The 89023-nt window shown below is 74.0% G+C and carries 84 protein-coding genes and 3 pseudogenes; 57 read left to right on the top strand and 30 right to left on the bottom strand.

Going from position 1 to position 89023, the window contains the following annotated elements:
- The first annotated feature begins 230 nt into the window (after positions 1-230).
- Both ACZ6O2_RS23090 and ACZ6O2_RS23085 read left to right on the top strand, forming a co-directional pair.
- Positions 231-1202, top strand: a complete 972-nt coding sequence (locus ACZ6O2_RS23090) for a pirin family protein (protein ID WP_466024217.1) — start codon at positions 231-233, stop codon at positions 1200-1202.
- Positions 1203-1244: 42 nt separating this feature from the next.
- Positions 1245-1904 (top strand): hypothetical protein, encoded by a 660-nt coding sequence (locus ACZ6O2_RS23085; RefSeq protein WP_466024216.1) that lies wholly within the window; start codon positions 1245-1247, stop codon positions 1902-1904.
- 223 nt (positions 1905-2127) lie between these two features.
- Here ACZ6O2_RS23085 and ACZ6O2_RS23080 read toward each other — a convergent pair whose 3' ends face one another.
- On the bottom strand, positions 2128-2784 hold the full coding sequence (locus tag ACZ6O2_RS23080) for a DUF1345 domain-containing protein (protein ID WP_350712189.1): 657 nt from the start codon (positions 2782-2784) through the stop codon (positions 2128-2130).
- 52 nt (positions 2785-2836) lie between these two features.
- The gene (locus ACZ6O2_RS23075) at positions 2837-3106 is read right to left on the bottom strand and encodes a DUF2795 domain-containing protein (protein ID WP_350712190.1); all 270 of its coding nucleotides are present in this window, start codon (positions 3104-3106) and stop codon (positions 2837-2839) included.
- A gap of 154 nt (positions 3107-3260) precedes the next feature.
- Between ACZ6O2_RS23075 and ACZ6O2_RS23070 the strand changes: the two genes are divergently transcribed.
- Positions 3261-3671, top strand: coding sequence for a DUF2267 domain-containing protein (locus ACZ6O2_RS23070; protein WP_350712191.1), 411 nt, complete (start codon positions 3261-3263; stop codon positions 3669-3671).
- Between the two features lie 104 nt (positions 3672-3775).
- Here the strand turns inward: ACZ6O2_RS23070 and ACZ6O2_RS23065 are convergent, their stop codons facing one another.
- On the bottom strand, positions 3776-4942 hold the full coding sequence (locus ACZ6O2_RS23065) for a CaiB/BaiF CoA transferase family protein (RefSeq protein WP_466024215.1): 1167 nt from the start codon (positions 4940-4942) through the stop codon (positions 3776-3778).
- A gap of 73 nt (positions 4943-5015) precedes the next feature.
- On the opposite strand from ACZ6O2_RS23065, the gene ACZ6O2_RS23060 reads away from it, so the two are divergent.
- The 9 genes from ACZ6O2_RS23060 (at position 5016) to ACZ6O2_RS23020 (ending at position 12558) form a co-directional block, all read left to right on the top strand.
- Positions 5016-6194: a glycosyltransferase gene (locus ACZ6O2_RS23060; protein WP_466024214.1), complete on the top strand. Its 1179-nt coding sequence runs from the start codon at positions 5016-5018 to the stop codon at positions 6192-6194.
- A complete protein-coding gene (locus tag ACZ6O2_RS23055; RefSeq protein ID WP_466024213.1) occupies positions 6187-7176 on the top strand; it encodes a glycosyltransferase family 9 protein in 990 nt (329 codons plus the stop codon). The genes ACZ6O2_RS23060 and ACZ6O2_RS23055 overlap by 8 nt, the downstream gene beginning before the upstream one ends.
- A gap of 174 nt (positions 7177-7350) precedes the next feature.
- Positions 7351-8556 (top strand): DUF418 domain-containing protein, encoded by a 1206-nt coding sequence (locus ACZ6O2_RS23050; protein WP_466024212.1) that lies wholly within the window; start codon positions 7351-7353, stop codon positions 8554-8556.
- 237 nt (positions 8557-8793) lie between these two features.
- On the top strand, positions 8794-9813 hold the full coding sequence (locus ACZ6O2_RS23045; RefSeq protein WP_466024211.1) for a TerC/Alx family metal homeostasis membrane protein: 1020 nt from the start codon (positions 8794-8796) through the stop codon (positions 9811-9813).
- Between the two features lie 80 nt (positions 9814-9893).
- The gene (locus ACZ6O2_RS23040) at positions 9894-10484 is read left to right on the top strand and encodes a sulfite oxidase-like oxidoreductase (RefSeq protein WP_350712238.1); all 591 of its coding nucleotides are present in this window, start codon (positions 9894-9896) and stop codon (positions 10482-10484) included.
- On the top strand, positions 10481-11215 hold the full coding sequence (locus tag ACZ6O2_RS23035; RefSeq protein WP_466024210.1) for a ferredoxin reductase: 735 nt from the start codon (positions 10481-10483) through the stop codon (positions 11213-11215). Before ACZ6O2_RS23040 ends, ACZ6O2_RS23035 begins: the two co-directional genes overlap by 4 nt.
- 20 nt (positions 11216-11235) lie before the next feature.
- Positions 11236-11529: a DUF6510 family protein gene (locus ACZ6O2_RS23030; RefSeq protein ID WP_350712198.1), complete on the top strand. Its 294-nt coding sequence runs from the start codon at positions 11236-11238 to the stop codon at positions 11527-11529.
- A gap of 59 nt (positions 11530-11588) precedes the next feature.
- A complete protein-coding gene (locus tag ACZ6O2_RS23025) occupies positions 11589-11960 on the top strand; it encodes a hypothetical protein (protein ID WP_466024209.1) in 372 nt (123 codons plus the stop codon).
- Positions 11961-12024: 64 nt separating this feature from the next.
- A complete protein-coding gene (locus tag ACZ6O2_RS23020) occupies positions 12025-12558 on the top strand; it encodes a GNAT family N-acetyltransferase (RefSeq protein ID WP_350712200.1) in 534 nt (177 codons plus the stop codon).
- A 4-nt stretch (positions 12559-12562) separates the two neighbouring features.
- Here ACZ6O2_RS23020 and ACZ6O2_RS23015 read toward each other — a convergent pair whose 3' ends face one another.
- Positions 12563-12724: a hypothetical protein gene (locus ACZ6O2_RS23015; RefSeq protein ID WP_350712201.1), complete on the bottom strand. Its 162-nt coding sequence runs from the start codon at positions 12722-12724 to the stop codon at positions 12563-12565.
- A 233-nt stretch (positions 12725-12957) separates the two neighbouring features.
- Between ACZ6O2_RS23015 and ACZ6O2_RS23010 the strand changes: the two genes are divergently transcribed.
- Positions 12958-14259 carry an NAD(P)/FAD-dependent oxidoreductase gene (locus ACZ6O2_RS23010; RefSeq protein WP_350712202.1) on the top strand — a complete coding sequence of 434 codons (1302 nt, stop codon included), beginning with the start codon at positions 12958-12960 and terminating at the stop codon, positions 14257-14259.
- Between the two features lie 91 nt (positions 14260-14350).
- On the opposite strand, the gene ACZ6O2_RS23005 is transcribed toward ACZ6O2_RS23010, so the two are convergent.
- Together ACZ6O2_RS23005 and ACZ6O2_RS23000 are read right to left on the bottom strand one after the other, a co-directional pair.
- Positions 14351-15166: a spermidine synthase gene (locus ACZ6O2_RS23005; protein ID WP_466024208.1), complete on the bottom strand. Its 816-nt coding sequence runs from the start codon at positions 15164-15166 to the stop codon at positions 14351-14353.
- A 65-nt stretch (positions 15167-15231) separates the two neighbouring features.
- Positions 15232-16221, bottom strand: a complete 990-nt coding sequence (locus tag ACZ6O2_RS23000) for a DUF2267 domain-containing protein (RefSeq protein WP_350712204.1) — start codon at positions 16219-16221, stop codon at positions 15232-15234.
- A gap of 211 nt (positions 16222-16432) precedes the next feature.
- Here ACZ6O2_RS23000 and ACZ6O2_RS22995 point away from each other — a divergent pair, with 211 nt between their 5' ends.
- A complete protein-coding gene (locus ACZ6O2_RS22995; RefSeq protein WP_350712205.1) occupies positions 16433-16747 on the top strand; it encodes a hypothetical protein in 315 nt (104 codons plus the stop codon).
- Positions 16748-17072: 325 nt separating this feature from the next.
- Here the strand turns inward: ACZ6O2_RS22995 and ACZ6O2_RS22990 are convergent, their stop codons facing one another.
- Positions 17073-17429 carry an STAS domain-containing protein gene (locus ACZ6O2_RS22990; protein ID WP_466024207.1) on the bottom strand — a complete coding sequence of 119 codons (357 nt, stop codon included), beginning with the start codon at positions 17427-17429 and terminating at the stop codon, positions 17073-17075.
- 248 nt (positions 17430-17677) lie between these two features.
- On the opposite strand from ACZ6O2_RS22990, the gene ACZ6O2_RS22985 reads away from it, so the two are divergent.
- The 5 genes from ACZ6O2_RS22985 (at position 17678) to ACZ6O2_RS22965 (ending at position 22160) form a co-directional block, all read left to right on the top strand.
- On the top strand, positions 17678-19429 hold the full coding sequence (locus tag ACZ6O2_RS22985) for a PP2C family protein-serine/threonine phosphatase (protein WP_466024206.1): 1752 nt from the start codon (positions 17678-17680) through the stop codon (positions 19427-19429).
- On the top strand, positions 19426-20475 hold the full coding sequence (locus tag ACZ6O2_RS22980) for a cobalamin B12-binding domain-containing protein (RefSeq protein WP_466024205.1): 1050 nt from the start codon (positions 19426-19428) through the stop codon (positions 20473-20475). The genes ACZ6O2_RS22985 and ACZ6O2_RS22980 overlap by 4 nt, the downstream gene beginning before the upstream one ends.
- Before the next feature lie 83 nt (positions 20476-20558).
- Entirely contained in the window at positions 20559-20906 is a 348-nt protein-coding gene (locus ACZ6O2_RS22975; RefSeq protein ID WP_350712208.1) for an STAS domain-containing protein, read from the top strand.
- A 70-nt stretch (positions 20907-20976) separates the two neighbouring features.
- Positions 20977-21423 carry a response regulator gene (locus ACZ6O2_RS22970; protein ID WP_350712209.1) on the top strand — a complete coding sequence of 149 codons (447 nt, stop codon included), beginning with the start codon at positions 20977-20979 and terminating at the stop codon, positions 21421-21423.
- Positions 21424-21611: 188 nt separating this feature from the next.
- Entirely contained in the window at positions 21612-22160 is a 549-nt protein-coding gene (locus ACZ6O2_RS22965) for an ATPase (protein WP_466024204.1), read from the top strand.
- Between the two features lie 14 nt (positions 22161-22174).
- Here the strand turns inward: ACZ6O2_RS22965 and ACZ6O2_RS22960 are convergent, their stop codons facing one another.
- From ACZ6O2_RS22960 to ACZ6O2_RS22950, 3 genes are all read right to left on the bottom strand, one after another.
- On the bottom strand, positions 22175-23017 hold the full coding sequence (locus tag ACZ6O2_RS22960; protein WP_466024203.1) for a hypothetical protein: 843 nt from the start codon (positions 23015-23017) through the stop codon (positions 22175-22177).
- A 392-nt stretch (positions 23018-23409) separates the two neighbouring features.
- Positions 23410-23838 (bottom strand): OsmC family protein, encoded by a 429-nt coding sequence (locus ACZ6O2_RS22955; RefSeq protein WP_091106530.1) that lies wholly within the window; start codon positions 23836-23838, stop codon positions 23410-23412.
- 216 nt (positions 23839-24054) lie between these two features.
- Positions 24055-25002, bottom strand: coding sequence for a serine/threonine-protein kinase (locus ACZ6O2_RS22950; RefSeq protein ID WP_466024202.1), 948 nt, complete (start codon positions 25000-25002; stop codon positions 24055-24057).
- A 174-nt stretch (positions 25003-25176) separates the two neighbouring features.
- Between ACZ6O2_RS22950 and ACZ6O2_RS22945 the strand changes: the two genes are divergently transcribed.
- The 3 genes and pseudogenes from ACZ6O2_RS22945 to ACZ6O2_RS22935 all read left to right on the top strand — a co-directional run.
- Positions 25177-25410, top strand: coding sequence for a hypothetical protein (locus tag ACZ6O2_RS22945; protein WP_466024201.1), 234 nt, complete (start codon positions 25177-25179; stop codon positions 25408-25410).
- Between the two features lie 107 nt (positions 25411-25517).
- Positions 25518-26260 (top strand): annotated as a pseudogene (locus tag ACZ6O2_RS22940) (response regulator transcription factor).
- Between the two features lie 61 nt (positions 26261-26321).
- A pseudogene (locus ACZ6O2_RS22935) lies at positions 26322-26969 on the top strand (sensor histidine kinase); the annotation flags it as partial.
- Positions 26970-26982: 13 nt separating this feature from the next.
- Here the strand turns inward: ACZ6O2_RS22935 and ACZ6O2_RS22930 are convergent.
- On the bottom strand, positions 26983-27837 hold the full coding sequence (locus ACZ6O2_RS22930) for an arginase family protein (protein ID WP_466024200.1): 855 nt from the start codon (positions 27835-27837) through the stop codon (positions 26983-26985).
- Positions 27838-27875: 38 nt separating this feature from the next.
- On the opposite strand from ACZ6O2_RS22930, the gene ACZ6O2_RS22925 reads away from it, so the two are divergent.
- Positions 27876-28562, top strand: coding sequence for a helix-turn-helix domain-containing protein (locus tag ACZ6O2_RS22925; RefSeq protein WP_466024199.1), 687 nt, complete (start codon positions 27876-27878; stop codon positions 28560-28562).
- A gap of 71 nt (positions 28563-28633) precedes the next feature.
- Here ACZ6O2_RS22925 and ACZ6O2_RS22920 read toward each other — a convergent pair whose 3' ends face one another.
- The gene (locus ACZ6O2_RS22920; RefSeq protein WP_466024198.1) at positions 28634-29029 is read right to left on the bottom strand and encodes a VOC family protein; all 396 of its coding nucleotides are present in this window, start codon (positions 29027-29029) and stop codon (positions 28634-28636) included.
- A gap of 191 nt (positions 29030-29220) precedes the next feature.
- Between ACZ6O2_RS22920 and ACZ6O2_RS22915 the strand changes: the two genes are divergently transcribed.
- The 4 genes from ACZ6O2_RS22915 to ACZ6O2_RS22900 all read left to right on the top strand — a co-directional run bounded on the left by ACZ6O2_RS22915 (position 29221) and on the right by ACZ6O2_RS22900 (position 34391).
- Positions 29221-29370, top strand: coding sequence for a hypothetical protein (locus tag ACZ6O2_RS22915; protein WP_350685822.1), 150 nt, complete (start codon positions 29221-29223; stop codon positions 29368-29370).
- Between the two features lie 7 nt (positions 29371-29377).
- Positions 29378-30802, top strand: a complete 1425-nt coding sequence (locus ACZ6O2_RS22910; protein WP_466024197.1) for a class I SAM-dependent methyltransferase — start codon at positions 29378-29380, stop codon at positions 30800-30802.
- Positions 30795-32852 carry a sulfatase-like hydrolase/transferase gene (locus ACZ6O2_RS22905; protein WP_466024196.1) on the top strand — a complete coding sequence of 686 codons (2058 nt, stop codon included), beginning with the start codon at positions 30795-30797 and terminating at the stop codon, positions 32850-32852. Before ACZ6O2_RS22910 ends, ACZ6O2_RS22905 begins: the two co-directional genes overlap by 8 nt.
- 255 nt (positions 32853-33107) lie before the next feature.
- Positions 33108-34391 carry a citrate synthase gene (locus tag ACZ6O2_RS22900; protein WP_350712220.1) on the top strand — a complete coding sequence of 428 codons (1284 nt, stop codon included), beginning with the start codon at positions 33108-33110 and terminating at the stop codon, positions 34389-34391.
- A 150-nt stretch (positions 34392-34541) separates the two neighbouring features.
- Here the strand turns inward: ACZ6O2_RS22900 and ACZ6O2_RS22895 are convergent, their stop codons facing one another.
- The 4 genes from ACZ6O2_RS22895 to ACZ6O2_RS22880 all read right to left on the bottom strand — a co-directional run bounded on the left by ACZ6O2_RS22895 (position 34542) and on the right by ACZ6O2_RS22880 (position 40022).
- Positions 34542-35945, bottom strand: coding sequence for a glycosyltransferase family 4 protein (locus ACZ6O2_RS22895; protein WP_466024195.1), 1404 nt, complete (start codon positions 35943-35945; stop codon positions 34542-34544).
- Positions 35946-36309: 364 nt separating this feature from the next.
- Entirely contained in the window at positions 36310-37011 is a 702-nt protein-coding gene (locus ACZ6O2_RS22890; RefSeq protein ID WP_466024194.1) for a fasciclin domain-containing protein, read from the bottom strand.
- A gap of 76 nt (positions 37012-37087) precedes the next feature.
- The gene (locus tag ACZ6O2_RS22885; RefSeq protein WP_466024193.1) at positions 37088-39208 is read right to left on the bottom strand and encodes a M14 family metallopeptidase; all 2121 of its coding nucleotides are present in this window, start codon (positions 39206-39208) and stop codon (positions 37088-37090) included.
- Between the two features lie 157 nt (positions 39209-39365).
- The gene (locus tag ACZ6O2_RS22880; protein ID WP_350712224.1) at positions 39366-40022 is read right to left on the bottom strand and encodes a response regulator transcription factor; all 657 of its coding nucleotides are present in this window, start codon (positions 40020-40022) and stop codon (positions 39366-39368) included.
- 273 nt (positions 40023-40295) lie between these two features.
- On the opposite strand from ACZ6O2_RS22880, the gene glgX reads away from it, so the two are divergent.
- The 12 genes and pseudogenes from glgX to ACZ6O2_RS22820 all read left to right on the top strand — a co-directional run bounded on the left by glgX (position 40296) and on the right by ACZ6O2_RS22820 (position 54130).
- The gene (gene glgX / locus ACZ6O2_RS22875; protein ID WP_350712225.1) at positions 40296-42413 is read left to right on the top strand and encodes a glycogen debranching protein GlgX; all 2118 of its coding nucleotides are present in this window, start codon (positions 40296-40298) and stop codon (positions 42411-42413) included.
- Positions 42414-42640: 227 nt separating this feature from the next.
- Positions 42641-42784 (top strand): hypothetical protein, encoded by a 144-nt coding sequence (locus ACZ6O2_RS22870; RefSeq protein ID WP_466024192.1) that lies wholly within the window; start codon positions 42641-42643, stop codon positions 42782-42784.
- Positions 42781-44514, top strand: coding sequence for a malto-oligosyltrehalose trehalohydrolase (treZ, locus tag ACZ6O2_RS22865; RefSeq protein WP_350712227.1), 1734 nt, complete (start codon positions 42781-42783; stop codon positions 44512-44514). Before ACZ6O2_RS22870 ends, treZ begins: the two co-directional genes overlap by 4 nt.
- A gap of 446 nt (positions 44515-44960) precedes the next feature.
- A pseudogene (locus tag ACZ6O2_RS22860) lies at positions 44961-45263 on the top strand (phosphotransferase); the annotation flags it as partial.
- A gap of 91 nt (positions 45264-45354) precedes the next feature.
- On the top strand, positions 45355-47109 hold the full coding sequence (locus ACZ6O2_RS22855) for a vWA domain-containing protein (protein ID WP_466024191.1): 1755 nt from the start codon (positions 45355-45357) through the stop codon (positions 47107-47109).
- Between the two features lie 156 nt (positions 47110-47265).
- The gene (locus ACZ6O2_RS22850; protein ID WP_466024190.1) at positions 47266-48426 is read left to right on the top strand and encodes a helix-turn-helix domain-containing protein; all 1161 of its coding nucleotides are present in this window, start codon (positions 47266-47268) and stop codon (positions 48424-48426) included.
- A gap of 141 nt (positions 48427-48567) precedes the next feature.
- Entirely contained in the window at positions 48568-48711 is a 144-nt protein-coding gene (locus ACZ6O2_RS22845) for a hypothetical protein (RefSeq protein WP_466024189.1), read from the top strand.
- Positions 48698-49852 carry a helix-turn-helix domain-containing protein gene (locus ACZ6O2_RS22840; RefSeq protein ID WP_466024188.1) on the top strand — a complete coding sequence of 385 codons (1155 nt, stop codon included), beginning with the start codon at positions 48698-48700 and terminating at the stop codon, positions 49850-49852. Before ACZ6O2_RS22845 ends, ACZ6O2_RS22840 begins: the two co-directional genes overlap by 14 nt.
- Positions 49853-50172: 320 nt before the next feature.
- On the top strand, positions 50173-51183 hold the full coding sequence (locus tag ACZ6O2_RS22835) for a trypsin-like serine peptidase (protein ID WP_350712234.1): 1011 nt from the start codon (positions 50173-50175) through the stop codon (positions 51181-51183).
- Positions 51184-51331: 148 nt separating this feature from the next.
- Positions 51332-51883, top strand: a complete 552-nt coding sequence (locus ACZ6O2_RS22830) for a YciI family protein (protein WP_466024220.1) — start codon at positions 51332-51334, stop codon at positions 51881-51883.
- A 162-nt stretch (positions 51884-52045) separates the two neighbouring features.
- Positions 52046-52387, top strand: coding sequence for a VOC family protein (locus tag ACZ6O2_RS22825; RefSeq protein WP_350712236.1), 342 nt, complete (start codon positions 52046-52048; stop codon positions 52385-52387).
- 195 nt (positions 52388-52582) lie between these two features.
- Positions 52583-54130, top strand: coding sequence for a pentapeptide repeat-containing protein (locus ACZ6O2_RS22820; RefSeq protein WP_466024187.1), 1548 nt, complete (start codon positions 52583-52585; stop codon positions 54128-54130).
- 78 nt (positions 54131-54208) lie between these two features.
- On the opposite strand, the gene ACZ6O2_RS22815 is transcribed toward ACZ6O2_RS22820, so the two are convergent.
- Both ACZ6O2_RS22815 and ACZ6O2_RS22810 read right to left on the bottom strand, forming a co-directional pair.
- On the bottom strand, positions 54209-55207 hold the full coding sequence (locus ACZ6O2_RS22815) for a hypothetical protein (protein ID WP_350705700.1): 999 nt from the start codon (positions 55205-55207) through the stop codon (positions 54209-54211).
- A gap of 269 nt (positions 55208-55476) precedes the next feature.
- Positions 55477-56955 (bottom strand): glutamate-cysteine ligase family protein, encoded by a 1479-nt coding sequence (locus ACZ6O2_RS22810; RefSeq protein ID WP_466024186.1) that lies wholly within the window; start codon positions 56953-56955, stop codon positions 55477-55479.
- A gap of 174 nt (positions 56956-57129) precedes the next feature.
- On the opposite strand from ACZ6O2_RS22810, the gene ACZ6O2_RS22805 reads away from it, so the two are divergent.
- Complete coding sequence (locus ACZ6O2_RS22805; protein ID WP_466024185.1) at positions 57130-57468, top strand: DUF3817 domain-containing protein; 339 nt, start codon at positions 57130-57132, stop codon at positions 57466-57468.
- Between the two features lie 132 nt (positions 57469-57600).
- On the opposite strand, the gene ACZ6O2_RS22800 is transcribed toward ACZ6O2_RS22805, so the two are convergent.
- The 3 genes from ACZ6O2_RS22800 to ACZ6O2_RS22790 all read right to left on the bottom strand — a co-directional run bounded on the left by ACZ6O2_RS22800 (position 57601) and on the right by ACZ6O2_RS22790 (position 59916).
- Complete coding sequence (locus ACZ6O2_RS22800) at positions 57601-58047, bottom strand: hypothetical protein (protein ID WP_466024184.1); 447 nt, start codon at positions 58045-58047, stop codon at positions 57601-57603.
- Positions 58048-58376: 329 nt separating this feature from the next.
- Positions 58377-59237, bottom strand: coding sequence for an alpha/beta fold hydrolase (locus ACZ6O2_RS22795; protein WP_466024183.1), 861 nt, complete (start codon positions 59235-59237; stop codon positions 58377-58379).
- A 130-nt stretch (positions 59238-59367) separates the two neighbouring features.
- Complete coding sequence (locus tag ACZ6O2_RS22790; RefSeq protein WP_466024219.1) at positions 59368-59916, bottom strand: hypothetical protein; 549 nt, start codon at positions 59914-59916, stop codon at positions 59368-59370.
- Positions 59917-60058: 142 nt separating this feature from the next.
- Between ACZ6O2_RS22790 and ACZ6O2_RS22785 the strand changes: the two genes are divergently transcribed.
- The 3 genes from ACZ6O2_RS22785 to ACZ6O2_RS22775 are packed head-to-tail and all read left to right on the top strand — an operon-like array spanning position 60059 to position 64136.
- Positions 60059-61183 (top strand): baeRF2 domain-containing protein, encoded by a 1125-nt coding sequence (locus ACZ6O2_RS22785; protein WP_350705709.1) that lies wholly within the window; start codon positions 60059-60061, stop codon positions 61181-61183.
- A complete protein-coding gene (locus tag ACZ6O2_RS22780) occupies positions 61176-62939 on the top strand; it encodes a thiamine pyrophosphate-binding protein (RefSeq protein WP_466024182.1) in 1764 nt (587 codons plus the stop codon). The genes ACZ6O2_RS22785 and ACZ6O2_RS22780 overlap by 8 nt, the downstream gene beginning before the upstream one ends.
- A 51-nt stretch (positions 62940-62990) precedes the next feature.
- Positions 62991-64136, top strand: a complete 1146-nt coding sequence (locus ACZ6O2_RS22775) for an iron-containing redox enzyme family protein (RefSeq protein ID WP_466024181.1) — start codon at positions 62991-62993, stop codon at positions 64134-64136.
- 41 nt (positions 64137-64177) lie between these two features.
- Here ACZ6O2_RS22775 and ACZ6O2_RS22770 read toward each other — a convergent pair whose 3' ends face one another.
- Positions 64178-64408, bottom strand: a complete 231-nt coding sequence (locus ACZ6O2_RS22770) for a CDGSH iron-sulfur domain-containing protein (RefSeq protein ID WP_466024180.1) — start codon at positions 64406-64408, stop codon at positions 64178-64180.
- A gap of 190 nt (positions 64409-64598) precedes the next feature.
- Between ACZ6O2_RS22770 and ACZ6O2_RS22765 the strand changes: the two genes are divergently transcribed.
- Positions 64599-66020 carry a hypothetical protein gene (locus tag ACZ6O2_RS22765; protein WP_466024179.1) on the top strand — a complete coding sequence of 474 codons (1422 nt, stop codon included), beginning with the start codon at positions 64599-64601 and terminating at the stop codon, positions 66018-66020.
- A 228-nt stretch (positions 66021-66248) separates the two neighbouring features.
- A complete protein-coding gene (locus tag ACZ6O2_RS22760; protein ID WP_350705717.1) occupies positions 66249-67388 on the top strand; it encodes a SigB/SigF/SigG family RNA polymerase sigma factor in 1140 nt (379 codons plus the stop codon).
- A 77-nt stretch (positions 67389-67465) separates the two neighbouring features.
- Here ACZ6O2_RS22760 and ctaD read toward each other — a convergent pair whose 3' ends face one another.
- The 5 genes from ctaD to ACZ6O2_RS22735 all read right to left on the bottom strand — a co-directional run bounded on the left by ctaD (position 67466) and on the right by ACZ6O2_RS22735 (position 73326).
- Positions 67466-69469 carry an aa3-type cytochrome oxidase subunit I gene (gene ctaD / locus ACZ6O2_RS22755; protein WP_466024178.1) on the bottom strand — a complete coding sequence of 668 codons (2004 nt, stop codon included), beginning with the start codon at positions 69467-69469 and terminating at the stop codon, positions 67466-67468.
- A 107-nt stretch (positions 69470-69576) separates the two neighbouring features.
- Positions 69577-70305: an ATP-binding protein gene (locus ACZ6O2_RS22750; protein WP_466024177.1), complete on the bottom strand. Its 729-nt coding sequence runs from the start codon at positions 70303-70305 to the stop codon at positions 69577-69579.
- A gap of 114 nt (positions 70306-70419) precedes the next feature.
- On the bottom strand, positions 70420-70884 hold the full coding sequence (locus ACZ6O2_RS22745; RefSeq protein WP_466024176.1) for a DUF4383 domain-containing protein: 465 nt from the start codon (positions 70882-70884) through the stop codon (positions 70420-70422).
- Positions 70885-71096: 212 nt separating this feature from the next.
- Positions 71097-72254, bottom strand: coding sequence for a glycosyltransferase (locus ACZ6O2_RS22740; RefSeq protein WP_466024175.1), 1158 nt, complete (start codon positions 72252-72254; stop codon positions 71097-71099).
- A gap of 73 nt (positions 72255-72327) precedes the next feature.
- Positions 72328-73326 (bottom strand): glucosyl-3-phosphoglycerate synthase, encoded by a 999-nt coding sequence (locus ACZ6O2_RS22735; RefSeq protein ID WP_466024174.1) that lies wholly within the window; start codon positions 73324-73326, stop codon positions 72328-72330.
- Positions 73327-73536: 210 nt separating this feature from the next.
- Between ACZ6O2_RS22735 and ACZ6O2_RS22730 the strand changes: the two genes are divergently transcribed.
- From ACZ6O2_RS22730 to ACZ6O2_RS22705, 6 genes are all read left to right on the top strand, one after another.
- Positions 73537-74550 (top strand): Gfo/Idh/MocA family protein, encoded by a 1014-nt coding sequence (locus tag ACZ6O2_RS22730; RefSeq protein WP_466024173.1) that lies wholly within the window; start codon positions 73537-73539, stop codon positions 74548-74550.
- Positions 74543-75631, top strand: coding sequence for a zinc-dependent alcohol dehydrogenase (locus ACZ6O2_RS22725; protein WP_466024172.1), 1089 nt, complete (start codon positions 74543-74545; stop codon positions 75629-75631). The genes ACZ6O2_RS22730 and ACZ6O2_RS22725 overlap by 8 nt, the downstream gene beginning before the upstream one ends.
- Before the next feature lie 70 nt (positions 75632-75701).
- A complete protein-coding gene (locus ACZ6O2_RS22720; RefSeq protein WP_466024171.1) occupies positions 75702-77546 on the top strand; it encodes an ABC transporter ATP-binding protein in 1845 nt (614 codons plus the stop codon).
- Positions 77547-77642: 96 nt separating this feature from the next.
- Positions 77643-79934 (top strand): accessory Sec system translocase SecA2, encoded by a 2292-nt coding sequence (gene secA2 / locus ACZ6O2_RS22715; protein WP_350705732.1) that lies wholly within the window; start codon positions 77643-77645, stop codon positions 79932-79934.
- Positions 79935-80118: 184 nt separating this feature from the next.
- Entirely contained in the window at positions 80119-80859 is a 741-nt protein-coding gene (locus ACZ6O2_RS22710) for a GAF and ANTAR domain-containing protein (protein WP_466024170.1), read from the top strand.
- A gap of 133 nt (positions 80860-80992) precedes the next feature.
- Positions 80993-81496, top strand: a complete 504-nt coding sequence (locus tag ACZ6O2_RS22705; protein WP_466024169.1) for a DUF2231 domain-containing protein — start codon at positions 80993-80995, stop codon at positions 81494-81496.
- 122 nt (positions 81497-81618) lie between these two features.
- Here ACZ6O2_RS22705 and ACZ6O2_RS22700 read toward each other — a convergent pair whose 3' ends face one another.
- The gene (locus ACZ6O2_RS22700; RefSeq protein WP_350705737.1) at positions 81619-82575 is read right to left on the bottom strand and encodes a DUF3500 domain-containing protein; all 957 of its coding nucleotides are present in this window, start codon (positions 82573-82575) and stop codon (positions 81619-81621) included.
- Between the two features lie 45 nt (positions 82576-82620).
- Complete coding sequence (locus ACZ6O2_RS22695; RefSeq protein WP_466024218.1) at positions 82621-82974, bottom strand: ankyrin repeat domain-containing protein; 354 nt, start codon at positions 82972-82974, stop codon at positions 82621-82623.
- 107 nt (positions 82975-83081) lie between these two features.
- On the opposite strand from ACZ6O2_RS22695, the gene ACZ6O2_RS22690 reads away from it, so the two are divergent.
- The 4 genes from ACZ6O2_RS22690 (at position 83082) to ACZ6O2_RS22675 (ending at position 85209) form a co-directional block, all read left to right on the top strand.
- Positions 83082-83459 carry a cupin domain-containing protein gene (locus ACZ6O2_RS22690; protein WP_466024168.1) on the top strand — a complete coding sequence of 126 codons (378 nt, stop codon included), beginning with the start codon at positions 83082-83084 and terminating at the stop codon, positions 83457-83459.
- Between the two features lie 112 nt (positions 83460-83571).
- On the top strand, positions 83572-84027 hold the full coding sequence (locus ACZ6O2_RS22685) for a cysteine dioxygenase (RefSeq protein ID WP_466024167.1): 456 nt from the start codon (positions 83572-83574) through the stop codon (positions 84025-84027).
- Between the two features lie 53 nt (positions 84028-84080).
- Entirely contained in the window at positions 84081-84569 is a 489-nt protein-coding gene (locus ACZ6O2_RS22680) for a rhodanese-like domain-containing protein (RefSeq protein ID WP_350705745.1), read from the top strand.
- A 49-nt stretch (positions 84570-84618) separates the two neighbouring features.
- On the top strand, positions 84619-85209 hold the full coding sequence (locus ACZ6O2_RS22675; protein ID WP_466024166.1) for a winged helix-turn-helix domain-containing protein: 591 nt from the start codon (positions 84619-84621) through the stop codon (positions 85207-85209).
- A 106-nt stretch (positions 85210-85315) separates the two neighbouring features.
- On the opposite strand, the gene ACZ6O2_RS22670 is transcribed toward ACZ6O2_RS22675, so the two are convergent.
- Positions 85316-86374 carry a GH25 family lysozyme gene (locus ACZ6O2_RS22670; RefSeq protein WP_466024165.1) on the bottom strand — a complete coding sequence of 353 codons (1059 nt, stop codon included), beginning with the start codon at positions 86372-86374 and terminating at the stop codon, positions 85316-85318.
- A gap of 480 nt (positions 86375-86854) precedes the next feature.
- Between ACZ6O2_RS22670 and ACZ6O2_RS22665 the strand changes: the two genes are divergently transcribed.
- Together ACZ6O2_RS22665 and ACZ6O2_RS22660 are read left to right on the top strand one after the other, a co-directional pair.
- Complete coding sequence (locus tag ACZ6O2_RS22665) at positions 86855-87901, top strand: sensor histidine kinase (protein WP_350705751.1); 1047 nt, start codon at positions 86855-86857, stop codon at positions 87899-87901.
- A gap of 34 nt (positions 87902-87935) precedes the next feature.
- On the top strand, positions 87936-88997 hold the full coding sequence (locus ACZ6O2_RS22660; RefSeq protein ID WP_466024164.1) for a hypothetical protein: 1062 nt from the start codon (positions 87936-87938) through the stop codon (positions 88995-88997).
- The last annotated feature ends 26 nt before the right edge of the window (positions 88998-89023 follow it).

Raw genomic sequence — 89023 nt, 5'->3', positions numbered from 1 at the left:
GACCGTGCAGGTGTCGGCGTACCCCGACCACTACGCCCAGTGGGAACAGCAGGCCGCCGACCTCGTCGCCAAGCACTGGAACAACTGACACACAGGCGCATGACGCCGCTGGCCGGTACCCCGCACGGGGTACCGGCCAGCGGCGTCCTCGCATCGGGGCGGACGGCCGCGTCGGGGCCAGGGTCGTGGTCGTCCGGAGCCGGCACGGTGCCGGGCGTACAGTCGGGCTGGTGGAGCGTACCGAGAGAATGCCTGCGCAGACCCGCCCGCCCGGCGTGGCCACGGCCGATCCCGGCAGCGTCCTGCTGCCGGGCCACGACGTGCCGCTGGGCCGCTACACGACGGTGCGGCGGCTGTTGCCGCAGCGCCAGCGGCGGATGGTCGGGGCCTGGTGCTTCGTGGACCACTTCGGCCCGGACGACGTGGCCGAGCGGCCCGGCATGGAGGTGCCGCCACACCCGCACACCGGCCTCCAGACGGTGACATGGCTGCTGGACGGGGAGATCCTGCACCGGGACAGCCTCGGCAACGTGCAGCCCATCCGCCCCGGTCAGCTCAACGTGATGACCTCCGGGCACGGCATCGCGCACTCCGAACGGTCGCCCGATCGGCATCCGCCGCTGATGCACGGCGTGCAGCTCTGGGTGGCGCTGCCGGACCCGGCCCGCGCCGGTGCGGCCGACTTCGCCCACCACGCCGACCTGCCCCGCTGGCGCGACGGCGAGCTGGACGTCACGCTGCTGGTCGGCGAGCTGGCGGGCGAGCGGTCGCCGGCCGTGACGCACACCCCGCTGCTCGGCGCGCAGCTCGAGGTGCGTGGGGCCGCGCCGGCCACGCTGCCGCTGCGGCGCGACTTCGAGTACGCGCTGCTGGCCATGTCCGGCGCCGTCGAGGTCGACGGTGTGTCGCTCGCCCCCGGGGCGCTGCTCTACCTCGGCACCGGCCGGGACGGGCTCACCCTGACCGGCGAGGTGGGCAGCCGCCTCCTGCTGCTCGGCGGGGCGCCCTTCGAGGAGCCACTGGTGATGTGGTGGAACTTCGTCGGCCGCTCGCACGAGGAGGTCGCCGCCGCCCGGGAGGACTGGATGGCCGGGCGGCGCTTCGGCGTCGTCGCCGACGACCCGGCCCCGCCGCTGCCCGCCCCGGCACTGCCCACCACCCGGCTCAAGGCGCGCGACCGCAGCGGCGGCGTCCTCGGCTGACCCCGGCAGGCGTGGCCGGGCCCGACATGGGTAGTCGCCGGCATGCCGACCATCTCCCGCATTGAGGACAAGAAGCGACTGGTGCGCCGGCTCGCCGGCAGCGGGCGGGGCTTCGCGGAGCAGTACGGCTTCCGGGTCACGAACAACCCGTCGAGCCTGTTCCAGGTGCTCTGCCTCGCCGTGCTGCTGGCCCGGCGCGGCGACTTCCGGCGCGCCCTGGACACCGCGCACGCGCTGCCCGAGGCGGGCTGGGACAGCGCCGCCCGGCTGGCCCGCTCGCTGCATGCCGACCGGGTGCGCGTGCTGCGCGACAACGGCCAGCGCGGCGACGTCGACGCGCTCGCCGACACCCTGGGCGACCTGGCCCGGGCCGTCGTCGAGTGCTACCGGGGCGACCTGCGCCGGCTGCGCGCGGTGGCGCACCACGACCCGGCCCGGGAGCGCGAGCTGCTCACCGAGCTGCCCGGCGTGGACGCCGCCGTGGCCGACCTGTTCCTACGCGAGGCGCAGGCGCTGTGGCGGGAGGTGGCGCCGGTGGCCGACCGCAGGGCGCTGGTCGCGGCCCGCCGGCTGGGGCTGGGACGCTCCGCCGACGACCTCGCGGGGCTGGCCGGCAGCGGCGAGTCCGAGCGGCTCGCCTGGCTGGTCGGGGCGCTGGCCCGGGTCGACCTGGAGCAGCGGTACGCGGAGCTGACCCCCTGACGCGCCGGGTGCGCTGGCCCACAGTTCGCCGATAATCCTCCAAACGGGGGATGGCGCATCGTATGATGATCTCGGCAGTGATGACCGCCCGGTTCGGGCGTGCATCAACCGCCTGGTGGTCGCGGCCCGGTTCGGGCCTCGTCGACCGTCGGTCAGGTTCTGCGTGGCGCCCTGGTTCGCGGTTCGCGGCCGGGGCGCCCGGCCTGTCCGGCTGCTACCCCGCTCACCTGGCCAGGCCGGCCAGCAGGTTCACCGTCACCGCGATGACGAACGCCCCGAACAGGTACGACAGCATCGAGTGCCGCAGCACCGTCCGGCGCATCTCGTTGCAGGTGAGCGCTGTGTCGGAGACCTGGAAGGTCGCCCCCACGGTGAACGCCAGGTAGGCGAAGTCGGAGTATTGCGGCGGCTCCGGCTGGTTGAAGTCCACCCCGCCGTCCGGCCCGGTGTAGTAGATCCGCGCGTACCGGGCGGCGAACACGGTGTGCACCACCAGCCAGGACAGCAGCACGCTGAGCACGCCCAGCCCGCTGTAGACGTTCCAGAGGGTCGTGGCGGGCCCCTGGTGGGCGCGGGTCACCACGACGCCGACCGCCAGCAGGCTGGTCAGGCAGGCGACGAGCAGCAGGGTGTCGCGGGCCGCCCGGTTCGGGTCCTCGTACACCGCCAGCTGGGCCGTCCGGCCCGCGTCCATCGGCCACACCTTGTGCCACACCAGCACCAGCCAGCTCAGCGCGGCAGCGTCCCAGCCGACCAGGGGGGCGAGCTCCAGCGAGGCCGTCAGGGCGGTGAGGCCGCCGGCCAGCAGCCCGACCACGCCCATCACGGTGAGCTGGAGGGCGGCCGGGGTGTGCCCGTACGGCCGCGCACCGTCACCCACCGGTCCCGCCCTCGCAGGCGCCGCCGCCGGTCAGCCGAGGCGTGGGCAAGGCTCAGATGCCGCGCAGGTGCTGCGAGACCCGCTGGTGCCGCTCCCGGGCCTGCGCCGCCCGCTGGGACGGGCCGACCTCTGGCGCGGCGTCGATGTGTGCGGAGCGGGCCACCTCGTTGCCGTTGGCGTAGTCGACCGGTGGCAGGGCCCGCAGGGCCTGCAACACTTCCGGCGGGGCGCCCTCGCGTTCGGCCTCGCGTACCACGTCGTCCTTCCCGGCCGGGTAGTCCAGGCTCGACAGGTACTGCAGCACGTCGGCGTAACTCGCCATGGTGTCGGCTCCTCCGGGCATCGATCCGGTCACGACCGGCGGCGGTTACCCGCCCGGCGGCCCGTCACGCGCCGTCCGGCGGGGAAATCCGCCGCCGTTTCCCGGCCGGGGCACCGGGTACGCGCAGCCGACGCAGGCGCGGAAGGAGCCACGGATGAACTACGACACCTTCGTCGACCAGGTCGCCCGGCGCACCCACATGTCCTCCGAGCAGGCGGTGGCGCTGACCCGGGCCACGCTGGAGACTCTCGCCGATCGGCTGACCGGTGGGGAGGTGCTGGACCTGGCGGCGCAGCTGCCCAAGCCGTTGCAGGTGGTGATGAAGCCGAGGCCGCGCACGGAGTCGGCGGACCGGTTCGGTGCGGCCGAGTTCGTCGCGCGGGTCGCCGTGCGGGCCGGCATCGACGAGTCGGCGGCCAGGGACGCCGCCCGCGCGGTCTTCATCACGCTCCGCGAGGCGATCACCGGCGGCGAGTTCGACGACGTGGCCACCCAGTTGCCGCGCGACTACCGGATTCTGGTGGAACCCGCGATGGCTCCCGGCGCCACCCTGCGCCGCTCCTGACCGGGCCGGCCACCTGCCCGCCGACCGTCCGTCCCGCGACCCGGCACGGCGGTCGGACGTCGGGGTGCGACCCACCCTGACCGCCCCGGCACGACCGGCGGCGGTCAGGCGACTGCTCCGGCGGCGCGCAGGGCGGCGACGCGGCCCGGTTCGAAGCCCGCCTCGGCCAGCAGCGCGTCGGTGTGCTCGCCGGGCTGCGGCGGCGGCCGGCGCAGCGCCGTCGGCGTGCCGGAGAAGCGGGGCGCCGGGGCCGGCTGGGTGACCCCGTCCCGCTCCACGAAGGTGCGCCGGGAGGCCAGGTGCGGGTGCTCGGGCGCCTCCCGCCAGTCCAGCACCGGCGCCACGCAGGCGTCCGACTGGCCCAGCAGCGCCGTCCACTCGTCCCGGGACCGGGTGCGGAACAGACGCGCCCACGCCCGGCGCAGCGCCGGCCAGTTCGCCGGGTCGGTGCGGTCCAGTGCCTCGTCCGGGTGCAGCGGGAAGCCGCTGCGCCGGACCAACTCGTCGTAGAACTGCGGCTCCAGCGCGCCGACGGCCAGATGGCGGCCGTCCGCGCACTCGTACGTGTCGTAGAACGGGGCGCCGCCGTCGAGCAGGTTCACCCCACGCTGGTCCTGCCACATGCCCAGCCGGCGCAGCGCGTGGATCTGGGTGCTGAGCACCGCCACGCCGTCCACGATGGCCGCGTCGACCACCTGGCCGCGCGCGCCGCCGCGCACCGCGTACAGGGCCGAGACCAGGCCGAGGGCGAGCATCATCCCGCCGCCGCCGAAGTCGCCGAGCAGGTTCATCGGCGGCACCGGGCGCTCCCCGGGCCGCCCGATCCCGTGCAGCGCCCCGGTCAGTGCCACGTAGCCGATGTCGTGTCCGGCGTACGGGGCGGCGGGGCCGTCCTGCCCCCAGCCGGTCATCCGCCCGTAGACCAGTCGCGGGTTCACCGCCAGGCAGTCCGCCGGGCCGACACCGAGCCGCTCGGTCACCCCCGGCCGGAAACCCTCGATCAGCGCGTCGGCGCCGCCGACCAGGGCCAGCACCACCTCCCGGCCACCGGGGGACTTCAGGTCCACCCCGATCGAGCGGCGCCCCCGGTTGAGCAGGTCCGGGTGCGGGCTGCCGAACGCACCAGGGTCCACGTCGGTGGCCCGGTCCACCCGGACCACGTCCGCGCCGAGGTCGGCCAGCATCATCGCGGCGAACGGGCCGGGCCCGATGCCGGCCAGCTCGACCACCCGTACGCCGGCCAGCGGGCCGGCCGGCACGTCGTCGGTCATCGGCACACGATAGGCGCTGCGCGTTTGCGCCGTAAGGGGCCGGGAACCCGCCGGGCGACAGGCGGGAGGTGGCGTGGTCGACGACCGGATCAGGGTGGCCATGCTGCACGGTCCCGGCCGGCCCGACGCCGACGGCGTCAGCGACTACGTGGCGCACCTGATCGAGGCGCTGGACGACGTGGACGTCGAGGTGACCCCGGTGCCGGTGCGTCCCGACGAGGACGGGGGCCGCTGGCGGGCCGCCACCGTCCGGGCCGCGCGCCGGGTCCGCGAGTTGGCCCCCGACGTGGTGCACGTGCAGTTCGCGCCGTCGGCGTACCGGTTCTCCGGTCAGCCCGGCCTGCTGCCGTGGCGGTTGCCCCGGCGGGTGCCGCTGGTCACCACCCTGCACGAGTACGGGTGGTGGGCCTGCCCCGGCTGGCTGCCGGGCCGGCTCTGGTCGGCGGCGGAGCGGGCCCGCTGCTGGGACCGGGAGTCGGGCCGGCTGGTGCCGGCCAGCGCTGCGGTCATCGTCACGAACCCCGGCCACGGGGACGTGGTCCGCGCGCGCACCGGTCGCGCCCCGACGCACATCCCGATCGCCCCGAACGTCGCCGACCACGTCGGCGCGGCCACCGCCGGCCGGCATCTGCGGGCCGAGCTGGGTCTGCCCGAGGGCGCCCCGCTGCTGGCCTTCTTCGGCTTCGTGCACCCTGTGAAGGGGCTGCGGCACCTGGTCGAGGCGCTGCCCGACCTGCGGCGCGACCACCCCGAACTGCGGCTGCTGGTGGTGGGAGGGTTCACCTCGCAGGCGTTGCCGGAGCAGGAGGCGCGGGCGTTCCGCGACGAGCTGACCGGGCTGGCCCGCCGGTGCGGGGTGGCCGAGGCGGTGACGTTCACCGGGCACCTGCCTGCCGAGCGGGTCTCCGCCGCGCTGCACGCCGCCGACGTGGCGGTGCTGCCGTTCACCGCCGGGGTGACCACGAAGAGCGGCGCCCTGCTCGCCGCGCTGGCGCACGGCGTGCCGACGGCGGTGACGGTGCCCGACTCCGCCGACGACGAGCTGCGCCGGGGCGGGGCGGTGGCGGTGATCGGGCGGCGCCGGGACAGCGCCGCCATCGCGCGCACCGTGGGCAGGCTGCTGGCCGATCCGGTGTTGCGCCGCAGGCTCGCCGAGCGGGGGCGGGCCTTCGCCGCCGCGTACTCCTGGCCGAGGGTCGCCGCCGCGCACCGCGACCTCTACGCGCGGACGCTGGGGCGGGCCGGTGCCTGAGGCGTACGCGGACATCCTGGTGGTGGACCTGCTCGGCGGGATCGGCGACCTGCTGATGCTGCTGCCGGCGGTGCACGGCCTGGCCCGCCGCAATCCGGGCGCGCGGCTGCGGGTGCTCACCCACGACCCGGGGGCGGAGCTGGTGCGCGCCGACCCGGCGGTCGCCGAGGTGCGCACTCCCCGCCACGGCCGGCCGGGCGCGGAACGGGAGGCGGTGGTCGAGGCGCTCGCGGCGGCGCGGCCGGACCTGGCGGTCAGCACCACCCGCTACGACGGCATCGCGGAGCTGCTGGAGGCCGTCGCCGCGCGGGCGGTGACGAACCTGTGGCGTGGCCCGCCACCGCACCAGCCGGTGGGCGCGCGCTACCTGGAGATCCTGCACGCCGAGGGGCTGCTGGACGCCGCCGACCGGTCCGCCCGCCCGCGTGTGCACGTCGACGACGACGCGCGTCGCGCCGGGGAGCGGGCGGTGGCCCGGTTGGTGGGGGAGCCGCTCGCGCCGCCCGTGGTGCTGGTGACCGAGGTCGGGATGGCGGTGAAGCGGTGGCCCGGGCGGCACTGGCGGGCCCTGGCCGGGGAGCTGGCTCGGCGCGGTCACCCGGTGCTCACGGTCGGCCCCGTCGACCCCGACGCGCCGCTCGGGGTGCCGCTGCCCCGGTCCGACCTGCCCACGCTCGCCGGCCAGTTCGCCGCGGTGGGCCGGCGCGGTGGGGTGGTGGTCGGGCCCGACACCGGGCCGGTGCGGCTCGCCTCCGCCGCCGGCGCCACGACGGTCGCGCTGTTCGGCCCCACCGACGCCCGGCGGTACGGGATGGGCGGCACGGACCTTCAGGGGTTGCCGGGGTGCCCGCACCGGCGCCCCACCGCCATCACGGAGCAGCCGTGCTGGTGGGAGGCGCGTTGCCCGCTCGACGCGGCGGGCCCGGCGTGCATGGCCGACCTCGACGTGGCCGCCGTGCTCGCTGCCGTCGCCGCCCGCTGACCGCCGTCGCCCGTCTGTGGGGGCGACCGGCCGGACCGCCGTTCCCACTGGTCAGGCCGTGGTAGCGGCGGGTGGGGTCCGTCGAAGGGCGCCCCCGACGTACATCGAAAGCGGGACGCGGATCTCGGCGGCCGGCACGACGCCCGGCTCCGACTGCGCTGCGACGGTGGAAGGGTGACGACGAACGCCGCGCCGACGACCGCACCCATCGATCCCGGCGCCGTGCCCCGCCGCCTGCCGCTGCCGGACGTGCTGCGCGGGGTGGCGATCCTCGGCACCCTCGCCACCAACGTGTGGCTCTTCGCCACCCCCGGCGCGGAGGCCCGGTTCCTCACCGACGCCACGGCGATCTCGGCGGCCTCCGTCGGCGGGGCGGAACCGGTCGCCGCCGTCGTCGAGGGTACGTTCCGCTTTCTCGCCAACGGCAAGTTCCTCGCGCTGCTGACCATCCTGTTCGGCGTCGGCCTGGCCATCCAGCACCGCTCGGCCGTCGCCAGGGGGCGGTCCTGGCCCGGCCGGTACGGGTGGCGTGCCCTGCTGCTGTTCGTCGAGGGCACCCTGCACTTCGCCCTCGTCTTCGCCTTCGACGTCCTGATGGGGTACGCGGTCGTCGCGCTGCTGGTGGCATGGCTGCTCGCCCGTGCCGAGCGGGTCCAGCGGGCGGTGCTGTACGCCGCCGGCGCCCTGCACGTGGCGCTGATGGTGCTGCTCACCCTGGCCCTGGCGACCGCCCCGCCGACCGCGTCGGCCGGCCCCGCCGCCGACGCCCGGGTGTTCACGGCCGGAAGCTGGTCCGACCAGGTGGCGTTCCGCCTGGACAACTGGCTGGCCCTGCGCGCCGAGCCGATCGTCAGCTTCGCCCTGCTGGTCTTCCTGTTCCTGCTCGGCGTCCGGCTGTTGCGGGCGGGCGCGTTCGACCCGGACGCCCGGGGACGGGCCCTGCGGCGCCGGCTGCTCGCCGTGGGCCTCGGTGTCGGGTTGCCGTTCAACGCGGCCACCACTCTCGCCGGGCCGGAGTTCTTCCTGCTCGACCGGTACGTGTGCGCGCCGGTGCTGGCGCTGGGCTACCTCGGTCTGGCCGGGGTGCTGCTGGACCGGGTCCGTCGGCCCGGGCCGGTCACCGCCGGGCTGACGGCGGTGGGGCGGACCGCCCTGTCCTGCTACGTCGCGCAGAACGTGCTGTGCGTGTTGGTCTGCTACGGGTGGGGTCTCGGCCTGGCCCGGGCCTGGCAGGACGCGTCGCCGTGGTGGGTGCTGGGGCTCTGGGCGGCCGTCGGGCTGACCCTGGCCGCCGGGGCCCGCTGGTGCCTGCGCCGATTCGGGCAGGGTCCGCTGGAGGCCATCCAGAAGGCGGCCCTGCGCCGGCTGCCGGCCGGCTGACCGGCGGTGCGGGCGCCGGGCGCGTGATCCCGCGTGCCCGCTCGACAGGGCGCGCGTGATCCCGTGTGCCCCGTTTGCCGCGCCCGCCGAGCCTGCCATAACCTTGTCGCCACGAGGGGAGTACTTCCCACGAACCATCCCGGTCAGTACGGCGTGCCCGGAGCACGCCTCGGGTGGTTGCCCACAAACGGTGGGTGAAGGAGACCTCGAACATGACAGGGTGTTCGAGGAGGCTCCATGTCCGATTTGCCGTACCTTGCCGTCACCGAGATCCACTCGATCGGCACTCCCACGCTGTGGGGCGTCACCATCGCCGCCGTGCTCGCCCTGCTGGTGCTGGACTTCCTGGTCACCCGCCGGCCGCACGAGGTGTCGATCCGGGAGGCGCTGGGCTGGTCGGCGTTCTACATCGCCCTGCCGCTCGCCTTCGGCGCGTGGGTCTGGTCCCGCTACGGCTCCGAGCAGGGCGTGGAGTACCTCACCGGTTACCTGGTGGAGAAGTCGCTCTCGGTCGACAACCTGTTCGTCTTCATGCTGCTGCTGGCCGCGTTCGCGGTGCCGGCGGTGCTCGCCCAGCGGGTGCTGCTCTACGGCATCGTCGGGGCGCTGGTGCTGCGCGCGGTCTTCATCGCCCTCGGCGCGGCGGCCCTGCAGACCCTGGACTTCGCCTTCCTGCTCTTCGCGGTCATCCTGATCGTCACCGCCGTGAAGCTGCTGCGTGACGCCCTCTCCGGGCACGAGCAGGAAGTCGACATCAACAAGATGCGCTCGGTGAAGCTGCTGCGCAGGTTCATGCCGGTCACCGAGGACTACCACGGCACGAAGATGACCGTGCGCCTCGCCGGACGGCGGACGCTCACCCCGTTCGCCCTCGTGGTGGTCGCCCTGCTCGTCACCGACGTGGTCTTCGCCGTCGACTCGGTGCCCGCCGTCTACGGCATCACCGAGGACCCGTACCTGGTCTTCGCCACCAACGCGTTCGCCCTGCTGGGGCTGCGCGCGCTCTACTTCGTGCTGCACGCCGCGCTCAGCCGGCTGGTCCACCTCAGCTACGGTCTGGCGATCATCCTGGCGTTCATCGGCGTCAAGCTGGGCCTGCACTGGGCGCACGGCATCTGGGCGGGCGTGCCGGAGATCCCCACCCTCGCCTCGCTGGGCGTCATCATCGGCGTCCTGGTGGTCGTCACGCTCACCAGCCTGCGGGCCACCCGCGGCGCCGCGCCGGGCAGGAAGGAAGTGGTGGTCGAGCGGCGCTGAGCGTCACCCGCCGTGGTGCCGTTCCGGCCGACCGCGCCTGCCCGACCCGCCCCGGGTGGTACGACTGACGGGTGGGAATCGTGTCACCGGGCTTCCAGGGTCGGCCCCGCTCCGCGGAGCCGGCCCTGCCGCCGGGGCAGTACCTGACGGAGGACTTCCCGGTCCTCTCCGCCGGCCCGACGCCCAAGGTGCCGCTGGAGACCTGGGAGTTTCTCATCTCCACCGAGTCCGGCGTGGAGTTTCGCTGGACCTGGGACGAGCTGATGGCGCTGCCCCAGGAGACCCCGACGGTGGACATCCACTGCGTCACCCGCTGGTCGAAGCGCGACACCGACTGGCAGGGCGTCTCCCTGGACACGCTGCTGGAGGGCATCGACACCGGCGCGCACTACGCGCAGGCCCACTCGTACGGCGGCTACACCACCAACCTGCCGCTGGCCGACCTGCGCGGCGGGCGGGCCTGGGTGGCGCACTCGTACGACGGCGGCCCCCTGCCGGCCGAGCACGGCGGCCCCGCCCGGCTGCTCGTGCCGCACCTGTACTTCTGGAAGTCCGCCAAGTGGGTGCGCGGCATCCGGCTCACCACGGAGGACCAGCCCGGATTCTGGGAGACCGCCGGCTATCACGACTACGGTGACCCGTGGCGTGAGCAGCGGTACCAGGGCGATTGACCGCCCCGCTGCGGTGGCGGGTGGCCCGGCTCGCCGAGCGCCGGGTGGAGACGCCGACCGCGCACACGCTGGTGCTGGAGGTGCCCGGCTGGCCGGGGCACCTGCCCGGGCAGCACGTCGACGTGCGGCTGACCGCCCCCGACGGGTACCAGGCGGCGCGGTCGTACTCGCTGGCCGGACCGGCCGACGGGGACCGGATCGCGCTGACCGTGCAGCGACTGCCCGACGGCGAGGTGTCGCCGTACCTCGTCGACGTCTACGCCCAGGGCGACCCGGTGGAGGTGCGCGGCCCGGTCGGCGGCTGGTTCGTCTGGCGGCCGGAGGAGGCCGCACCGGTGCTGCTGGTGGCCGGCGGCTCGGGCGTGGTGCCGCTGATGGCGATGGTGCGGGCGCGCCGCGCCGCCGACAGTCGCGCGCCGTTCCGGCTGCTCTACTCGGTGCGCACCCCCGCCGACGTGTTCTACGCCGACGAGCTGCGCGCCCGCGTCCGCGACGACCGGGGCCTGGACGTGACGTACGTGTACACCCGCCAGGCGCCGGAGGGCTGGCGGGGGGAGCCGCACCGGATCGGCCCGGCCGACGTCAGCAGCCACGGCTGGCCGCCCGAGTTGGAGCCGCTCTGCTACGTCTGCGGCCCGACCGGCTTCGTGGAGACCGTGGCGGACCTGCTCGTCGGGCTCGGCCACGCGAGCCGGCGGGTGAAGACCGAGCGGTTCGGCCCGACCGGCTGAGCGTCGAGGAGGAGTGTCCGATGACCGAGCTGTCGTACCTGGACGGCAACATGCTCGACGGCCCGCTGCGGGAGCTGTTCGCCGTCGACCTGAGCGCCGCCAGCGGGCGGTGCGCGCACTGCGGCACGCTCGGCCCGCTGGCCAACCTGCGCGTCTACTCGCACGCGCCCGGCCTGGTGGCCCGCTGCCCGAACTGCGCCGAGGTGATGTTGCGGCTGGTCCGCTCGCCCGACCGGGCCTGGCTGGATCTGCGCGGGGCAACCTTCCTCCAGGTGCCGATGCCGCTGGACCAGCCGCACCCGGGCCCGCTGTGACGGCGGGACCGGACGGGGGCGGGGCGGGCCCGGCAGCCGGGACGGGCGGAGGTGGGGCGGTGGACGAGGCCCTGCGGGCGCGGTCGGCGCGGGAGGTGTTCGAGGACCACCTGCGGCTGGCCGCCGAGCACCGGTTCGCGGAGGACCTGGCGCGCAACGTGTCCCCGTCCTGCGTGGTGCTGGAGCGCCGGGGCGTGTTCCGGGGGCACGCCGGGGTCCGGGAGCTGGCGCGCTGGCTGGAGGAGGAGCTGCCCGGCGGCGGGTACGCGTACACGAACAAGCTGGTCGAGGGCCGGATGGCGTTCCTGGAGTGGACGGCGGACGCCGAGGGCGTGCGGGTCCGCGACGGGGCGGACTCGTTCCTGATCGAGCAGGGCTGGATCGTCGCCCAGACCATCCACTACACCGTCGAGCGCACCGACGGCGGGTGACTCGCGGCGCGATCAGGCGCAATCCGCTGGACATCGCCGGTGGGGACGGCGACAGTTGTCCGCCGTGAGATACCTGCGTACCGCCGGGCCGGTCGGCATCCGCCGACCCCGGCCCGCCGACGAGGCCGAGTTCGTCGCGGCGGCCCGGCGCAGCCGGGACCTGCACCACCCCTGGCTCTCCGCCCCCGACGACCCGACGAGGTACGCCGCGTACCTGGCCAAGATCCGGCGGCGGGACCACGCCGGCTACCTGATCTGCGACCGGGCCTCGGGCGCCATCGCCGGGTACGTGAACATCAGCGGGATCCTCATGGGCGCGCTGCGCGGCGGGTACCTGGGCTACGCCGCCTTCCTGCCGTACAGCGGCACCGGGCACGCCTCGGCCGGCATCGGCCTGGTGGTCGCGCACGCCTTCGACACGCTCGGCCTGCACCGGCTGGAGGCGAACATCCAGCCGGGCAACGAGCCGTCCCGCCGGGTGGCCCGCCGGCTCGGCTTCCGGCTGGAGGGCTACTCACCCGAGTACCTGTTCATCGACGGGGCGTGGCGCGACCACGAGCGGTGGGCGATCACCGCCCCGGCCCCGGCCGGGCCGTAGGCGGTCAGCGCCCGGGCCGGCGCGCCTCGGGGCGCTGACCGCCGAGGCGCTCGATCCGTCCCTGCTTGTGCTCGACGCGCCGCCGCTGCCGGGGCGTGAGGTGTTTCCGGCCGCTCTGCCGCAGGTAGATCGGCTGCCGCTGGTCGTTGGACATCGGCATGCTCATGGCGCAGTCCTCCCATCGCCGTCGTGGACCACCACCGTGCGTCCGGGCCGGGTGAGACGAACCCACCCGGCCCGGGTGATCCGACGTCCGCGTGCCCATGTCGTCGGTCTGGCGGGCGTTCGGGCGCTGCTGGTCGGTGGAGGCGGCCGGACGGGCGTACGCCCGGCTGGGCGAGTGCTGAGATTGCCCGATCTGCCATGTTTGTCGGGGCGTGTCGTGGGAACGGGGCCGCAATGACGAAACCTCGTGTGGTGATCGTGGGGGCCGGGTTCGCCGGATACCACGCGGCGAAGACGTTGAGCCGGTTGGCCAGGGACCGGGCCGAGATCGTGGTGCTGAACTCCACCGACTACTTCCTCTACCTCCCGCTGCTGCCCGAGGTGGCCGCCGGCGTGGTGGGGCCGACCCGGATCTCCGTGCCGCTGACCGGGACCCTCGACGGGGTGCGGGTGGTCATCGGCGAGGCCGACCACGTCGACCTGCAGAACCGCTGGGTCGGCTTCACCCAGCCGGAGGGGGACCGCAACCGTCTCGCGTACGACCGGCTGGTCCTCGCCGTCGGCAGCGTCAACAAGCTGCTGCCGATCCCCGGCGTCACCGAGTACGCGCACGGCTTCCGTGGCCTGCCCGAGGCGCTCTTTTTGCACGACCACGTGGTCCGGCAGATCGAGTTGGCCGAGCAGGCCGAGGACCCCGCCGAGCAGAAGGCCCGCGCCACCTTCGTGGTCGTCGGCGCCGGCTACACCGGCACGGAGGTGGCCGCGCACGGCCAGCTCTTCACCGACGAGCTGGTCTCCCAGCGCCCCCGACTCAAGATCCGCCCGAGGTGGATGTTGCTGGACGTCGCGCCCCGGGTCCTGCCCGAGCTGGACAAGCGGATGTCCGACACCGCCGACCGGGTGCTGCGCCGGCGCGGCGTCGACGTGCGGATGGGCACCTCCGTGGCCGAGGCCACCGCCGACGGGGTGAAGCTCACCGACGGCGAGTACGTCCCCACCTGCACCCTCGTCTGGTGCGTCGGCGTGCGCCCCGACCCGTTCGTCGCCGAGCTGGGGCTGCGCACCGAGAAGGGCCGCCTGGTCGTCGACGAGTACCTCGGCGTCCCCGGCTTCCCCGAGGTGTACGCCTGTGGCGACGCCGCCGCGGTGCCCGACCCGACCCGACCCGGGCAGATCTGCGCGATGACCGCTCAGCACGCCCAGCGGCAGGGCAAGCTGGCCGCGCACAACATCGCCGCCTCCTACGGGCAGGGGCGGCGCAAGGCGTACAAGCACTACGACCTGGGCTGGGTCGTCGACCTGGGCGGCAAGGACGCGGCGGCGAACCCGTTGAAGGTGTCGCTGTCGGGGCTGCCCGCCAAGGTGGTCACCCGGGGCTACCACCTGCTGGCGATGCCGGGCAACCGGGCCCGGGTGGGCGCCGACTGGATGCTGGACGCGGCACTGCCCCGCCCGGCGGTGCAGCTCGGCCTGGTTCCGGCCAACGCGGTGCCCCTGGAAAGCTCCTCGCCCGAGGTGACCGTCCGGGCCCGCTGACCAGCGCCGCACTCCGCCGGATCCGCCGTTGCCCGGGGCCGCCGGGCGACTCGACCGCGTCCCGGGCGCGGGAGCGGGCGAGCCTCGGCGGTCAGGCCGGGCGGGCTGGTGGCTCGTCGGTGGCGGCGAGGGCGGCGTCGGTGGCGGGCCGGGCGCCGGCGACGAACGCGTCCAGGGCCGCCGCGTGCAGCACCCCGCCGGGCACCGGATCCCGCGCCGCGCGGGCCGCCAGCCGGGCCACCGGCAGCCGTCCGGCGCGCGGCGCGGCGGCGAGGACCAGGTTGCCGTACCGTCGGCCGCGCAGCATCCGCCGGTCGGCGACGAGGCAGACGTCGGCGAAGACGGCCCGCAGGGTGGCCGCCTGCACCCGGGTGAAGACCAGCGGCGGCAGGTCCGTCACGTTGACCAGGTAGACACCGTCCGGGCGCAGGGCCCGGGCCGCCCCGGCGGCGAACTCGACGGTCGTCACGTGCCCGGGCATCCGGGCGGCCCGGTAGATGTCGGCGAGCACCAGGTCGTACCCGCCGCGCGGGGCGTCGGTCAGCGCGTCCCGGGCGTCGGCCACCCGCACGCGGACGTCGGCGGGCAGGGCCGGCAGCTCCCGCGCCACCAGGTCGACCACGGCCGCGTCCCGCTCGACGACCAGTTGCGCCGAGCCGGGCCGGGTGGCGGCCAGGTAGCGGGGCAGGGTCAGCGCGCCGCCGCCGAGGTGCAGCGCGTCCAGCGGCCGGCCGGGCGGCGCTGCCAGGTCCGCCACGGCGGCCATTCGCCGTACGTACTCGAAGTGGAGGTGACGGGGGTCGGCGACGTCCACGTAGGACTGCTCCACGCCCGCGGCGAGCAGTGTGCGCCCGGTCGGTCGGGCCGGGTCCACGACCAGTTCCAGCCGGTGGGCGTCGACGTCCATGCCGGCACGCTAGCCGAGCCTCGGGGGCGGGCCGGCGGGGCGGTCGCCCGCCGGCCCGCGCCGGGTCAGCCGGTGGCCATCCCGGCGCCCGCCTCGTCGATCGCGTCGTCCACGGCGTGGGCGAGGTCCACGTCCATCGCGGTCACCACGGTCACCGCGCCGGCCCGCCGGGACCGTACGGTCACCACGGCGGTGGTCGCGTCGGGGCGGCCGATCCGCGGCCCACGCCCGGTCTCCTGCCGCAGCTGGTCGATCAGGTCCAGCACCCGGTCGAGGTTGTCGGCCGGCAGCTGGATCGTGCGCGACAGCGCGTTGCCGTCGCCGGACCAGTACGGCAGCCCGGCGAGCGCCTCCCGCAGGTCCGCGTCGCTCAGCGGGGGCGTGGCGGTGACTGCGCCGACCACCCCGCCGCCGACCGGTGGCGGTTGCAGCAGCTCGCGCAGGCCGTCGGGCACGTGCAGCGACTCGACCAGGTCGCCGTCGTGGTCGGCGAGCGCCGCCACGGTCGCCTCGGCCTGGTAGCGGGCCTGCTCCGGGGTGCGCCCACTGATCCGGCCCACCTCGGCCAGGAAGCCCGGCAGGTCCTGGTGCCGCCTGATGCCGTCCACGGGGACCACGTCGTGCAACTTCGTCGGCACCGCCGCGAGCAGCCGCCGGCGTTCCGCCTCGTCCAGGGCCCAGGCCAGCACCAGCACCGTCGACTCGACCCCCACCTTGGCGGTCCGGAAGTCGGCCCCGGTGCGGCGGACTACGTCGTCGACCAGCGCGCGGTACCCCATCGGGGTCACGCCTGGCGCGGCGAGGCCCGGATCCGGGGTGGGCCGGGGCGACTCGGGGACGCCGGCCGGCGGCGGCGCCGGCCCGCCGCGGGTGGTGTCGGGCTTGTGTCGTCTGCCGGCCGGCGGCGGCCCGGCGCGCTTGCCCCGGTCCAGGTGGGTGAGCTGCTTGGAGGCGCTCAGGCTGGCCCCCGTCTCGCTGGCCTGCAGGCCGCGCTCACGGGCCCGGCGGGCCAGCGTGCGGCGGCGCTGGTTGTCGCCCTCCATCTGCTTGCGCATGGTGACACCTCGCTTCCGCTGGTGTGCCTCGCTTCCGCCGGTCGCCTTCCCGCCGTCGCCGCCACCGAAACGGACGTCGGCGGCCCGGGCCGGCGACCCCCGGCAGGGGCGGGAGCTTCATCCGGCGGGGGTGAGGGGCGATCACCCGGCGGGGCCCGACGATCGCAGCGGACCGGAGCACTTCCGATCGGACGCGGAAGGACAGGTCGTGATGAAGAGGATCGTCGAGATCGTCCCCGCCCGACCCGGCTGGTACGCCCGCTGGCGTCTCTCGCCCGAGGACACCCGCTGCTACCCGGTGAGCCTGTGGGCGCTGCTGGAGGAGGCCGACGGCTCGGGCCGTGAGGTCGTCGGAGTGGACTGCATCGGGCAGTGGCCCGGAGCGGACGACAACGAGGCGGGTGGGGAGTTCGTCCGCTATCTCTTCCAGACTCCCGATTCCGGACCACCCGAGGACGCCGAGCCGCCAGGGGCCCGGCAGCGGCGGTCGACCGGACCCCGGCTCCAGCCGGTCACCGCGACCTGAGCCTCACTCCGGCCCCCCGACCCCTGGTCCCAGGGTCGGGGGGCCAGCCCCGCGCCGTGCGGATGACCGATGCCGGACGCGACGTGGTCGCACAGGCTGACGCCACTCAGGTCGAACAGGAAATCACCGTAGCCCTCCCGGCGCAGCTCGGCGACCGCCGCGACGAGCTGCGGGGCGGTGTCGAAGTCGAGCTTGCCGGCCAGCCGGAGCCGGGCGCGCCCGGCATCGAGCCGGGTCACCTCGATCGTCAACAGCTGCGTGGCCATGTCACCCATGCCTCCAGCCGGAGGCCGCGGCGCACAGCCCGGGGCCGGGAGGTTCGGCGTCAGGCCGGGGCGGCGGGACTCTCGGCGGCGCCGGGGTGCGCGGCCAGGTGGTCGCCGAGTGGCCGGGCGAGCAGGCCCGTGACGCCGGTCATGTCGAGGATCGACTCCAGGAAGCGGGGCACCCCACGCAGCTGGAGGGCCGTGCCGCCCTGCTGCCCCTCCCGCCACGCGTGCACGATCACCCCGAGGCCGGTGCTGTCGATGAAGAGCAGGTCGCCGAAGTCCAGCACGAGGGCGGGCGGGGCGTCCGCGAGCACCCGGTCGACCTCGGCCCGCAGGGGCGCGGCGGTCGTGTAGGCGAGGTCACCGCCGACCCGGATGAGCGGCGCCCCCGGATCCGACCGGTCGACCGTCATGCGCAACGGAGTCGCCTCCGGTTGCCTCCCATGGGACAGCACGATCACGCCTTTCCGCAGGCTGCCGGTCGGGCAGGGTCGAGGGGATCGTAACAATCCCCGCCCGGTCCCGCCGGGCACGCGCCCGCCGCCGGGCGACGGCGTGGGGCGGCGGTGTGGGCACACCGGCGTAGGGTGGGCGGGAAGACGTGACCACCGGCGCCGCGTCCGGAGCGGCACGGGTGTCGACGAGGAGTGGGGCTCAGCTGGTGACTGCTGCCGACGTCCGGGACTGGGATCCCGGCGACGGACGGATCTCCACGCCGAGTGCCGCACGGGCTCCGGCGTGGGCCGACGACGTCCCGGCACTCCCGCTCCCCGCGCTCGCACCCGACCGGGCGCACGCGGCCCCGGACTGGTCCGAGGTCGTCGAACACTTCCGTGAGGGTCTCGTCGTCTGCGACGCCCACGGCGTCGTCCGGCACGTCAGCCCGGTGGCGGAGCGGCTGCTGCCCGAGGTCGCCCCCGGCGAGCCGCTCGCGGCGGCCGGCATCGCGGGGCTGACCGCAGGCGGTGACTTCACCCATCACGGCCGCCGCCTGCGCGCCCGGCAGGTGTCGCTGTCGGCCGCCCGCTGCTGCTGGTACGTGGAGGACGTCACCGAGAGCGTCACGCGCGCCGACGCGCTGCTCGCCGAGCGGGCCCGCTCGGCGTTCCTGGCCGTGGCCGGCGAGAAGCTCGGCAACCCGCTGCACCCGGACCGGGCCGCCGCGGCGGTCGTCCGGCTCGCCGTGCCGACCCTGGCGGAGGTGGCGGTGCTGGTGCTGGCGCCCCGGTCCGGGCGGGCGCGCTGGTGGCGGGCCGCCCGCGCCGACGACGACGCCCCCGCCGTGGACAGCGGCGTCCTGCCCGCCGTCGAACTGCCCGCGGCGATCGCCGAGGGGCTGGACCGCGGGGAACCGCACACCCTCGACTGGCTGGTCGAGCAGGCGGTGTCGGCCGGCTGGCTGCCCGGCCTGACCGCCGCCGAGGCCTGCGCCCGGGTGGTGCCGCTGCCCGGCCGGGACGCCCCGGCCGGCGTGCTGCTGGTCGCGCGGCGCGCCACCCGGTGGTACGACGAGGCCGACACCGAGCTGGTCCGGGCCTTCGCGGCGCGGGCCGGCGCCGCCCTGACCACGGCGTTGCTCTACCGCGACCAGGCCGAGGTGGCCGACACCCTCCAGGCGAGCCTGGTGCCGGTGGAGCCGGCCGAGGCCGCCGGGGTGCAGTGGGGCACCGCCTACCGGCCGGCCCAGGCCGGGCTGCGCATCGGCGGTGACTTCTACGGCTCGCACCGGCTGGCCGACGGCGGTTCGGTCTTCTTCCTCGGCGACGTCTCGGGCAAGGGTGTCGAGGCGGCCGTCTTCACCGGCCAACTGCGCCAGTGCCTGCAGGCGCTGCACCGGGTGGAGTCGCAGCCCGGGCGGCTGCTGAAGCTGCTCAACGACGCGTTGCTGGAGACCACCCAGGCACAGGGCCAGGGGCGTTTCGCCACGATGGTGCTGGGGGTGGTCCGGCCGCATCGCGAGGGCGGCCTCACCCTGACCATGGCCGGCGGCGGCCACCTGCCGCCGCTCGTGCTGCGCGGCTCGGGCGAGGTGGAGCCCGTGCCGCTGTCCGGCATGCTGGTCGGCGTGGTCTCCGACCCCCGGATCGGGGAGGTGACCGTGCGGCTGGAGCCCGGCGAGACCTGCCTGCTCTACAGCGACGGGGTGACCGAGGCGCGCGGTGGCCGGCGCGGCGACGAGCAGTTCGGCACCGAGCGGCTGGTCCACGCGCTCACCGGCTGCCACCGGATGCCCGCGCCCGCGCTGGCGGAGCGCGTCGAGCAGGTGACCTGCGACTGGCTGGCCCACGGCGACCACGACGACATCGCCGTGCTCGCGCTGCGCGCGACGGGCCCGGGCGAGCGTACGCCCCGGCACCTGCACGCGGTGCCCGTCCCGACCGGCAGCGCCGACACCGGGCAGACCCGACCGTGACCACGCTGACCGCCCGGGCCGACCCGGCGGGCGCCTGGCCCGCATACCTGCACCGCCTCGAGGAGGCGGACGAGTACGCCGCGATCGAGGTGGCCACCGGGCTGCTCGCGGCCGGCGTCGCGGCCGAGCGCGTCCTGCTGGACCTGGTCGCCCCGGCGCAGGCCGAGGTGGGGGAGCGGTGGGCGCGCAACGAGTGGAGCGTCGCCCAGGAGCACGCCGCGACGCACATCAGCGAGCGGGTGGTGGCGGCGGTCGCCGGGTACGCCAACCCGCGCCCGACCCGGGGCCGGATCGTGGTGGCGTGCATGGACGGCGAGTGGCACGCCCTGCCGCCCCGGCTGGTCGCGGAGGTGCTGCGGCTGCGGGGCTGGCACGTCACCTTCCTCGGCGCGAGCGTCCCCGCCGCGCACCTGGTGTCGTACCTGCACCGGCACGACGCGGACGCGGTCGCGCTGGCCTGCGCGCTGCCGATGCGGCTGCCGCACGCGCACCGCATGATCGAGGCGTGCCGGCGCTCGGACGTGCCGGTGGTGGTCGGGGGTCGCGGCTTCGGCGCGGACGGGCGCTGGGCCCGCCGGCTCGGCGTGGCCTGGGCGCCCGACGCCCCGGCCGCCGCCGACCTGGTCGCCGACGAGCGGGCCCTGCGCCGCACCCCGCCGGCGGAGCTGACCCACCTGGCCGACGACGAGTACGCCAGCATGGTGCGGCGGCGCGGCGAACTGATCGACGGGGCGCTGGCCGACCTGCGGGAACGTGTCCCGGCCACGCGCGACTACACGCCCGCGCAGGTGGACTCGACGGTCAGCGACCTCGGGTACGTCGTGGACTTCCTGGCCGCCGCGCTCTACGTCGACGACGGCTCGCTGTTCGCCGAGTTCGTCGGCTGGCTGGTGGACATCCTCACCAGTCGCGGCGTGCCGGCCCCCGCGCTGGCGTCGGCTCTGGAACACTACGGGCGGGTCCTGCACGACTTCCCCCGCGCCGCACGGTTCCTCGAGGCGGCCCGCTCGTCCGTGGCCGCGCGGGGCGGCGCAGGGTCGCGCTGAGCGCGCTGCGTCCCCGGCCGGCGCCCCTGCTTATACTTGCCGCACTGCAAACATCCGCCTGCGGTGGAGCGAGGGGGACCACGGTGACGTTCACCGTCACGTACGCCGATCGCCAGGGCGGCGGGGCCTGCCTGCGCCTGGCCGGCGAACTCGACCTGAGCACCGCACCCGAGCTGAACGCCGCGATCGACCGGCTGGTCGACGGCGGTGAGCGGCACCTGCTGGTCGACCTGACCGAGTTGGTCTTCTGCGACTCGACCGGGATCGCCGCCTTCGTCCGGGGCGACAATCGCGTCGCCGCCGACGGCGGCTGGCTGCGGGTGACCGGCGCCAGCGGCCGGGTCGACCGGGTGCTCCAGGTGACCGGGCTGGCCGACGTGCTGAGATACGAACCCGACCCGGCCGACCCGACCGCGCAGGCCGCCGGTTGATGGGCTACATTTCCCCGCCAGCATCGAGGACCGCACGGTCTTCCGTACCACTGACACGAAGCAGGTAGCGATGCGCGCAGACAGGCCCGGTCCCGTTCGCATCCTGGTGGTGGACGACGACCCGGGCGACGTGCTGATGATCGAGGAGGCCCTCGCGGACTCCGACGTCGACAAGGTCATCGACGTCGTCGGCGACGGCCAGGAGGCGATGGAGTTCCTGCGCCAGGAGGGGCGGCACACCGAGGCCCGGCGCCCCGACGTCATCCTGCTCGACCTGAACATGCCGCGGATGGACGGGCGGCAGGTGCTCGGCGCGGTCAAGGGCGACGAGGACCTGCGCACGATCCCGATCGTGGTGCTGACCACCTCCAACGCCGACACGGACATCGTGGGCAGCTACACGCTCCAGGCCAACGCCTACGTGACCAAGCCGATCGACCTGGACGACTTCAACGACGTGGTGCGCCGCATCGACGAGTTCTTCGGCCGGGTGGTCGTGCTGCCCAAGCGCACCTGACGCCGCACCGCCCGCCCGGGCGCGCCCGCCGCATTGTCCACGCCGGGCCGCCCACCGACACCCCGCGAGGCGCTCGACCCGCGTCGGCGCTCGCATGCTGAACATTTTTCCCGAACCCCCTCGGCGGTCGCCGCCAGCGCCGAGGATCCAGGTGGGGAAGAATTACCAGCTGCCTGGGGGGCGACAGTATGAGGTTCTCCGTCGTTGAGACCGGTTACGACCAGCGGCAGGTCGATTCCTGCCTCGACCAGCTCGGCATCCGGTTGACCCGGCTCGCGGCCCGGGCCGAGGGCGCCGCCGGGGCCGGTCGGGAGTGGGACGAGATCCGTGACGAGGCGTCGGCGCTGTGCGGCCTGCTCCAGCGGCTGGACCTCGGCGACCGGGGGATGGGCCGGTACGGGGTCGGGGGCGCCGAGCGGGAGGCGGCCGACATCCTGGCCCAGGCGCGCTTCGAGCTCGACGCGGCCCGCGAGGAGGCCCGGCAGGTCCGCGAGCGGGTCTACGCCGAGGCGGTTCAGGCCCGCCGGGACTTCGAGGCGGCGCTGTACGCCCGGCGGCGCCGCGAGGCCCGGGCGGACGAGATCCTCGGGGGGTTCGCGGGCGAGCCGGTACCGGCCGACACCCCGACCGCCGCGGCGGGGCTGACCGGCGGCGGCGTGCCGGCGACGCGGATCGCCGCGCGTGGTGGCGCCGACGCGTCCAGCGAGCCGCCGGGCGGACGCGCCGGGATCCGCTGACCCCGCGCGCCGCGTCAGGTCAGCGCGGCGACGATCGTGGTGGCGCGCCCCTCGTGCTGGGCGTACGCGTCGGGAAAGGCGGACACCTGCACGGCCTGGGCCGCGCCGGCCACGCTCATCTCCTGCCAGCCCGGGATCTCGCGCAGCGCCTCGTAGAACGCCCGGGCGGCGTACGTGGGGCGCATCAGCTCCCGCACCGTGCCCCAGCCGCTGCTCGGGCGCTGCTGGAACAGGCCGACCGAGTCGTGGTCGGAGCCGCTGCCCTGGTGCGGGTACTGCTGGGACTCCGGGAGAACGTCGCTGGCCAGGTTGTAGAGGTTGCTCTCCTGCATGGCGGTGGCCACGGCGACCACCAGGGCGCGCCGGGGCATCTTCAGGTCCTCGCCCACGTCGACGATGATCTTGGCGTTGTCCATCTGGGCCTGGGTGAGCCCGGCGACGGGGCGGGGGCGGGCCGGCTTGGCCGGTTTGGCCGGGGCCTTGCGGGTGGCCGAGGGGGTCGGCTTGGGCGTCGGGCTGGCGCTGACCACGGGGGCGGGGGAGGCTGCCCGGTCCAGGGCGCGGGAGGCGCGCTCGTCGGTGGCGGCCCGCTCGGCCACCGCCTCGGCCACGGGCTCGCGGGGGGTGTCGGTGTCGCCGCGGGTGCCGGCGAACGCGGCGACGCCGAGGCAGCAGGTCACGCCGGTGGCGAGGGCCACCCGGACGGGGGTCGAGGAGAGCAGGGCCCGGCCGCCGCGGCGCTGCCGCTCCGGGGCGCGATGACGGCCGATCGTCCGTTCGGTTGAGGCGGGATCGGCCGCAGCGGTGGCTGGTCGATCCTGGGTCAGCTTCTGGTCGAGGGGGTCGTCGGGACTCACCCGCCGAGGCTAGAAAGGCGAGCGCCGGTTGCCATCGGCCTGGTTGGTGGCATGCGCCACAATTTGCGGTGATCCGCCTCCCCATTACGCCCGGCCCGTCACCAAGCCCGTGTTGCTCGCCTGTCGGGTTTTTCGCTTATGTCCGGTAAAGGCGCAGGAAAGGGGCGAAGAGTCGATCTTGGGGCACAGGTTGCGGCGTCGGCTCGCCCTCAGTAGAAGGACCGATGCGGCAGTCACCCGTTCGGGCCGCCGTCGGTCGACTGCGAGGGCGACCCGTACGTCGGCCGGGACGGGCCAGCGGCGGCCTCGGTCGCCGCGCGCCCGACACGGGCCGCCGGGGCCCATGACGCGCCGGTGACCCCGCGGTCTGGTTCGCCCGGGCGACGGTGAGGTCAGTGCCGGCCGTTCTCCGCGGGCGTGACGGTGAGCCGGTGCCGGCTGGCGTCGCCGCTGGAGAACGGCCACAGCCGGTCGGCGTGCTCGACGAGCTCGGCCAGTTGCTGGCGGGTGAGCCCGGCCGACGAGATGGAGGCGTGCACGTCGGCCCGATACCGGCCGTCGTCGTCGCGCCCGAGCTTCGCCTCCGCCCGCACCTGCACGGTGTGCGCCTCGTCGGTGATCTCACCGGCTGCCTCCACCGCCGCATGGTGCAGGCAGGACGCGAAGGCGGCGGCGAGCAGCTGCTCCGGGGTCAGGCCCGAGCAGTGCGGCGCCAGCGGGGACGCGAGGGCCGTGGAGAGCCCCCCGTCGTCGGTGCGTACGTGGCCGCCCTCGGCGGTCGCGGTGGCCGTCTCGTTCAGCCAGGAGCTCGATTCCGGCATCGCGTTCCTCCCGTTCACTCACCCGCCCGGCTACCCGGCCCCCGAGCCGTGAAACCGCAGGTGGTGGCCGGGACTACGGGCGTGACGGCGGCCGGCGCCGGCGGACGGACGGCCCGGCCCGGTGCGACGCGGGCGCGCCGGACGGCCCCCCGCCCGCCCAGGGGTGGCGGCCCCGGACGGCCCGGCCGGCGCGGCAGGCGGCCGCACCCGGACGGCTCAGCCGGCGTGGGTGGACCGGTCGGGGACGGCCGCCGCCTCGGTCACCTCGGCCGCCGCGCGTTCCGTCCACGGGGACACCTGGCCGCCGCGCTGCCGGGGCGCCACCGGCTGCCGCATCGGCACGTACACCCGGGCGTCCACCGCCTCGGCCAGCACCAGCGCGGCCACCAGGCTGGTCGGCCGGTCGGCCGGGTCGTCGGCCAGGCAGCGTGCGCACAGGTCGGCCACCTCCGGGGGCAGCCCGTCGATCTCGGGCAGCGGCTGCGGGGGTTGCCGCCGCCGCACGCCGAACAGCTGCGTCGTCGTGCCCGCCTGGTACGGCAGCCGCCCGGTGAGGCAGTAGTAGAGCAGCACGCCGAGGGCGTACATGTCGGCGGCCGGGGTGGCGGGCGCCCGCTCCAACTGCTCGGGCGCCAGGTACGCCGGCGTGCCCACCACGATCCCCTCCGGCGACCGGTCCGGGGTGCCCGAGGGGGTGGCGATGCCGAAGTCGAGCACCTTGACGCCGGCCGGGGTCAGGATGACGTTGGCCGGCTTGACGTCGCGGTGCACGATGCCGTGCGCGTGGGCCGCGGCGAGGGCGGCGCTGATCTCGGCGCAGACCCGGACGGCGATGCGCCAGTCCAGCGGCCCGGCCCGCAGGTGCGCCGCGAGCGTCTCGCCCTCGGCCAGCTCCATGACGATGTAGGGCACCTGGCCGCCGGGCGGCGTCGCGCAGGTGCCGAAGTCGTGCACGCTGGCCACGTTCGGGTGCACCAGCCGGGCCGCGGAGCGCGCCTCGGCGCGGATCCGCTCCAGCGAGGTGTCCGGTTCCTCCTGCCCGGGGGACATCACCTTCACCGCCACCGGCCGGTCGAGCACCGCGTCGTGGGCCCGCCAGACCTCGGACATGCCGCCGATGCCGATGCGCTGTTCGAGCCGGTACCGCCCGCCCAGCGTCCTCATCGACCGCTCCTCGTCTGCCGCCACCGCCCGTCCCCGGGCGTCCGCCGTGTCGCCTTCGCTGCCGTTACCCGGCCTCCGATCAGGGCAAACCGCAGCCGGTTCCGGGCGGGGGCAACCCGCGCTGCGGTAGCTTGCGAGCCGAGGCCGCTGTCGGCCCGGACCGGAGGTGCGCGGATGGGCGAGGTGACCGTACGCTTCGTCGGCGGGCCGGCCCACGACCTCGTCCGGGCGCTTCCCGCCGGGCCCGACGGGTCCCCGCCGGCGCGCTGGGTCCTGCGCCATCCCGACGGGGTGGAGGCGGCCGGCGGCGGCGGGCCGGACCACCTCTACGAGCGCGAGCACGCCGCCGGCGGCGGCACGTGGACGATGCGCTTCGTGCACACCTATCCCGTGGGCATGACGGAATGACACGCCCCGCCCGCGGGGCGGCCGACCGGCGGTGACCGCCGCGCACAGCGGGCACACAGGTGGTGCACAAGGCGGGCACAGCCGGCCGGTCCACGATGGGGACCATGATGACCGAGGGGCCGGCCGGAGCGGGCCGCGTGGAGCTGCGTCGCCCGGACGGCGAGTCCGTCCGGGTGCTGGTGGTCGACGACGAGCCGACCCTGGCCGACCTGCTGTCGATGGCGCTGCGCTACGAGGGCTGGCAGGTGCGTACGGCGGGGGACGGGATGTCGGCGCTGAGCGCGGGGCGGCAGTTCCGGCCGGACGCCGTGGTGCTCGACGTGATGCTGCCGGACCTGGACGGTTTCCAGGTGCTGCGCCGGCTGCGCGAGCACGCCCCGACGGTGCCGGTGCTGTTCCTGACCGCCCGGGACGCGGTGGAGGAGCGGATCGCCGGCCTGACCGTCGGCGGCGACGACTACGTGACCAGCCGTTCAGCCTGGAGGAGGTGATCGCCCGGCTGCGGGCGCTGCTGCGCCGGTCGGGCTTCGCCGTCGCCGCCCGTACGGACGCGGTGCTCACGGTCGGCGACCTCAGTCTGGACGAGGACAGCCACGAGGTGCGCCGCGACGGCGAGTCGATCACGCTCACCGCCACCGAGTTCGAACTGCTGCGCTACCTCATGCGCAACCCGCGCCGCGTGCTGAGCAAGGCGCAGATCCTCGACCGGGTCTGGAACTACGACTTCGGCGGTCAGGCCAACGTGGTCGAGCTCTACATCTCGTACCTGCGGAAGAAGATCGACGCCGGCCGGAAGCCGATGATCCACACGCTGCGCGGCGCGGGTTATGTCCTCCGCCCGGCGGACTGAGGGGCCCGCCGTACGGCTCCGTCCCCGGCCCGCCGCCCGGCTCCGCGGCCGGCTGGCCGGCCTGTCGCTGCGCACCCCGCTGGCCGCCATCCGCGGGTACGCCGAACTCGCCCGGCGTGGCCGGGAGGGCGTGCCGCCCGACGTGGCCCACGCGCTGCGCCGGGTCGAGTCGGAGAGCGCCCGGATGACCAGCCTCGTCGACGACCTGCTGCTGCTGGCCCGGCTGGATTCGGGCCGCCCGCTCGTGGTCGGGCCGGTGGACCTCCCCGCGCTGGTGGTGGACGCGGTCAGCGACGCCCGCGTCGCCGGACCGGAGCACCGCTGGCAGCTCGACCTGCCCGACGCCCTCATCCGGGTCACCGGCGACCCGGCCCGGCTGCACCAGGTGCTGGCGAACCTGCTGGCCAACGCCCGGGTGCACACCCCGCCGGGGAGCACCGTCACCACCGCCCTGCGGGTGGCGGGGGACGCCGCCGTGCTCAGCGTCGCCGACGACGGTCCGGGCGTGCCGGCGGAGCTGCGGGACCGGGTGTTCGAACGCTTCTCGCGGGGCGACGGCTCCCGCTCCCGGGCGCACGGCAGCACCGGCCTGGGCCTGGCCATCGTGGCCGCCGTCGTGGAGGCCCACGGCGGCACGGTCGGGATGGACAGCCGGCCGGGCCGGACGGTGTTCACCGTCCGCCTGCCGCACGTCGCGACCGGGACGTAGCGCCGGTCCCCGGTCAGTCGGCCAGCAGGTCGGCGAGGACGGCCGCGATCCGCTCCGCGTGCCGCCCGTCGGGGTCCTCGTCGGCGTTGAAGTCCGTGACGCTCATCCCGATCAGCCGGCCCGAGCGCACCAGCGGCCCGACCAGCGCCGTGAGGTCGGCCCAGTCCAGGCCGCCCGGCTCGGGGTAGCTGACCGCCGGCAGCACGACCGGGTCGAGCACGTCGAGATCGAGGTGCAGCCAGGCCGGCGTGGTGCCGGTGGCCAGGTCCCGGCCCACCGCCGCCGCGTCGGGCCCGCGCAGCCCGTCGGCGGGCACCAGGTGCACGGCGGGGTCGACCCGGACGGCCTCCAGGCCGTCCCCGATGTCCGGGTCGCGCGGGCGGTGACCGAGCACGTGCACCTGGTCGGGGTCGACCAGCGGCCCCTCCCGGTCGAGGACGCCGGCCGGACCGTGGTCGGTGACGATCGACAGGTCCATGTCCGCCGCCTCGCCGGTGGGCGAGGTGCGCCCGTCCTCGAAGTCGAGGTGGGCGTCGAGGAACCACAGGTCGAAGCCGGCCGGCAGCCCCAGCAGCGTGCCCGGCAGGATCGCGCAGTCGCCCCCGAGCACGAGAGGGCTGTGCCCCGCGTCGAGCAGCTCCGTCACCCGGGCGGCGATCGCCCGGGTGGCCCGCCGCAGGTGTTCGACGCCGATCACGCCGGTCTCCGGGTCGCGGACGGGATCGGCGATTCCGGCGTCGACCGCGCCGGCGTCCGCGGCGCCCAGCCGGCCCAGCAGCCCCGCCGACCGCAGCGCCGCGGGCGCCCGCCGCTCGCCCCGGCCGCGGCCGGAGGAGTCGAGCGGAGCGTCCAGCACCGACCATCGCACACCCGGAAGGCTAGTCGGGTCGTGGCAGGCTGGGCGGCATGTACCGGGAACGTCCCGCCGGGTTTGCCGGCGCGGTGCTCTGGACCAGCACGACGCGGGCGGGTGCCGCGCCGACCCGGGTGCTCCCCGACGGCTGCGTCGACCTGCTCTGGACGAGCCGTGGCGGCCTGCTGGTGGCCGGGCCGGACCGCACCGCGCACCTGAGCGGCGGCGGGCCGGCGCGGCGCTGGGTGGGGCTGCGGCTGCCGCCGGGCGTCGGCCCGGCGGTGCTCGGCGTGCCCGCCGTCGAGCTGCGCGACCGACGGGTCCCCCTGGCCGACCTGTGGGGCGACCGCGACGTCGACCGGCTGGCCGAGCGGGCCGAGGCCGCCCCGGCCGCCGTGCTGACGGAGATCGCCGTGGCGCGGCTGCGGGCGGCCGGGGGCCAGGACCCGCTCGGCGTCCGGGTCGCCGCCGCGCTGGCCGCCGGCGCGACCGTGGCGGCGGCCGCCGCCGAGGTCGGCCTCGACCCGCGCGCCCTGCATCGCCGCAGCCGGCACCTGTTCGGGTACGGCCCGAAGACCCTGGCCCGGATCCTGCGGATGGGGCGCGCCCTGGCGCTGGCCCGCGCCGGCACCCCGCTGGCCGAGGTGGCGGCCCGCTGCGGGTACGCCGACCAGGCCCACCTCACCCGCGACGTGCGGGACCTGGCCGGGGTGCCGCCGACCGTCCTGCTGTCGCGCTGAGGAACCCGGTCCAGCCCCGCGGTCCGGCCCTGCGAGGGCGGGCCGGTCCGGCCTGCGCGGGCGGACCGCGCTCACCCCTGTGCGAGCGGGGCGAACAGGTCCACGCCGTTGCCGTCCGGGTCGAGTACCACCGCGTACCGCTGGCCCCAGTAGGCGTCCCACGGGGGCAGGTGGCCCGGGTGGCCCTCGGCCACCAGTTCGGCGTAGAGCCGGTCCACCTCGGCCGGGTCGGCGCACCGGAACGCGAGCCCGGCCCCGCCGCCGCCCCCGGGCTTCCAGTCCGGGTCGAAGGAGCGGACGGTGTCGGCGGTGTCCCAGGCCAGCCGGAGGCCCCCCGGCAGGGTGACCTCCACGTGCGGCTCGGCGTCGGCCCCGGCCGGGATGTCGAGGCCGAGCCGGCGGTAGAAGGCGAGCGAGCGTGGCAGGTCGCTGGCGACCATGCCGATGAGATCCAGTGTGGGTGCCATGGCTGCCACGGTAGGGGCGGCCCCGGGCGGGTGTCTTGAACGAAACGGACGCCGGGTGGAGTGTCCGGTGTGGCCTTCACGGCGTGGACGATCGGCGTACGGTGTGAGACAAGTCCGGCTTTCCGGCCAAATCCCTCATAGGGTGCGACCGGGCGCGCCGGCGGTCGAGACGGCGAGGGAAGGAGCGGTCGGTGGAACACCTGGCCTACCTGGACGCGGGGTCCGGCAGCCTGATCGTGCAGGCGGTGGTCGGCGGGGTGGCCGGCGCCGCGGTGGCGGCCAAGCTCTACTGGCGGCGGCTGGTCGACCGCTTCCGCCGCCAGCCCACCGACCACCGCTGACCCGGCGATGGTGACCCCCCACACCGGCATACGCGCCGAGCCCGGGTCGTTCCGCGACCCGGCCAACCGGGTCTTCCACCTCGGCGACGACGTGCTGCGCGGGCTGGACGAGCGGGCCGCCCAGGAGTGGCGCGCACTGGCCGCCGCCGAGTTCTTCCCGCCGCTGCTCGCCGCCGGCAAGGTCTGCGGCACCGAGCCGGTCGAGCCGGCGCGGGTGCCCACGGCCGCCCGGTGGGCGGCCGTGCTCCGCCACGAGCGCATCCCGTTCGTCTCGCACCCGTACGAGTGGTCCTTCGCCATGCTGCGGGACGCGGCGCTGCTGCACCTGGAGATCCTGCGGGCGGCGCTGCCGGCCGGGTTCACCACCAAGGACGGCTCGGCGTACAACCTCCAGTGGCGGGGGGCGGAGCCGGTCTTCATCGACGTCGGCTCGTTCACCCCGGCGCGCGACGGCGAGCCCTGGGCCGGCTACCGGCAGTTCTGCCAGACCCTGCTCTACCCGCTGCTGCTCGGCGCCCACCTCGGGCTGGACTTCCAGCCGTGGCTGCGCGCCAGGGTCGACGGGATCGAGCCCGACCAGATGCGCCGGCTGTTCGGCGGGACGCGCCGGCTGCTGCCCGGCGTGCTCACCCACGTGCACCTGCACGACGCGATGCAGCGCCGCAACGCCCGAGCCAGCACCGCCGACGTCCGGTCGCAGCTACGGGCGGCCGGCTACTCCCGGGAGCTGGCGCTGGCCACCGTACGCGGGATCGAGAAGCTCGTCCGCCGGCTGGAGCACCGCCCGGCCGCCAGCCACTGGGTCGACTACCAGCGCACCTGCGCGTACACGGCCGACGACCGGGCCGCGAAGGAACGCTTCGTCGCCGAGGCGCTGACCGACCCGCCGCGTCCCCGCCTGGCGCTCGACCTCGGCGCCAACGACGGCCGGTACGCCCGGCTCGCCGCCCGGCTGGCCGACTACGTCGTCGCGGTGGAGCAGGACCCGGCCGTCGTGGACGGGCTCTACCGGGCGCTGCGCGACGAGGGCGAGCGGCGGATCCTGCCGCTGGTGATGGACCTCGCCGACCCGTCCCCCGGCGGCGGCTGGCGGGGCGTCGAGCGGGCCTCGTTCGCCGGCCGCGCCCGGGCGGACGTGGTGCTCGCCCTGGCCGTGGTGCACCACCTGGCGATCGGGCGCAACGTGCCGCTGAGCGAGGTGCTGGACTGGCTCGTCGGCCTCGCCGCCCCCGGCGCCCGGATCGTGGTGGAGTTCGTCCACCCCGAGGACCCGATGGCCCGCCGGCTGCTGGCCAACAAGCCCGATGGGCTCTTCCCGGACTACCGGCGCGCCGAGTTCGAACGGCTGCTGGGAACCCGGTGCCGGATCGCGCGCCGTCTCGACCTGCCCTCGGGAACCCGGACCCTCTACGCGGCGGTCGTGGGTGGCTGAGCCGGCGTGCCCGGCGGACCACGCCGCCCCGGCCGACCCGCCGCCGGCGTCCGGGCCGGCCGGCCGGTCGCCGGGCCGGCGGGCGGAACTCGGCCGGCTGGCGGAGGTCGCCGCCCTCGTCGGCCTCGTCGTGACCCAGCCGCTGCTGGACGTCCTCGGCCGCAGCCCGGACTTCTTCCTGTTCCACCGGGCGGACCGGCGCGAGATCCTGCTGCTGCTCGCACTGGTCGTCCTGGCGCCCACGGCGGCCGTGGCGCTGCTCGGCGCGCTGTCCCGGCTGGCCGGGCGGGCGGCCCGCTCGGTGACGCACACCCTGCTGGTCGGGCTGCTGCTCGCCGCCCTGGCCGTGCAGGTCGGCCGGCACGGCACGCCGCTGCGGGGCGTACCGCTGCTGCTGGTGGCGGCGGTGGCCGGCGCCGCCGGGGCGGTCGCGCACCGGCGGTGGCGCGCGCCCGGGCGGGTGCTGCGGCTGGCCGCCGCCGGCCCGGTGCTGTTCGTGGGGCTGTTCCTGTTCGCCTCGCCCACCTCCACGGTGGTGCTGCCCCGCGGCGAGGGCGGCGCGGCCGGGGCGGCCGGGCCCGGCAACCACCCGCCGGTCGTGGTACTGGTCCTCGACGAGCTGCCGCTGGTCTCCCTGCTCGGACCGGACGGGCGGGTCGACGCCACCCGGTACCCGCACTTCGCCGAGTTGGCCGCCGGCTCCACCTGGTACCGCAACGCCACCGGCGTCGCGGGCTGGACGCCGTACGCGTTGCCGGCGATGCTCACCGGTCGGTACCCGCAGCGCGCGGCGGCGCCGCACTACTCGCAGTACCCGGACAACCTCTTCACCGCCTTCGGCGGCCTGTACGACATCCGCGCCGAGGAGAGCATCACCCGGCTCTGCCCGCCCAGCCGGTGCGAGTCGCCGGTCACGCCCGAGCAGGGGATGGGTGTGCTCGTCCGGGAGACCGGCGGGCTGCTGCGCCGCCTCGCCGGCCCCGTGGACAGCCGGGTCGACCCGGAGGACTCCTACCGGGAGCGCACCCGGGCCGAGGCGGGCATCGACGACGCCGAGCCGGTGCCGGCGGACCCGAAGTTCCGCTGGGACAGCCTGAACGCCAACCAGCCGGCCCGGTTCACCAGTTTTTTGGCCGGACTGCGGCCGGCGTCCCGGCCCACGCTGCACTTCCTGCACCTGCTGATGCCGCACTCCCCGTGGGCGTACCTGCCGTCCGGGTCGCGCTACGACGCCCCGGAGGACCTGCCGAACGACGGCGACGGCTGGGTGGAGCTGGCCCGCCGGCGTCACCTCGCGCAGCTCGGCTACACCGACCGGCTGATCGGGGAGACCCTGCGGACCCTGCGGGAGCGCGGCCTCTACGACGAGGCCCTGCTGGTGGTCACCGCCGACCACGGGGTCAGCTTCACCAAGGGCGCCCAGGGGCGCGGGATGGACGCCATCCGGGCCGCCCCGGACGAGGTCGCCTGGGTGCCGATGTTCGTCAAGACCCCCGGACAGCGCGCCGGGCGGGTCGACGACCGGAACTGGCAGCACGTCGACCTGCTGCCCACCATCGCCGACGAGGCCGCCATCCGGCTGCCGTGGCGGGTCGACGGCCGGTCCGCCCGCGAGGCCCCGCGCGCCGAGACGGGCAAGGTCTTCTACGACCGCCCCGGGGAACCGACGCCCATCCCCGGCGGCGTGCCGACCCCGCCCGCGCCGCCCGCGCCCCACCCGCTCGTGGGCACCGCTGTCGGCGACCGTCCGAACGGCGGCACCGCCCACGTCGCCGGCCTGTCCGGGTTCCGGGCCGTCGACCCGGACACCGGCCGGCTGCCGGCGGCGGTCTGGGGCGACGTGCCGGACGGGGTGCCCTCCGGCACCCTGCTGGCGGTCGCCGTCAACGGCCGGGTCGGCGCCGTCGTGCCGGTGGTCCCCCGGGACGCCGGCGGTCGCCGCTTCGCCGCCCTGGTCACCGACGACCGGCTCTTCCACGCCGGGGCGAACCGGCTGGACGTCTACCGCGTCGCCGCCGACGGGACGCTGCGCCGCCTCGACCTGTCCTGAGGCGCTGCGGCCCGCCCACCGCGGCGCGCGCCCTGCCCGCCTGTGACGGGCGGCCGGCCGGTAGCGTTCCCATGCCCACGCGGGCACGGGCGGCCCCGCCGTGCCCGAAATGGACGGGGTTTCCCGGCCCGCTGGTCGGGAATCGGGTGACGCAGACCTCACCGCCGAACCACGGCGGGCGGTATCCCCGCGACCGTGATTACGGTAAAAGCGAAGGCAATTCAATGCAGATCTGCCGGCGAAGCGAGGGACCACATGACGGAAGTCAAGCTCGATCACCCCGGTGGGCAGCTTTCGATGCCGGTGCAATCCGCGGTCGAGGGCCCCGCCGGCATCGGGGTGGGCAAGCTGCTCAAGGAAACCGGGATGACGACGTACGACCCTGGTTTCGTCAACACCGCGGCCTGCTCGTCCGCGATCACCTACATCGACGGCGACGCGGGGATCCTGCGTTACCGCGGGTACCCGATCGAGCAGCTCGCGGAGAAGTCCTCGTTCCTGGAGGTCTCGTACCTGCTGATCTACGGTGAGCTGCCGAGCCAGCAGCAGCTGACCGAGTTCACCGAGCGGATCCGGCGGCACTCCCTGCTGCACGAGGAGATGCGCCGCTTCTTCGACGGCTTTCCGCGCGACGCGCACCCGATGGCGGTGCTCTCCTCGGCCGTGAGCGCCATCTCGACCTTCTACCAGGACAGCCTGGACCCGTTCGACTCCTCGCACGTCGAGATGTCCACGGTCCGGCTGATGGCGAAGGTCCCCACCATCGCCTCGTACGCCTACAAGAAGTCGATCGGCCAGCCGCTGCTGTACCCGGACAACTCGCTGGGCTACGTGGAGAACTTCCTGCGGATGACCTTCGGCGTGCCGGCGGAGCCGTACGAGGTCGACCCGGTCATGGCCAAGGTGCTGGACATGCTGTTCATCCTGCACGCCGACCACGAGCAGAACTGCTCCACCTCGACCGTGCGGCTGGTCGGCTCCAGCAACGCCAACCTCTTCGCCTCGGTCTCGGCCGGCGTGAACGCGCTCTTCGGCCCGCTGCACGGCGGCGCCAACCAGGCCGTGCTGGAGATGCTGGAGAAGATCCAGGCCGACGGCGGCGACGTCGGGTCCTTCGTCCGCAAGGTGAAGGACAAGCAGGACGGCGTGAAGCTGATGGGCTTCGGCCACCGGGTCTACAAGAACTACGACCCGCGCGCGGCGATCGTGAAGAAGGCGGCCCAGGACGTGCTCGGCCGGATGGCCAAGCCGGACCCGCTGCTGGACATCGCGATGCAGCTCGAGGAGATCGCGCTGGCCGACGACTTCTTCGTGTCCCGCAAGCTCTACCCGAACGTGGACTTCTACACCGGCCTGATCTACAAGGCCATGGGCTTCCCGACCAAGATGTTCACGGTGCTCTTCGCGCTGGGCCGGCTCCCCGGCTGGATCGCCCAGTGGCGCGAGATGATCAACGACCCGGAGACCAAGATCGGTCGCCCGCGGCAGATCTACACCGGCTCCCCGGAGCGGGCGTACGCCCCGTTCTCGGAGCGCTGACCTCCGCCGCGCACCGTACACAGGCCGCCGACCCCGCGAGGGTTCGGCGGCCTGTCGCGCTGTGGGGAGGGGCGGGGCGTGCCGGTCAGGCCCACTGCGGGAGGCGGCGGAGGCGGCTCCGTGCGGCGGGCGCCGGCCGGGCCTCGCCGGTCAGCGCAGGCCGGCGGCGGCCAGCAGGTTGCCCTCCGCGACGGCCGGCAGGGCGCGGCCACGGGCCATCCGTTCGGCGGCCCGCTCGGCGGTGAATGCCGGCGCCGTGGCGATCGCCGCGGCGTAGGCGGCGGCCGTGCGGTGCGCGATCGCCGTCCAGCCGTACCGCTCGCGGACCATGGCGTGGGCACGGCGGGCCAGCTCGCGGGCCCGCTCCCGGTCCGACAGCAGGGCGTGCACGGCGTCGGTCAGCCCGTCCGGGTCGTGCGGCCGGAAGGTCATCCCGGTGACGCCCGGCTCGACGATCTCGGCCAGTCCGCCGGTCGCGGCGACCGCCAGGGGCGCGCCGGCGGCGGCGCCCTCCAGGGCCACCATGCCGAACGGCTCGTAGATGCTCGGCACCGCGAAGCAGTCCGACGCGGCCATCACCGCGGGCAGGTCGGTGCCGCCGAGGAAGCCCGGGAGGCTGACCGTGCCGGCCAGGCCGAGACGGTGCACCTCGGCCTCCAGTTCGCCGCGGTACGGGCCGTCGCCGACGATGACCGCGCGCAGCCCGGGGTGCCGCTCGCGCAGCCGGGGGAGCCCGGCGATCAGGTGCTGTACGCCCTTCTCGTAGACCAGCCGGCCGGCGAAGGTGACCAGTGGGCCGTCCCCGGCGAACCGGGCGCGGGCCTGTGCCACCGCGGCCGCCGGCGCCCGCCAGCGGTGCGGCTCCACGCCGTTGGGCACCACGTCGACCCGGCCGGCCGGCACGCCGAACAGCCCGGTCACCTCGTCGCGCATGTAGCCGGAGCAGACGATCACCCGTCCGGACTCGCCGGCCAGCCAGTGCTCGACGCCGTGGATGGTGCGGTTCATCTCCTCCGGCAGCCAGCCCTGGTGCCGGCCGGCCTCGGTGGCGTGGATGGTGCTGACCAGCGGGATGTCCAGGTGCTCGCGCAGGGTCATCGCGGTGTGCGCGACGAGCCAGTCGTGGGCGTGGATGACGTCGTACGAGCCGGCCTCGGCGGCGCGCAGAGCCGTCCGGGTCAGCGTGTGGTTGAACGCCATCGTCCAGGCGAGCAGGGAGGAGGTGGCCAGCGGGAAGGTCACCGGGTCCTCGGCGGCGCGCAGGATGCGGACGCCGTCGGCGTACTCCTCCAGGGGCGCGCCGTCGGCGTGCCGGGTGACGACGGTGACCTCGTGCCCGGCGGCGGCCAGGGCCACCGACAGGGCGTGCACGTGCCGGCCGAGCCCGCCCACGAGCACGGGCGGGTACTCCCAGGAGAGCATCAGGATGCGGCGGGTCTGCGGGGGCGTGCCCGGCCCGGCGTGCGCCGGGACCTGGGGCCGGGAGGTGAGGGTGGGCCGGTGGACCCGACCCGGGGAGGTGGTGGGCTGCTCGCCGACCCGCAGGGTCGTCACATCAATCTCCGTCCATGCATGATGGTGCGCGCCGGCAGCGGTGGCGGCGGAACTGGGTGGGATGGCCGAACGGCCGAGTGGCGACGCGCGTGCGCGCCCCCGAACAAGCAAAGGGCATCGCGGTCGATCCCGCATCTCGAAAAGGGCCAAGGTGACGGAGGACACCGCAACTCCGACCCGTATCAGTCGGGTGGATTCCGGGTCGCCACCGAAGGGTGGACGAGCAACCGTCGAAGGGCGGAGGGGTGGCCGAGCCCGTGCGGCGAGCGTCGACGCGGGCGCCACCGACGACACCGGCCGCCGACCCCCGGGTGCGGGGGCCGGCGGCCGGTGTCGTGGGCCGGCTGGGGAGCCGTCGGGCCACTCAGTGGTAGTCGTCCTCCTCGCGGGCGGTGTCCGGCAGGCTTCCGAGCACCTTGTTGATCACGTGGATCCGGGCGCCGGCGGCCCGGTAGTCCGCGCAGACCGTTTCGGCCCGGTCGGCCAGCCGGGCCCCCGGTCCGGCCGCGGTGACGGCGAGGGTGGTGCCCGCGAGGGTGGTGACGGAGCCGGCGGCCACCAGTTCGGCGGCCGAGCGTGCCCCACCGACCAGGTGCTCCTTCAGCAACCCCCGCAGCGTGTCGGTGTCCTTGAGCAGCAGGTGGTCCAGGTTGGCGGTGGAGAACTTGGCCCGGAAGGCGTCGTCGGTCGGGGCGAGGATGGTCAGCCCACCGGCGGCGGACAACTCCTCGGCCATCCCGGTGGCCCGGACCGCCGCCTCGAACGTGGTGAGCACGGGAATCCAGGTGAGGGCCCGGTCGGGCGACTGGCCCACCAGCGAGCCCGGACTACCCGGCTCGGTCCCCGAGGGCAGCACGTCGCACAGCGGTCCGGTCACCGCGACCGGTGTGGCGTCGCCGGTGCGGTCCGTCGCGGCGGACCTCTTCTCCTGCGAACTGGTGCACCCGGTCACCGCGACCAGGAGGGCCAGAGCGGCCCCGGCCACCGCCCGCCGGCGGCGGGCGACCCGGGACCGGTTGCCGGAGCGCGGCCCCGGGGTGAGGGTGTCGGGCACGGTCTTCTCCACTTCGGAACGGGTACGGGTGGTGCCGGCAGGTCGGCGGGAGGCCTGCCGGCACCACGTTCGGGCGGAACTCAGCAGGTCACAGAAGCGCGCACTGGCCGACGTTCGGACCCCGTACGGAGTTGCTGACCTCCATGTTCATCGGCTCCGGGGAGTTGCCGGTGCAGGCCAGCGGACCGTCGACGGTGTTGCCGGCCACCAGCGGGGCCACGCCCGTGCTGCCGGTCACGCTGACCGGCCCGGTCACCTCGTTGCCGACCAGGACGACCGGGCCGTTGGTGCCGGTGGCGCGCACCGGACCCTCGACCGTGCTGTCGGTCATGACGACCCCGGCGGCGCTGGTGGCGTTCACCGGACCGTTGATCGAGCTGCCGTTGACGATCAGCGTGGCGCCGGGCCGCACCTGGATCGAACCCCGGACGGTGGCCCCGTCCAGGCAAGCGACGCCGGAGACGACCAGCGTGCCGTTGTGGGTGCCGGTCAGGGTGGGGGCGATCCGCTCGCCGGCGACCAGGCCCTCGACGGCCTGCTCGTCGAGCAGCAGCGGGATCAGGCCCCGCTGCGGCTGGGACAGCGGAACCAGGTAGCCGTCGGCGACCTTGATCACCTTCCAGCCGTGCGCGGCGATGCGCTGGGCCGCCGTGGTGCGCTTGCCGGTCGGACCGTCGGTACGCTCACCGTGGTACTGCTCCTCGGTCAGCCGGTACGCGCACGGCGCCTGCTCGAGGATCCGCTCCGGGGTGGGGGCGTCCACGGGCGGCGGGGCCTCACCCGGGTGCGGGGCGGGGTAGGCCTCGATCTTCCGGGAGCCCCGGAACACGATCCGTCCCTCGTTGGCGGACTGGAACGTGATCGCCTCGGCGCGGGCCTTGGTGATGTCCTTGACGTTGGCGCCGTGGTACCTGAAGAACTCGTTGAACGTCCACAGCGCGGAGTACGTCTTGCGCCGGCGGTTGTTCGCGGTGTTGCTCTCGTCGGGCCGCGTCGGGCCACCGGAGCTGCGCAGCTCCAGCAGGGAGTTGACGACGTTCTTCAGGCCGAGGGTGTTACGCAGGATGGTCTCTTCGCTCAGACCCACCGTGGCGTTGGAGGTGCAGCCGTACGGGCACGCCCACCAGCCGTCCTGGGCGCCCTGGGCGTACATGTGACCTTCGATCATGTCCTGCGACTCGTCGAAGATTCCCTGCGCCACGTTCTGGTGCCGGGGCGGCAGCATCGGCAGGTCACCGGCGTTGGTGTTGCCGTACTCGTGGCCGTCGTAGCCGGCGACCGGCCGGTAGTCGCGGACCATCTCGGCGAGGGCGTGGGTCTCCGGCTGGCGGATCAGCGAGTGGTCCCGGTTCAGGTCCTGACCGGTGGAGTTGCCCCGGGTGTTGGCGGCCCGCCCGTCGCCGTTGAGCGTCGGCACGATCAGCATGGTGGTCTTCGACAGCAGGTCGAGGGTTTTGCTGTCCTTGGTGAAGGCCAACTGCCGGGCCATGATCAGGCAGGCCTCGCGGTCGCCCGGCTCGTTGCCGTGCACGTTGCAGTTGACCATCAGGGGGTTGGTCGCGGCCACGGCCTCCGGCGTCGCCGGCGGCTTGGGGTAGCCGATGACCAGCATGTTGATCGGCCGGTCCTGGACGGTGCGGCCGATCTCCACCACGCGAACGCGGTCGCTGGCCTTGTCGATCGCGGCGGTGTACGCGTACTCGTTGACGTCGCTGGTGTACTGGGCGCCCAGCGTGTCCTCCCACTGGGTGCGCAGGTTCTCACCCGGGACGGCCGGGTCGCCCCAGTGGGCCCTGGTGGTGCCGCTGACCGGCGCCGAGTAGGGCTGGGCCTCGGTGCCGAACCGGGCCCGGACCCGCCACTGGAAGCCGTTGCCCGGCACGAAGCCGGCGTCGGCGAAGGTCGGCGCGGTGTTGTTGACCTGGCGGTTCGGGCGCCAGACACCGACGATCACCGGCGTGCCCAGCGTGCCGTCCCCGGCCAGCGGGGTCCGCTCGATCTGGTAGTCGGTGGCCCCTTCTACCCGGGTCCACGCCAGCGTGGCGTACCCGTCGCCCTGCACGACCGTGAGGCCCTGCACCTGGTTCGGCTCCGCCTGCTGCAGGGCCGCGCTCGGCTGCCCGTGCGCCTGTCCCGGCACCGCCGTCGCCACGAGGGTGGCGGCGAGCAGGGCGGAGAACACACCGGCCGTTGTCCGTCTGTATCTCAAGAGGGATCTCCAAACAGGAGGATGGTGGGGTGCGCCCAGCACACCCGCACTCGGCCCACCGTTGGCCCACACCCGATGTTTCTTGAGGATCATCTGAGGTTTCCGACCTGGTCACCGGCGGGTGGTCGCGGGCACCCCGGTCGCTCACCGGCCGTCGTCATCCCCCGCGCAGCCGGTAGCCGACGCCGCGGACCGTCTCGACCAGGCCGGCGTCGTCGAGCTTGCCCCGCAGGGCCGCGACGTGCACGTCGAGGTTGTGCCGGGTGCCCCAGGTGGTCTGCCAGACGTCCAACTGCAACCGGTCCCGGGGCACCACCGCGCCGGCCTGCCGGGCCAGCGCCACCAGCAGGTCGAACTCCTTGCGGGCCAGGCTGACCTCCCGGTCGCCCACCCAGACCCGCCGGGCGTTGACGTCGATGCGCAGCGTGCCGACCCGCAACTGGCTCGTGGTCCGGGCGCTGCGGACGGTACGCCGCATCACCGCCTCGATGCGGGCCTGCAACTCCACCATCGAGAACGGCTTGACGACGTAGTCGTCGGCGCCGGCCCGCAGGCCGGCCACCCGGTCGTACTCCTCGGCACGGGCGCTGACCGCGATGATGGCGACGTCCTCGTCGGCCTGACGTAGCCGCCGGCACACCTCCAGACCGTCCCGGTCGGGCAGGTTGAGGTCCAGCAGGACCAGGTCGACCGGGTCGGCCCGGATCGCTTCGGCGGCCGTCAGCGCCGGCACCACCTCGTATCGCCGGCGGCGCAGGGCCTTGGTGAGGGCAGACGCCACGCGTAGGTCGTCTTCCACCAAGAGAATCCGCACGTACGTCCCCCTCGGACCTCATCCCAGCCGGGTCCGAGTCTGTCCGATGATCAACACCCCGACCAGTGCGGATGCAAGATCGTAACCGCAGCGCTCGGTCCGTGCGGTGTGTGCGCCGGCGGGTATCGGTCGGGTGGATTCCGGTCATCCGCCGAACGGGTGGATTGGTGGCCGAACCAGCGGGGCAATACCCGCACGCGCGCCGCCCGGCCCCCGCCGTGTGGTGCGCTCATGGTGCGGTGCGCGCTCATGATCTTTGGCCGAAGGAGCGACATGCAGGTCTGGCCGGGTGAGCGGTATCCCCTGGGGGCCACCTACGACGGGATGGGCACCAACTTCGCGATCTTCTCGGAGGTGGCCGAGCGGGTCGAGCTGTGCCTGTTCGACGAGGGGGAGAGCGGGGCGGAACGGCGCGTCGAGCTGCGCGAGGTCGACGCCTACGTCTGGCACGCGTACATCCCGGGTGTCGAGCCGGGGCAGCGGTACGGCTACCGCGTGCACGGGCCGTACGACCCCGCGAACGGGCTGCGCTGCAACCCGCACAAGCTGCTGCTCGACCCGTACGCCAAGGCGGTCGACGGCGACGTGCGGTGGGACCCGGCGGTCTACGACCACGAGCACGGCGACCCGGAGCGGATGAGCACCACCGACTCCGCGCCGTTCGTGCCGAAGTCGGTGGTGGTCAACCCGTACTTCGACTGGGGCAACGACAAGCCGCCGCGCACCCCGTACCACCACTCGGTGATCTACGAGGCACACGTGCGCGGCCTGACCATGCGCCACCCCGACATCCCCGAGGAGCTGCGCGGCACGTACGCCGGCCTGGCCTCCCCGCCGATGATCGAGCACCTGACGACGCTCGGGGTGACCGCCGTCGAGCTGATGCCCGTGCACCAGTTCGTGCACGACCACCGCCTCGCGGACCTGGGGCTGCGCAACTACTGGGGCTACAACACCATCGGCTTCTTCGCCCCGCACCACGGCTACTCTGCGTGGGGCCGCCTGGGCCAGCAGGTGCAGGAGTTCCGGGGCATGGTCAAGGCGCTGCACGCCGCCGGGATCGAGGTCATCCTCGACGTCGTCTACAACCACACCGCCGAGGGCAACCACCTCGGCCCGACGCTGAGCTTCAAGGGCGTCGACAACCCCAGCTACTACCGGCTGAGCGAGGAGGACCGACGCCACTACGTCGACTACACCGGCACCGGCAACAGCCTCAACGTGCGCAGCCCGCACTCGCTCCAGCTGATCATGGATTCGCTGCGCTACTGGGTGACCGAGATGCACGTCGACGGCTTCCGCTTCGACCTCGCCGCGACCCTGGCCCGCGAGTTCTACGAGGTCGACCGCCTCTCCACCTTCTTCGAGGTGGTGCAGCAGGACCCGGTGGTCAGCCAGGTCAAGCTGATCGCCGAGCCGTGGGACGTCGGCCCCGGCGGCTACCAGGTCGGCAACTTCCCGCCGGTGTGGACCGAGTGGAACGGCAAGTACCGCGACACCGTGCGCGACTTCTGGCGCGGCGAACCCGCCACCCTGGCCGAGTTCGCGTCCCGCATCTCCGGCTCCGCCGACCTCTACCAGGACGACGGGCGTCGACCGTTCCACAGCATCAACTTCGTCACCTGCCACGACGGGTTCACCCTCACCGACCTGGTGTCGTACGACGACAAGCACAACGAGGCCAACGGGGAGGAGAACCGGGACGGCGAGAGCCACAACCGGTCGTGGAACTGCGGGGTCGAGGGGGACACCGACGACCCGGCGGTGCTGGCCCTGCGGGCCCGGCAGCGCCGCAACTTCCTGGCCACCCTGATGCTCTCCCAGGGCGTGCCGATGATCGGCCACGGCGACGAGCTGGGCCGCACCCAGCGCGGCAACAACAACGCGTACTGCCAGGACAGCGAGCTGGCGTGGGTCGACTGGGAGCACGCCGACACCGACCTGTTGGAGTTCACCCGCAAGCTGGTCGCCTTCCGCCGTCGCCACCAGGTGTTCCGCCGCCGCCGCTTCTTCACGGGCCTGCCGGTGCGTTCCCGGCTGGTCGACGAGCCCCTGCCCGACCTGGCCTGGTACACCCCCGACGGGCGGGAGATGACCGGCGAGGACTGGGGCAACGACTTCGGCCGCTCCGTCGCGCTGTTCGTCAACGGCGAGGGCATCCGCGAGCGCGGCCAGTACGGCCAGCGCCATCTGGACAGCTCCTTCCTGCTCTGCTTCAACGCCCACGACGCGCCGCTGGACTTCACCGTGCCCGGGCCCGAGTTCGGCCGACGCTGGGAACTGGTGATCAGCACGGCGGAACCGGAACCGGAGAAGACCACCGTGGTCGAGGCGGGTGGCGTCCTCGGCGTGCCGGACCGGTGCGTGGTGGTGCTGGAGAGGGCGGCCTGACATGTCGACCACCCCTCGACCGGCCGCGCCCCGGGTCGGCGCCACCTGCCGGGTGCAGGTCCGCCCCGGCGTCGACCTGGACGCCACCGCCGGCCTCGCCGACCACCTGGCCGACCTGGGCGTCACCCACCTCTCGGCACGCGGGTGGCCTTCGGCCGGGGCGGCGCGGTCGCCACCCGGCTGCTGCTCGGCCTGGCCCGCGCCGGCGGCTGGGACGACACACGGTCGTGTCACTTCCCGTTCACGAGTTGACCGACCTGTTCACCGGCCGGGTCTACAGTGGCGGGGAGACCCGTCTGGCCGACCTGCTGGCCACCTGTCCCGTCGCGCTGCTGGCTCCCACCCCCGAGTCCGTGGAGGCTGCGTCATGACCGAGTTCGCGGTGTGGGCGCCGCAGGCCGCCCGGGTCCGGCTGCGCCTGCCCGGCGTCGCCGACCACGAGATGCGTTCCGGTCCCGGCGGCTGGTGGCGGGTCGAGGTGCCCGCCACCGGCCCCGGCACCGACTACGCCTTCCTTCTCGACGACGACGAGCGGGCGCTGCCCGACCCCCGGTCGGCCTGGCAGCCGGCGGGGGTGCACGGGCCGAGCCGGCTCTACGACCACGCGGCGTTCGAGTGGACCGACCACGCCTGGACCGGCCGGCAACTGCCCGGCAGCGTCCTCTACGAGCTGCACGTCGGCACCTTCACCCCGGAGGGCACCTTCGACGCCGCCATCGGCCGCCTCGACCACCTGGTCGACCTCGGCGTCGACATGATCGAGCTGCTCCCGGTCAACGCCTTCAACGGCGAGCACAACTGGGGCTACGACGGCGTCTGCTGGTATGCCCCGCACCAGCCCTACGGCGGGCCGGACGGCCTGAAACGGCTGGTCGACGCCGCCCACGCCAAGGGTCTGGGGGTGATTCTCGACGTCGTCTACAACCATTTCGGGCCCTCCGGGGCCTACGCGCCGATGTTCGCGCCGTACCTCACCGAGCAGAGCAACACCTGGGGCCGCACGGTCAACCTCGACGGCCCGCACTCCGACGGCGTCCGCCGCTACATCGTCGACAGCGTGCTGATGTGGCTGCGTGACTACCACGTCGACGGGCTGCGGCTCGACGCCGTGCACGCCATGCCCGACAGCCGCGCCACCCACCTGCTGGAGGAGGTCGCGGTGGAGGTGGAGTCGCTGGCCACCCACCTCGGCCGGCCGCTGTCGCTGATCGCCGAGTCCGACCTCAACGACCCGCGGCTCATCACCCCACGGGAGGCCGGCGGCTACGGCCTGCACGCCCAGTGGAACGACGACGCCCACCACGCCCTGCACACCCTGCTCACGGGCGAGCGGCAGGGCTACTACGGCGACTTCGGCTCCCTGGAATGCCTCACCGACGTGCTCACCGGCGGCTTCTTCCACGCCGGCACCTGGTCCAGCTTCCGCAACCGCCACCACGGGCGGCCGGTGGACCGGCAGCGCACCCCGGGGCACCGGTTCGTGGCGTACCTGCAGAACCACGACCAGATCGGCAACCGGGCCACCGGAGACCGGATCTCCGCCACGCTCTCCCCGGCGCTGCTGCGGGTGGGCGCGACGCTGCTGTTCACCGCACCCTTCACGCCGATGCTGTTCATGGGGGAGGAGTGGGCGGCCAGCACCCCGTGGCAGTTCTTCACCAGCCACCCCGAGCCCGAGCTGGCGACGGCGGTGGCGACGGGCCGGAAGCGGGAGTTCGCCGCGCACGGCTGGCCGGAGGGAGACGTCCCGGACCCGCAGGACCCGCAGACGTTCGTCCGCTCCCGCCTCGACTGGGCGGAGCTGGACAAGCCCGAACACCGCGAGATGTACGACTTCCACCGGCGGCTCATCGCGCTGCGCAAGAGCCGCCCCGATCTGTCCGACCCGCGGCTGAACCGGGTGGAGGCGCGCCACGGCGACCACTTCCTGGTGATGCGCCGGGGGGAGACGCTGGTGGTGGCGAACCTGGCCGCGAAGCCGCAGCGGGTCACGCTGCCGGGGGTGGCGCGGCGGGTGCTGCTGGCCACGGGGGAGGGGGTCACGGTGATGCGGGACCGGATCGAACTGCCGGCCGAGACGGCGGCGGTCGTGGCGCTCTGAGTACCGCGCGATTTCGGGATACGTCATGCGGATGCGTCGGGAACAACGCTGTCCGCGTCGGTGAGGCTGCGGCGGGCGATCGTGATGTTGATGTCGGCCCAGGGGCAGCCGGCGCCGGAACTCAAGATTCGCCACACGGATTTCCCGTTCCGGGCTGCTGACGAGGCACTTGCCATTACCGGGCCGGGTTGTGGGGGTCCTATGGTGGCGGCGCCGTCTCTACCGCCGACCAAATCGCCGAAGTCGTCGGACGACACGCCGAAAGGTGAGTGGTTTTCGTGCTGGTGGAGCCGTGACATCATACCTGTGTCGTCCGTCGCATCGGCGCGGCTCGTAAAGGGTTTCAGTGGAGTCACAATGGCCGGGCTGACAGGGGCGAGGATGCCGGGTACCACACCGCTGAGTTCGCATGATCCACGCACGGCGAGGCCCTACCAGCTGCTCGGGCGGCTGGGTGCGGGCGGCCAGGGCGTCATCACCCGGGCAGGGACGTGAACGATAACCGGGAGGTGGATGCGGATCCACCGTACGTGGTCAGCGAGTTCATCGAGGGCCCGACCCTGAAGCGGCACGTCCGTGAGCGTGGCCCGATCTGCGGGAACGCGTCGCACCGACCGACCGTTGGCACCGCCACCGCGCCGACCGCGACCCGCCCGTCCGACCTGGTCCATCGCGATCTGATGCCGGACAACGTCATTCCCGGGTGCGATGGTCCCCGCGTGATTGACTTCGGCCGGTCCGGGCCCTGACCCACGAACATGATCCGGTCGGTCCGCATGGCGGCCCGGCCGGGCTGGTGGCTGATGTCGACGCCGTCAGCCGACACTCTGGAGGGACCACATGGTTTCAGGTCGACCGACTGCCCGGCCGTGGCTGCCGTACACCGCAGCCATCGTGGCCGGATTCGCGATCATCGCGGCGGCCTACCTGATCGTCCGGCCGGCGGCGGACATCGACTGTACGCCGCTGGAGGTCAGCTCGTCGATCGAGAAGGACGTGCTGCTCGGCGAGTTGGCAGAACGCTACAACAAGAGCGATCGGCGGTTCGGTGGCCGGTGCGCCGTGGTGACCGTACATGGGCTCTCGTCCGGTGCGGCGACGGACGCGCTGGCCGGCGAATGGGCAGTCAAGCAGCCCGGCCTGCCACGGCCGCAGGTGTGGTTGCCGACGTCAACCCTGTGGACCGGGCAGTTGAAGTTGCGGGACGAGGCCGCCGGGCGTCCGGCGCAGACCCCCGGCCGGTACCCGTCGATCGCGAACAGTCCGCTGGTCATCGCCATGCCGCAGCCGAAGGGTGAGCTGCTCCAACAGCAAGGTCCCCTCGGCTGGGGTGAGATGCTGGGCTCGTCCGGGCGCTCGGGCTGGGCCACCTTCGGTCGCCCCGAGTGGGGGCGGTTCACTTTCGGCAAGGTCAACCCGAACCTGTCCACCTCCGGGCTGGCGGCCACGATCGCGAGCTACTACGCGGCCATCAACCGGGCCAGTGACCTTACGGAGAGCGACCTCGCGAATCCGGCGGTGACCCAGTTCGTCCGCCGTATCGAGGCCAACGTGTCCCACTACAGCGACGACATCGTGGATCTGCTGAAGGACCGCGCCGAGGCGGACCTGTCCGGCACAGCGGCTCCGACGGACATGAGCGCGGTGGTGACGCAGGAGGAGTTGGTCTACCAGTACAACCAGGGGGAGCTGAGCCCGACCCGGGGCGAGAAGCCGAGGGTCCCGCTGGTCGCGCTGTATCCGAAGGAGGGCACGTTCAACCTCGACCACCCGTACGTGGTGCTCCCCTCGGCCAGCCCGGAGCAACGTGACGCCGCCGCCGACTTCCTGGCGTTCCTCCAGGAGCCGCCGCAGCAGGAGAGCTTCAGCCGGCTCGGGTTCCGCGACCACAAGCAGAACGCGTCCCGCCCGCTGATCGCCGCCGTCGGCGGGCGCGGCGCCCAAGATCTCACCTACTTCGACCCGCCGGATCCCACCGTGGTCAAGGCGATCCTCACCGGCTGGGGCACGCTGCGCAAGAAGGCGAACATCCTCGTGGCCGTCGACACGTCCGGTTCGATGAACGCAAAGATCGGTGACCGGACCAGGTTCCAGGTGGCGACCAGGGCCGCCGCCAAGGGCTTCGGCCTCTTGAACTCCGAGGACCAGGTCGCGCTCTGGTCGTTCTCGTCCGAGACGAAACAGCGGCCGAAGTCGCCGTACAGCGAAGAGGTCCGGCTGTCGGCGTTCGACCAGAAGGCGCTCACCAATAAGATCAACAACCTCCACGTCGAGGGCGGCACCGCTCTGTACGCCACCGTACGGGCGGCACACCGTCACATGCTCGATCACTATGACCAGTCCCGGATCAACGCGGTGGTCGTACTGACAGACGGCAAGAACGAGTACAACAAGGACAGCAATCTCGCCCGGCTGCTCCAAGACGTCGCGTTGGATCCGGAGCGACCGATCAAGATTTTCTGCGTCGCCTTTGATGAGCAGTCCGATTTCGGGACGCTGGACCGGATCGCCAAGGCGGCCGCGGGCAAGGCGTTCGACGCCCGTGACCCGGCGAAGATCGATGACGCATTCGTCAAGCTGGTCAGTAGCTTCTAGTGGGCTCTGTCCAGGTTACGTCGGTGACGTAGTAGACATGTTCGATACGGCCCCGCGCTGCTGCCGCGGGGCGATTCACCATCGGTACCTCTCCTCGCGGGTAGGAGTACGGTCGATGACTGCAGGGCTGCTGACTGTAGTGATCGCCGAACCTGAGTGTGTAGGAGTACGACAGTGCCCCCACGTGCAAGGACGATCGTCGACCCACGGTTCGCCGCTGAGTTGCGACGGCTTCGTGAGGCGCGTGGCATGTCGCTGCGGCAGCTCGCCGCCGCCGTCAATCACGGCAAGAGCCTCGTCCACCAGCTGGAGATCGGGCAGACGAAGCCCACCGTGGACGTGGCGCTCCGGCTCGATGACGCGCTGGCGGCGCAGGGCGCGCTGGCGGGGCTGGTCGTCGATGCCCCCGATGGCGGTGAACGCCTGGCGTACGTGACGATGCATCCCCGGCGGGTCGATGCTGCCGCTGCGCAAGCGCTCGCCGGCCTGCTCGCTGGTTACCGCCGCCTGGAGGACGCCATCGGATCCGGGCCGATCATGGCATCGGTCCGTGCCCACCTCGACACCGTTACCTGCCTGCTGCGGGACGCCCCGTACGACGTGCGGCCCGGAGTGGTGGACGTGGCTGCGCAGTGGGCACAGTTCGCGGGCTGGCTGAGCATCGCGCGGGGCGAGGACCGTGCGGCCACGGTGTGGCAGGCGAGGGCTCTGCACTGGGCGACCGAGGCCGGCAACAAGGATCTCGTCGCTACGGTGCTGTCCTTCCAGGGCCATCAGGCGGAGGTGCGGCGTGATCTGCGCGCGATGATCGGGCTTTCCCGGGCTGCGCGCCGGGACGAGACCGTGAACGCGGCATTGCGGGCCTACTGCGCAGGGCAGGAGGCAAGAGGTCTTGCCATGGCCGGAGCGGATGCTGCCGATGTGCTCGTCTGCCTGTCCGAGGCGTCGGAGGTGTCGGCCCAGGCAGCGGAGGAACCGTTACCCCCGTGGGGCTACTGGTACACGCCGTCGTTCTTTGCCGTCCAGCAGGGCATCGTGTGGCGGTATCTCGGCGCGACCGACAGCCACGCCAACGACCGGGCACTGGAGTTGCTGACGGTCGGCGTCGAGGGGGTGAACGAGGAGGCGGGCGGCGCGGATTGGCACGGCCGCAACATGGTGCATCTGGCCGTGGCCCAGGCGCAGGCCGGAGACACGACGGCTTCTCGTGAAACTTTGGCGACGGCTGACAACATCGCGGTTGCCACCGCCTCACGACAACTCACCCGTGAAGTGACGGAGGCGGCCCACCGACTCGGCCTGTCCGCGATGCCGTAGCGGACGCGTTTTGACTGTTCAGCCACCCAGCGCCGCCCACATGATGATCGTGGGTGACGGCGATAGGACGGTGTTCCCGATCCACCGCCACGCCCCCGGTCGACGGAGGTGCGGATGCAGGGCCAAGGCGACGAGTCAGCGATGAGTCGGGGCGAGCAGGTCGAGGCGGCCGAGCGGGAGGCTGCCAAGAAACGGCTTCTCGCCCAGGCCGAGGCGGAGCGCGTACCGGTGGAGGAGACCACCCGGGCGGTCCCGGACCGGCGGTGGCGGCGTGACCAGCGGTGACGAGCCGATCGGTCGTCGGGTCGCCCGCTGGCGGGTGCGGCGGCGGATGACCCAGCAGATGCTCGCGGATCGGCTCGGCAGGTCCAAGAGCTGGATGGACAAGGTCGAGCGGGGCGTCCGCGCGCTGGACCGGTATCCGGTCGTCCAGGAGATCGCCGAGGTGCTGCGGATCGATCCGCTGGTGCTGCTCGGCGAGGACCGCCCGGTGTTGCCGGCGGCTGTCGGCTCGCCGGACGGGGTGGACGGAATCCGCGCCGCCCTTGCCCGCTACGACCAGCCCGGCCGCCACGCGCCGATGGACGAGGTCGAGCGGCAGGTGGCGCACGCATGGCTGACCTTCCAGCACGCGCACTACGCCCAGGTGCTGCGGCTGCTGCCGGGGCTGCTCGACGCCGCCCAGGGCTTGCGCCCGCAAGCGCCGGAGCTGCTGGTGCAGGCTTACCGGATCACCTCGTCGGTGCTGGTGAAGCTCGGCGAGGCCGACCTCGGGTGGCTGGCCGCCGACCGCGCGGTGGCCGTGGCGGGCGGTGACCCGGTGCTGGCGGCGTCGGCAGTCGTGTCGATCGGGCAGGCGCTGCGCGCGCTGGGCCGGGACCGGTTGGCGCTGGCGGCGGCGGTCGCCGCCGTGCGGCGCGTCGTACCGACGCCGGAGACGTCGATGGTCCACGGGGCCCTGCTGATTCAGGCCGCTCTGGCTGCCGCCGGATGCGGCGACACCCGCCGGGTCGGGGAGTTGACCGCCCGGGCCGCCGACATCGCCGCCAGGGTCGGGGCCGGTGACGACCCGTACCGGACCAGCTTCGGGCCGGTCGCGGTCGAGCTGGCCCGGGTGGTCGCGGCGGTCGAGTCGGGGGACGCCGGGGAGGCGGTGCGCCGGCACGAGCAGGCGATCCGGCGGGAGGGGTGGCGGCGGCTGCCGGCCGAGTACCGGGCCGCGTACCTGCTGGACGCCGCGCGCGGGTACCTCCAGATCGGTGACCTGCGCGGGGCGGGGCGGATGCTGGTCGAGGCGGACGCTGTCGCGCCCGCCGAGGTCCGGGCTCGGCCTCTGGCGCGTACGGTGATCGCCGAACTCGCCCGGGGTCGCCCGGCGCCGGCCGGCGTGGCGCGCCTGGCGACGCTGGTCGGCCTGACCCGCTGACCGGATCGGCCGGTACGTGGTGCGGCCGTCGCCGGTTCGCGGGCGGAAGCTACCGGTTGCGGGAATCGCAATTCCCATTTCTCGATAGCAGCGGGCGTCCTCAGGCGGAGAGCGCGGATTCGTGGGCGCTGGGAGTTGCGCGGCCAATAGCGACTTCTGTTCGAACTGCGCACGATTTGTCTGCCGGTCGTGCTGTTGACGTTCCCGGTCACCAAAGAGTCAGTGTCAATTACCTGCCATTCCATTATCTTGTGATCAATGCAAATCAGTCGATACGTTTCCCTGGCCCGAATGGAGCACCCAGGACAAGGGGGAAACACTTGAAAACAACCCTACGCTGGTCGGCGACGGCCAGCCTGGCGCTCGCGCTGGTCGTGACCGCCCCGGCGGTCGCCGAGGCGAAGCCGACCACAGTCGAGAGGAACGGCAACACCACCACCACCGCCCGCACCAGTGACGGTCGTGCGATCACCAACGCGGCGATCGCCAAGGAGGTCGCTGCGTTCTGGACGCCGGAGCGGATGGCGAGCGCCGTCGACCTGGACATCGCGAAGCGCCCAGGCGCCACCGAATCGACCAACCGGGCGCCGAAGCCCGACGGACCGGCGGGCACGGTCGCGCCCCTGGCGCCGAGCGTCGCCAGCGGCGACGACGTCAGCATCCAGCTCAACGAATCAGCGGTCGTCGGCAAGGTCTACTTCACCATGCCCGGCGGCGGTACCGCCTCCTGCTCGGCGAGCGCCGTCGCCAGCGGCAAGCGCCGGCTGGTCATGACCGCCGGTCACTGCGTGCACCAGGGCAGCGGCGGGCAGTGGTACAGCAACTGGCAGTTCGTGCCGCGGTACCGCAACGGAGTGCGGCCGTTCGGCACGTTCGTGGCCTACCAGCTCACGGCCCGCACCGCGTGGATCAACAACAGCAGCTACGACGAGGACATGGGCATCGCCATCATGCACAACGGCGGTAACTGGGGCCTCAAGGTCGTCGACACGGTCGGTGGCCACGGTCTGCGCTGGAACTGGGGCTACAACATCTCCCTGATGACCGCCCTCGGCTACCCGTCGAACCTCGGCGGCGGGGAGAGCCAGTACTACTGCCAGAGTGGCACGTGGTACGCCGGCGGCCAGCAGATCCGGATGTGGTGCAACATGACCTACGGCTCCAGCGGCGGACCTTGGCTGCAGGAATACAACGACCAGAACGGTCTCGGATACGTCAACAGCGTCGTTAGCCACGGCGACAATCCGGGCAACGGACAATTCGACGGTCCGTACTTCGACAATGACATCAAGAGCCTCTACGACTTCGCGGAAGGTCTTTCCCCGGCGTAAAGACACATGACCGCCAGAGCCCCGGCCGATGGCCGGGGCTCTGCGCGTGTGCTCCGTTCCGTAGCCGGCTTCGGGCACCGCCCCGGTGGGCGGGTGGCGGGGGTGCCGACACTTGCACCGGTCCGAAACGGAGATCAAGATCTGCGGCATGGAGTTCTTCTGCTACCACCGCGACCGGCGTGACTCCCTGGCACTGCGTACCGAGTTGCTGGAAGAACACTGGTCCTACATGGACCGGTACGCGGCGGAGATGATCGCCCGCGGCCCGACCTTCGCCCCCGACGGGGAAACGCCGACCGGCAGCGTGCACATCGTCGACCTGCCCGATGCCGCCGCCGCCCGGGCATTCGCCTTCGACGAGCCCAACTACCAGGCCGGTGCGTACCGGGACGTGCTGCTGCGCCGCTGGCACAACACGCTGGGGCGCACCATGTGGGACTTCCCCGGTGGCCGGACCGGTGGCAACCGGTACCTGGTGCTCGGCCTCGGCGCGGGGCAGGCCGCCGACCGGGACCTGCCGCCCGACCGGGACGACCTGATCGCGTACGGACCGCTGCTGTCCGACGACGGTGCCACCTGGCTGGGCACGGCGGCGCTGATCGGGGCGGCGGACCCGGACGAGGCGCGCGCCGTGCTGACCCCGGACCGGTATGCCGAGATCGAGGTGCACGACTGGAGGTTTGGCGGACGTCCGTCCTGATCCCGGAGGCGGCGGGTGCCTGCCGCCTGGGATTCCTCGGGCGAGTGGACGAGCTGTGGTCTCCGACAGCCACGCAGGCCGCCCGCGTCGACGCGGCACCGGCGTGGCGCGCGCCTGGCGACGCTGGTCGGCCCGACCCGCCTGCCGCACTAGCATGGCCGCATGGCCCTCGATCTGTACGCAGGCATACCCGTCAGGGACTATCCGGCGGCGCTGACCTGGTACGAGAGGCTGCTCGGCTGCCCGCCGTCCTTCGTGGCCAGCGACACGGAGGCGGTGTGGGAGCTGGCCGAACACCGGTCGTTGTTCGTGGAGCACCGCCCGGAGCACGCCGGGCACGCCATGCACACGATCTTCGTCGACGACTTCGACGCCCGCGTGGCCGGGATCGCCGAGCGGGGACTGGAACCGGCGAAGCGGGAGACCTACTCGAACGGCGTACGCAAGGCCAGGTACGCGGATCCCGAGGGCAACGAGATCGAATTCGGCGGCCCACCCGTCTGATCGAACTCGACCGGAGCGCACCGGTGACGGCGTCGCGCCGGCCGAGGTTCGATGCCGGCCGGCGGGGCAGCCGGCCAGGACCCTCCCGGGCCACGGCGACTTGTCACCACCCCCGGCTATCCTGCGCCCGCGCCCCGGGACGGTCCCGGCGGCGGGTACCGGGTGGCGGGGCAGCCACCCCGCTGGGAGGGTCGCGTGGCAACCGAGGAGGCCAGTGTCGAGGCGTGTCGGGTCGCCGCACGGCAGGTGGCGGAGGGGACGGGTGCGGCGCGCGAGGAAGCCCTGCGGCGGCTGGCCGACCTCGGCGCGACCGACCCGACGGTGCGCCAGGACGTGGCTGACGCGATCTGCGCCTGGCTGCGGGCGCCCGGGGCCGCCGACGGCGGGGACGCCCACGCGCGGCGGGCGGCGTTGCGGGTGCTGGCCGGGCTGCTGCGCCCCGTCGGGGCGGGCGACACGCCGCCGCCGGGGCTCGCCGTGGACCTGTCCGGGGCGTCCCTGATGGACGCGGACCTCGGCGGCTGCGAGCTGGCCGGGGCCCGGTTCGCCGACACGCGGTTCCTCGGCACGACCTCGTTCGCCGGCGCCCGGTTCATCGGCGACGCGGACTTCACCCGCGCGCTCTTCCACGGCGAGGCCCGGTTCGACGGGGCGGTGTTCGCCGCCGACGCGGCGTTCGGGCGGGCCCGGTTCCGGGGAGCGGCCGGCTTCGACCGGGTGGACTTCGCCGGCATGGCGTGGTTCGGGCGGGGCGAGGACGAGCTGTGGGAGGACGATCCGGCCTGGGACGCGATCGAGGAGGTCCGGCCCGCGCCGTGGGACGAGCCGAACGAGGACGACCCGGGCTGGCCCGTCGCGGTGCTGATGGGGGACTACCAGAGCTGGGAGGAAGGCGGGGACGGGGCACGCTTCGTCGGGACCGCGTCGTTCCGGCAGGCCCGCTTCGGCGGCCCGGCCTGGTTCTGCAAGGCCCGGTTCGGTGGGGAGGCGACGTTCCGGGACGCCCGGTTCGGCGCGGCGGTGCGACTCGACCAGCCCACGGTGGACCTCAGTGGCGCACAGTGGTCCGGTGCGGCCGGCGAGCCGGTGAGCTGGCCCCTCGGCTGGACGTCCCGGCCGGGGCCGGACGGCACGGGGGTGCTCGTGCCGGACGAGTCCGTGTCGCCCTACGCGCGGCAACTCGGCGACGGCGACCCCGCCGTCCGCCACGCCGGGCTGCGCGCCCTCGGCGAGCTGGGCGACGCGCGACCGGAGCTGCGCCAACGGGTGGTCGACACCGTCTGCGGATACCTGCGCGGGCCGCTGCCGTTCGACGTACGCGGCGACCTGGGCCCCGCCGAGGCCGGGGAGACGGCACTGCGACGCGACGCGCAGCGGCTGCTCGCCGAGCGGCTGCGCCCGGTGGCCGCCACCCCCGACGGGCCGACGCACTGGCCGGGCATGAACCTGGCGCTGTGTGGCGCGACGCTGCTCGACCTCGACCTGCACGGCTGCCACGCGGGGCACGCGGACTTCACCGCCGCCCAGTTCCACGGCGCCACCCGGTTCGACGACAGCACGTTCGACGCTGCCGCCTTCCGGCTGGGCGGGCCCGAGGGGCGCGCGTCGTTCCACGGCGAGGCGAACTTCGCCGGGGCGCGGCTGGACCGGTGGCGCGGGGTCCGGGAGGTGCTCGACGGCGTCGTGTTCCACGCCGGCGTCGTCGACCCTGCCGAGGATCGGGCACCGGCGGGACAGGGCTGAACCGGGCGCGGCCGGGATCGATCTGTGCCGGTCGCCGGGGACCGGGGCGGCGCCGCCCCGGTCCCCGGCCCGGGTCGGTCAGGACCAGGGGGCCGTCGGATACCAGGGGATGATCTCGCGGCGGGCGAGGATCCGCACGTCCCAGTAGAGGAACGTGAAGGCGCCGGCCACGATGAACGCGACCGCGGTCAGGGTCGCCAGTCGGGTCGGCCGGGCACTGAACCACCGTTGCAGGCGGGAACCGGCGAGCCAGGCCAGCAGCAGGAACAGCACCGCCATGATGACGATGTTGCCGATCGACTGGAGGGTGAACGCCGCGGCCCCGTAGAGCGGGTTGCCGCTCTCGGCGGCGTCGCGGAACATCTGCCGGAACAGCGCGAACGGCCGGCCGATGAGGAAGCCGGCGATCAGCGCGCCCATGAAGACCATCGGCACGTTGGGATGCCGCTGGGCGATCCGGGCGAACGGATCCGGCACCACGCCGAGTGCGGCCAGGCCGAGGTAGATCATGATGAGCCCGATCACGCCGAAGACCACCATCGACTGGATGCTCCGCGGCGACAGGCTGCCGGGGCTGTTGCTGGCGGTGGAGAACTGCGGCATCGACGTTCCGACGAAGCCCACGATCGCGCCGTACGTGGCCGATACCGCGATCATGCCGACCGACATCCAGCCCAGTGGCTTCAGCGGCTGCACGAACCTGCTGAGCCTGCTGCCGGTGGTGCCGGTCAGCGGGGCGAGGGCGCCGAACGCGGCGATGTTGCAGGCGGTGAACGTGCCGGCGATCCCGGAGACGAAGGCGAACAGGACGCCGGCCGCGACGCCCTGGATAGGGGTCTCCTTGGCGTCGTGGCCGAGCAGGGTGTTGGCGACGTTGTCGCCGATGGTCCGGTCGACGAACTCCGCCGACCAGATCACGGTCAGCAGGAAGCCGCCGAGGACGCTGAGCAGGATGATCAGCCCGCGCCGCCGGGGGAAGTGCCCGGTGACGAACGCGGACGTGCCGGTCTGCGCGGTGTCGGGCCGGATCCGGACGGGTACGTCGGGTTGCTGGGGGGACCGCTGGGTCTGCGTCACGTGCGCTCCTCAGGGTGGGGGTGGAACCCGGGCGCGACGTCGACGTTGGCGACGCCGCCCGCGACCGGCGAACGGGGGCCACCGGTCGGCCTGGACGCACCCGCCCGACCCCTCCTACCAGCAACGAATCGTGCGGGATCGATGTCCGCGTCTCATCATGGGACGCTTCCGGCCTCGGGGGTTCTTCCGCCCTGCGCAATCGCGCTGGGTGATCGACCTGTGCCCCAAAGTGCCCGCGCCGATCCCGCCGGTCGCCCGGCCCGCCCTGATCAGGGCAGCGGCCACTCGTGGACCGGCCGGTTGCTGTGCATCAGCGTCACGTAGTGCCGCACCACCTCGCGCAGCGCCTCCGGCCGGTCGAGGTGGTCGGTGGACTCCAGCCGGTGCAGGGTCTCCACCTGCCAGCTCGCGCCGTTGCGCCCCGTCAGGCAGCGCTGCTCGATGATGCCGAGCAGCCGGTCGCGCTCGCCCGGGTCCAGGCCCCACCGGTCCAGCCCGTGGTGGGCCAGCGGCAGCAGCCGCCGCAGCACCAGCTCGGTGACCGGGAGGTAGCCCAGGCCGGGCCAGAAGACCTGGGCGTCGATGCCGTGGCGGGCGCAGCTCGTGAAGTTCTCCTCCGCGGCGCTGAAGGACATCTGCGACCACAGTGGCCGGTCGGCCTCGGCGAGCGCCCGGACCAGGCCGAAGTAGAAGGCGCCGTTGGCGATGGTGTCGAGCACGGTCGGCCCGGCCGGCAGCACCCGGTTCTCCACCCGCAGGTGCGGGCGACCCTTGAGCACGTCGTAGACGGGCCGGTTCCACCGGTAGACGGTGCCGTTGTGCAGGCGCAGCTCGGCGAGCTTGGGCACGCCGCCGGCGGCGAGGGCCTCGGCCGGGTCCTCCGGGTCGCAGACCGGCAGCAGCGCCGGGAAGTAGCGGACGTTCTCCTCGAACAGGTCGAACACGGTGGTGATCCAGCGTTCCCCGAACCAGACCCGGGGGCGTACGCCCTGCGCCTTGATCTCCTCGGCGCGGGTGTCCGTGGCCTGCTGGAACAGCGGGATGCGGGTCTCCCGCCACAGCTCGCGGCCGAAGAACAGCGGCGCGTTGGCGCCGAGCGCCACCTGGATGCCGGCGATCGACTGGGCGGCGTTCCAGTAGTCGGCGAACTGGGCGGGGCTGACCTGCAGGTGGAACTGGGTGCTGGTGCAGGCCGCCTCCGGGGTGATCGTGTCGGCGGTGACGGCGAGCCGCTCCACCCCGTTGATCGCGATCCGCAGGTCCTCGCCCCGGGCCGCGAAGATCTGCTCGTTGAGCAGTTCGTAGCGGGGGTTGGCCGACAGCGTCGCCGCGGTCAGGTGCTCGGGGCGCAGCGTCGGCAGGATGCCGATCATGACCATGTGGGCGCCGATCGCGCGGGCCTTCTGCTCAGCGGCGTTCAGGCTGGCCCGCACGTGCTCCTCGAACTCGGCGGTGCCGGTGCCGGTCAGCCGGCGGGGCGCCACGTTGATCTCCACGTTGAACTGGCCCAGCTCGGTCTGGAAGCTCGGGTCCGCGACGGCGGCCAGCACGTCGGCGTTGCGCATGGCGGGCATCGAGTCCCCGTCGACCAGGTTGAGTTCGATCTCCAACCCGGTCATCGGCCGGTCGACGTCGAACCGCGACTCGCGCAGCATCTCGGCGAACACGTCGAGGCAACGGCGCACCTTTTCCCGGTAGCGGGCCCGATCCTCGCGACTGAAGGTCCGTACGCCGACTTCCTCGCCCATGGTCACCACCCTGTCACCGCTGGTCCCCTAAACCTCGCACGTCGCGTCGGGGCCGGGGAAGACCTGAGGACCTCTTCTCTACCCAGCGGGGCTCCGGGTGATCCCCGTCGCCCGCGTGCCGGACGCGCCCGGGATCACGGATAGCATGGCCGGCGGCGAGAGGTGGAGATGCTGATGCGCGAGAAGGTGACCCGGTTGTTCGTGGTGGCGGCGATCGCCGAGGCGATCTCCTGGGCCGCCCTGCTGGCCGGCATGGCGGTGAAGTACGGCCCGCCCGCCAACGAGCTGGGCGTGCAGGTCTTCGGGCCGATCCACGGCGGCCTGTTCATCGCGTACGGCGTGCTGGTGCTCGCGGTGGCCCGCCTGCGCCGGTGGAGTCTGGTGGCGACCGGGGTGGCCCTGGCCTGTGCCGTGCCGCCCTTCGCCACGCTCGCCTTCGAGCGTTGGGCGCGGCGGCGCGGCATGCTCGACACCGCCCGCGAGCCCGCCCGCGAGGCCGCCCCGGTCGGCTGACCCGCCCGGCCCGCGTGGCCGGGTTCGTCGGCGGGCCGAATCGCCGACGAGCCGAGTCAGAACAAAAGGCTTTCGGGCCGAAGGGCAGATTGCTCGTGGAATGAGCAACCTGCCCTTCGGACTGGCCGGACGCTAGCGCCTCGTGTGCGCCGACGATTCGATCAGGTATTCGACGTTTTCCTTGAGAATCAGGGCCGCGTCCTCCGTCAGGTGTTTGCCGGATTGCGCCCGCAACTGGTTGAGCAGGCTGCCCAACTCCCCGTCGTCGAGCTTCGTCCGCAGACTGTCGGCGATCCCGTCGTTGTCGATCCAACCCAGGCCTCGGAACAAGGTCACAAGTGCCTTGAGCGTCTTTGTGCGGGGAGCAGGGACGGTGATGTCCACGGAGTCCGACACGTTGGTGTTGCTGCCGCGAGACATCAGGCGGACGGCGTAGATCTTGCCGGCCTTCAGTGCCGCCGTCTCGGCTCCCGTGAACGTGACGGTCCCCGCCTCGACCACCGTACCGCCCGGAACCCGGCCGTTGGAGTTGACGTACTTCCACGCCGGCAGGCTGCCGCGGTCGAGTTCTTCCGCCACCACGTCGACGATGACCGACGCCGCGTGCCATCGGCGGGATAGACCCGGACCTGCATGGGCCCCGGCGACAGTTCGGCGGTCTGCTCGGCGGTGAACGTGACCGTTCCCGACGCCTTCGACGATGCGGGCGGCGTCCTCGAATTGCTGCCCAGGTAGTACCAGTGCGGCGCGTTCCCCTGTTGGTAGTTCCCCGCCGAATCGGTGATCGCCGCCCAGTCGGTCCTGCTGGTCGAACCGCCGTATTCGATGGTGTACGGCTGTCCGATGACGATCTTGGAGGGGGCGGATCAGCCGTGCGGATGCGTCGCTGACGGCGGGCGGGACGGGAACTAACCGGCGAGGAAGGCGGACAGCTCGGCGGCGAGCTGTTCCGGGGCCTCCTCGGCCATGTGGTGGCCCGACTCGACCGGTGCGGCCCGCACGTCGTCGGCCCACTCCCGCCAGATCGCGGCGGGGTCGCCGTAGAGGTCCACCATGTCGTCCCGGGTGGACCACAGGAAGAGCACCGGGCAGGTGATCCGCCGGCCGGCGGCACGGTCGGCGTCGTCGGCCGCCCGGTCCGGGCCGAGGCCCGCCCGGTAGTCCTCGCACATGGCGTGCACCGTCGCCGGGTCGTGGATGGCCCGGCGGTAGTCGGCGTACGCCTCCTCGCCCATCTCGGCGGGGGAGCCGCCGTACCAGGCGTCGGGGTCGGCGTTGATCACCTGCTCGGCGGGCTTGTCGAGCTGCCCCAGGAAGAACCAGTGCCACCACCGGGCGGCGAACCGGGCATCGGCGCGGGCCAGGGCCTCCCCGATCGGTACCCCGTCGAGCACCCCGAGGCGGCTGACCCGGTCGGGGTGGTCCAGCGCGGTGCGCATCGCCACGTAGCAGCCCCGGTCGTGCCCCACCACGGCCGCGCGGTCGTGGCCGAGGGCGTCGAGCAGTGCCACGACGTCGCCCGCCATCGCCCGCTTCGAGTACGGCGCGTGGTCGGGCGTGCTCGGCGGCGTCGACGAGCCACCGTAGCCGCGCAGGTCCGGGCAGATGACCGTGTGCCGCTCGGCGAGCAGCGGCGCCACCCGGTGCCAGGTGGCGTGGGTGCGGGGATGGCCGTGCAGCAGCACCACCGGCGACCCGGACCCGCCGTGGCGTACGCGCAGGCGTACCGGCCCGAGGTCGATCTCGTCGAGCGTGAATCCGGCGAACATGGCGCCTGCGGTGCCCGGGCGCGCGGGGCGCGAAACGTCAGGTCGGTGTCGGGCGCGAGCCAGGCCGGCGCCGGGCGCGAGACGTCGGGTCGGCGCCGGGCGTGCGAGCCAGGCCGGCGCCGGGCGTGACTCAGGTGAGCGCGGCCCAGGCCAGCAGGGCGGCGACCAGCAGCCCGCCCAGTGCCGCCCGGAGCAGCAGCGGCGGCCCGAGGTGCGACCACAGCGTGGCGGTGCGCGGGGTGAGCAGTTGCCCGGTCGTCAGGTTGACGATCCGCTCGATCTTCGGCGGCAGGTCGGGGTCGCCCTGCCGGCGCAGCGTGAGCTGCACGTGGTCGGCGGGGTGCAGGGCGCTCTGCGGCAGGTGCCCGTGCAGCTCGACCTCGCAGAGCTGCCCGGCGGAGTCGCGCAGCCGCACCGGGGTGACCAGGTATTCGGGGCCCTTCTTCAGGTCCTTGAACCGTCGGCGGGCCGCGCCGGAGCCGGTGGAGAACAGGGACCGGACCACCGCCGCCAGCAGCCCGGCCACCCCGGCCGCCGCGAGCACCGCGACCAGCATCGGCTGGCCGATCCGCACCTCGCGCGGGTAGCCGTCGAGCAGGCGGACGACCCGGCCGGTGACGATCCGGTCGGTGGGGTGGACGATCCGCCGGATATGGAGGTCGCTGTCCATGGTCACCACCCAGAGTCCGGTTGCGTTCACCGATGGTATCGGCCATCCGGCCTGAACGACGTGAATGAATCCTGGTCACGCGCTCACGGCGGCCAGGTGACAACGGGATCGGCGCGGGTAAGCGGGGGGCCGAGCTGGAAAGGGGTCGAGCATGCAGCTGTCCTTCCTGCGCCCGCTCTACGACTGGCCGGGGCCGTGGGTCTCGGTGTACCTGGACGCCTCCGCCAACACCCAGGACGCCCACCCGGCGCTCGATCTGCGGTGGCGGGGCCTGCGCAACCAACTCCAGGAACAGCGCGCCGACGTGGACACGATAGACGCCGTCGAACGGGTCGTCCGCGGGCACGACCCGATGCCGGGAGACTACGGCCTGGCGGTCTTTGGCACCCGGGGTCGGGTGGTGCTGTCGGAGTACCTCTCCGCCCCGCCGCGGCGGGACCTCGCCGCGTTCACGCCGCTGCCGCACGTGATGCCGATGCTGGCGCAGCGCGGCGAGCAGGTGGCGTGGGTGCGGGTGCTGGCCGACCGGACCGGGGCCGATGCCATGGCGATCAGCGCCGGCGGCGTGCCGCGCCGCGCCCACGTGACCGGCCGGGAGGACTTCCAGTTGCGCCGGGTGCGGCCCGGCGGTTGGTCCCAGTCGCGTTACCAGCGCGCCGCCATGGAGGCCTGGCACCACAACGCCGGCGACGTCACCGCGGCGACGGTGGAGCTGGCCGAGAAGGTCGGCGCGGACGTGGTGGTGGTCGCCGGCGACGTGCGGGCCACCGGCGTGATCGCCGCCCAGATGCCGCAACGCTGGCAGGACGCCATGGTCCGCACCGACGCCGGCTCCCGGGCCGGCGGCGCCGACCAGACGCTTCTCGACGACCTCACCGTGCAGACCATCGCAGAGGTGGCCGACCAGCGGATCACCGCCGCGCTGGACCGGTTCGGCATGCAGGAGGACGTCGGCGCCGGGCTGGAAGCGGTGGTCTCCGCGCTGCAACGCAACCAGGTCGACACCATGCTCATCGTCGACGACCCGTCGGCCAACGGGGAGCTGTGGATCGGGCCGGACCCGACGGCGATCGCCACCGACCCGCGGCAGCTCGCCGACATGTCGGTGCGCGACCCGGAGAAGGTTCGGGCCGACGCCGCGCTCGTGCGCGCCCTGGTCGGCACCGAGGCCGAGCTGACCGTGCTCGGCCCCGACGAGGCGCCCGAGCTGACCGACGGCGTCGGGGCGGTGCTGCGGTACGTCGACGCCGCCACGCCGGGGCGTGGCAATGCCTGAGCGGACCGTGGCCGACCTGGTGGTCGAGCGGCTCCGTGCCTGGCGGGTGCCGCGGGCCTTCGGCTACCCGGGGGAGGCCATCGCCCCCGTGGTCGAGGCGCTCGACGCCTCGGGCGGGGACCCGGCGTTCGTCCCCGCCCGGCACGAGGAGACCGCCTCCTACATGGCCACCGGGCACGCCAAGTTCACCGGCGGGATCGGGGTCTGCCTGGCCACCCAGGGGCCGAGCGCCGTCCAGCTGCTCAACGGGCTCTACGACGCCAAGCTGGACAGCAAGCCGGTGGTGGCCATCGTCGGCGAGGACGTCTCCGGCCCGCTCGGCGGCGCCCACCAGGAGATCGGGCTGAGCCGGCTGTTCGGCGACGTGTGCAACCAGTTCGTCCGGTACGGCCGCACCCCCGCCGGGGTGCCGGCCCTGCTCGACCAGGCGTTCCGCACCGCCGCGGCCACCCGCAGCCCGGTCTGCGTGGTGCTGCCGCGCCAGTTGCAGGAGATCGCGGTGCCCGACCTGCAACCCCAGGCGGCGGGCGTGCTCGCGGCGACGCCCGGGGAGCCACTGGCCCGGGTGCTGCCGCACGACGTCGACCTGGAGGCGGCCGCCCAACTGCTCGCCAACGGCCAGCGCACCGCCATCCTGGTCGGGCAGGGCGCCCGGGGCGCGGCGGAGGACATCGTCGCCCTCGCCGACCGGCTCGGCGCCGGGGTGGCGACCTCGCTGCTCGGCAAGCCGGTGCTCGACGAGCGGCTGCCCTTCCACACGGGCGTGCTCGGCGAGGTCGGCACCCCGGCCGCCGCCGAGCTGATGGGCGGCTGCGACACCCTGCTGCTGGTCGGCACGAACGACCCGTGGACGGACTACTTCCCGATGCCGGGGCAGGCCCGCACCGTGCAGATCGACATCGACGGGCGCCGGATCGGCACCCGCTACCCGGTGGACGTGCCGCTGGTGGGGGACGCCGCGGAGACGCTGCGGGCGTTGCTGGCCAGGGTGCCGGAACGGCCCAACGCCCGCTGGCGGGAGACCGTGGAGGGCTCGGTCGAGCGCTGGCGGGCCGAGCGCGCCGACCGGGCCGCCGCCCCCGCCGAGCCGGTGAACCCGCAGCTCGTGATGCAGGAACTCGCCACCCGGGTGCCCCGGCGCGGGGCGGTCGCGGTGGACGTCGGCTCGGTCATCTACTGGTACGCCCGGCACCTGGAACTGCCCCCGGGAGTGAACGCGCAGCTCTGCGGCACACTCGGCTCGATGGGCTGCGCCCTGCCGTACGCCGTGGCCGCCAAGCTCGCCACCCCGGACCAGCCGGTGATCGCCCTGCTCGGCGACGGCGCCATGCAGCTCAACGGGCTGGCCGAGTTGGTCACCGTGGCGCACCACTGGCAGGAGTGGCGCGATCCCCGGCTGGTGGTGCTGGTGCTCAACAGCCGGGACCAGTCCGGCATGGGCGGGGGCCGTCCGCCGTCCACCGACCCCGCGCGCCGCCGCCCCGACGTCCCGTACGCCGGCTGGGCCCGCCTGCTCGGGCTGCACGGGGTGCGGGTCGACCGGCCGGAACTGGTGGGGGCGGCCTGGGACGAGGCGCTCGCCGCCGACCGCCCGTGCGTGGTGGAGGCGGTGGTCGACCCGGCCGTGCGACTGGCGCCTCCCGAGCCGGCGTTCGCGGACCTGCGCGGCGTCTTCGCCGAGGGCGACGCCGCCCGGCGGGTCCGCGACCGGATGCTCACCGCCGGGGTGACCGTGGAGACCGAGGACCTCGTTTAGTCGCCCGGCGGGCGGGCACTGAGGACCGGCAGTCAGACGCGGGAGGTCGCCTTGTCCGAGCCCACCGATCGCCGGTACGGCCCCGCGCGCCTGCCGGAGCCCCGCGGACCGGTCTCGGCTGCGGTGCTGGACGCGCTGCGGCAGGAGCCGCACGACCTGCCGCCCGGGCTCGGCGCTCGGCTCGACCCGGTCGACCCGCTCACCGACGAGGACCTCCAGCTCACCCTCTTCTGCTGCTACGAGCTGCACTACCGGGGCTGGCGGGGCGTCGACGACGACTGGGAGTGGCAGCCGTCCCTGCTCGCGCTGCGCGCGTACGCCGAACGGGTCTTCGAGGCGGCGGTGCGGGCGCTCGTGGGGCCGCTGCCGGCGGTGCTGCCCGGCGGCGTGCCGGCCGCCCTCGCCGACGTGGTCGCCGCGGACGCCGGGCCGTCGCTCGCCGGTCACCTCCAGCGCCGGGCGTCGCTGGCGCAGTTCCGGGAGTTCGTCATCCACCGCTCGATCTACCACCTGCGGGAGGCGGACCCGCACAGCTGGGCCCTGCCGCGCCTCGGCGGACCGGCGAAGGCCGCCCTGGTGGAGATCCAGACGGACGAGTACGGCAACGGGCGGCTGGACCGGATGCACGCCGAGCTGTTCCGGGTGACCCTGGACCGCCTGGGGCTGGACACCGGATACGCCGCCCACCTGGACGCGGTGCCGGCGGTCACCCTGGCCACCAACAACCTGATGTCGCTGTTCGGGCTGCACCGGCGGCTGCGCGGGGCGCTGCTGGGGCACCTCGCCGCGTACGAGACGACCTCGTCGCTGCCGAACCGCCGGTACGGCAACGGGCTGCGCCGGCTCGGCCTGGACGAGGCGGCCACCCGCTTCTACGACGAGCACGTGGAGGCCGACGCGGTGCACGAGCAGATCGCCGCGCACGACCTGTGCGGCGGCCTGGTCCGGGTGGAGCCGGGGCTCGCCCCCGACGTGCTCCTCGGTGCCGCCGCCGCGCTGGCGGTGGACCGGCTCTTCGCCGCGCACCTGCTCGAGGCCTGGGCCGCCGGCCGCACCTCGCTGCGCCCGACCCCCGGCCCGCCCCGGGTCACGCTGCGGGAGTCCCCTCGGGCCGGCGCGGCCCGCGCTCCGCGCCTCACCGATCCACCGCTCGTCGATCTTGCATTCTCGGCCCCCGTTGCGGGTTGTCCGTCCTGATTCGTCGGGGCGCCAAACGCAAGACGGCGGGGTGGGTGGGGTCAGGTCTGGCGGTCGGCGCCGGCGCGGAAGCCGATCGCCTTGTGCGTGCCGTCGCAGAAGGGCTTGAGCGCGGACTTGCCGCACCGGCACAGCGCCACCGTGCCCCGCCGCGCGTCGATGGTCTCGCCGTCCGGGGTGAGCAGGGCGAAGTCGCCCCGGACCAGCAGCGGGCCGTCCTGGTACGGGGTGATGGTGGCCGCCGCGGCGGGCGTGTCGTCGTCTGCGCGCATGGGCGCTCATGTGCCCGCCGTCCCGGCGCCGAAACCCCTGGTCACGGCCGGTGTGCCGGGCTGGCGGCGGGGACGGCGGCAACCGCCCGGATCTTCTGATTACTCCCGCCCGGTGGGGGATGCCCCGTTTGAACCCCATCGGGACGGGAAGCCGGGCCGCGTGGTGAGCGAACGAGGCAAGGTGGGGCCGGTGCACAAGGTGCGCAAGGGGCTCACGGCCGACGGTGCCGGACTGGCGGGCGACCGGGTGGTGGCCGCCGGCAGCGCGGCCCGGGTCCTGGTGGCCGCCACCGCGCGGGCGCTGCGCGGCACCGACTGCGCCGACCTGGGACACCCTGGACACCCCGGCCCACTGTCGCGGTTCACCGGCGCGCCCGAGCCGGTCCGGCGGGCGGCGGTGGTCCGGGCCGCCGGTCGGGTGGCGCTCACCCCCGGCCAGACGGCCGAGGTCGACGCCGAGCGGATCGCTCGCTGGTTCGCCGACCAGTACCCCCGCCGCCGCTACCCGGGGGCCCTGCTCGGCTCCCCGCACGGGGCCGCCGCGCACCTGGCGACGGCGCTCGGCGTGCCCTGGCTGCCCGCCGGGTTCGAGATGAGCGTGCACTGGGCCCAGGGCGCCGTGGACAGGCCGCAGGCCGCCCTCGACCACGGAGCGGCGCTGACGGCCCGCCTGCTCGCCGGCAACCCCGACCTGCACGTACGCCAGGTGCACTGCCCCGCCAGCCGGGGCGTGCTGGCCGGCGCCACGGTGTCGCTCGCGGCCCGGTGGCGGTCCCTGCCGGCCGCGTACGCGCGGTTCCTGGCCGACCTGCTGGAGCCGGGCGCACCGGTGCTGCTGCTGCGCGACGTGCGCACCTGGCCGGTGTTCGACTCCGCGCCCGGCCACAGCTTCCAGGTCGGCTGCCCGGGCAGCGGCCTGGACCCGGTGGACTTCCACCCGGACAGTCACGCCCTGCGCCAGGTGCTCCGCTCCGCCGGCGGGGACGGCGCGCACTGGCAGCCGCCGGAGGTCTGCGCGCCACCCGCCCCGGCCGAACACGGCGTGGAGTCCGGTTTCGAGGACAGTGCCCGGGAGTGGACCGCCCGGCACCGGCATCCGCTGCACCGCGTGCTCGTCCCGCGGCCGGGCGCGCTGAGCGCCGCGACCGCCGACCTGTACCGGCGCTGGCTGCGCGCGGCCGGCAAGACCGGCAACCGGCTGGTGGTGGAGTGCGGCCGGCTGCTCGACCCGTGGCAGGTGGTGCGGGCCGGAATGGTGCCGTACTGGTGCGAGAACGCCACCCGGCGCAGCGTGGAGGGGGTGGAGTGGTGGCTCGCCGGCAGCGAGCCGTTCAGCTCGGTGGACGTCCTGCCCGAGCCGCCCGGCCTGCGGTCGCCGGCGCTCGCCGGGTTGCCGCAGTGGCTGGCCGTCGCCGGCTTCGGCCGCCGCCGGCGGGCGCTGGACCGCCCCTCGGCGCGGGGCTACCCGGTCACCTCCGTGCCCACCCGCCGGGCCACCGAGGTGCTGCGGGCCCAGCCGTACGACCTGCCGACGCCGCCGCCGATGACCGTCGCCGAGGCACTCGCCGCACTGCGGGACAGCGGCGCCCACCAGGGGTTGCTGATCTGTTGAACCAGCCCTGTCGAAACATCCTCGCGAAACCGGGGTCCCGTGATTGAGTACCTACGGAGCGGGAACACCGCTGGCTGCGACGGCCTGATCACGCCGTCCGGCGCGGCGTCGTCGCCCGCTGGCATCCCAGTCATGTGACCCACTTCCGGCCCGGTGCGTGGTGCGACCACGCGCGCGCACGACCGGTTTCCTGAATCCGGGCGGGGGACCTTCCTGAGGGAGGCGCGGATGTTCGGACAGAGCACCACAACCACACCACCTCCGACCGATCGGGGCCTGGAGGACCTGGACGCGGCCGCGCTGGCGTACGCGGCCCGGATCGAGGGTCTTCCGCCCGAACGGCGCCAGGAGGCGCGTGACGACCTGGTCCGGTTCGCCCTGCCGTTCGCCGGCCGACTCGCCCGCCGGTACCGGGGGCGGGGGGAGCCGCTGGAGGACCTGGAGCAGGTCGCCCGCCTCGGCCTGGTCAACGCCGTCGACCGGTACGACCCCGAGCGGGGCTCGTTCACCGCGTACGCCGCGATCACCATCGTCGGCGAGATCAAGCGCCACTTCCGCGACCGCACCTGGGGCGTGCACGTGCCCCGCCGGCTGCGCGACCTGATCCTGGAGGTGGGGCAGGCGACCGCCGCGCTGACCAGCGAGCTGTCCCGGGCCCCGTCGGTCGCCGAGCTGGCGGCGCGGCTGGAGACGCCGGAGGAGGAGATCCTGGCCGCGCTGGAGTCGGCGGCCGGCTACAGCCCGGCCTCGCTCAACGCCCCCGTCGGCGGGGAGAGTTCGGCCGAGTTCGGCGACCTGGTCGGCGAGTCCGACAACGCGCTGGAGTCCGTCGACGACCGGGTGACCGTCAGCGGGCTGCTGCACCGGCTGCCCTGGCGGGAGCGGCGCATCCTGGCCATGCGCTTCTACGGCAACCAGACCCAGGCGGAGATCGCCGCCCGGTTCGGCATCTCCCAGATGCACGTCTCGCGGCTGCTGTCGCGGGCGCTGACCTGGCTGCGCCAGGCGATGCTCGCCGACGCCCCGCCGCCGTGGCAGAACGGCGCGGCCGAGTCGGACAGCACGAAGACCCGCATCTCCGTGAAGCAGAACGGCGACCGGGTGGTCGTGGAGGTCGGTGGGGAGGTCGACCGGGACGGCGCGGACCAGCTCCGCAGGGCCATGCTGGAGGCGGTGACCGGCCAGCCCGCCGAGGTGGTGGTGGACCTGGTCGGCGCGGGCGGCTTCGACGCCGGCGGCATCGCCGCGCTGATGGCCGGCCGCGAGGCCGCCGCCCGCACCGGCGTGCCGCTGCGGCTGACCCGGGTCCAGCCGGCCGTGCGCCGCTCGCTCACCGCCGCGGGCCTCGCGCCGGCCCGCGACAACTGACGCGCGCCGGGCACCTGCCGGCGAGACGACGGAAAGGGGCCGGCGCCCGGGCGCCGGCCCCTTTCGCGTACGCCCGCTCAGCGCTCCGGGGTGTCGTCGGGCTCGCGCGGGTGCCGCCAGCGGTCTTTCTCCGGCGGCTCCGGCCGGGCGCCGGGCCGGGGCTCCTCCTCCGGCTCGGTGTACTCGAAGCTGGGCCGGCGCACCTCCTCGGGCTCCGGCACGTCCACCGGCCGGGCCCCGGACTGCGGCGCGGGGTGGTAGCCGGCCGCTTCCCGTGCGCCGTGCGCCCCCTCGGCGGCCGGCGCCTCGGGCAGATGCCTCTCGCGGTGCAGCTCCTCGCGGAACTGCTGCGGCGGCTTCGTGGTGCGCTGGGGCAGGTCCCGGCCGAGGTCGGCGACCAGCGGGCCGTACTTGGCGTCGAACGCGGGACGCTCGGAGCGGATCCGGGGCATCCGGTCGAAGTTGCGCAGCGGCGGCGGGCAGGTGGTGGCCCACTCCAGGGAGTTGCCGTAGCCCCAGGGGTCGTCGACCGTCACCATGGCGCCGTAGCGCCAGGTCTTCCAGGCGTTCCAGATGAAGAAGAGCGTGGACGCGCCGAGCACGAACGCGGAGACGGTGGAGATGGTGTTCAGCACGGTGAACCCGTCGGACGGCAGGTAGTCGACGTACCGGCGGGGGAAGCCCTCGTTGCCCAGCCAGTGCTGCACGAGGAAGGTGCCGTGGAAGCCGAGGAACATGGTCCAGAAGTGGGCCTTGCCGAGCCGCTCGTCGAGCAGCCGTCCGGTCATCTTCGGCCACCAGAAGTAGAAGCCGCCGAAGAGGGCGAAGACCACCGTGCCGAAGAGCACGTAGTGGAAGTGCCCGACGGCGAAGTACGTGTCGTGGGTGTGCCAGTCGGCCGGCGGGCTGGCCAGCAGCACCCCGGTGAGGCCGCCGAAGAGGAAGGTGACCAGGAAGCCGATCGCGAACAGCATCGGCGTCTCGAAGGTGAGCTGTCCCTTCCACATCGTGCCGATCCAGTTGAAGAACTTCACCCCGGTGGGCACCGCGATCAGGTAGCTCAGGATGCTGAAGAACGGCAGCAGCACCTGGCCCGTGGCGAACATGTGGTGCGCCCACACGGTCATCGACAGCACGGTGATCGCCATGGTGGCCAGCACCAGACCGGTGTAGCCGAAGATCGGCTTGCGGGCGAAGACCGGGATGATCTCGGTGATGATGCCGAAGAACGGTATCGCGATGATGTAGACCTCGGGGTGGCCGAAGAACCAGAACAGGTGCTGGAAGAGCATCGAGCCGTTGTTCTCCGGGGTGAAGACCTGCGCGTTGAGCAGCCGGTCCGCCGCCAGCGCCAGCAGCGCCGCGGCGAGCAGCGGGAAGACCAGGAGCACCAGCACGCTGGTGAACAGCATGTTCCACGTGAAGATCGGCATCCGGAACATGGTCATGCCGGGCGCGCGCAGGGTCAGGATCGTGGTGACCAGGTTGACCGCGCCGAGGATGGTGCCCAGCCCGGAGATGACCAGGCCGACCACCCACATGTTCGCGCCGACGCCTGGGGAGTGTTCCGCGCTGCTCAGGGGCGTGTACGCGGTCCAGCCGAAGTCGGCGGAGCCGCCCGGGGTGGCGAAGCCGCCGATCACCATCAGGCCGCCGAACAGGTAGAGCCAGTACGCGAGGGCGTTGAGCCGGGGGAACGACACGTCGGGCGCGCCGATCTGGATGGGCACGATGTAGTTGGCGAACCCGAACGCCGCCGGGGTGGCGAACAGCAGCAGCATCACCGCGCCGTGCGAGGTGAACAGCTGGTTGTACTGCTCGGGGGCGAGGAACTGCAGGCCCGGTCGGGCCAGCTCGGCCCGCATCAGCATCGCCTCGATCCCGGCGACCAGGAAGAAGCCGAACGAGGTGAGCAGGTAGAGCAGGCCGATCTGCTTGTGGTCGGTGGTGGCCAGGAACCGGATCAGGGTTCCGCCGGGGAGCGGCTTGCGCAGCGGCCCGGGAAAGCCACCGAAGCGTGCCGGTGCCAGGATCGCCGGGCCCCGGTCGCGTGGAGGTTCCGTGGTTACCCGCTTGGGCATGTGACTCTCACCCCGCCATGACGACAGAAAAGGACGGCGTGCCTACCCGCCCCTCTGCCCATGTAACCAGGCGACAGCGGTTATTCAGGCTAGAGCGGTAATTTCGGTCAATTGGCGGGCAGTACGGCCCAGACGACCTTCCCGTCGCCGGCCGGCACGCTGCCCCAGCGCTGGGCCAGCTCGCGGACCAGCATCAGGCCACGGCCGCCCTCCGCCAGCAGCTCGGGAGAGCCGGCCCGAGCCGAGGCCCGGCAGCCGTCCACCACCGCGAGGTGCAGGTACGGCTGGCGCAGGGTGAGCGTCACCTGCATCGGGGTCCCGGCGTGCCGGACCACGTTGCCGACCAGCTCGCTGAGCACCAGCGAGGCCGGGCCGGCCGCCTGCGGCACGTTCCACCGGGCACACGCGTCGGCGACCAGCTCGCGGGCCCGCCGACAAGCCTCCGCCACCGGTTCGAGCCGGGCCCGCAGCCGCGGCACCACCGCCGCGTTCGCCACCCGCGTGGCCTCCTCGCAGTCGCGGCGCACCGGCACCACCCGGCAGGCCGTCGACTCCGCCAGCCAGTCCGCCGCCTCCGGCGGCGGGGCGCAGAGCACGACCGGCACCGCCGGCCAGTCGGCGGCGCGCCGGGCGGCGGCCGCGAAGACCGAGAGCGCGAGCCGGTCACGGACGGTGACGTCGGTCAGGTCGACCACGAGGGCGTCGGGCTGGGCGGCCAGGCAGTCCGCCAGCACGGCGTGCACCGCGCGCATGGTGCCGACATCGAGGCCGCCGCGGAGCCGTACGACGGTCACGGGCGACGCGTCGCGCACCTCGCAGGTGATCCGGCTCGACATCTGCGCCCTCGCTTCGCGTGGTCGGTGACCTGCGAACTACCCGGGCGCCGGGGGAGTCAAACCGGAACGCGGGCGACCCCGACGACGGTCACGTCGCCCGCCGCTCGCGGTGCGTCACCGGCGGGGCTGCCCCCGCGTGGTCAGCACGCCGAGCGCGATCATGCCCACGCCGAGGAACAGGTGCAGCCAGTTGTCGGCGTTGTTGACCGGGACGAAGTTGGCCCCACTGTTGTGGTCGACCACCAGGCCGTAGAGCCAGAGCACCAGATAGATCGCTCCGCCGCCGACCAGGAACGTGCGGGCGCCGGAGACCGTCCGGGCCAGCACCAGCCCCACCACCCCGAAGAGCAGGTGGACGATGTTGTGCAGCACCGAGACCTGGAACACGCCGAGCAGCTTGGCGTCGGACTCGTGACCGGCGAACCGCAGGTCCCCGAAATCGCTGGTGACCCCCGGCACGAAGCCGAGCACGCCGACCAGGAGGAAGACCACCGCCACGACGGCGGCGGCCCGCCGGACCGGCGCCTTGCCGTCGGCCGGGTTGTGCCGGGCGCGGGAGTGCGCCATGGGACCGGTCACCGCCTTCTCCTCACTGTGCGGGAACGCTGGGCCGTCCGCGCCTTCCCGCTCCTCATCCCGCCAAACCCGCGGCCGGCGGATCTCCTCGTGCCGGGCACGAGACGACCGGAGCCGCCCCGGCGAACCTCCCCGTGCCCTCCGGCGGCCCGGGCACGCGACGCCGGGGCCGGCCCGCCTGCCAGGCGGCCCGGCCCCGGGCACGGAGCGTGGGATCAGACCGGTTGCAGCCGTGGTGCGGCGGCGAGCTGGCGGACCCGTTCGTAGAGGCCCACGTACTGCTCCGCCATCACGGCGGGGGTGAAGCGCGCCGCGGCCTCGCGCCGGCACTCGTCGGGGTCGAGGAGGCTGGCGGCCAGCAGCAGGTCGGCCAACTCGTCCTCGTCGGTGGTGAGCAGGCCGGTGCGGCCGTGCTCGATCAGCTCGGGCAGGCAGCCCCGCGCCGTCGCCACCACCGGCGTGCCCAGGGCCAGCGACTCGACCACCGCCGTGCCGCCCGGCTCCTCCCAGCGCAGCGGGAACAGCGAGGCGCGGGCGCCCGCCAGCAGGTCGTCGCGCTCCTGCCCGGCCACGGTGCCCACCCAGCGGACCAGGTCGCCGTCGACGTGCGGCGCCACCTCGTCGTAGAAGAACCGGACGTCCGGGTTCTGTCGTGCCTCGTCCCCGGCGGCAGCCAGGTCCTCCGGCCGGTGGTACGGCCCGACGGGCCCGGCGAGCACCAGCGGTACCCCCACCCGGTGCGCGAGGCGGGCCCCCAGGTCCTGGCCCTTGCCGGGGTTGATCCGGCCCAGGACGACCAGGTAGTCGCCCTTGTCCGCGGCCGGCCGCCGGTCGGCGTCGACGGCGAGGGGGGTCGACAGGTGCACGTGCCCCACGGAGTGCTCCCGCAGCGCCCGGGGCGCGCGGGCCAGTTGCGAGGCGGACACCCCGTTGACCCGCACCCGGTCGCCGCCGTCCAGGTTGCCGTAGAGCGCCGGGTGCTTGGCCAGGTCCCAGTGCAGCGTGTGCAGCGCCGGCGGGGCGTCCGGGCCCATCGCGGCGAGGGTGGCCAGGCCCACCGCCTCCACGTGGTCGTGCACCAGGTCGATGTCGTCGCGGGAGTGCAGCGCGCGCACCACCCCGTTCAGGTGCGCCTGGGAGATGCCGCAGACCTGGTTGTACGGCCGTTGCAGCGAGTGGAACTGCCCGTCGGGAAAGACGGACAGCTTCTCGTCGACCGGCAGGGTGCTGCTGTCGACCGACGCGAGCACCACCCGTACGCCGAGGCGGCGCAGCTCCGGCACCAGCGTCGCGATCACGTTCTCGATGCCGCCGTAGCCGGGCGGCGGCACGGACAGCCACGGACCGGCGTTCATCAGGACGGTGAGGCTCATCGTGCGGGGTTCCTTCCCTCGGCGGGGCCCTGGGCCGTCCGCGACCGGTCACCTGCGTTCTGCGGCCGGGCGGTCACGCCGCGGCCACCCGTCGGCGGGGGATCCGGTGCCGCAGCTCCGCCAGGGGCGGTCGCTCCTCGATGGAGACGTCGCTGACGACGATCTCCCGGTCCAGGTTGGGCAGCGCGTCGGAGCCGCCGCGCCGGAACTGGGTCAGCAGGGCGGCGGGCATCGCGCCCGGGGCCGCCCAGCCGCGTCGCTGCAACCGCGACCAGGCGGTGAGCATGATCTGGGCCGACATCCGGCCCAGCGCGGCGGTGTCCTGGTGGCGGTGCTTGCGCTCGCCCAGGTCCACCTGGGCCAGCGCGTCCAGCCCGACGAGGTCGAGCAGGTCGATCAGCATCGCCGTCTCCACCCCGTAGCCGGAGACGAACGGCACCCGCTCCAGCACCTCCCGGCGGCCGGCGTACTCACCGGCGAGCGGCTGGACGAAGCCCGCCAGCTCCGGCCAGAACAGGTTGAGCATCGGCCGGGCCACCAGTTCCGTCACCCGGCCCCCGCCGTCGGCCTCCACACCGGTCGTCCCGACCAGCGGGCGGTGGTAGAAGCCCTTGACGAAGTCGACCGACGGGTCGGTCAGTAGCGGGCCGATCAGCCCCGTCACGAAGTGGGGGCGGAACTCCCGCAGGTCGGCGTCGACGAACGCGACGACGTCCCCCTCGGCCGCGGCCAGTCCGGCCCAGAGCGCGTCGCCCTTGCCGGTGAGCCGGGGCAGCCCCCGGGTCATCGCGTCCTGACCGACCACCTCCGCGCCGGCGGCGCGGGCCACCTGCGCCGTGCGGTCGGTGGAGCGCGAGTCCACCACGATCAGTTCGTCGACCAGGGCCACCCGGTCCATCAGGTGCTCCCGGATCGTCGACACGATCGCGCCGACCGTCGCCTCCTCGTTGCGGGCCGGCAGGACCACGCTGACCCTGCTGTCGCCCTTCGCGCGCAGCAGCCGCCGCGCCGGCCAGTCGGCCGCGGACGTGGTGCGGTAGGTGGCCCAGGCCTCCACCACCGGTGAAACCATCGTCTCCGTATTCCGCACAGGCACCCCCTGATCGTGGCGGAAAAACCCGTTCTGTTTTTCCCACTACTGCGCTCGCGCTAACCGCAGCATGCCTAACAGCTTGATCACGGAGGTCACGCGGTCGGGTTCCCCCCTGGTGAACGTTTGATTGCGCCCACGCGGGGGGAGTGCACTCGACGGAACGCGAAACCGTGGCGGAAGGGCTTTCACATGCGCACGTGCCGGGTGGGACTGGTAGGGGCCGGCGGGGTGGCGCAGCGCCACGCCCGGGTGCTCGGCGGCTTCGCGGACGTGGAACTGCTCGGGGTGACCGACGTGGTGCAGGAGGCGGCGGCGGAGTTGGCCGGCGCGCACGGGGCCCGGACGTTCGACGACGTGGAGGAACTGCTGGCCGCCGGGCCGGACGCGGTGTACGTCTGCGTGCCGCCGTTCGCGCACGGGCCGGCGGAGGAACTGGTGATCGCGGCCGGGGTGCCGATGTTCGTGGAGAAGCCCGTCGCGGTCGACCTGGCGACGGCCGAGCGGATCGCCGACCTGGTGGCCCGCCGGGGGCTGCTCACCGGCGTCGGGCACCACTGGCGGTACCTGCCGGTGGTGCGGCAGGCACGGGAGCTGCTCGCCGGTCGTCCGGTGCGGATGGTCAGCGGGGCGTGGTGGGACAAGGTGCCCCCGGTCGCCTGGTGGTGCAGCCGGGACCGCTCCGGCGGCCCGGTGGTGGAGCAGGCCGCCCACGTGCTGGACCTGGTCCGGACGCTGGTCGGGGAGGCGACCGAGGTCACCGCGTACGGCAACGGCACGCCGCCGCCGGTCGACGGCGCCGACATCGATTCGGTGACCACGGCGGCGCTGCGCTTCGCCAACGGGGCGGTGGGCACGCTGACCGCCGCCTGCGTGCTCGGCTGGAAGCACCGCGCCGGGCTGGAGATCCTCGCCGACGGGATGGCCCTGTCGCTCACCGAGGACAGCCTGGTGGTCTGCGACGCCGACGCCGACGGCGAACGTCGCTTCGACGCCGACCCCGACGCCGCCCGGGTGGCCGTCGACCGGGCCTTCGTCGACGCGGTCCGCGGGGTCGGCGACGACGTCCGCGTCCCGTACGCCGAGGCGCTCGGCACCCAGCGGCTCGCCCTCGCGGTGGCCGACTCCGCCCGCACCGGCCGGACCGTACGCCTGGACCGCCCGGCCGCCGCGCCGCTCGCCACGGGGGTGACCGTCGATGCGTGACAAGGTGGTGGTGGTCAGCGGCCCGGGCCGGGTGGAACTGGTCGAGCAGGACGCCGCCGAGCTGACCGACGGCACGTTCCGGGTCGAGACGCTGTTCAGCGGTGTCTCCGCCGGCACCGAGCTGAGCTACGTCAAGGGCACCAACCCCTACCTGCACGTCACCTGGAACGCCGACCTCGGCCTGTTCCAGGCGGGCGGGGCGAGCACGCCCTACCCGGTGACCCGGCTGGGCTACATGCAGGTCGGTCGGGTCGTGGAGAGCCGCACCCCGGCAGTCGCCGTGGGCACCGTCGGCGCGATGACGTACGGCCACCGCACCGGCTGGGTCGCCGACCCGGTCGCCGAGCGGTTCGTGCCGCTGCCCGACGACCTCGACCCGCTGCTCGGGGTCTACGTGGCGCACATGGGGCCGATCTGCGCCAACGGGGTGCTGCACGCCGCCGCCGACCTGCACGGCGCCGACGTGCGGTCGCTGGGCGACGGCGTCCGGGGCCGCCGCGTGGCTGTCGTCGGCAGCGGGGTGGTGGCCCTGCTCACCGCCCTGTTCGCCAGGCGGCACGGCGCCGCCTCGGTGGTGGTGCTCGACCCGACCCCGCAGCGGCGGGCCGTCGCCGAGGCGCTCGGCCTGGAGAGCCTCGACCCGGAGGCCGACGACCCGGCCGTGGTCCTCAAGACCCGCTGGGCGCACGGCCCCGGCGACCGGGGCGCCGACGTGGTGTTCCAGTGCCGGGGGCAGGCGTGGGCGTTGCAGCTCGCGCTGCGCCTGCTGCGCCCCCAGGGCACCGTCGTCGACCTGGCCTTCTACCAGGCCGGCGCGGACGCGGTGCGGCTCGGCGAGGAGTTCCACCACAACGGACTGTCGCTGCGCTGCGCGCAGATCGGCCGGGTGCCGCGCGGGCTCGCCCCCACCTGGGACCGCGAGCGCCTCTCCGCCGAGACGATCGACCTGTTGCGGGCGTACGGGGACGTGGTCCGCAAGCACCTGGTGTCGGCGGTGGTGCCGTTCGAGGAGGCGCCGACGCTGCTGACCGACCTGGCCGAGCGGCGCCGGCAGGAGCTCCAGGTGGTGCTGACCGTCTGACATCCGCGTCCGGCCGGGGCGGATGCCGGGGCCGGTTACCGTTGGCGGGCATGACCGCCAGGACCGCGTCGTGACCGCCGACGCCCCCGCCGCCGACGCCCCCGCCGCCGCTGCTCCCGCCGCCGAGGCTCCCGCCGGCGACCCCGCCACCGCCCCCGGGGAGCGTCGGGTCGGCCTCGCCGCCCTGCTGCCGTACCTGCGCGCCCACCGCGGCACCCTCGCCGTGGTGGCCGCGCTGTCGCTGGCCGGGGCGGCGGCGTCGCTGGCGCAGCCGCTGCTCACCCGCGCGGTGCTCGACGGCGTGTCCGCGGCCCGGCCGGTGGCCGGCCTGGTGGTGGTGCTGGTCGCCCTGGTGCTGGGGGCCGCGGCGCTCGGCGGGCTGCGGGACTACCTGCTGCAACGCACCGCCGAGGGCGTCGTGCTGGGCACCCGGCGGCGGCTGGCCGGGCACCTGCTGCGGCTGCCGATCGCCGAGTACGACCGCCGCCGCACCGGCGACCTGTTGTCCCGGGTCGGCTCGGACACCACGCTGCTGCGGGCGGTGGTCACCTCCGGGCTGTTCGAGGTGGTCACCGGCGCGGTGATGGTGCTGGGCGCGGCCGGCGCGATGGTGCTGCTCGACCCGGTGCTGTTCGGGGTGACCCTGCTCGGGGTGGCCGCCGGGGTCGGCTTCGCGGTCGCCTTCGCGCACCGGATGCGCGACCTGGCCCGGACCGCCCAGGAGCGCATCGGGGAGATGACCTCGGCGGTGGAGCGGGCGATCTCCGCCGTCCGGACGATCCGCGCGGCCCGGGCGGAGCGGCGCGAGGCCGACACGGTCGGCGCCAGCGCGGCGCAGGCGTACGCGGCGGGGCTGCGGGTGGCCCGGGTGCAGGCGTTCGTCGGCCCGGTGAGCACGGTCACGATCCAGGGCGCGTTCCTGCTGGTGCTGGGCGTGGGCGGGGCGCGGGTGGCAGCCGGTGTGATCACCGTGGGTGACCTGGTCGCGTTCGTGATGCTGCTGTTCTTCCTGGTGCTGCCGCTCGGCCAGGCGGTGCACGCCTACGCCCAGTTGCAGACCGGGCTGGGCGCGTTGCAGCGGATCGAGGAGGTGCTCGCGGTGCCGGTGGAGGGCGCGGCCGACCGCCCCGCGCCCGTGCGTCACGCCGCCGCCCCGACCTGGCCGAGCACCGCCGACGGGGCACCGGCGGCGGTCGAGTTCGACCGGGTCGACTTCCACTACCCGGGCGGCCCGCCGGTGCTGCGCGGGGTCAGCTTCACCGTGCCGGCCGGCACCCGCACGGCACTCGTCGGCCCCTCCGGCGCCGGCAAGTCGACGCTGCTGGCCCTGGTCGAGCGCTTCTACGACGTGACCGGGGGCACCCTGCGGCTGGACGGGGTGGACGTGCGCGACCTGCCCCGCGACGCGCTGCGCGCCCGCCTCGGCTATGTCGAGCAGTCCGCGCCGGTGCTCGCCGGCACGCTCCGGGAGAACCTGCTGATCAGTGCGCCGGACGCCACCGACGACCGGCTGCGCGCGGTGCTCGACGAGGTCAACCTCGGTCATCTCGCCGAGCGGGCCCCGGAGGGGCTGGCCGTGCAGGTGGGCGAGGGCGGGGTGCTGCTCTCCGGCGGCGAGCGGCAGCGGCTGGCGATCGCCCGGGCCCTGCTGGCCGGGCCGCCGGTGCTGCTGCTCGACGAGCCGACCAGCAACCTCGACGCCCGCAACGAGGCCGCGCTGCGCCGGGCCATCGACGCGGTGGCCGTCCGGCGGACCTTGTTGATCGTGGCGCACCGGCTCTCCACGGTCGTCGACGCCGACCAGATCGTGGTGCTCGACGGCGGGCGGGTGGCCGCCACCGGCACCCACGACGAGCTGACCGTGACCAGCCCGCTCTACCGCGAGCTGGCCGCCCACCAGCTCCTGGTGACCTGAGCGGCCGGCGGTCCGACCCGCCCGGCGGCGACACCCACGCGGCGCCGCGCCGGGCGGGCCGCCGCTACCCGGTCCGGTCGCGTACCGTTGCCGCTCATGGGTGTGTCGCAACGCTTGAAGAGCAGGTTCCGGCGGTTCCTCCAGCGCCCGGGGACGACGGTCGACCTGGGGCCGCTGGAGAAGCTGCTGCCGGCCATCGAGGCGCGCGAGGAGAAGCTGTCGGCCCTCGACGACGCCGAGCTGACCGAGGCCGCCGGCACGGCCACGGGCTACGAGGAGATCTGCGCGATCGGCCGGGAGGCCGCCCGCCGCGGCATCGACCAGCGGCCGTACGACGTGCAGCTGCTCGGCGCCATGGCGCTGCTCTCGGGCAAGGTCGCCGAGATGGCCACCGGTGAGGGCAAGACGCTCACCGCTACCGTCGCCGCGTACGGGCACGTGCGGCTCGGCAACGGCCCGGTGCACGTGCTCACCGTCAACGACTACCTGGCCCGCCGCGACGCCCAGTGGATGGAGCCCGTCTACACCCTGCTCGGCCTGACCGTCGGCTGGGTCAACGAGGCATCCACCCCCCAGGAGCGGCGCGACGCGTACGCCTGCGACGTCACCTACGTCTCCGTCAGCGAGGCCGGCTTCGACTACCTGCGCGACCAGCTCGTGACCGACATCGACGACCGGGTGCAGCCGCCGCTGCGCACGGCGATCGTCGACGAGGCCGACTCGATCCTCATCGACGAGGCCCGGGTGCCGATGGTCCTCGCCGGCGCGGTCGCCGGCGAGCAGGACCCGGTGCACGCGGCCGCCGCCCTGATGCGCGGCCTGCGCAAGGGCAAGCACTACACGGTCGCCGAGGACGGCCGCAGCGTGGCCTTCACCGCTGCCGGCCTGGCCGCCGTGGAGGCCAAGCTCGGCATCGACCTGTACGACGAGGAGCACGTCGCGCAGCTCTCCGCGGTGAACGTGGCGCTGCACGCGCACGCCCTGCTGCACCGCGACGTCGACTACATCGTCCGCGACGGCACCGTCGAGCTGATCGACGAGATGCGCGGCCGGGTGGCCCAGCGCCGCCGCTGGCCGGACGGGCTCCAGGCGGCGGTGGAGGCCAAGGAGGGCCTGGACGCCACCGCCGAGGGCGAGGTGCTCGGCACCATCGCCGTGCAGGCGTACATCGCGCTCTACCCGACGGTGTGCGGCATGACGGCGACCGCGGTGCTGGTGGGCGACCAGCTCCGGGAGTTCTTCGGCCTCGAGGTGGCGGTGATCCCGCCGAACACCCCGTGCGTCCGCGAGGACGAGCCGGACCGGATCTACGCCACCCGCGCCGAGAAGGAGGAGGCGCTGATCGACGAGATCACGCGCTGCCACTCGGCGGGGCGGCCGGTGCTGGTCGGCACGTTGGACGTGAAGGAGTCCGAGGGGCTGGCGGCCGGCCTGAACGCCGCCGGGGTGCCCTGTGTGGTGCTCAACGCCAAGAACGACGACGAGGAGGCGGCGATCATCGCCGAGGCCGGCGCGTACGGCGCGGTGACCGTCTCCACCCAGATGGCCGGCCGGGGCGTGGACATCCGGCTCGGCGGTAGCGACCAGGCCGACCGGGAGCGGGTCGCCGAGCTGGGCGGCCTCTACGTGATCGGCAGCGGCCGGCACGACAGCCGGCGGGTCGACGACCAGCTGCGCGGCCGGGCCGGCCGCCAGGGCGACCCGGGTGGCTCGGTCTTCTTCGTCAGCCTCGAGGACGACCTGGTCGTCCGGCACGCCGGCGACGCCGTCCCGGCGTCGCCCCGGATGAACGCCGACGGCCTGGTAACCGACGAGCAGGTCGACTACGCCGTCGAGCACGCCCAGCGGGTCGCCGAGGGCGTCAACCACGAGATCCACCGCAACACCTGGCGCTACAGCGTGGTCATCGAGCAGCAGCGCAAGGCCCTCGCCGAGCGGCGGGAGCGGCTGCTGACCAGCGACGTGGCGGCGCTGATGCTGCTGGACCGGGTGCCGGAGAAGGCCGAGGAGATGGACGAGGACCTGCTCGCCCGGGTCGCCCGGTCGATCGCCCTCTACCACCTCGACCGGCTCTGGGCGGAGCACCTCGCCGAGCTGTCCGAGGTGCGCGAGGGCGTGCACCTGCGGGCGCTCGGCCGGCTCGACCCGCTGGACGAGTTCCACCGGGCGGCGGTGCCGGCGTTCAACAACCTGATCCCGGAGATCGAGAAGCGGACCATCGCGACCTTCGAGGAGACGGAGTTCGGCGAGGACTGGGAGCCGGACGAGGCGAAGCTCGTGCGGCCGAGCGCCACCTGGACGTACCTGGTCCACGACAACCCGTTCGGCTCCGAGCTGGACCGGTTGATCGCTTCCGTGGGTCGACGGCTCAGCGCCGGCTCCCGCTGACGCGTCGGGGCCCCTTCCGCGCCACGCGGCGCCGGAAGGGGCCCCCTTTTGCGCCGTTTCGACCCCGGTTTGCGAGGGTAGTAGGGCGGGTCCGAAGAGTCGGGAGAGATCAGAAGATGGAACGGGTGACGGCGCCGGTCGGGCGCGCGGGGGCAGGCGCGGGGTCGGTGGAGGCTGTGCCGCGGTGAACCTGGAGATGCGGGACCCGGCGGTGGAGCGGCTCGGCGTCCTGGAGACGGCCGCCCTGCTGCGGGAGCTGACGGCCGGGCTGATCGCCGTCGACGACTTCGACGAGGCGCTGGCGGCGCTGGTGCGCATCGGCCGGGACGCGGTGGACGGCGTGAGCTGGTGCGGCTTCACCGCGCTGCGGGCCGGGGAGCCGGCCGGCGTGGCCGCCTCCGACGAGCGGCTGGCAGGGCTGGACGACCTGCGGCACGGCCCGGACTCGCCGGCCATGGACGCGATCCGGCGGCGGGAGATGATCCTCTCCGAGCACCTGGGCCGCGAGCCGCGCTGGCCGGCCTGGACGCCCCGCGCGCGGGAGCTGGGCGTGCACGGGGTGATCTCCGCCCCCGTGGACGTCGACGAGCAGGTGATCGGGGCGATCAACCTCTACGCCGGCGCGGCCGACCTGCTCACCCCCGGGCACCAGCTCACCGCGATGCTGCTCGCCGAGCACGCCGGGCTGCTCCTCGCGGCGGTCCGCGACCGGGCGCGCCGGGCGGCCCGGGCCGGGGAGCTGGACTCGTCGCTGCTCGGCGACGGCGTGGTGGGGCAGGCGATCGGGGTCATCATGACCCAGCGCGGCTGCCCGGCCGAGGAGGCTCTCGACGTGCTGCGCAGCGCCGCGTCGTCGCTGGACATCCCGCTGCGCGAGGTGGCCGACCGGCTGGTCAGCACCGTGTCGCGTCCCCGGGGCACCTGAGCCCCGTCGCCGCCCCGTCCGCCGGCCCTCCCAGCCGTGACATCCGGGGCCGATGGGGCGCGTGTCGTTTCGCCCTGGGAGCGCCCGGGTAGCACTCTGGATTCGTGGGGTGAGCCGACCTGGGGGAGGAACGATGCAGAGCCGGCTTCGGGTGCAGGGGCACCCGATCCAACCGATGCTGGTGACGTTCCCGTTCGGGCTCTTCGTGAGCGCGGCCGTGTTCGACCTGACCGACGTGCTCGGGGGACCGGCCTTCCTCGGCGAGGTGGGCTACTGGAGCTCGGTGGCGGCCCTGGTCGCCGCCGCGCTGGCCGCCGTGGCCGGCATGATCGACCTGTGGGACGTGCCGGGCGGCCGGACCCGGCGCACGGCGGTGACCTTCAACCTGGTGAACGTGGCGATGGCCGCGCTGTTCCTGGTGTCCTGCCTCGTCCGCGCGGACGCGCCGCAGCGCGGCGCCAGCGTCGTGCTGCTGCTCACCGAGGTCGTGGCCCTGGCCGTCGGTGCGGTCGGCGTCCGGCTGGGCGCCCGGCTGGTGCGGCTGTTCGACGCGGGCCGCCGGGCCGAGGCGACCACCTTCGACGCGCTGGGTGGCGTCTCCGGCTCCACCGTCGACCTGGCCCGCTCCCGTCCCTGACCGATCCCACCCCCGCCGCCCCTGCCTGCCGCCCCCGCGATCTTGCACTTGGCGCCCCCGACGAAGGTGGCAACTCCGCCCGATCCGAGGGCTGGAAGTGCGAGATCGCGAGGCGGGGAGGGTCAGCGGGTCGGGTGGGATTCGGCGTGGTGGGCGGCCAGGACGTCCGCGCCGAAGTCGCTGGCCGGGCGGCGCAGCACGGTGTGCGCGTGGTTGCCGTCGTCGGTGGTGTTGTCGTACTCGATCAGCAGGTCGTCGCCCTGCACCCGGTAGTAGTGGCGCTGGCCGGGGCGGGTCGGGCCGGCCCAGGCGAAGTGCAGCTGCCCCGAGGCCAGCCGGCGGGCCTCCCGGATCGCCAGCTCGGGCGGGAGCCGGTCCAGGTAGAGCGCGACGAGCTGGTCCAGCAGCGCCCGCCCGGTGGGACCGAGCCGGTCCGCGGGCACCCCGAGCGGCTCCAGCGGCGCGTCGACGCGGGCGCGGGTGGCGCTGATGATGTCGCCGGGCGCCTCGTCGGCGACGATCGCGGCGGCCCGGCCGGCCGGACCGATGGCGTCCAGCAGGGCGCGGCCCAGGTCCTCCTCGACGCCCAGGGGCCGGGAGACGGGGCGGCCGGCGTACCGGACGGTGGCCGGGTTGGCGCCGAGGAAGATCGGCGCGGGGGAGACCTGGTCGGCCACCACGGTCATGCTCACCGAGAGGTGGTGCCCCTCCAGCCGCCACGCCCACGCGTCGTCCCGGGCCGGGTCGCCGAAGACGGCCACCCAGTAGTCGCCGCTGTGTCGGCCCCGGCGCCATCCCTCCGCCCGGTCCAGCACCTCCTCCAGCGCGACGATCGCCATCGCCTGGGCGTACGCCGGTGGGCTCAGCGCGGTGGCCAGCAGCCGGTGCGCGGCCTTGCGCCCGGCGCGGTCCAGGTCGGCCAGGCACACCCCGGGCCGGGGTCGCGGCCGGTACTCCAGCCAGCGCCGGGCCTGCTCGTCGTCGAACCGGAGGGCGGCGCGGGCGCGGGCGGGCTCGTCCAGCGCGGCCAGCAGCGCCGTGCCGGCGGTGCGCATCTGCTCGGGCAGCGGATCTTCCACCGCCTCTGTATACCGGCCCCGACCCGGGCGCGGGGGCCGTCGCCGTCAGCCGGCCGGCGTCGTCAGCAGCGCGAGCATCTCGGGCAGGTCGAAGAAGCGGGCCGTCTCCACCGCCGACGGGTTGCCGTGGTGCGGGTCCGCCCCGGCGGCGAGCAGCGCCCGGACCGCCTCGGCGCTGCTGCGGAACGTCGCGGCGGCCAGCGCCGTCTGTCCCCGGTCGTTGGTGCCGGCATGGTCGGCACCCCGGGCGAGCAGCGCGGCGACCGTCTCCGGGTGGGCGTGGTACGCCGCCAGGATCAGCAGGGTGTCGCCCTTGTCGTTGGTCAGGTCGACCGGCAGCCCCGCGTCGACGTAGTCGGCCAGTTCGTCGGTGCCGCCGTCGCGCGCCAGGTCGAACATCCGGTGTGCGAACGCCAGCGTCTCGGCGTCGAGTTCCTCACTCACCGGTCCAGGTTAGTCGCGCGGCAGCCTGGTAGGTTGCTCGGCCGGCGCGTTGGGGAGGGTCGATGGACGGCACGGTGTACGTGGGCAACGCGGGCGTCGACGGTGCGGCGAACGCCGGCTGGCTGCTCGGCCACTTCATGCCGCCCGGCGACGTCCGGCACAGCACCGACGTCGAGGTCAAGTGGGGCGTGCACCCGGCCGGTGAGGCGCGCTCCCGATGGGCGACCGGCGAGCGGCGGACCGCCCTGCTGGTGCTGGTCAGCGGGCGTTTCCGGGTCGAGTTGCCGGACCGGACGGTGGTGCTGCGCGAGCCCGGCGACTTCGTGGTGTGGGGCCGCGGGGTGGACCACTCCTGGTACGCCGAGTGCGAGGCGGTCGTGCTGACCGTCCGCTGGCCGTCGGTCCCCGGCTACCGGGTGGAGCCGCCGGTCCGGCGCTGAACGTGCCGACGCGTGGACGCTCGTGTCCCGGCATACGGAATTACCTACTAAACCCATAGGGTTTGCAGGCTAAGCTGAGGCTCCGCACGTCGCCGTACCCCGAAGGACCGCCATGACCGACCGTCGCCAGCCCGACCTGCTCGCCATCGCCGGAGCGTGGGCCGCCGACCCGGCCGGATGGCCGGTGCCGCTGCGCTTCGACCCGGCCTCCCGGTGGTACGCCCGGCTCGCCCGGACCGCCGACCACGAGGTCTGGGCGCTGAGCTGGCTGCCCGGGCAGGGTACCGACCTGCACGACCACGGCGGCTCGGGCGGCGCGTTCCTCGTCGTGGCCGGCGCCCTCACCGAGGAGACCGTCAGCGGGGGCCGGCTGCGCCCGCACCACCTGGCCGCCGGCTCCGGCCGCCGCTTCGGGCCCCGACACGTGCACCAGGTGACCAACCGGGGCGACGAGCCGGCCGTGAGCGTCCACGTCTACCGCCCCGCCCTGCGCCGGATGACCCGCTACCTGCTCGCCGACGGCCGGCTCCGCAGCGCCGACGTGGCCGAGGCCGGGATCGCCTGGTGAACGCCCCACCGTCCCGCGCCACCGACCGCCAGCACCCACCGGAGGAAACGACCATGCCGCAGACCGACCCGCACGCCTGTCCGGCCCCGGCGCCGCCGGGCTCCCGGGGCATCGACGAGATCCTGGCCGCCGCCCGCGCGCGGCTCGACCGGCTGGATCCCGAGCGGGCGCACCTGGCCTGTCGTGGCGGGGCGCTGCTGGTCGACATCCGCCCGGCCGCCCAGCGGGCCGCGCACGGCACCGTCCCCGGCTCGCTGGTGGTCGAACGCAACGTGCTGGAGTGGCGCTTCGACCCGCGCTGTCCGGCGCGGCTGCCGCAGGCGGTCGGCTACGACCTGCCGGTGGTGGTCATCTGCCAGGAGGGCTACACCTCCTCGCTGGCCGCCGCCGCCCTGCAGGACCTCGGGCTGCACCGCGCCACCGACGTGGTCGGCGGCTTCGTCGCCTGGCGGCTCGCCGGCCTGCCCGTCCTCGGCCCCACCCCGCCACCCCGTCCGTCCACTACCGCGCCCCCGGTGACCGCCGGCCGGGCGCCGTCCTGACCGCCCCGCCCCACCGGGTGTGGCGGCACCGCCGTCCCCAGGAGGCTCCATGTCCGTCGTCGCCCTCACCCCCCGGCCCCAGCCGGCCGGCCGCCCCGGGCCGGTCCGCCCGCGCTCCGCACCGACCCTCACCATCACCCTCGACGTCGCTCCCGGGCCGCTGAGCCCCCGCCTGGCCCGGCTGCTGGAGCTGATCGGCGAACTCGCCGAGTCGGGGGAGGGGCGCGTGCGCCCCGCCGCCGATGGCCCGCCGGCGGCGCCCCGCCCGGTCCCAGCCGTCGCGGGCGGAGCCGCGGCCGTCGCGGACCCCGGCCCGGCCTCGGACGCCCGGCGCCCCGACGGGGTCCGGATCCTCGCCGGGCCCCGGGTCGTCCACCACGGCTCCCGGGCGGTGGCGCTGACCCGCATCGAGTACGACCTGCTGCTGTTCCTGGCCGAGCGACCCCGCCAGGTATTCACCCGCCTCCAACTGCTCGCCAACGTCTGGGGCTACGAACACGCGGTGGCCCGCACCGTCGACGTGCACGTCCGCCGGCTGCGCGCCAAGTTCGGCGCCGACACGCCGCTGGTGACCACCGTCCACGGTGTCGGCTACCGCCTGGCCGACGAGGCCCGGATCGAGGTCGACCGGAGCCGCTGACGGGCACCGGAAACCGGGTTCGGCACTCCTGGCGAGCCCGGCCGTTCGGTGCCCCCGCGCGGCGCACCCGAGTCTCCGGGTGCGCCGCCGCAGGTTGAAGATCAAGTTAGTCCCACTGGTCCTGGTTGAGGAAGCGGGCGAAGCCCCGCCACGAGTTCGGTCCCATCACCCCGTCGATCGGGCCGGTGTAGCCCCAGCCGGAGGCGAGTCGCTGCACCGCTTTCCAGGTGTTCGGTCCCGGTATGCCGTCGATGGGGCCGGTGTAGCCGTAGTTGCGCATGGCTCGTTGCAGCGCGGCGTACGTGTTCACGCCGGGCACGCCGTCGATCGGGCCGGTGTAGCCGGAGGTGATCCGTAGCCAGTTCTGCATCCGCTGGTAGAAGATCGGGCCGGGGATGCCGTCCTGCTCGGTGGTCGTCTTGGGCAGCGGGTCGTCCGGCGGCGGGTCGACCGGTGCGCCGTCAACGATTTCGAACGCGCTCGGCTTGGCCACGTTCAGATCGACGGATGCGATACCGCCGGTCGATCCGGACGAACTGTACTGGTGCGCACTCCATGTCGGGTAGGCGCCGCCCAGGTTCGGCTCTCCGGGGTAGCTGCCGTTGTTGGCGCCCCACGACGCCACCCAGAGCTTCACGCCGGCCGCGATCGTTCGGGGCCACGTCCCGGAGCGCAGGTCTGCCGCACCCATGTACAGCCAGGGCACGTGGTTGCCGATCCGGTCGCGCATGCGCTGGAAGAAGGTCGCGACCTCGGTGTCGTTCCACAGCCTCGTCGAGTCGTCGAGCACCTCGTTGTCCAGCGCGATCACGTCACCAGGCCGATAGTCGTGCAGGTGGTCGGCAAAGTAGTCAGCAGCCTGAACGGGGGCTTGGAAGTCTCCAGCGAGCCAGTAGTGGCCGATCCTGAGCCCCGCTGCCCGCGCGCCATCCACCTGGATCGCATACTGCGAGCCGGTGTAGGGGCCCTCCGACAGTTGGGAGCCGCCAGCCTTCACGATCACGAACTGGTAGCCGTCGGCCCGGACATCGGCGAAGTCGATACCGGCTTGCCAGGTGGAAACGTCAATGCCGGACACCGTGCCGGCCGGCACCGCCGCGGCGGTCACCGGCAACACGAAGGCAACTGCGGCCGCCACCGCAAGCCGCCCCAGGAAAGCGGTCATGTCAAGTCTCCCTTGAGAAAGGTCCCTGCCAACTCAGGCCCAACGTGCATCCGGCTGCGATTCGCCGCTCACCCGCACCGTGGTCCGCCTGACTGAACTCATGCGGCGGCAGCGCCACCGACGCCGACCCCGGGTGGCTACTCCCTGCCCGGACGCCGAACCCCCGCCCGAACCTAGACAGGGCGCGAACGGCAGGCATCGTGCGTTCGACCGACGGCCACTCAGGGCGGGGAGCCATTCACCAGACACACCGTCACAGATCGTCGAGCTGCATCACGCCGACGGCGCCGGTCGATGTGAAACAGGGGGCCCCGTTGTTAGGGTCTTCGCGTGGTTATCGAAGCCGATCGCAGTCTTGTGACGCGGCCGCAGGCGTCCTGCTCCTGCCGCAGGACATGACAGATCGCCATGCCGTCGAGTTCAGGGCCGGGCAGCGTAGAGGCGGAGTTCCTGGCCTTAGCACGCCGGTACGCGGCGCCCATGCGTGGATTCGTGCTGTTGCTCATCAGCGCTTTCGGGCTGCTGACGGTTCCCGGCGATGCCCTGCCGCTAGGGTTCGCACTGTTCGGGCTGATGGTGGTCGGTGCCGTGGTGGACTGCCAGGCCGGGTGCTCCGAGCGTGCGGCGCTACTGGCGCTTGCGTTCGCGGTGGCGCGTGTTGCGGCGATCTGCGTGACGCAGGAGTGGACAGATGGAAAGCCCGGTCAGTGGGCACTCAACGCGCTGACCACGACGTCGATCACTCTCCAGTGGGACTGGCCACCGAGGGTGTCGCTGCCCGTCACGGCCGGGCTGCTCGTGGTCGGCTTCGCCATGGTGGGCGTCGACGAGGGGAGCGCGGTCGGCCTGCGGCTGCTGGTCGAGTGCGTCATGGCGCGTCTGGCGTTCGTGTTGTTGCAGCGGTCCAGCAGGCGCGTGGACGTGTTGCGGGCACGCCGGGCAGCGCTGGCGCGGGCCGAGGCGGTGGCGGTGGCACGGCACTCGCAGGAACGGGAGTTCCTCGCGTTGCTGCACGACACGGCCTCGGCGACGTTTCTCCTGGTGACGACGCACGGCCGGGACACCGACCCCAGGCAGGTGGCCGAGTACGCACGGCACGACCTGACCGTGCTCACCGGCGCTACGGGTGGACCGGCCTCGCAGGACAGCCCGGTGGACCTGAATGCCGCGCTGCGCTCCGTCGTGGATCGAACTCCACTGACCGTCGACGTCCGCTGGCGGGAAGGGACGGTGGTGCCCGCGTCGGCGGCACTCGCGATGGTGCGTGCAGTACGCGAAGCGCTGGCCAACGTCGAGCGGCACGCCGCAGTACACGACGCCACGCTGAGCATCCACGTCGAGGAGGACCGCGTCGTCGTTGCGGTCGACGACGCGGGCGTGGGGTTCTGCCCTGGCGAGGTGCCACACTCCCGCCGCGGCATTCGCGGCTCGATCGTCGAACGCATGACCGCGGTCGGCGGCAGCGCCCTTGTCACCTCGCGCCCCGGTACGGGGACCTCGGTGCGGCTGGTGTGGCCCGGTGCCTGAGAGCCGAGCCGCGCGCGACCACGTGCACCCCACGATGCGGATCGCGCTGCTGTGCGTCACCGGCGTCGTGCAATTCGGGCTGTGCGTGCGGCCGCTGGTCGAATATGAGTACCAGCCGAGGTGGGTCGCCGTGGCCGCGTTCACGGCACTGGCGCTCGTCACCGCGGCCTGTGGTGTGTGGGTGGTGCGCCGAAAGCCCATACCGGCCGTCGTTGTGGTGGTCGGCACGGCGGTCACGCTGGCAGCCTCGGCCGGTGCCGCCCGAGTCCTGCCACCGGGCCAGCACTTCGGCACACCGGACTGGTCGTTCGGCCTGGTGGGGTGGCATCTGTTGCTGCTGCTCCTGGACCGCGTGCCCGTGCTGCTCACCGCCATGGCGGTGCATCTGACGGCGAGCGTCGGCCAATTCCTGTTGGCGGTCATGCCGGACCGCGCCGGGATCGGTGCCGCGGGCATCGTCGCGTTCGGCACGGCCAGCATCCAACTGGCGGTCGTGCCGATCTCGCGGATGCTGCACGACAGCACCCGTCAGGCGATGTCGGTGGCCGCCGAGCAGGAGCAACTGATCACCAGGGTGATGGCGGTCGAGCAGTGGGAACGGGAACAGCGCACCGTCTTCGCCGGGCAGTTGGGTGTGACACTGCCGCTACTGGCGGACCTGGCCGATGGCGTGCTGGACCCCCGCGACGACGACACCCGACGACGGTGCTCCCTCGCGGCGACCCAGCTCCGCAGGTTGTTCGCCGAGAACGACGAGGTCCCTGATCCGCTGGTGCACGAGGTCACCGCCTGTGTCGATGAGGCCGAACGACGCGGCATCGAGGTGTCGCTGGCGGTCAGCGGCGCGGCCGTGGCGGTGCCCCCCGACGTGCGTCGGGAACTCACCAGCCCGGTCGTGGCGACGTTGGCGGCGGCGCGGTCCCACGCGCGGGTGAGTGTGCTGCGCACCCACGAGGACGTGCGGGTTGCCGTGATGGCGGATGCCGGCACCGACACCGACATGGTCACCGCGGCCTCCGCACAGGTCGCAGTCGACTATGACACCTATGGCGAGTACGTGCGAATGGAGTCCAGATGGCAGACGAGGAGCAGCTGAGCGCCGTAATCGTCGATGACCACCCA

Source organism: Micromonospora sp. NPDC048040, from assembly GCF_055587185.1.
The sequence above is the reverse complement of the archived record's forward strand: the minus strand, read 5'-3'. Positions and strand labels throughout refer to the sequence as shown.

Coding starts and splice junctions, on each gene's coding strand:
- ACZ6O2_RS22995 (WP_350712205.1), top strand. CDS start 16,433: ATGAAGAGGATCGTCGAGATCGTCCCCGCCCGACCCGGCTGGTACGCC.
- ACZ6O2_RS23070 (WP_350712191.1), top strand. CDS start 3,261: ATGAACTACGACACCTTCGTCGACCAGGTCGCCCGGCGCACCCACATG.
- glgX (WP_350712225.1), top strand. CDS start 40,296: ATGCAGGTCTGGCCGGGTGAGCGGTATCCCCTGGGGGCCACCTACGAC.
- ACZ6O2_RS22740 (WP_466024175.1), bottom strand. CDS start 72,254: ATGAGCCTCACCGTCCTGATGAACGCCGGTCCGTGGCTGTCCGTGCCG.
- ACZ6O2_RS22970 (WP_350712209.1), top strand. CDS start 20,977: ATGCGCGCAGACAGGCCCGGTCCCGTTCGCATCCTGGTGGTGGACGAC.
- ACZ6O2_RS22665 (WP_350705751.1), top strand. CDS start 86,855: ATGCGTGGATTCGTGCTGTTGCTCATCAGCGCTTTCGGGCTGCTGACG.
- ACZ6O2_RS23065 (WP_466024215.1), bottom strand. CDS start 4,942: ATGACCGACGACGTGCCGGCCGGCCCGCTGGCCGGCGTACGGGTGGTC.
- ACZ6O2_RS22685 (WP_466024167.1), top strand. CDS start 83,572: ATGACCGACCGTCGCCAGCCCGACCTGCTCGCCATCGCCGGAGCGTGG.
- ctaD (WP_466024178.1), bottom strand. CDS start 69,469: ATGCCCAAGCGGGTAACCACGGAACCTCCACGCGACCGGGGCCCGGCG.
- ACZ6O2_RS23000 (WP_350712204.1), bottom strand. CDS start 16,221: ATGCGCAAGCAGATGGAGGGCGACAACCAGCGCCGCCGCACGCTGGCC.
- ACZ6O2_RS22770 (WP_466024180.1), bottom strand. CDS start 64,408: ATGCGCGCAGACGACGACACGCCCGCCGCGGCGGCCACCATCACCCCG.
- ACZ6O2_RS22965 (WP_466024204.1), top strand. CDS start 21,612: ATGAGGTTCTCCGTCGTTGAGACCGGTTACGACCAGCGGCAGGTCGAT.
- ACZ6O2_RS22735 (WP_466024174.1), bottom strand. CDS start 73,326: ATGGTTTCACCGGTGGTGGAGGCCTGGGCCACCTACCGCACCACGTCC.
- ACZ6O2_RS22925 (WP_466024199.1), top strand. CDS start 27,876: ATGTACCGGGAACGTCCCGCCGGGTTTGCCGGCGCGGTGCTCTGGACC.
- ACZ6O2_RS23045 (WP_466024211.1), top strand. CDS start 8,794: ATGTCCGATTTGCCGTACCTTGCCGTCACCGAGATCCACTCGATCGGC.
- ACZ6O2_RS22705 (WP_466024169.1), top strand. CDS start 80,993: ATGCAGAGCCGGCTTCGGGTGCAGGGGCACCCGATCCAACCGATGCTG.
- ACZ6O2_RS22660 (WP_466024164.1), top strand. CDS start 87,936: ATGCGGATCGCGCTGCTGTGCGTCACCGGCGTCGTGCAATTCGGGCTG.
- ACZ6O2_RS22830 (WP_466024220.1), top strand. CDS start 51,332: ATGGAGTTCTTCTGCTACCACCGCGACCGGCGTGACTCCCTGGCACTG.
- ACZ6O2_RS22785 (WP_350705709.1), top strand. CDS start 60,059: ATGCAGCTGTCCTTCCTGCGCCCGCTCTACGACTGGCCGGGGCCGTGG.
- ACZ6O2_RS22990 (WP_466024207.1), bottom strand. CDS start 17,429: ATGACGGTCGACCGGTCGGATCCGGGGGCGCCGCTCATCCGGGTCGGC.
- ACZ6O2_RS23030 (WP_350712198.1), top strand. CDS start 11,236: ATGACCGAGCTGTCGTACCTGGACGGCAACATGCTCGACGGCCCGCTG.
- secA2 (WP_350705732.1), top strand. CDS start 77,643: ATGGGTGTGTCGCAACGCTTGAAGAGCAGGTTCCGGCGGTTCCTCCAG.
- ACZ6O2_RS23085 (WP_466024216.1), top strand. CDS start 1,245: ATGCCGACCATCTCCCGCATTGAGGACAAGAAGCGACTGGTGCGCCGG.
- ACZ6O2_RS22900 (WP_350712220.1), top strand. CDS start 33,108: ATGACGGAAGTCAAGCTCGATCACCCCGGTGGGCAGCTTTCGATGCCG.
- ACZ6O2_RS22950 (WP_466024202.1), bottom strand. CDS start 25,002: ATGAGGACGCTGGGCGGGCGGTACCGGCTCGAACAGCGCATCGGCATC.
- ACZ6O2_RS22795 (WP_466024183.1), bottom strand. CDS start 59,237: ATGTTCGCCGGATTCACGCTCGACGAGATCGACCTCGGGCCGGTACGC.
- ACZ6O2_RS22780 (WP_466024182.1), top strand. CDS start 61,176: ATGCCTGAGCGGACCGTGGCCGACCTGGTGGTCGAGCGGCTCCGTGCC.
- ACZ6O2_RS22825 (WP_350712236.1), top strand. CDS start 52,046: ATGGCCCTCGATCTGTACGCAGGCATACCCGTCAGGGACTATCCGGCG.
- ACZ6O2_RS22690 (WP_466024168.1), top strand. CDS start 83,082: ATGGACGGCACGGTGTACGTGGGCAACGCGGGCGTCGACGGTGCGGCG.
- ACZ6O2_RS22760 (WP_350705717.1), top strand. CDS start 66,249: ATGTTCGGACAGAGCACCACAACCACACCACCTCCGACCGATCGGGGC.
- ACZ6O2_RS22910 (WP_466024197.1), top strand. CDS start 29,378: ATGGTGACCCCCCACACCGGCATACGCGCCGAGCCCGGGTCGTTCCGC.
- ACZ6O2_RS22855 (WP_466024191.1), top strand. CDS start 45,355: ATGGTTTCAGGTCGACCGACTGCCCGGCCGTGGCTGCCGTACACCGCA.
- ACZ6O2_RS22725 (WP_466024172.1), top strand. CDS start 74,543: ATGCGTGACAAGGTGGTGGTGGTCAGCGGCCCGGGCCGGGTGGAACTG.
- ACZ6O2_RS22750 (WP_466024177.1), bottom strand. CDS start 70,305: ATGTCGAGCCGGATCACCTGCGAGGTGCGCGACGCGTCGCCCGTGACC.
- ACZ6O2_RS22670 (WP_466024165.1), bottom strand. CDS start 86,374: ATGACCGCTTTCCTGGGGCGGCTTGCGGTGGCGGCCGCAGTTGCCTTC.
- ACZ6O2_RS23005 (WP_466024208.1), bottom strand. CDS start 15,166: ATGGACGTCGACGCCCACCGGCTGGAACTGGTCGTGGACCCGGCCCGA.
- ACZ6O2_RS22955 (WP_091106530.1), bottom strand. CDS start 23,838: ATGCCGGAATCGAGCTCCTGGCTGAACGAGACGGCCACCGCGACCGCC.
- ACZ6O2_RS23015 (WP_350712201.1), bottom strand. CDS start 12,724: ATGAGCATGCCGATGTCCAACGACCAGCGGCAGCCGATCTACCTGCGG.
- ACZ6O2_RS22810 (WP_466024186.1), bottom strand. CDS start 56,955: ATGGGCGAGGAAGTCGGCGTACGGACCTTCAGTCGCGAGGATCGGGCC.
- ACZ6O2_RS22845 (WP_466024189.1), top strand. CDS start 48,568: ATGAGTCGGGGCGAGCAGGTCGAGGCGGCCGAGCGGGAGGCTGCCAAG.
- ACZ6O2_RS22675 (WP_466024166.1), top strand. CDS start 84,619: ATGTCCGTCGTCGCCCTCACCCCCCGGCCCCAGCCGGCCGGCCGCCCC.
- ACZ6O2_RS22945 (WP_466024201.1), top strand. CDS start 25,177: ATGGGCGAGGTGACCGTACGCTTCGTCGGCGGGCCGGCCCACGACCTC.
- ACZ6O2_RS22920 (WP_466024198.1), bottom strand. CDS start 29,029: ATGGCACCCACACTGGATCTCATCGGCATGGTCGCCAGCGACCTGCCA.
- ACZ6O2_RS22805 (WP_466024185.1), top strand. CDS start 57,130: ATGCGCGAGAAGGTGACCCGGTTGTTCGTGGTGGCGGCGATCGCCGAG.
- ACZ6O2_RS22695 (WP_466024218.1), bottom strand. CDS start 82,974: ATGTTCGACCTGGCGCGCGACGGCGGCACCGACGAACTGGCCGACTAC.
- ACZ6O2_RS22730 (WP_466024173.1), top strand. CDS start 73,537: ATGCGCACGTGCCGGGTGGGACTGGTAGGGGCCGGCGGGGTGGCGCAG.
- treZ (WP_350712227.1), top strand. CDS start 42,781: ATGACCGAGTTCGCGGTGTGGGCGCCGCAGGCCGCCCGGGTCCGGCTG.
- ACZ6O2_RS23075 (WP_350712190.1), bottom strand. CDS start 3,106: ATGGCGAGTTACGCCGACGTGCTGCAGTACCTGTCGAGCCTGGACTAC.
- ACZ6O2_RS22680 (WP_350705745.1), top strand. CDS start 84,081: ATGCCGCAGACCGACCCGCACGCCTGTCCGGCCCCGGCGCCGCCGGGC.
- ACZ6O2_RS23010 (WP_350712202.1), top strand. CDS start 12,958: ATGACGAAACCTCGTGTGGTGATCGTGGGGGCCGGGTTCGCCGGATAC.